We start from the raw sequence: 115,343 nt of genomic DNA, 5'->3' as shown, positions 1-115,343 counted from the left end.
GTGTTCGATCACCGACCTGATCCTCGACGACGGGAAAGTCGCCGGCGCGTTCGGTTACTACCGCGAAACCGGGAAGTTCGTGCTGTTCGAGACCCCTGCCGTAGTGCTGGCCACCGGCGGTATCGGAAAGTCGTTCAAGGTGTCGTCGAACTCGTGGGAGTACACCGGCGACGGGCATGCACTCGCACTGCGCGCCGGTACCGGCCTGATCAACATGGAGTTCATCCAGTTCCACCCGACCGGCATGGTATGGCCGCTGTCGGTGAAGGGCATCCTGGTCACCGAAGGCGTCCGCGGCGACGGCGGTGTCCTGAAGAACTCCGAGGGCAAGCGCTTCATGTTCGACTACATCCCCGACGTGTTCAAGGGGCAGTATGCCGAATCCGAGGAAGAAGCCGACCAGTGGCTCAAGGACAACGACTCCGCGCGCCGCACCCCTGACCTGCTACCCCGCGACGAGGTCGCCCGCGCCATCAACGATGAGGTCAAGGCCGGCCGTGGCACCCCGCACGGCGGTGTCTACCTCGACATCGCCTCCCGGATGACGCCCGAGGAGATCAAGAAGCGCCTCCCGTCGATGTACCACCAGTTCATCGAGCTGGCCGAGGTCGACATCACCAAGGACATGATGGAAGTCGGCCCGACCTGTCACTACGTGATGGGCGGTATCGAGGTCGATCCCGACACCGGTGCCGGCGCGACCCCCGGGCTGTTCGCTGCGGGCGAGTGCTCCGGTGGTATGCACGGATCCAACCGCCTCGGTGGCAACTCGCTGTCCGACCTGCTGGTGTTCGGCCGGCGCGCCGGACTCGGCGCGTCCGACTACGTGCGAGCGCTCTCGCAGCGTCCGACCGTGTCGGATGCGGCTGTCGAAGAGGCCACCACGCTGGCGCTGTCGCCGTTCGAGCCGAAGCCCAACGCCGAGAACCCCTACACCCTGCACGCCGAGCTGCAGCAGTCGATGAACGACCTCGCGGGCATCATCCGCAAAGAAGGCGAACTTCAAGAGGCTCTGGCCAAGATCGACGAGCTCAAGGCGCGTTACGCCAACGTCGTCGTCGAGGGCGGACGGGTCTTTAACCCCGGGTGGCACCTGGCGATCGACATGCGCAACATGTTGCTGGTCAGCGAGTGCGTGGCCAAGGCCGCGCTGGCGCGCACGGAAAGCCGCGGCGGACACACCCGTGACGACTACCCGAAGATGGACGCCCATTGGCGCAACAAGCTGCTGGTGTGCCGGGTGGCGCCGGGCGAGGCCGACTCGGTCGTTCCGGACGTGACTGTGACCCCTGAGCAGCAGCCGGTGATGCGGCCCGATCTGCTGGCCACGTTCGAGCTGAGCGAACTCGAGAAGTACTACACCGACGATCAACTTGCCGAGCACCCGGACCGGAAGGGCTGACAATGGCTGCCTACAACGCGAAACTGCGGGTTTGGCGCGGCGACGAAAAGGGCGGCGACCTGCAGGACTACACGGTCGAGGTCAACGAGGGCGAGGTGGTGCTCGACATCGTCCACCGTGTGCAGGCTACCCAGGCCGGCGACCTCGCCGTGCGCTGGAACTGCAAGGCCGGCAAGTGCGGTTCGTGTTCGGCCGAGATCAACGGCAGGCCGAGGCTGATGTGCATGACCAGGATGTCGACGTTCGGCGAGGACGAGGTCGTCACGATCACTCCGCTGCGGACGTTCCCGGTGATGCGCGACCTGGTGACCGATGTGTCCTTCAACTACGAGAAGGCGCGGGAAATCCCGTCGTTCACTCCCCCGAAGGACCTGCAGCCCGGTGACTACCGGATGCAGCAGGAAGACGTGAACCGCAGCCAGGAGTTCCGCAAGTGCATCGAGTGCTTCCTGTGCCAGAACGTGTGCCACGTCAACCGTGACCACGAGGAGAACAAGAAGTCCTTTGCCGGTCCGCGTTACCTGATGCGACAGGCCGAGCTCTCGATGCATCCGCTGGACACCATCGACCGGCGCGACATGGCCCAGGACGAGAACGGCCTCGGTTTCTGCAACATCACCAAATGCTGCACTGAGGTGTGCCCCGAGCACATCAAGATCACCGACAATGCGCTGATCCCGATGAAGGAACGCGTGGCGGATAAGAAGTACGACCCGGTGGTATGGCTCGGTAACAAGTTGTTCCGCAGGAAATAACCGGCGGACGCCTCGAGTGTGCCGTTTCGTACGCGACACACCGTGGCCAGCGGATAAGGACTCACACTCGGCATCGATGACGCCGAGGTGGAACGGGCCGCGAGATTTCCCAACGGATTTCTCGCGGCCCGTTCTTATTGCCCGTCATCTGGGTAGCCTCACAGCATGGCGGAAACGCACAGCATCAACGCTATTCGCACCGCGATCCGGGAGCTGTCCGTCCGCGCCGAACTGGCCCGTAAAGAGGGCCGGCCCGACGACGCGGCCGAGATCGAGCAACGCATCGCGGCGTACCGCGACGAACTCGCTGACAAGCCCTGACACCGGTCGGGGCTGCCGACCGGCTGGGTCAACTACCCAGTCGGCGGAAGGTGCTGCGGTGGAACACGATCGGCGGCACCTCCTGGTGAACGGTGATGTCACTGACCGCCAGGACGACGATGGTGTGATCACCGGCGGGGACCAGCTGTTCGATCGTGCTCTCCAGCCACACGCTGGTGCCATGCACGAACACCGCCCCGCTCTCGCGCGACTCGGTCTCCAGCCCGGCGAACCGGTCGCCGGTCTTGGCCGCCAACGTCCGCGCCGCCACATCGTGTGATTCACCCAGCACGCTGATCCCCAGCGACGGCAGATCCTTGAGCTTGGGCCAGGTCTCGGAGTTGTTCTGTACGCAGAACGAGACCAGCGGCGGGTCCAGCGACACCGGCACGAAGGTGCTCGCGGCGAGGCCGATCCGGACCCCGTCGACTTCGGCGGCGATGGCAATGACACCGGACGGAAAATGGCCGAACGCCTCACGCAGCGAGGCGGGGCTCAGCTCTGTGTTGCTCATGACGTTTCCCATCTTCACACGTAACGCGGTCACGCGACCACAGCACGACGCTGCCTGATTCAAATGCCTGCGCACCGGGCGGCACGTCAGGGCCCGCGCATATTTACGGTTGAGTAGCCTTGACCCGTGCCGAACGTCTCGATCCTGTCCGTACTACGCGAACGTGCGGGTCTGACGCCAGATGACGTTGCCTTCACGTTTACCGACTACGACCAGAACGAGGCCGGCGTCGCTGAAAGTCTGACCTGGTCGCAGCTGTATCGGCGGACGCTGAACGTCGCCCATGAGATCAGTCAGCACGGCTCGCCCGGCGACCGGGCGCTGATCATCGCGCCGCAGGGGCTGGCCTACATCGTCGCGTTCCTGGGCGCCATGCAGGCGGGCTTCATCGCTGTGCCGCTGTCGGTTCCCGTGCCCGGTTCGCACGACGAACGGGTCAGCGCCGTGGTGACCGATACATCACCGACGGTGGTGCTGACCACCTACGCGGTCTTCGAGGTCGCCGCCCAGTACGTCGATGACGGTGCCGCCGTGATCGCCACCATCGCCGTGGACACGCTGGATCTGGACGCCGAGAAAGCCGTCGACGCCGAGGTACCCGACGGCCCGGATATCGCCTATCTGCAGTACACCTCGGGGTCGACGCGGCTGCCGGCCGGCGTGATGATCTCGCACCGCAATGTGCAGGCGAATTTCGAGCAGCTGATGGCCGAACTCTTCGCCCACCACGGCGGCGTGCTGCCGCCGGGCACCAGCCTGGTCTCGTGGCTGCCGTTCTACCACGACATGGGTCTGATGCTGGGCATCGCTGCGCCGATCCTGACCGGCCACCGGGCCGACCTGCTGAGCCCCCTGGCGTTCCTGACCCGCCCGACCCGATGGCTGCAGGCCATGGCCCGGCATCCGCGGGCGCTGTCGGCCGCCCCCAACTTCGCATTCGCGCTGACCGCACGGCGAGCCACCGACGCCGATCTGGCCGGACTTGACCTCAGCGGCGTGGTCGGCATCCTCAACGGCGCCGAACGCATCCACCCGCACACCCTGGTCCAGTTCAACGAGCGCCTGGCCCCGGCTGGTTTTCGTCCCGAGATGGTGGTGCCGTCCTACGGTCTGGCCGAGGCGACGGTGTACGTGGCCTGCGGCGGTGCCGGGCGGGTGCCCGAAGTGGTCGAGTTCGACCCCGAGGAGTTGCCCCAGGGGTCCGCGGTGCGCAAGCCCGGGGGGACACCGCTGCTGCGCTACCGGCCGCCGGTGTCGCCGCTGCTGCGCATCGTCGACGCCGACACCCGCCGGGTGTGCCCCGACGGCACCGTCGGCGAGATCTGGACCCACGGCGACAACGTGTCGGCCGGGTACTGGCGCAAGCCCGAGCAGACCGGCTCGGCGTTCGGCGCGACGCTGGCCGACCCGCCCGCGGACACCCCCGAGTCCGGGTGGCTGCGCACCGGGGATCGCGGCTTCATCTCCTCCGGTGAGCTGTTCATCGTGGGCCGCATCAAGGACATGCTGATCGTGCGGGGCCGCAACCACTACTCCGAGGACATCGAAGCGACGGTACAGAAGATCACCAGCGGCCGGGTGGCGGCCATCGCGGTGCCCGACGATCAGACCGAGAAGCTGGTCACCATCATCGAGCTCAAGAAGCGCGAGGACTCCGGTCAGCTTGCCGTGGTGAAAAACGATGTGATCGCCGCGATTTCACGCGCACACGGGTTGCAGGTCGCCGATATCGTGCTGGTGGCGCCGGGGTCGATCCCGACCACCACGAGCGGCAAGATCCGCCGCGCGGCGTGCGTCGAGCAGCACCGGCAAGGACGGTTCGTGCGGCTGGATGCGTAGCTGATCTCCCCGATGTGGTTCACCCTTCTGGTGATGGCGGCCGCAGTGAGCCTGGAGCCGTTCCGCATCGGGATGTCGGTGCTGATGCTGAACCGTCCTCGCCCGCATCTCCAGCTGGCCGCGTTCCTGTGCGGCGGTTTCCTGATGGGGTTGACCGTCGGCGCGGTGGTGTTGTTCGCCCTCGAGTCGCGACTACCGACCTCGGCGCACTTCACGCTGCCTCGAGTGCAGATCGTCATCGGCGTGCTGGCCCTGCTGGCCGCGGCGATCCTGGCGGTCACCAAGGGGCGCGACCGCACCGCGCCGGCGTGGCTGAGCCGGCTGCTCGACGGCCAATCCCTGTGGGTCGCCGCCGCGGCGGGTCTGGGAATCGCGCTGCCCTCGGTCGACTACCTGGCGGCACTGGCCGTCATCGCCGCCGCCGGGGTCGCCCCGGCCACCCGGCTGGCGGCGCTGCTGATGTTCAACGCGGTCGCCTTCGCCCTGGTGGAGATCCCGCTGCTGGCCTATCTGGTGGCCCCGCAGCGCACCTACGCGGCGATGACCAGCCTGCACCAGTGGATTCGGGCGCGCCGCCGCCGCGAGGTTGCGGCGCTGCTGGCGGTCGTGGGTAGCGTGCTGCTCGCGGCGGGTCTACTCGCCGCCTGACCTCAGTGCGCGCTCGGGCCGTGGTCCAACACGTACTGGAAACCTGCCATCAGCTGTGAAATCGGATCGGTGCCGCCGCCGAACGCGGCCTGGGTGGCGGGCGCGGTGACAAGCGCGGGATCGAAGCCGTGCACCGGGTCGACCTCGACGGGCGCGGTCGCCGGATCGTCGTTGCGCGAATACCCGGAATCCACCATGGGTTTGAGCACCGCGTCCAACTGGTTGAGCGTGCCCTCGTCGACACCGAGGTATTTGAACGGCAGCACCAGCGGAAGGTGCTGCTCGGGGATCAGGTAGGTGGTGGTCGTCGCGCCCCTGGAGTTGACGGTCGTCCGGATGTTCTGTGGCGGCACCATGGTCGGATTGGTGAACGCCACGGCGGTGTGGCCGGTCGCCAAACCCACCACCGCGTTCAAGACCGCCATGATGTTGTCCTGCCGGTCCGGCCAGTCGGCGATGCTGTCGTAGGCCGAGACGAACCGGTAGGAGTTGTACTGACTTTCCACCGGGGGCGGGATTCGGTAGTCGAGTGCGGGGACGACGCTGCCGACCGGAAAGTTCTGGGTCAGGAAACCCTCACCGAAGGCGTGGGGTGCGATCGGGTCGCCGAAGGTCGCAAAGGACAACTGGTCGGGGGCCGGGGCATTGGGGTCGGCAGCCAGCCGGTTCTGTACGGCGTTGAGCACCATCGCCCCTTCGGACAGGCCCATCACCGTTCCCTGGCCACCTTCGTTGATGGCCTTCAGTACATTGCCCTCGCCCACGTCGACCGACTCGCCGACGCTCGGCCCGTCGATCCCCAGGCCGGGGAAGTTGTCGTCGAGGCGGCCGATGCCGGGGAACATGCGCTCCAGGACGTGGCCCTGGACCTGCCCCGCGGGATAGTCGACGATCTGTCGATCGAGGCCGGGAAACCAGTCGGCGCCGGTGCGGCGGATGTACTCGTCATAGGGGATACCCAGCACGTGGGCACCGCCCAGGGCGTACCCCCGGCCCGGCGTGCCGATCGGCGTGGGCGCGTCACCCTGTGACCCGCCGGGCGTCGGCTGGTCGGCCGTGGCGACTCCGCCGGTGGCGCACAGGGTCAACACCGTGGTCGCTGCAGCGAGTAGCTTCTTCATCCCGTACTGCTCCCCTGCGATGTCGGTCGTGACGGCCACCAGTTCGCCTTGCCGACCAGCGTAGCCATGGCCGGTACCGTGACGGTCCGCACCAGGAAGGTGTCCAGCAGGATCCCGGCGCCGATGACGAAACCACCCTGCACCACGGTACCGATGCTGGAGAACAGCAGGCCCCACATCGAGGCGGCGAAGATGACGCCCGCCGCGGTGATCACGCCGCCGGTCGACGACAGCGTCTGAATGATGCCGTAGCGCGCACCCTGCGGGGACTCGTCGCGCAGGCGGGACGCGAACAGCAGGTTGTAGTCGGCTCCGACCGCGACCAGCACCACGAACGCCAGCGGCGGCACCGTCCAGTGCAGCTGCTGGCCGAGCAGGAACTGGAACACCAGTACCCCGATACCGAGCGCCGCGAAGTACGAAATCACCACCGAGCCAACCAGATACAGCGGCGCAATGACCGCGCGCAGCAGCAGCATCAGCGTCAGCAGCACCACGATGATGGTGACGGCGATGATGAACCGGATGTCCTTCTGGTAGTAGTCGCGGGTGTCGCGCAACGCGGCGGGATAACCGCCCATCGAGATCGTGGCGTCGGCCAGGGTGGTGTTGGGCTGTGCGCCCCTGGCGGTGTCGCTGATGGCGTTGACCTGATCCATCGCCGCGGGGCTGAACGGATCGAGCTTGGTCAGCACCAGGTAGCGCACCGAGTGACCGTCGGGTGAGATGAACATCTTGGCGGCGGCCTGGAAGTCAGCCAGCTGCAAGACCTCGGGCGGGATGTTGAACCCGGCCATCGCCGGGCCGACGGCATTCTGCTTCATCGACAGCAGGAACGCCGATGCCTGGTCGAGTCCGGTTCGCATCAGCTGGATCTGATCGACGACCTGGCCGACTCCGCTGGCCACCTCCCGGCTCCCGCTGGCCGATCGGTCGGCCCCCTGGCGGAGTTTGGCGAGGGTGGCCTGCGCGCCGGCGGGGGTGTCCAGCCCCATGGTGCGCATCACCTTCGTGAGCTGGGTGAATGCCGAACCCAGCTGGTTCAGCGCGGCGTTGAGGGACTGCTTGTCCTGCAGCGACTGCAACTGCCCGGCCAGGTCGTTGATCCGGTCGAGGCTGCCGTCCTCCCGGGCGGCGGCCAGGCGTTGAAAGTGGACGCGGGTTTCGCTGCACGACGGGTCGAGGTCACAGACGGCGTTGCCCTGCAGCGCCATCAACACCGGCCCCACCCAGGCGAACATGTCCCTGGCCGCGGTGAAGCTGATGCCCATCGAGTTCCCGAGCTCATTGATGGCGGTCACCAGCTTGGCCGCGACCTCGACGTTGCGCACCAGCTTGTCGCCGCCGTACTGGCCTCTCAGCGCCGAGAACGCGTCGACCATCGCCTGGATACTGGTCGCGATCTGGTTGACCTGCCCCCGCACGTCGCCGAGCCCGGTGGCCAGGGTGTCGGCCCCCTTGCTGAGCCGGTTGAGGTCATCGGTGTTGTCGGCGATCATCGCCGAGCCGGTGGCCAGCCGATCGCCGACCAGGCCGGCCTGATAAGTGGCCCGGAACTCCTGGGGCACCGAACCCATCGGTCGGGTAATACCGCTGACCATCGCGATATCGGGCAGTTGGCTGATGCGTTCGGCCATCTGCTCCAGGTCGGCGAGCGCCTGTGGGGTGCGCAGGTTGTGCGGGGACTGGACCAGCACATAGGACGGCACGGACTGGTTGAGGTCGAAGTGGCGTTCCAGCGCCGCGTACCCGACCGAACTGGGTGCGGAGTCCGCCACCGCCTTGCGGTCGTCGTAGTTGTATCGCGCCAGGGCCACGCAGCTGGCCAGCAGGGCCAGCACCAGCAGGCTGGCCACCAGGTGGGTGCGCGGCCGGCGCACGATGCGGATCCCCGAGCGTCGCCACCACCGGGTGGTCAGCTCACGGCGCGGCTTGATCCAGCCGCGCGGCCCGACGACGGCGAGGATGGCCGGCAACAGCGTCAGCGCAGCCAGGAACGCCACCCCGACGCCGATCGCCGATGACACGCCGACGGTGGAGAACACCCCCATCCGGGCGAAGCTGATCCCGAGGAACGTGAGGCCGATGGTGGCCGCGGATGCGGTGATCACCTTGCCCACCGAGGTCAACGCCAGCCGTACCGCGTCGTGCGAACTCTCACCGCGCCGCACGTAGTCGTGGTAGCGGCTGATCAGGAAAACCGCGTAATCCGTTCCGGCACCGGCGATTATCGCGCTCAGCAGAATGATGGCCTGGTTCGACACCCCCAGGCCGGTGAACTCCGACAAACCGGCGACCACGGACTGCGCGATCACCAGCGACATCCCGATCCCGGTCAACGGCAACAGCATGGTGACCGGATTGCGGTAAACCACCAGCAGCACCAGCAGCACCAGGACGCCGATCGCGATCTCGATCGGCAGGCGGTCCCGCTGGCCGGCGACGGTGAGGTCTGCGACGGTGGCCGCCGGCCCGGACAGGTGCACCTCCAGCGGGCTGCCTGCGGTGTTCTGTTTGACGATGTCGGCCACCCGGGTGAAGGCGGCGTAGGACTGCGGGGTGCCAAGCGCACCGGCCAAACCCACAGGTAACACCCAGGATTTGTTGTCCTTACTGGTCAGGAACGAACGCAGCGCGGGAGTCCCGACGAAATCCTGCACCATCACGACGTCGTGCTGGTCGTCGCGCAGCGCCTTGACCAGCTTGCGGTAGGTGGCTTCGTGGGCCGGTCCCAGCCCTCGCTCGTCGGTCAGGACCACCAGTAGTAGGTCATCGGTGCCGGGCTCCTGGAATGCCTCGGTCATCTGCCTGGCTGCGACGCTGGAGGGGGCGTCGCCGGGCAGCATGGCCAGCGGGTGCTTCTGGGCCATCTCGTCCAGGCTCGGGAACGTCAGCGGCAAGGCGACCGCCAACGCGACCCAGAGCCCGATCACCGCCCAAGGCCACCGCACCACCACCTCGGCTAGCCGCCGCACAACACCACTATCACTGGTTTCCTACCTCAAGTCCCCGCAATCATCTGACCTCGGACTACGCCGTCACAGGCGCACGCCGGGCTATCGCTGACCGCACCTAAACACCGCGCCCCCACTGCCCGGTGTCGGCGACCTGTTCACACACCGACTTCATCGCAGCGATGTAGCGGGCCACCGACTTCTGGGCAATCGGGTTGTCCGGAAACATCACCGCCATTGCCGTACCGGCCTCGTACCGGAATACATAGATCGTCAGCTGATACGAAAATCTTCCGTCGGAGTAAATGCCGATATTGTTCGAATAGCCCATGTCCGCGGCCGCGAGCACCGCGTTGAGCGGGGCGGCACCACCGTGCAGGAAGTTCGAGACCGGAAAGTTTGGCCCGGGCTTGTCCAGCCACGGCGCCAATTCCAAGACCCGGTAATAGGGAACCCGCGCCAGGTTCAGGCCTGAATCAAAGGAGGCCTGCGCCGTCCAGGCAGCTTCCCCGAATGATGTCGCGGCGATCGGGACGGTGATCGGGACCAGGCCGGTAAACCAGCCCTGGGTCATGAAATTATCCGACGTGCGGCGGGTATCCCTTGGCGTGAGCCCGTAATACGTTGCTGCGCCCGTGAACTCGTGTTCCACCATTGCTGTGCAGGCGAACAGGCCGCCGACGAAGCGCGCACCGGCCGCCGAGCAGGCCGCCTCGAATCGCGCCGTCTGGTCGGCGTCCATCAACATTTCCCCGACCATGTCGGCGACGGTCGGTTCCAGCGGGTTGCCCAGTGGCAACGGGAACTCGGGCAGAGTTCCGTTGTTATTCTCGGCAAACTCTATCCAGGCCCGAACCTCCGGCGAATCGACGGTTAACGCCGATGTGGATTCATGCTCCTGGACACAGAAATCGTCAAAGCTGCCAGCGTCGGGTAGCGCCATGGGCTGACCACTTTGGGTCAACGATGAATACATTCCGTGGGCCTCCAGCATGGTGATCCCGATCAGCGCCGCGTCACCGTGGACGTGATCAATGCTGGCATAGAAATCGAAATGGTCCTCGCCCTGGACAATGCCGAACGAGAAGCAACCCCACTCCAGCGGAGAGGGAATGTCGACAATATGTTTGCGGGCATCTTCAACGGCCATTTCGCCGTAATGGTTGGGCTCGAATTCAATATCGGAAGCATCTTGAATAGTGCGCCGGACCACGTCACCGGAACCGTCGTACTCGAACCAGCTGCGATAGGTGTCATGGCGGCGCAGATATGCGTTGAGCGCGTGATTCATGGCCTGGATATCGCACTGACCAGGAACTTCGCAGGTAGCGATGATCTGGCGTGAATAGTCGAGCCCGGCGGCTTCCTGTCGGTAGACGCCCCGAATATGCTGGGCCTGCATATAGCTGACCGGGACCGGACTGACCGGCGCTTGTCTGGCCTTCTCCAGCGCCGCATTCGTCGGGTGCCAGGAAATCACCGCACCTGGACGAGGCGTCCAATCATCGATTGTGCCGATCGTGATCTTCCCGATGCGCAATATGTCCCTCCCGGGTCGAAACGGCCGCAGCTGCGATGCGGCGCCGCTGGCTGCGACTTCAACATAACCCCTGTGGCTGGCACCGACGCCGGCACGCCTGGACAGGTTTGCACGAGGACCACAGCTGCCACTCGATGGCAACGACCATAGCCGCACGCTGCCGAAGCGTGCCCGCGCATGGCCCGCCCGCGGCGGTGACACGTGACCCGAAACGGGACCGGGCAGCAACGCACATGCAATACTGGCCATCGGGAAAAGACGCCGGCCGTGGCTGTCGGGAGATTGAGCGAGCCGTGGCCGTTCGCGAGACAATCCTGCCCCTGACGCGGCCTCCCGCAAGGCATCGACACTTCACCGACGCGGAGAGCACAACCTGATGGCAATGACCGAACATCCGAGGCAGCAGCCGCCCCGATTCGCGATCATCGGGTACGCGGCGCGGCTTCCCGGTGCAGCGGATGCCGACCAGTACTGGGATGTGCTGCACAACGGCAAGGACACCGTATCGGAGATACCCGCCGACCGGTGGGACGTCGAGGAGTTCTTCGACCCGGATCCGTCCGCGCCAGGCAAGGTTGTCACCCGTCGCGCAGGTTTCGTCGACGATGTCACCGGATTCGATGCGCCGTTCTTCGCGGTCTCGGCCCGTGAGGCCGAGTTCATGGACCCACAGCATCGCGTTCTGCTGGAGACAGCGTGGCGCGCAGTAGAGCATTCGGGCACCGCGCCAACGTCTTTGGCCAATACCAGGACCGGCGTCTTCGTCGGTTTGGCTACGCACGATTACCTGGGGATGGCCTCCGACGAGCTGACCTACCCCGAGGTCGAGGCCTACCTGGCCATCGGTACCTCCAGCGCGGCAGCAGCGGGCCGGATCAGCTACCGACTGGGGTTGCAAGGCCCGGCGGTCACCGTCGACACGGCGTGCAGCTCGTCGCTGGTGGCCATTCATCAGGCCTGCCAGGCGCTGCTGTTGGACGAGTGCGACCTCGCCCTGGCTGGCGGGGCGAACGTGATGCTCAGCCCGGCCACCATGATCACGTTCTCCCAGTCGCGGATGCTGGCGCCCGACGGTCGGTGCAAGACGTTCGACGCCGCCGCCGACGGATACGTGCGCGGCGAGGGCTGCGGCGTCATCGTCATCAAGCGTCTCGACGATGCGATCCGCGACGGTGACCGGATCCGCGCCGTGATCCGCGGCAGCGCCGTGAATCAGGACGGCGCGTCGGGCGGTTTGACCGTGCCCAACGGTGTCGCCCAGCAGCGGGTGATCGCCGAGGCGCTGGACCGAGCCGGTCTGGCGCCCAGCGACATCGGTTACCTCGAGGCCCACGGGACCGGGACATCGCTGGGCGATCCCATCGAGGTCCAGGCCGCGGCCGCCGCACTGGGCAAGGGTCGCGACGCCGACCACCCGCTGCTGATCGGATCGGCCAAGACGAACATCGGCCACCTGGAAGCCGCCGCGGGCGTCGCCGGGGTCCTCAAGGTCGTCCTGTCCCTCGAGCACCAGGAACTGCCCAAACACCTGAACTTCCGCAATCCGTCCCCGCACATCCCCTGGGACCGGATCCCGGTCCGGGTGGTGGACGAGGCGCTGCCCTGGGAGCGCACCGACCGGCCCCGCATCGCCGGTGTCAGTTCGTTCGGGTTCTCCGGCACCAACGCACACGTCATCCTCGAAGAGGCCCCCGAGCCGGCGCCGGTCGCCGTCCCCGACAGCGCCGATGACCGCCGCTTCATGGTGCTGCCGCTGTCGGCGCGCACCCCGGCGGCCCTGGTGCAGACCGCCGAGCTCTACCGCAGCTGGCTCGGCGAGCACCCGGAGGCCACGCTGGCCGACGTGTGCCTGACGGCCGGGGCGGGGCGGGCCCACTTCGAGCACCGGGCCGCCCTGGTGGTCAATTCCACCGAGTCCGCGCGTGAACTGCTCGGCGCACTCGCCGACGACCTGCCGGCACCTGGGCTGGTGCGCGGCGACTGCGCCGACAAGCCGAAGACCGCATGGTTGTTCCCCGGCCAGGGCAGTCAGTACGCCGGCATGGCCCGCGAATTGTTCGACACCGAGCCAGTTTTCGCCGAGACGATGACGCGGTGCGCGCAGGCAGTGGCCGACGTGCTCGAAAAACCGTTGCTAGACCTCATCTTCGACGCCGACGGCGCAGAAGCCCTGCAGCAGACCCGTCACGCCCAGCCCGCGATCTTTGCCGTGGAAATGGGCCTGGCCAGTCTCTGGCAGTCCTGGGGCTTCGAACCCGACGTCGTGCTCGGACACAGCGTCGGCCAGTATGCGGCGGCGTGCGTCGCGGGGGTGTTCAGCCTCGAGGACGGTGCCCGGCTGCTGGCCGAGCGGGGCCGGCTCTTCGGTGACCTGCCCGCCGGCGGGCGGATGTCGGCGATCTTCGCCGACCCGGACCGGGTCGAACGACTCACCGACGAGTTCCCGAGCCTTTCGGTGGCAGCTTACAACGGCGCCAACACCGTGCTGTCGGGTCCGGCGGTCGACCTGGAGCGGGCCGTGGCCGGACTGACCGCCGACGGCGTCCGCTGTGACTGGCTCGACACCAGCCACGCGTTCCATTCGGCGCTGCTGGATCCGGCCCTCGACGCGTTCGAGTCTTACGCGAACGGATTCGAATTCGGTTCGCCGCAACGCATTCTGGTGTGCAACCGGACTGGTGCCGCGCTCGGGCGCACCGCCAAGCTCGACGGTGCCTACTGGCGCCGCCATGCCCGGCAGCCAGTCGAATTCGCCAAGGGCGTGGCAACGCTGGCCGAGCTCGGCTGCTCCCTGCTGCTCGAAGTGGGCCCGCAGCCGGTGCTGACCGCAGCGGCCCTGCGGGCCTGGCCGGACCCGGCGACCTCGCCGAAGGCGATCCCGTCGTTGCGTCGTGTCGGCGCCGACCACCGCCAGATCACCGAGGCCGTCGCGGGCACGTACGTCGCCGGGCATCTGCCCGACTTCGCAGCGCTCGTGCCGGAATCCGCGCGCAAGCTCGACCTGCCGCCCTACCCGTTCCAGCATCGTCAGTACTGGTTCAACGCCAAGCACGAGGCAGCCGGCCAGTTACCGATTCCGGCCAGTGCCGCGCGTACCGAGGCCGTGCGGCTGCTCGAGGACGGCCGAATCGAAGAACTCGCGGCACTGCTGGACGCTTCCGGCGGAAGCCAGACAACCGCCGAGGTACTCAATAGGCTTGCCGCACAACATAACCGGCAACGTAACGCGCAATCGATCGCCGATGTCCGCTACGAGATCCGCTGGCAGAAGTCGGCGGCGGCCGCCGGAGTCGGCGAAGCCGCCGCGTGGCTGGTGATCGGCGACGACGCCGCGGTCATGGCGCCTCTGGTCGACGCGCTGACCACGCACGGACACCGGCACCGCGTGCTCGGGTTGCCGCTGTCCGACGCCGACGAAGAACGCCTGGTCGCCGAATTGCGCGCGGCGGTCCGCGACGAGCCGGCGCTGCGCATCCTGAACGTCGCGGCGCTGGACTCCGACGGTGGGTCATCGATGCGCACGTTGCTGCGGATGCAACACCGCGTGCTCGGCGGCTCCCAGCGGCTGTTCCGCGCTGCGGCCGCCGCCGAACTCCGAGCGGCGATCTGGACGGTAACCCGCGGCGCGCAACGAGTTACCGATACCGACACCGTGTCACCCGAGCAGAGCAGCCTATGGGGATTCTGCCGCGTCGCCGCGCTGGAGTATCCGCAGGTGTGGGGTGGACTCGCAGACCTGTCCGGCGATGTCGACTGGTCACGGTTGATCAAGCAGGTCGTCACCGCATCGCCGGGCGAAGACCAGATCGCGCTGCGCGAACAGGTGATCCTGGTTCCGCGGCTGGTTCGGCGCACCGGGCAACCGAACCCGACCGAGCTGGAATTGCGCTCCGATGCAACGTATCTGGTCACTGGTGGGCTGGGCTCACTCGGACTGGAGATCGCGGGATATCTGGCCGCGCACGGCGCCCGACAGCTGGTGCTGACCGGCCGGCACGCCCCCGGGGACGCCGCCCGGCATCGGATCGAAGAGCTCAGCGAACAACACGGCGCCACGATCCGGGTGATCGCCGCTGATGTCGCCGATCCGCACGATGTCGCTCGCCTGATGGCCACGGTGGCGGCCGAGCTTCCCCCGTTGGCCGGCATCGTCCACGCCGCCGGTGCCAACAGCATGACCCCGCTCAGCTCCCTGGACAGCACCGAGATAGACCGGGTGTTCGCCGGCAAGGTTTGGGGTGCTTGGTATTTGAGCGAAGCCAGCGCAGACCTGAACCTGGACTTCTTCCTGTCCACCTCGTCGATCTCCTCGGTGTGGGGCAGCTTCGGCCAGAGTGCGTACAGCGCAGCCAACGCCTTCCTCGACGGATTGACCTGGCGGCTTCGTGAACAGGGCGTTCCCGCCATCAGCGTCAACTTCGGCCCCTGGGCCGCCGGCATGGCCGACCAGGATGCCCGAGCACAACTGGATCAGCGCGGCGTTCATGCCTTGGCGCCGGCCGATGCACTGGCCGCGATGGCCGACGTCATGGTGACGGCCCGTTCCCAAGGGCCGGCACAGGCGGTGGCGGCGCGGATCGACTGGGCCCGCTTCCTGCCGATCTACCTGCAGGCCGGTCGGCGCTCGCTGCTGGCCGAGGTGGCCCGCGAGGTGCCCGAAACGGCGCCGGCCGGCGCCGGCGCGGCCGGCACCACCCGGCTGGTCGAAAAGCTCACCGCCGCTCCCGTGCAGCAGCGCAAGAAGCTCGTATTGGAATATCTGCGCAACACCGTCGCAGAGGTGACCCGGATCGACGCGTCCGACATCCGCGAAGAGGCCGGGTTCTTCGACCTCGGCATGGATTCGCTGATGGCCGTGGAACTGCGGCGCCGGCTCGAACAGGCGGTCGGCAAGGAGCTGCCGGCGACGCTGGCGATGGACTACCCGCGGCTGTCCGACGTCGCCGACTACCTGCTGTCCGACGTGCTCAAGCTCAACGAGCGCGCCGGCGCCGCGGTCGCGGCCCAGCCGGCCTCGCTAGCGGCCGCGGCCACCGACGAACCGATCGCCATCATCGCGGTGGCCTGCCGTTTCCCGGGTTCACCCGATCCCGAAGCGTATTGGGATGTGCTCGCCGGCGGCGTGGACGCGATCCGGGAGATCCCCGAAGACCGCTTCGACGTCGACGAGTACTACGACCCCGACCAGCAGATGCCGGGCAAGATCTACTCCCGCAGCGGCGGATATCTCGACAGCGTCGACGGCTTCGATCCGGAGTTCTTCGGCATCTCCCCACGCGAAGCCGTCTGGATCGACCCGCAGCAGCGGCTGATGCTCGAAATCGCCTGGGAGGGCCTGGAACGAGCCGGCTACGCCCCGGCGTCACTGCGCGGCAGCCGAACCGGTGTCTTCGTCGGGGTGGGCGCCAACGAGTACTCGCATCTGCTCTCGGGCGACTCGGTCGACAAGCTCGAAGCACATTTCATCACCGGCAACGCGCTCAACGCGATCGCCGGCCGGGTGGCATTCACCCTGGGGTTGGAAGGGCCCGCGATGGCGGTGGACACCGCCTGCAGCTCCTCGCTGGTGGCGGTTCATCAGGCCAGCCAGGCCCTGCACTCCGGCGATTGCGATATGGCCCTGGCTGGCGGCGTCAACGTCCTGCTGAGTCCGGCATCGATCGTGGCCGCGTCCCGGGCCCGGATGCTGGCCCCCGACGGCCACTGCAAGACCTTCGACGCCGCGGCCGACGGGTACGTTCGCGGCGAGGGTTGTGGCGTCCTGGTTCTCAAACGCCTCAGCGACGCGCAGCGCGACGGCGACCGGATCTGCGCGGTCATCCGCAGCAGCGCGGTCAATCAGGACGGCGCATCCAGCGGGCTGACAGTCCCTAATGGCGGTGCCCAGCAACGACTGATCGCCGCGGCGCTGGCCCGCGCCGGTCTCACCGGCGCCGATGTCGACTACCTCGAAGCGCACGGCACCGGCACCCCGCTGGGCGACCCGATCGAGGTGCAGGCCGCGGCGGCCGTCTACGGCGCCGGCCGCGACGCCGACCGGCCGCTGCTGATGGGAACGGCGAAGACCAACATCGGACACCTGGAGTCCGCCGCGGGGGTGGCCGGCCTGGTCAAGGTCGTGTTGTCGTTGCAGCACGAGCTGCTCCCCCAGGCGCTGCATTTCCACAATCCGTCACCGCACATCCCCTGGGACTCACTGCCGGTGCAGGTCGTGGACAAGGCGACGCCGTGGCACGCCAACGGCAGGCCACGGCGGGCAGGCGTCAGTGCATTCGGGTTCACCGGCACCAACGCCCATGTGCTGATCGAAGAGGCTCCGCAGCCGGTTGACGAAGCGGGCGACGATGTCGCCGCCGGCGCCGCCGGCGAGACCGCGCGTGAACCGTTCAGCGTGTTGCCGCTGTCGGCGCGGTCGGCGGCCGGGCTGGTGGCGCTGGCGCAGCGGTACTCAACCTGGCTGGAGGCACACCCCGACGCTTCGATCGCCGACGTGTGTTTCACCGCCGGAGCCGGTCGCTCCCACTTCGAGCATCGGGCCGCGGTGGTGACCAACTCCGTCCACGAGGCCCGCCTGCTGCTCGACGATCTCGCGGCGAACCGGCTGCGGCCTGGGGTGATTCGCGGCGAATGCACCGACCCACCGACGACGGCATGGTTCTTTCCCGGGCAGGGCAGCCAGTACCCGGGCATGGCACGGGAATTGTTCGAGACCGAACCGGTATTCGCTGACACCGTGCGCCGGTGCGCGCAGGCCGTCGATCCGATGTTGCCGCGTCCGCTGCTGGAGGTGCTGTTCTCGACTGACCGCGAAGCCGCGGAGACGTTGCGGCACACCTCATTTGCCCAACCGGCGATCTTCGCCGTCGAGATGGGCCTAGCCCGGCTGTGGCAGTCGTGGGGTATCGAGCCGGACGTGGTGCTGGGTCACAGCGTGGGCCAGTACGCGGCGGCGTGTGTGGCCGGAGTGTTCAGCCTCGAGGACGGGGCGCGGCTGATCGCCGAACGCGGCCGGCTGTTCGGCAGCCTGCCTGCGGGCGGGCGAATGGTGGCGGTGTTCGCCGACCCGGAGTACGTCGAACGGGCCGGCGCCCCCTTCCCCCGAGTTTCAGTCGGCGCCTACAACGGACGCAACACCGTGCTGTCGGGTCCTGGCGAGGACTTGGAGCAGATCGTCACCGCCTGCAGCCAGGACGGGACCCGCTGCACCTGGCTGGAGACCTCGCACGCGTTCCACTCCGAGTTGCTGGATCCGGTTCTTGACGAATTTGAGTCGTTCGCAGCGCAATTCGAGTATGCGGTGCCAAGCCGGCCGCTGGTCTGCAACCGGACCGGCGCGGTACTCACCACCGAGACGCCGCTGAACGCGCAGTACTGGCGGCGGCATTCCCGCCAGCCGGTGCAGTTCACCGAAAGTGTGCGCACCGTGGCGGGGCTGGGGTGCTCGGTGCTGATGGAGATCGGCCCGCAGCCCATCCTGACCGCTGCGGCGCTGCAGATCTGGCCCGAGTCTGCCGCCGCGCCGCGCACGATCGTGTCGTTGCGCAAGGGCGCCAACGCCCAACGCCAGATGACCGAGGCGCTCGCCACGACCTACATCTGTGGTTTCCGGCCCGATTTCGACGCTCGCCAGCACACGCCCGGTCAGCGGCTCGAACTGCCTACCTACCCCTTCCAGCGCCGCCGGTTCTGGCCCAAGACCACCGGCATCCGCACCGACGGCACCGCCGCCTCCGGAATCCTGGGCAGCGCCAAGGATCTGGCCTCCGGCGACACCGTCTACACCAACCTGCTCTCGGTCAAGACCCAACCGTGGCTGGCCCATCACGTCATCTACGGCACCGTGGTGGTCCCCGGCGCGACGTATGCGGCGATGGCGCTGGCCGCGGCGGGGGCGCCGGCGCGGGTGCAGGAGGTCTTCTTCTATGAGCCGATCATCCTGCCGGACAAGGCGTCTCGTGAGGTGCAGCTGACCATGCGGCCCCTCGAGGCCGGCGGCGGCTGGAAGTTCCAGGTGCACAGCCGTCCCCACGGGGTTCGCGAAGCCGAATGGTCGCTGAACGCCGACGGCACCCTGCTCTCCGGCGCCGAGGCCGACTCGGAATCACCGGATACCGCCCCCGCCCCGGACGAGGCGATCGAGCAGATGACCCGCACCCGTCCGCAAGAGCTGTTCGAGATCTTCAACGACATGGAACTGGCCTGGGGACCCACTTGGTCGACCTCGCTGAAGTCGCTGTGGGTCGGCGAGGGCGAGGCGATCGGGGACGTCGCCGTCGGTGATGAACTCGCCGAGCACCTCGGCAGCGAGCCGATCCACCCGGTGCTGCTCGATCTGTGCACGGGGGTGGCCTTCCCGGCCTTCCCGGCGATCCTGGCCGCCGAGCAGGGCATGCACGACCTGTTCCTGCCGCTGCGGTACGGACAGGTTCAGTTGCGGGAGACGATGCCGCGCCGGTTCTACTGCCGAGCTCGCTGGCACGAGAACGCACTCACGAGTGAAACCCAGGTCTTCGACATCGATTTCGTCGACCGGGACGGACGCGTCCTGGGTGGGATCCGCGAGTTCACCGTGAAGCGCGCCCCCCGGGAGGCGTTGCTGCGCGGGCTCGGTGGCGACTCCACCCGGCTGCTGTACACGCTGGGCTGGCAGGAAGGCGCGGCGCCGGCGACGGTCGGCGCCGACGAGGGGGCACCGACCTCGGCCGGCACCTGGCTGGTCGCCGGATTCGACACGCTGGCGGGCGCGGTGCCCGGTGCGGTCACCATCGATGCCGGCGCGGACGCCGACGACTGGCAGCGGGCCTTCGCCGACGCCGCCGAACGAGGCGCACCGGTCACCGGGATCGTCTGGCACAGCCACCGGCGATCGCACGGCGCACCCGAAGCGACGGGGACCGCGGCGGCCGACGAGTCGACCGCAGAACTCGCGGCCCGGCTCGAAGCCGAGGTGGCTTCGCTGCTCGGCGCCGCGCACACCGCACTGGCGCAGGAGAAGAGCACGCTGAGCGGGGGGCTGTGGATCGTCACCGATCACGCGGTCGCGACCGAGCCCGGTGAACCCGTCGATCCGGTGCAGGCGGCCCTGTGGGGTCTGGGCCGCACCATCATCGCCGAGCAGCCGACCCTGCGCTGCCGGCTGGTGGACGCGGACGCCGGCGAGGAGTCGCTGGCCTGGCTGGCCAGTGCGCTCGGCACCCCGGTCGTGGAGCCTGAAACGGCGGTGCGGCAGGGACGCCACCTGGTGTCGCGGCTGCTGCACTGGGCGCGCAGCGGTCAGCTTCCGATGCCGCGCAGCGACGACTACGCGTTGGCGCCGACCGAGCGCGGCGCGATCGACAACCTGCGCCTCACCGAGATCGAGGTGGCACCGCCTGCCGCCAATGAGGTGCAGGTCCGCATCGAGGCCGCCGGCCTAAACTTCCGCGACGTGCTCAACGTGCTCGGGCTCTACCCCGGCGATCCCGGCCCGATCGGCGGCGACCTGTGCGGCACCGTCACCGAAGTCGGAGCCGACGTCACCGGGTTCGAGGTCGGTCAGCGGGTGTTCGGGTCCATGCAGGGGGCGTTCGCCAGCCGGCTCAACGTGCCCGCACCCCTGCTGGCGCGGGTGCCCGACGGAATCGACCCCGTCGGCGCGGCGACCATCCCGGCTGCGGCACTGACCGTCCGGCTCGCGTTCGACTGGGCCAAGCTCAAGCCCGGCGACCGGGTGCTCATCCACGCCGCCAGTGGTGGCGTGGGGCTGGCCGCGGTGCAGATGGCCCGGCAGCAGGGCGCGACCGTGTTCGCCACCGCGAGCACCCACAAACGCGCCACCCTGCGCGATATGGGTGTGGAATACGTCTACGACTCGCGGACAACGGATTTCGCCGACCAGATCCTGGCCGACACCGGCGGTGCCGGCGTCGACGTGGTGCTCAACAGCCTGACCAACGAGGGTTTCATCGAGGCCACCGTGCGGGCCACCGCGCAGGGCGGACGGTTCGCTGAGATCGCCAAGCGCGATATCTGGACGGCCGAGCAGATGGCCGCGGCACGTCCCGACATCGACTACGAGATCGTCGCACTGGACATCACGATGATGACCGACCCGGATCACATCCAGCGGCTGATGGCCGAGGTGTCCAACGGGCTGGCCACCGGGGTGTGGACGCCGGTGCCAGCCGAGGTCTATCCGCTGACCGAGGCCCGGACCGCGTTCCGCCGCATGCAGCAGGCCCGGCACATCGGCAAGATCGTGGTCCAGATGCCCAAACCGCTTCAGCCACAGCCTGATCGGAGCTACCTGGTGACCGGCGGCCTGGGTGCGCTCGGCCTGCACACCGCGGCCTACCTGGCCCAGCTCGGCGCCGGCGACATCGTGCTGACCAGTCGCCGCGCGCCGGAGGCCGAAGCACAGCAGGCCATCGACGCCATCGCGGAGCGCTACCACTGCCGCATCCACGTCTTCCCGGCCGATGTCGGCGACGAGGCCGAGGTCGCCGCACTACTGGCGAAGATCCGTGACCAGCTGCCGCCGCTGGCCGGCGTGGCTCACCTGGCCGGTGTGCTCGATGACGCGCTGCTACCGCAGCAGAACCTGGAGCGGTTCCAGGCGACGCTGGGCCCCAAGGCGTACGGCGCCCACCACCTGCACCGGTTGACCGAGCACGACGAGCTGGATTTCTTCATCCTCTACTCCTCGGCATCGGCGGTGCTGGGTTCGCCGTCGCAGGCCAACTACGCCACCGCCAACGCGCTGCTCGACGGGCTGGTCGCCGCGCGCCGGGCGCAGGGCCTGCCCGCGACCGCGGTCAACTTCGGCCCGTGGGGCAGCGGCGGGATGGCCAGCTCACAGGCAGCACTGGCCAATCTCAGCGCGCAGGGCATGATGCCGCTGGAGCCGTCGGCGGCGCTGGCCGCGCTCGGCGAGGTGGTCCGGCACGGCACCGCGCAGGCAACGGTGCTCAAGGCGAACTGGCAGCGCACCGCGAAGATGCTCGGCGGTATCCGGCCGCCGCTGCTGGATCAGGTGCTGCCCAGCGGTGACGGCGCGGTGGCCGGCGACAGCGAGTTGCTCCGGCAGTTGCAGGAATTGCCGGTCGCCGCCCGCGCCGGATTCATCACCGAATTCCTGCAGAAGGAGGTGCAGGGATTCCTGCGCCTGGCCCAGCCGCCCGCCGCTACGAGCAGGTTCCTCGACCTCGGCACCGACTCGCTGATGGCGGTCGAACTGCGCAACCGGTTGTTCGGGCAGTTCGGCGGCAAGTTCGACATCAGTCCTACCGCGGTGTTCGACTATCCGACGATCGGTGAACTCGCCGCGCATCTGGTCTCGCAGCTGCCCGACTCCGATGACGCGGAGGCCGGTGCCGGTGCGGCCGTCGAGGCGGCGCCGCAGGGCTGAGCGGGCCCGACGGCGGCCGGGTTCGCGGCCGGTAATCCGGGTTGCGACCCGGCCGCCGACCCGCCGTTAGAGTGCGCACGGCGTGATTCACCCCTCGCCGCGCGGACTCCTCGTTACCCTCGCTGGCCTGCGGAAAGGCTCCGCGCGCCGGCGTTGGCTCCGCGCCAACCCAACCAGTGGGTTGATTAGCCGGTTGAACTTGCTCACACCAATTTGCATCGCAGTTACCGAGCGGTATAGTTGCGGTGTTACTGGTGGGTAACTTAGAGCAAAGTACCCAACCCAAAGGCGTTCTCATCGAGGAGGAACCCTGTGAGCCACTACAAGAGCAATGTCCGCGACCAGGTGTTCAACCTGTTCGAGGTCCTCGGTGTCGAGAAGGCCCTCGGCACGGGCGACTACACCGATCTCGACGCCGACACCGTGCAGGAAATGCTCGGTGAGATGGCCCGGCTGGCCGAAGGCCCGCTGGCGGCGTCGTTCGTCGACGGCGATCGCAACCCGCCGGTATTCGACCCCGAGACCCACACGGTGACCCTGCCGGAGTCCTTCAAGAAGTCGGTTCAGGCGTTCATCGACGGCGGCTGGGACAAGGTCGGCCTGATCGAGGATCTCGGCGGCATGCCGATGCCCAAGACCCTGGTGTGGGCCCTGCACGAGCATGTGCTCGGCGCCAATCCGGCGATCTGGATGTATGCCGGTGGCGCCGGTTTCGCCCAGATCCTGCACAACCTAGGCACCGAAGAGCAGAAGAAGTGGGCCGTCAACGCCGCCGAGCGGGGCTGGGGCTCCACCATGGTGCTGACCGAGCCGGACGCCGGCTCCGATGTCGGTGCCGGCCGCACCAAGGCCGTCAAGCAGGAGGACGGGTCGTGGCACATCGACGGGGTGAAGCGCTTCATCACCTCGGCTGACTCCGACGACTTGTTCGAGAACATCCTGCACCTGGTCCTGGCTCGCCCCGAGGGCGCCGGACCGGGCACCAAGGGACTGTCGCTGTTCGCGGTGCCCAAGTACCTGTTCGACTTCGAGACCGGCGAGCCGGGCGAGCGCAACGGCGCCTTCGTCACCAACGTCGAGCACAAGATGGGCCTGAAGGTCTCGGCCACCTGCGAGCTGACCTTCGGCCAGCACGGCATTCCCGCCAAGGGCTGGCTGGTCGGCGAGGTGCACGAGGGCATCGCGCAGATGTTCGAGGTCATCGAGCAGGCCCGAATGATGGTGGGCACCAAAGCAATCGCCACCTTGTCGACCGGTTACCTCAACGCGCTCGAGTATGCCAAGGAGCGGGTGCAGGGCGCCGATCTGACCCAGATGACCGACAAGAGCGCCCCGCGGGTGACGATCACCCACCACCCGGATGTTCGTCGCAGTCTGATGACGCAGAAGTCCTATGCCGAAGGGCTGCGGGCGCTGTACCTCTATACGTCGACCTTCCAGGACGCCGCGGTGGCCAAGGCGGTTCAGGGTGTCGAGCCCGAGCTCGCGGCGAAGGTCAACGACCTGCTGCTGCCGATCGTCAAGGGTGTCGGCTCGGAGCAGGCCTACGCCAAGCTGACCGAGAGCCTGCAGACCTTCGGCGGCTCCGGCTTCCTGCAGGACTACCCCGTCGAGCAGTACATCCGCGACGCCAAGATCGACTCCCTCTACGAAGGCACCACCGCCATCCAGGCTCAGGACTTCTTCTTCCGGAAGATCATCCGCGACAAGGGTGTTGCGCTGGCGCACGTGGCCGGCGAGATCGGTGAGTTCATCAAGAACGAGTCCGGCAACGGCCGCCTCAAGTCCGAGCGTGAACTGCTGGCCAAGGCTCTGGAGGACGTCCAGGGGATGGCCGCGTCGCTGACCGGTTACCTGATGGCCGCGCAGGAGAACCCGCAAAGCCTCTACAAGGTGGGGCTGGGCTCGGTCCGCTTCCTGATGAGCGTCGGCGACCTGGTCATCGGCTGGCTGCTGCAGCGTCAGGCTGCCGTCGCCATCGAGGCCCTCGACGCCGGAGCCTCCGGGTCGGACCGCTCGTTCTACGAGGGCAAGATCGCGGTGGCGTCGTTCTTCGCCAAGAACTTCCTGCCGCTGCTGACCAGCACCCGTCAGGTGATCGAGACGCTGGACAACGAGATCATGGAGCTCGACGAAGCCGCCTTCTGAGCCGGCCGAGCTGAGGATGCACAACGGCCCCGGGACTTCGGTCTCGGGGCCGTTGGCGTTCGAACTGGTCTGACGTCGGCGCTCAGTGTGCTGACCGGCCACCGACCGCACGCCCGATTCCGACCGGCCGGGACGACTGGGGACTTTGGTCCCTTCTCGCGGGGACCGGCCGGCAAACGGACCTTTCTGGGGACCTTGGGCCCTGGCCCCGTACTGGGTATTGGCTAAGTTCGGGGTATGGCAGTGCCCGGCAGCAACGACGCAGCACCCGAACTTCCCGCGCCGAGCGGTAGCAAGCAGGGCGCCGCGAGCCCGCTGGCGAACATCGTCGGCCCGTTCACCAAGGCGGGCGGGTACTACGCCCGGTCCTGGGGGGCATACCTGGACGGTGGGGGCGGCGAACTGCCCGTCGCCCGCCCGACGCTGTCGCTGGCAACCCACGCCCTTCGGGACGAGATCGTCCTGGTGGGGTTGCGCTGGCGCCGTCCGTTGAGCAGTACAGCGGTATACGAGCGGATCAACGCCGAAGTCGCCGACGCGATGGACTTCTACAGCACCCGCGGTTGGCTGGACCATCCGGCGGGTTTCTTCGCCGCCCCGCCGACGCCCACCGATGTGGCCATCCGTTCGTTCACCAACCGGGGGCGCTCCCACGAACGGCTCTCGTTCGACAGCGCCTACCGGCCCTACGAGGGCGAACCGGGTCGCGAACGCTGGCTCAGCTATGGCGGCAACCGACGCGAGTACGCGCTGATGCTGCGCCACCGCGAACCGCGGCCATGGCTGGTCTGCGTGCACGGCACCGAGATGGGCCGGGTCGGGTTGGACCTGACCCTGTTCCGGGCCTGGCACCTGCACGAGGATTTCGGCCTCAACGTCATGCTGCCGGTGCTTCCCATGCACGGCCCGCGAGCCAGGGGCCTCCCCAAGGGCGCGGTGTTCCCCGGTGAGGACGTGATGGACGACGTCCACGCCACCGCGCAGGCGGTGTCCGACATCCGGCAGGTCCTGGCCTGGATTCGCGCCGAGCAGCCCGACGCCCGGATCGGGCTGAACAGCATCTCGCTGGGTGGCTACATCGCGGCGCTGGTCGCCAGCCTCGATGACGGGCTGACCTGTGCCATCCTCGGCGTGCCGCCGGCGAATCTGGTGTCGATCCTGGGCCGGCACGCCGGTCTCGGTGTCGAGGATCCCCGTCGCAAGACGCTGGAACTGGCCGAACCGATCGGCCGGATGATCTCTCCGCTGTCGCTGGAACCGCAGGTCCCGCCGGAGGGCCGGTTCATCTACGCCGGCGTCGCCGACCGGATCGTGCATCCCCGCGAGCAGGTGCTGCAGCTATGGGAGCACTGGGGACGCCCGGACATCGGCTGGTACCACGGCGGGCACACCGGGTTCTTCCAGGCACGGCCGGTCCAGCGGTTCGTCGACGCCGCGCTGGTGCAATCCGGGCTGGTCGACACCGGACCCGTTCCGCATAAGTGACCGCCGCTGGACTCCCCTCCACTCCAGCGGCGGTCCTTCGTCTGCGTCAATAGGACACAGACAAAGAGGATGCCCCGTGTTGCCGTCGGGTCGGGGGGTCAGACGGCAACACGGAGCTATCCAATGAATCGATTACCCGAACGGGTTCGTTACAAACCCCGCGAGATATTTTTCGGCAACTTTTCACGCCTCCAAGATCGCGGTCACGCCCTGGCCGCCGGCGGCACAGATCGAGATGAGACCGCGCACCGGCTGTCCAGTCTGCTGCTTTTTCTCGGCGAGCTGTTTGGCCAGCTGCGCGACAATCCGGCCGCCGGTTGCCGCGAACGGGTGGCCCGCCGCCAGCGACGAACCGTTCACGTTCAGCTTCGCGCGGTCGATGGCGCCCAGCGCGGCGTCGAGCCCGAGGCGCTCCTTGCAGTACTCCTCGGACTCCCAGGCCTGCAGGTGGGCCAGCACCACCGAGGCGAACGCCTCGTGGATCTCGTAGAAGTCGAAGTCCTGTAGGGCCAGGCCGTTTCGGGCCAACAGACGCGGCACCGCGTAGGTGGGGGCCATCAGCAGCCCGTCCGGACCGTTGACATAATCCACCGCGGCGGTCTCGGAGTCGACGAAGTAGGCCAGCGGGGTCAGCGAATGTGAGGTGGCCCACTCATCGCTGGCCAGCAGCACCACCGAAGCCCCGTCGGTCAGTGGCGTCGAGTTGCCCGCGGTCATCGTGGCGTCCCCGTTGCGCACGCCGAACACCGGCTTGAGCTTGGCCAACTTCTCGGCACTGGAATCGGGCCGCAGGTTGTTGTCGCGGTAGACGCCGAGGAAGCCGGTGACGAGGTCGTCGAAGAAGCCGCGATCGTAGGCGGCGGCCATGTTGCGGTGGCTGGCCGCGGCCAGCTCGTCCTGGTCGACCCGCTTGATGCCCATCTTCTTCGCAGTGATCGCGGCGTGGTCGCCCATCGACAGCCCGGTGCGCGGCTCGCCGTTGGTGGGGATCTCGATGCCCAGCGAGGCGGGCAGCCTGCCGACCAGTTTCAGCCGGTCCACATTCGACGTCGCCCGGCGCAGACCGAGCAGGGTGCGGCGCAGGTTGTCACCCAGCCCGATCGGCGCATCCGAGGTGGTGTCCACCCCGCCGGCCACGGCTGCCTCGTAGCGACCCGCCGCGATCCCGTCGGCGGCCGCGATCGCCGCCTGCAGGCCGGTGCCACAGGCCTGCTGCAGATCGATCGCGGGGGTGTACGGCGAGAGCTGACTGCCGAGCACGCTCTCCCGCATGAGGTTGAAGTCCCGGCTGTGCTTGAGCACCGCGCCGCCGATCACCGCGCCGAGCCGCTCGCCGGCCAGATCGAACCGGTCCACCAGCCCGCCCAGCGCGGCGGTGAACATATCCTGATTCGACGCCTCCGCATAGGCTCCGTCCGACCGCGCGAACGGGATGCGGTTGCCGCCCAGTACGGCAACCCGACGACTGTTTCCACTGCTAGAAGCCACGTCACTCTCCGCTTTGTGTTCGGTTCGAGATGGGTATAAGCCCCATCCTACGCACCGTCCTTACTCTGGAGTAAGTTCGTTGGCGTTCCACCACACCACACACTCGAAAGGCGCACTCGTGGCTTCCGACCTGTTCTCCCAGATCGTCAACTCGGCGCCCGGGTCGCTGCTGGCCAAGCAACTCGGCCTCCCGCAACCGGAGACGTTGCGCCGGTACCGGCCCGGTGACCCACCGCTGGCGGGCTCGCTGCTGATCGGTGGTGACGGCCGCGTCGCCGAACCGCTGCGGGCAGCGCTGGCCGAGGACTACAACCTGGTGGGCGACAACCTCGGTGGGCGGTGGGCCGACTCGTTCGGGGGTCTGGTGTTCGACGCCACCGGCATCACCGAGCCGGGCAAGCTGCGCGGGCTCTACGAGTTCTTCACCCCGGTGCTGCGCAATCTGGGACCGTCGGCGCGCGTGGTGGTGGTGGGCACCACCCCCGACGAGATCACCGACGTGAACGAGCACATCGCCCAGCGTGCCCTCGAAGGGTTCACCCGCTCGCTGGGCAAGGAGTTGCGCCACGGCGCGACCGTCGCCCTGGTCTACCTCTCGCCGGCGGCCAAACCCGCCGCGACGGGCCTCGAGTCGACCATGCGGTTCATCCTCTCGGCCAAGTCGGCCTACGTCGACGGGCAGGTGTTCTCCGTCGGCGCCGCGGACTCCGCTCCGCCAGCCGACTGGGACAAGCCGCTGGCCGGCAAGGTCGCCATCGTCACGGGTGCGGCCCGGGGCATCGGCGCCACCATCGCCGAGGTGTTCGCCCGGGACGGCGCCGCGGTCGTGGCGATCGACGTCGAGCAGGCCGCCGACTCCCTCGCCGAGACCGCGACCCGCGTCGGTGGCACCGCGCTGGCCCTCGACGTGACCGCCGAGGACGCCGTGGACCGGATCACCGAACACCTGCGTGAGCACTACTCTGGGCGGGCCGACATCCTGGTCAACAACGCCGGCATCACCCGCGACAAGCTGCTGGCCAACATGGACGACGCCCGCTGGGACGCGGTGATGGCAGTGAATCTGCTTGCCCCACAACGACTCACCGAGGGACTGGTGGCCAACGGCAGCATCGGCGAGGGCGGCCGGATCATCGGCCTGTCCTCGATGGCCGGTATCGCCGGCAATCGCGGGCAGACCAACTACGCGACCACCAAAGCCGGGATGATCGGCATCACCCAGGCACTGGCCCCGTCGCTGGGCGAGAAGGGCATCACCATCAACGCCGTCGCACCCGGATTCATCGAGACCGCGATGACCGCGGCCATCCCGCTGGCCACCCGCGAGGTCGGCCGTCGGCTGAACTCGCTGTACCAGGGCGGCAAGCCCGTCGACGTCGCCGAGACCATCGCCTACTTCGCCAGCCCGGCCTCGAACGCGGTGACCGGCAACGTGATCCGGGTGTGCGGCCAGGCCATGCTGGGTGCCTAGGGTGAGCATCGTGACCGAACAGCCCAGCGGACTGCGCAACATGCTGCGCGCGGCGGCCGGCTCGCTGCCGTTCATCCCGCGCGGCGACAGCGTGCCCAGCCGCACGCTCACCGTCGAAGAACTGCCGATCAAGGCGTCCAACGTCGCCGCCTACGCCGCGGTCACCGGGCTGCGGTTCGGCGACACCGTGCCGCTGACCTATCCGTTCGCACTGACGTTTCCGAGCGTCATGGCACTGCTGACCGCGTTCGACTTCCCGTTCGCGGCGATGGGCGCCGTCCACGTCGAGAACGTCATCACCCAATACCGGCCGATCGCGGTCACCGATACCGTCGGCGTCACGGCGCATGCCGAGAACCTGCGCGAGCACCGCAAGGGTCTGCTGGTCGATCTGGTCACCGACATCAACGTCGGCAATGAACGGGCCTGGCATCAGGTCGCCACCTTCTTGCACCAGCAGCGCACCAGCCTGTCCGGCGAACCCAAACCCGAGCCGCCCAAACAGCCGAAACTGCCCCCGCCCAACGCGATTCTGCGGATCACGCCTGGCCAGATCCGGCGCTACGCGTCGGTTAGCGGCGACCACAACCCGATCCACACCAACGCCATCGGGGCCAAGCTGTTCGGGTTCCCGACGGTGATCGCGCACGGCATGTACAGCGCCGCAGCGGTTCTGGCGAACATCGAGGGCCAGCTGCCCGACGCCGTGCGGTATTCGGTGAAATTCGGCAAGCCGGTGGTGCTGCCGGCCAGCGCCGGTCTCTACGTCGACCGGGTGGCCGACGGCTGGGACATCGCGCTGCGCAACACGGCCAAGGGCTATCCGCATCTGACCGCGACGGTGCGCGGGCTCTAGCCCGGCGGATCAGTGCGAACTGGCTGGGGAAGCTTCCTTTTCGGAGGGTGCGCCCTTGAGGCCGCGCCAGAACAGGTTGATCAGAAGTTTGGCGGCCTCGTCGACATCGGCGTCACCGGAGCTGACCCGGGTCGCGACCGCCTCGCCGGCGCCCACCAAGGCCACGGCCATCATGTGGAAGTCGGTGTCGGGCTCGGGATGTCGGGTGCCCGCCTCCAGCAGCCGCGCCACCATGTCGATGATCTTCTCGCGGCCGTCGCGCACGGTGTGCGCGAAGGCCTGCGAACTGGTCGCCTGGGTGTAGAGCACGATCCAGGACGCCCGATTGGCATCGATGTACTGCAACACCGACAAGATGGTGTTGCGTAGCAGGTCGTGCGGGCTCTGCTTGAGGTCGATGTCCTCGCGCACCGCCTCGATGAACCGGCTCAACTCGCGGCTCAGACACGCCCCGAAGAGCTCCTCCTTGGAGCCGTAGTACAGGTACAGCATCGGCTTGGAGATCTGCGCCTCGGCGGCGATGGCGTCCATCGATGTCTCGTGGTAGCCGTTCACCGAGAACATCTGGACGGCGGCGTCGAGCATCTGCTGCTCGCGCACGGCACGCGGCAGCCGTTTGGTGCCACCTGCCATATCGCCGCCTTCCCGGGTCGCTCCGCCGACTTTCAGCAGCGGGGTGCGTCCCAGGCTAACCGCCGCAGCGCGGATTCGGGCCCTTGATGCCGGCCATCCGCAGCACCGAAGCCTCGACAGCGGGCATCGACAGCTCGCCGGCGTTGACCGCCTTCTCCAGGCGGTCCAGCACGGCCGGCACCTCGTCAGTGGTCACCCACAGCGCCACATCGGTGCCGGCCTGCAGGGACCGCAGCACCGCCTCGGCGACGCCGTACCGATCGGCGATGGCCGCCATGCTGGACAGATCGTCGCTGAACACCGGCCCGTTGAAGCCCGGGCCGCCGTAGCCGCCGCTGCGCAGCAGGCCCACCGCCGCGGCGCTGAGGCTGGCCGGGGTCGTGCCGGTCAGGCCCGGAACCTCGAGGTGGCCGACCATGACCGCGACCGGCCCCTCGGTGGTCAGCGTGCGGTAGGGGATCAGGTCGTCGTTCTGCAGATCGGCCAGCGGCGGCGTGGTCACCGCGCCGGCGGTGTGCGAGTCACCCGAGCCGTGACCGTGGCCGGGGAAGTGCTTGAGCACCGGCAGCAGGCCGGCGTCACGCAACCCGCGGGCGTAGGCACCGGCATAGGCAGTGACCACGGCCGGATCGTTGGAGAACGAGCGGTCACCGATGACGGTGTCGTCGGGGGCGTCGGTGACGTCGACGACGGGGGCGAAGTCGATGGTGATGCCCAGTCCGCGCATCTGCCGGCCCCGGTCGAGGGCCAGTTGGTAGACCTCGTCGGGGGATTTCGTCTGCGCCAGCACCCGAGCCGAGGGAGCGGCGCCGATCAGCGACGTCAACCGCGAGACCCGGCCGCCCTCCTCGTCGACACTGACCGCCAGCGGCAGTGGGCCGGCATTGGCGAAGTCCGGCAGCGAGCCGTCGGTCAGCATCGTCAGGTCGGTCCAGCTACCGATGAAGATGCCACCGACGTGGTAGGTCTCGACGACGGTGCGGGCATCCGCGCCGCTCTTGACCCCGACCATCAGCACCTGGGCCAGCTTGTCCCGGGTGGACATCGAGCCCAGCACCGCCGGGCCGTCGCCGCAGGCGGGCTGCGCCGGGGTGGCCGGGGCCGGGGCCGGGCCGGCCAGCGGCACCGAACCGGCCGACGACGACGTGCCCACCGGGGCCGACGACGGCGCCGCCGTTCGGGACGAAGGGGCAGAACAACCCACGACGAGCAGCGGTAATGCTGACAGGGCCGCGAGTCTGCGAAGCGAGAACAGGCGTGTGGCCATCCGGACATGCTGTCACGGCCCTCGCCGTCGGCCAACCGCGGTTCACCGCGTGCTAGGTTTGCCAGCGGGTATTCACCCATAGCGATCAAGACCCCCAGCACCGCAAGGAGAACCGAATAATGACCCGGTTCGTGGTCCCTGCCGCCGCCAGCATCGTGGTCGGCCTGCTGCTCGGGGCCGCCGCCGTCTTCGGCGTCACGCTGATGATCCAGCAGGACACCAAGCCGCCGCTGTCGCCCGGCGACCCGGCATCGTCGGTGCTGAACCGCGTCGAGTACGGCAACCGCGGCTAGTCTGAGCACGCTCGCCGCCGCCTCCCCCGCGGGCACGGAGGCGCCCATCACGACCCCGCCGCTATCACGGCGCTGGCTGGCCGTTGTCTTCGGCGTCGCGCTGGCGCTGTGCTTCACGCAGTCACCGGGACTGATCTCGCCGGACACCAAGCTCGATCTGACCGCCAACCCGCTGCGCTTCCTGGCTCGCGCGGCCAACCTGTGGAACAGCGACCTGCCGTTCGGGCAGGCGCAGAACCAGGCCTACGGCTATCTGTTCCCGCACGGCGCGTTCTTCCTGCTCGGCGAAACCCTGGGGCTGCCCGGCTGGATCACCCAGCGGCTGTGGTGGGCGCTGCTGCTGACCGCTGGTTTCTGGGGACTGCTGCGGGTGGCCGAAGCGCTCGGCATCGGCACCAGGCCGGCGCGGATCGTCGCCGCCGCCGCGTTCGCGCTCTCCCCCCGGGTGCTGACCACCCTGGGCTCGATCTCGTCGGAGACCCTGCCGATGATGCTGGCACCCTGGGTGCTGCTGCCGGTGATCCTGGCGTTGCGGGGCGAGCCGAACAGATCACTGCGGATGCTGGCCGGGCGGGCTGGCATCGCGCTGGCCCTGATGGGTGCGGTCAACGCGGTCGCGACCATCACCGGTTGCCTACCCGCGGTGATCTGGTGGTTGTGTCACCGGCCCAACCGACGGTGGTGGCGGTTCACCGCGTGGTGGGCCCTGGCCTCGGCGCTGGCGGTGACCTGGTGGATGGTCGCCCTGCTGCTACTCGGCCGGATCAGCCCGCCGTTCCTGGACTTCATCGAATCCTCCGGGGTCACCACCCAGTGGACGTCGCTGACCGAGGTGCTGCGCGGCACCGACAGCTGGACGCCGTTCGTGTCACCGAACGCCACCGCGGCCGCCGAGTTGGTGACCCAGCCGGCCATGGTGCTGGCCACCACGCTGGTCGCCGCGGGCGGGATGGCCGGGTTGGCGCTGCGCTCGATGCCGGCCCGCGGACGGCTGATCACCATGCTGCTGATCGGCGTCGCGCTCCTCGGCCTGGGCTACTCCGGCGGGCTCGGGTCGCCGGTGGCCCATCAGGTGCAGGCGTTCCTGGACGCCGCGGGCGCGCCGCTGCGCAACGTGCACAAGCTCGAGCCGGTGGTCCGCATCCCGCTGGTGCTCGGGCTGGCCCATCTGCTGGGCCGGATCCCGCTGCCGGGCAGCGCGCCGCGCCCGGTGTGGATCCGGGCGTTCGCCCACCCCGAGGACGACAAGCGGGTGGCGGTGGGCATCGTGGTCCTGGCGGCCCTGATGGTCGCCACCTCGATGGCCTGGACCGGAAGGCTGACCCCGCCGGGTGCATTCTCCGCTATCCCCGACTACTGGCACCAGACCGCGGACTGGCTGACCGAGCACAACACCGGCGAGCCGACGCCGGGGCGGGTGCTGGTGGTGCCGGGATCCCCGTTCGCCACCCAGGTGTGGGGCAACAGTCATGACGAGCCGCTGCAGGTGCTCGGCGAAAGCCCTTGGGGTGTCCGCGATTCCATCCCGCTGACCCCGCCGCAGACGATCCGGGCACTGGACTCGGTGCAGCGGTTGTTCGCCGCGGGCCGCCCCTCGGCCGGCCTGGCCGACACGCTGGCCCGTCAGGGCATCGCCTACGTCGTGGTGCGCAACGACCTCGATCCCGACAAGTCGCGGTCGGCGCGGCCACTGCTGGTGCACCGGGCCATCGACGGATCGCCGGGGCTGCAGAAGGTGGCGCAGTTCGGTGATCCCGTGGGCCCCGGGACCCTGGAGGGCTTCATCAGTGACAGCGGACTGCGCCCGCGCTACCCGGCGGTCGAGATCTATCGCGTTGGCACCCAAGGCAATCCAAGCACTCCCTACCTGACCGACGCCGGCCGGATGGCGCGGGTCGACGGCGGACCCGAGGTGCTGCTGCGCATCGACGAGCGGCGTCGGCTGCTCGGCCAGGCTGCGCTGGGCCCGATGGTGCTGACCTCCGACGCCCAGCAGGCAGGACTGGCCGTCCCGCTGGTGACGGTCACCGACACCCCGGTCGACCGGGAAACCGACTACGGGCGCGTCGACGACCACTCCTCGGCGGCCAGGGCGGCGGGCGACCGGCGCAACACCTTCAACCGGGTGCCCGACTACCCGGTACCCGGCGCCAAACTGGCGCAGGGTGCCTGGACCGGTGGACGGCTGACCGCGTCGAGTTCGTCGTCGGATTCCACCGCGCTACCCGTTGTCGCCCCCGCCAGCGGGCCGGCGGCCGCCATCGACGGCGATCCGGCCACCGCGTGGGTGTCCAACTCGCTGCAACCGGCGATCGGGCAGTGGCTGCAGGTCGATTTCGACCGGCCGGTGACAAACGCGACGCTCACCCTGACCCCGAGTGCGACCGCCGTCGGCGCCCAGGTGCGGCGCATCCAGGTCTCGACGATGAACGGCACCACCACCGTGCGGTTCGATGACCCCGGAAAACCGCTGACGATCGCGCTGCCGTACGGCGAGACGCCCTGGGTCCGGATCGCCGCGATCGGCACCGACGACGGCTCCTCGGGTGTCCAGTTCGGCGTCACCGACTTGTCGGTGACGCAATACGACGCGTCCGGGTTCGCCCACCCGGTCGACCTGCGCCACACCCTGGTGGTGCCGGGGCCGCCGGCCGGTTCGGAGGTGGCGGCCTGGGACCTGGGTTCGGAGCTGCTCGGGCGGCAGGGCTGCGCGGATTCACCCGACGGCGTGCACTGCGCGGCGTCGATGACGCTGGCCCCCGAAGAGCCCGTCACCTTCAGCCGGACCCTGACGGTGCCGAAGCCGATCCAGGTCAGCCCCACGGTGTGGGTGCGCGCGCGGCAGGGCCCGCACCTGGCGGACCTGATCGCCCAGCCCGGCACCACCCGGTCGCGCGCCGACGCCGACCTCATCGACGTCGACGGCTCGGCCTACGCCGCCACCGACGGTGATCCCCGCACGTCGTGGACGGCGCCGCAGAACGTGGTGCAGCACCGCAGCGCCGCCACCCTGACGGTGACGCTGCCCGAACCGACCGACGTCACCGGGCTGGAGCTGACGCCCAGTTCCTCGGCGCTGCCGACCCACCCCACGATGGTGGCGATCGACCTCGGTGACGGTCCGCAGATCCGCAGGCTGGCCGCCGGACCGCAGGCCGGTGCGCAGTCGGTGTCGCTGCATCCGCGCGTCACCGACACCGTGCAGATCAGCCTGCTGGACTGGGACGACGTCATCGATCGCACCGCGCTGGGGTTCGACCAGCTCAAGCCGCCCGGGCTGGCGGAAGTCCGGGTGCTGGGTCCCGACGGCGCCCCGGTCGCGGCGGCCGACGCGGCGCGCAACCGCGCCCGCACCATCGACATCCCGTGCGGGCAGGGTCCCATCGTCGCGGTGTCGGGGCGGTTCGTGCAGACCTCGGTGCGAACCACCGTCGGGGACCTGCTCGACGGCGAGCCTGTCCCGGCGCGGGCCTGTGACCCGACCCCGATCACCCTGCCCGCCGGCCGCCAGGAACTGCTGATCAGCCCCGGCTCGGCGTTCGTCGTGGACGGCGCCCAGCTCAGCGGACCGCTGGCCGGCCAGGTCCCCACCGCCTCGACCACTGCCGCCGACGTCCGGCACTGGAGCGCCGACCGCCGGGAGATCAGCCTGACCAGGGCGGCCACCGCGCGGGTCCTGGTAGTCCCGGAAAGCGTCAATCCCGGCTGGGTCGCCCACCTGCCCGACGGCGTCACCCTGACCCCGGTGGTCGTGAACGGGTGGCAGCAGGGGTGGGTGGTACCCGCCGGCGAGCAGGGCACCGTCACCTTGAGCTTCCCGTCGAATCGCACCTATCGGATCGGGCTGGCGGCCGGCCTGGCACTGCTGCCCCTGCTGGTGCTGCTGGCGCTGGTCCCGTCGCGCCGCCCGCCCACCCGATGGGCGCCGCCCCGCCCGTGGCGCTCGGCGCTGCTGGCCGGCACCGGTGTGCTGGTGGCGGGCGGGCTCATCGCCGGGATCGCCGGCGTGGCGGTGTTCGGGCTGGCGATCCTGCTGGGCTACGGGCTGCGCCGCTTCGACCGGCTGCGGGACCGGGTGACGCTGGGAGTCACCGCGTGCTCGCTGATCCTGGCCGGTGCGGTGCTGTCCCGGTACCCGTGGCGCTCGGTGGATGGCTACATCGGGCATTCGCCGTGGGTGCAGCTGCTGGCTCTGATCGGACTCGGCGCGCTGGCCGCGTCGGTGGTGCGCACACACCGCGACACCAGGGGCACCGACGACGGCGAAACCGGGGACGGCGAAACCGGGGACGGCGAAACCGCCGAGGCGACAACCGTTTCTGGCTAGTGTGGCGGTCATGACAGGGCCATCACCGACGATAGGGCCGTCACCGATCGAGACCGTGCGGGGCCCGGTCCCGGCCGGTGACCTGGGCACCGTGCTCATGCACGAACACGTCTTCGTGCTGTCGCCGGAGGTCATGGCCAACTACCCGCAGGGCTGGGGCGACGAGGCCGCCCGCGAAGCCGAGGCCGTCGCGAAGCTCAACGCACTCAAGGCCATCGGCGTGGATACCATCGTCGACCCGACGGTGATCGGCCTGGGCCGCTACCTTCCCCGCATCCAGCGCGTCGCCGCCCAGACCGAACTGCAGATCGTGGTGGCCACCGGGGTGTACACCTACAACGACGTACCGATGTACTTCCACTTCACCGGCCCCGGGACCGCGCTGGGCGGCCCGGAGACCATGACCGACCTGTTCGTCCAGGACATCACCGAGGGGATCGCCGGAACCGGGGTGAAGGCGGCAATCCTCAAGTGCGCCACCGACGAACCCGGTATCACCCCCGGTGTGGAGCGGGTGGTGCGGGCCGTGGCCCAGGCGCATCGGCGCACCGGCGTGCCGATCACCACGCACACCCACGCGCCGACCCGCCGCGGGCTGGAGCAGCAGCGGATCTTCGCCGAGGAGGGCGTGGACCTGAGCCGGGTCGTCATCGGCCACTGCGGGGACACCACCGACCTGGACTACCTGGAGGAGCTGGCCTCCGCGGGCTCCTACCTCGGCATGGACCGTTTCGGCCTGGACCTCGTGCTCAGCTTCGACGACCGCGTCGAGACCGTGGCGCGGATGTGCGAACGCGGGCACGCCGACAAGATGGTGCTGTCCCACGACGCGTCCTGCTACATCGACTGGCTGCCCGAGGCGACGCTTCCGCTGGCCGCCCCGAACTGGCATTACCTGCACATCCACCGCGACGTGCTGCCGGCACTGCGGGCGCGGGGCGTCACCGACGAGCAGATCACCACGATGCTGGTGGACAACCCGCGCAGCATCTTCGCCAGACAAGGTGCCTATGAGTGACGAGATTCCGCCGATCGGGACGAGACTGAGCCAGCTGGCCGCTGAGTCGCCCGACCAGCCGGCGGTGACCTGCGAGGGGCGAACGCTCACCCGCGCGCAGCTGGAGTCGGCGTCTAACCGGCTGGCCCGCGCCTACGCCGAACTCGGGGTAGGCCACGGCGATTACGTCACCATCGCGGTGGCGAACTCGATCGAATGGGTGCAGGCGACGGTGGCGGTGTGGAAGCTCGGCGCCGTCCCGCAACCGCTGTCCCCGCGGCTACCCGACGCGGAGTTCGCCGACCTGCTGGACCTGAAACCCCGGGCGTTGCTGGTGGGCCGGCCCGACCCGCGCGGACTGGTGCCCTCGGTCGACGCCGAGTTCACCGGCGGCCCGGAGTTGTCCGATGAGCCGCTGCCCGAAGCTGTTTCGCCGGTGTGGAAGTCGATGGCCTCCGGTGGCAGCACCGGCCGGCCCAAGCTCATCGAGGCCGGCGGGCCGGGCCGGATCCCCGCGGAGCTGCTGGCGATGTCGATGGGCAACGAGCCCACCGACACCCAATTGGTGCCGGTTCCGTTGAGCCACAACACCGGATTCACCTCGGCGACCATCGCGCTGCTGACCGGGCAGCATCTGGTGTTGATGCGCCGGTTCGACCCGGAGCTGTTCCTGCGGCTGATCGGCGAACACCGGGTCAACTATCTGGCCACGGTGCCCACCATCATGCAGCGGTTGCTGCCGGTCTACCACGCCGACCCCGGCGCCTACGATTTGTCGTCGCTGCGCCGGATGTGGCACCTGGCCGCACCCTGTCCGCCGAACATCAAAGCGGCCTGGATCGACCTGCTCGGCCCTGATGCGGTATGGGAACTCTACGGCGGCACCGAACTTCAGGCCCTGACGTTCATCAGCGGCACCGAGTGGCTGGCCCACCGCGGATCGGTGGGCCGGGTGGTGGCCGGCGAGATGAAGGTGCTCGACGACGACGGCAACGAGTGCCCGCCCGGCGTGCTCGGCGAGATCTTCATGCGCCCGAACCCGGGCAGCGCGCCGACCTACCGCTACATCGGCAGCACCGCCAGGTCGCGCGACGGCTGGGACTCGCTGGGCGATTTGGGCTGGTTCGACGAGGACGGCTACCTCTACCTGGCCGACCGGCGGGTGGACATGTTCACCGTCGGCGGGCGCAACGTGTACCCGGCCGAGATCGAGAACGCGCTGTCGGCGCATCCGTCGGTGTTGTCCTGTCTGGTCGTCGGTGTGCCGCACGAGGACCTCGGGCAGGTGCCGCACGCCCTGGTCCACGCCGACGGCGCCGCGCTCGACGAGGACGGTGTACGCGGGTTCGTCGCCGGGCTGCTTGCGGACTACAAGGTGCCGCGCACCGTGGAATTCGTCGACACCCCGTTGCGCGACGACGCGGGCAAGGCCCGCCGGTCCGCGGTGCGCGACGAGGTCATCGCCCGGCTCAACGGCTGATCGTGGGATCGCTGCCCACTGTAGGCCCAATGTACGCATAGCCGCGAAATCCGGTACACCAGGCCCACGTTCGACGACCTAGCCCGCCTGCGCCTGCCAGGCCCGGGCGGCGACCAGCTCGGGCACCAGCACCTCGGTGAGCAACCGGACGTCATCGTCGTCGTCGCCGGGGTAACGCACCGCGAAGCCCGCGCCGGGCACACTGCCGCCGACGCCGACGACGGTGGTGCCCCGCAGCGTGGTCCACTCCGCCATCTGCTCCTCCCACTCCGAGCCGGCGAAGACCAGCAGCCGGTAGTCGGTGGTCTTGGTGAGGTAGACGTCGACGTGGCTCCAGTCCCCGGTCTCGCAGCCGACGGCGGGGCGGCGCGGCCCCTCCCGCAGCATCAGCGCACCCTGCTGCGCCGAACAGAACCGGTGCGCGGGTGCGGCCAGGTGGGTGCCCTCCGGACCCAGGACCAGCTCCGATACCGCTGGACGCCAGTCGGATTCGGTGTCGAGCAGGTGCGCACTGGCCGTCGCCGCCGCGCTGAGCGTGCCGGCCAGCGTTGCGGTGTCCGCACCCGCCAGGTGCGCTTCGAGCGCGAGGAGCAGCGCCAGGGTGTGCTGATAGGTGCGGCAGGCCACGCCGCCCTCCTCCGGGTCGGCGGCCAGGTCCACGACGGCGCCGCACCCTTGGGTAATGGCCGAACCCGGCGTGTTGGTGAGCGCGACCGTCGTCACCCCGGCCGGAAGCCGCTCGAGGGCGGCCAGGGTCTCCACCGATCCGCCGGTGGCCGAGGTGGCGACGACGAGGGTGCCCGGGCCCCAATCCGGCAGCAGCCGCGACGAGGCGAGGTCGGCGGCCACCACCAGTCCCCGGGCCCGCATCCGCGCCGCGGCCACACCACCGGCGTACGCCGAAGAGCCCATGCCGACCAGTACCACCCGGGTGGTGTCGGGCGGGACCACGTCCGCCCACGGATTGCCCTGGGCCAGCGTGCCGGCCAGCCGGGTGAGCACCTCGGGCTTGCGGGCCAGGTCAGCGGCGAAGCCGTCAGGGATCACTCGTGGTCCTTTCGTCGAGCAGCGCGGGCAATGCCGCCTCGGGTACGTACATCCAGCGCGGCAGATGCCGCGCCGCATAGACGATTTCACGGAGCACCTGCTGAAGCCGAAACGCGCGCAGTGCCCGGGAGTCGTAGAGGCCGCCGTGCCCCAGGGCGGCCAGGCGAGCGGCATAGGCCTGCAGAAAGGCCTGCCGGGCAGCGTGATCCACGACCGCCAGCGACCGGTCGTCGAGTTGATTGTGCCGCCGCGCGACGATCGCGACATGGGCCAGCGACTGGGTCATGCCGGCGACGTCGAGGACCGCCGGGATCGGCAACGCACGCTGGGCGGCGGGCAACACCGGGTTGCCGTCGAAGTCGGTGACCACGTACCCGCCGGAGTAGCGCAGCACCTGGCCGACGTGCAGATCGCCGTGCCCTTCGATCACCACGCTGCCGCCCAGATCGCCCAGGGTGCCGAGGATCTGCTCGATCTGCGGGCCGCGATCGCCTAGCAGCTCGGCCATCGGTGGCGGACTCAGCGTCCGGGATTCCTCCAGTGTCGCCAGCGCCGCGGCACACCACCGACCGGCGTCGGCGCCGGAGGCGGTGGTGGCGGTCCCGGCCAGCGCCGCGTGTAGTTCGGCGACCACGGTGCCGACCTGGGCGGCCGCCGACTCCACCGCCTCGGTGCGCGGCCCGGGTTCGCGCGCGGCCGCGACCATCGAGTCGACCGCCCATGTCCAGCCGTCCACCGCACCCGGCAGGTACTCGTCGACGTTTACCACCAGCGTCTCGGCGCCGCCGTCCGGCCGCCAGGTCACCAGTCCCCACGGGCTGGGCATGAAGCGAAAATCGTTGGCGCGCAGCACCTCAATCCGGCGCGGTGCGGGATGGGGCCCGTCCTGCAGGTGCGTCGCCCACTTGACCACTGCGGCGTCGCCGACGATCACCGACTCGTTGGTCTGGTCCACGGCGATCGACCGTTCCCCGACCACCGGGCGGGACGCCCAGGCATGCACGGTGAACCGACCGCGGACCGAGGCGCCGGGGGCGGCGGCCAGCATCGCCAGCACCGCCTCGGCCGCGCCGTCGCCCGGGCGTGCCCGCCGCCACGACCCGTCGGGGTCGTGCACCAGGGGGACTGCCGCCAGCCCGTCGGGTCCGGCGACGACCGAAAGCCGATGACCGTCAGCGAGATCCAGTGAGTCGAGTTCGCGACTCACCGGCTGTGCTGCCTGCCCACCTGCTCGATGACGTCCGCGCCGACGCGCAGCCCGTCGCGGGCCCGGATCGCCGCACCGATGTCGGCTAGCCGGTCCCGCAGCGCGGTGTCGGCGAGCAGAGTGTCCACCGCGCCGGTGAGCTCGTCGTCGGCGAAGCCGTAGGTATCCAACCGCACGCCGAAGCCCAATTCGTCGATGCGCTGGGCATTTTCGTACTGGTCCCAGAACAGCGGCAGCACGATCAACGGTTTGCCGAAGTGCAGCGTCTCGGTCACGGTGTTGTTGCCGCCGTGCGAGATGACCAGGTCGACCTGCGGGATGATCTTCGTCTGCGGCAGCATTTGCTCACCGACCATGTTGTCGGGCAACGTGATTCGATCGGCTTGCGGGCCCTTGCTAACGATGAACCGGTGCCGGGTGGTACCGAGGACGTCGACCAGTCGTTGCATGAGCTCGACGTCGGCGCCGCCGAGCGACCCCAGCGACAGATAGATGAGCGCGCTGGAGTCCGGCCGGTCGGCGACCTGCTGCGGCAGCACGTACTCGGCGTCGGTTTCACGCACGCTGGAGTCCATCCGCGTCCAGCTGGCGTCGAGCGGTCGGGCATCGAGATAGTCGGCCTCGGCCGGGTACACGTACAGGTTGGCGGCGTTGTCGCGCGGCATGAATTCCAGCTCGGGCAACGGTTGCGCGCCCTGCTGCTGGGCCCAGTCGTTGAAGTCGGACCACATCGCCCGATGGGTGCGGTCGAACTCGGCCCGGTAGGCATCCCACTGGGACCGATTGGCGCTGGGCAGCCCGGAGAACGGGGGCGGGACGTTCGGGCCCGGGACCTCCAGCGGGCTGCATGACACGATCCGCACGAAGGGCGCCCCGGCGGTCACCAACGCGGGGAACAGCACGACGTTGTCCTCGACGATGACGTCGGGCCGGTGCTCGGCGACGATCTGGCTCAACCGCGGCTGGCAGTACTTGGCCCCGTCGATGAGCGCCTGATAGGTCGGCTGGATGAAGGTCTCGAGCTGCTGAACAGTGGGCTTGCGGAACTCCGGGGCGGTCTCGGCGATGAAGTCGGACCAGAACTTGCCCGGGTCCTCGTCGGCGGCCCCCTCGGCCGGTTCGGCCAGGTCGACGAGCTCCTCGACGAACCCGAGTGGCGCGAGCTTGCCGGCCCACGAGCTCTCGGCGGCGAACACGATCCGGTGGCCGCGGTCGCGCAGGATCGCGGCCAGGCCGATGCACTGGTTGGTCGGCCCGTAGGCCGATTCCGGCCAGAACATGATGGTCAACGGCCCAACAGCCATAGCGGTCCCTTCAGACTCGGACAGGTCTGGCAGAGATCATCGCGCAATGATCGGTTCGGGCGCATCGGTGACCGAGCTGTCCAGCGGCGGAACCGGCGTCGTGCGGCGCCCCGCACCGGCCCGCCGGTACTCCCAGCGCCGCAGCGCGTTGCGGCACGGCGACTCGATGAGGGCGTAGCTGACCGCCGCCATCGCGAAGCCCAGCACCAGGGTCAGCACCAGCATGACGATGAGGTTCCCGTTGAACATGAACTTGCCGACCATCGGGAAGACCATCACCAGCGCGGCCAGATGCCAGATGAACAGCCCGTAGGACCACCGGCCCAGGACAACCATGACCGGGCTGCCGAGGATGCGGTGCGTGGTGTCGGGCCGGTCGAGCACCAGCGGCGCCAGCAGGGCTCCGGCGACGATCGCGCCCATCGAGGTGCGCACGACGAACTGGCCCAGCGTCGCCGGGACCAGGTCCTTGGGCCCGGCCAGCGGAGAAGCCGAGATGAGGTAGGCCACCAGCGCGATGCCGGTGATGGCCCAGGGATTGCGGGCCAGGCGGTGCGCCCAGCCCGGCGGGCTCACCGTCCATTCGGCCAGCAGCATGCCCGCGGCGAACCAGGACGCGTAGGCCGGCGGCCAGTTCAGGAAGTTCACCCCGGCCGGGGTGTGGATCGGCAGCAGACCCCAGCCCAGGCTGGCCAGTGCGACCGCGGTGATCACCGGCACCCGGGCCCGCACCGGCAGCCGCCGCGCCAGCAACGCCAGAATCGGCAGGGCCAGGTAGAAGCTGACCTCGACCGACAGGCTCCACATCTGGGTCAGCCCGGCTGTCAGCGTCAGCGGCACGTAGACCTGGGTGAGGGTGAGGTTGGCCAGCCACACGGTGGGACTGGCGTGGTTGGCCTCGGGCAGCAGGGTCAGGATGACCAGGACCGCCACCAGGTACCCGGGCAGGATTCGCACCAGTCGGGAGCGCAGGTAGTGACCGGTGGGCGGGCGGTGGCGCAGTCCGCGGGCGGCGGCGGCGTGGCCGCGCCACAACAGGAATCCCGACAGGGCGAAGAAGACCGCCACAGCCAGGTCGAACCGGTGCAGCAACCGGCCCAGCACGGGGGTGGCCGTCCCGGTCTGGAACGCGACGTGGGTGAGGACAACGCCCATGGCCGCGCAGGCACGCATCCCTTCGACCGCGGGCAGGAAGCCGCGGGTGCCCCCGACCTGCTCCGCGTTCGCTGTCATGCAGCCAGTCTGCCGGTGTGCTGCGGCCCCGCGAAAGTGGGTACACCGGGGCTGCGGTGTGACCTCCTAATGAGCCGGTAGCTCGGCGTCTGCTGTTAGGGTCAGACCGGTTTGCTTCGCCGTCAGGCGATGCGGAAGTCGTTCGCGAGTGAGGAGGCCACGGCAGCGTGAACCGCGCAGGCATGTTGCGTATCGGTGCATACGGCATCATCGGTCTCGGGGCCGCCCTGCTGATCGCCGCGCTGCTGTTGACGACCTACACCTCCGGCAAGATCAAGAAGATCCCGCTGAACATCGACGAGACCTTGGTCAGCGACGGGACCGGCACGGCGCTGGATCCGGCGTCGCTGAGCGGCGAACGGTTCGTGGTCGACAAGAACGTGCCCCTGGTGTCTCAGCAGCAGATCACCGTCGAGTCCCCGGCCAACGCCGACGTGGTGACGCTGCAGGTGGGCACCAGCGTGCGGCGCAGCGACAAGCAACAGGACAACGGGCTGCTGCTGGCCATGGTCGACACGGTGACCCTCAACCGCGCTACCGCGATGGCGATGTCCGACGACACCCACCCGGGCGGCTCGGTGCAGAAGCCCCGCACCATCGAGGACGACAAGCCGCCGACCAACATCGCGTTGCCGCACGAGGGCCTGTCCTACCGGTTCCCGTTCAACACCGAGAAGAAGACCTACCCGTACTTCGACCCGATCGCGCAGAAGGCCTTCGACGCCAACTACGACGGTGAAGACGACGTCAACGGGCTGACGACCTACCGGTTCACCCAGAACGTCGGCTACGACGCCGACGGCAAGCTGGTCGAGCCGCTGAAGTACGCATCGCTGTTCGACAACGCCGAGGACGGCGAGGTGACCGCGCGGGCGTCGCTGTGGGGTCTGCCCGGCCCGCCCGACGAGCCGGTCACGATGACCCGCTACTACGCGGCGCAGCGCACTTTCTGGGTGGATCCGGTGACGGGCACCATCGTCAAGTCCGAAGAGCACGCCAACCACTACTACGCGCGTGACCCGGTGCGCCCGGAGATGGAACTGGCCGACTACAAGGTGACCTCGACCGAGCAGACCGTCGAGTCTCAGGTGGCCTCGGCCCGCGACGAACGCGACCGGGTGGGTCTGTGGTCGCGGGTCCTGCCGATCAGCTTCACCGCGGCCGGTCTGGTGGCACTGGTCGGTGGCATCCTGCTGGGGACGTTCAGCGTCCGGGCCGAATCGGCACTGATCGATCCCGGTCTGGACACCGCCGACCACGGATTCTTCGGCAAGGACGAGACCGGGCCGATGCCCGCCGCCGAAGCCGCGACCGAGAAGCTGCCTGCGGCGCGACCGGATCTGGAGCCTCCGCCCCCGCAGCGGTGAGCACTGCTGTGCCCCGGCCACGCCGGGCGACCCGGTGGCTCGTCCCCGGCTATGCCCTCCTCTTGACCATCACGGTGACGGCACCGTTGTGGGCGCCGGGCTATCTGCTGCTGCGCGACGCGGTGTCGACCCCGCGGTCCTACCTGTCCGACGCCGCGTTGGGGTTGAACGAATCAGCACCGCGCGCCCTTCCCCAGGACTTTCTGGTGGCCGTCGCATCTGCGGTCATCGACGGCGGGGTGGTGGTCAAGGCATTGCTGATCGCCGGAATCTTCCTGGCGGCCTGGGGCGCCGCCCGGCTGTCGGCGCTGCTGGTGCCCGATGCCGGGCCGCCCGGTCAGCTGGTGGCCAGCACGCTGGCGGTGTGGAATCCCTACGTCGCCGAACGGCTGCTGCAGGGCCACTGGAGCCTGCTGGTCGGCTATGGGTGCCTGCCCTGGGCCGCTGCGGCCGTGGCCCGGTTGCGCCACGGCACCCCTGCGCCGGGGTGGGCACGCTGGGCGGCGGTGGGGTTCTGGATCGCGCTGGCCGGGCTGACCCCGACCGGTCTGCTACTGGCCGTCATCGTGGCGCTGGTGTGTATCGCGATGCCCGGCGACGGGGTGCCCCGGCTGTGGTGCGCGGTCGGGGTACTGACGGCGGCAGTGCTCAGTGCGCTGCCATGGCTGACTGCGTCGGCCCTCGGCGGGGCGCTCGGCGGGTCACCGTCGACGGGTGTGGTTGCCTTCGCCGCCCGCGCGGAACCGGGCCTCGGCACCCTCGGCAGCCTGGCCGGTTTGGGCGGGATCTGGAACGCCGAGGCAGTTCCCTCCTCCCGCACAACGCTTTTGGGGCTGCTGGCGACCGCGGTTCTGCTGGCAGTGGTGGCCACCGGGCTGCCGACGCTGATCCGCCGCCGCGCCGCGGTGCCGCTGCTGATCCTGGCGGTGGTCAGCGTGCTCCTGCCCGCCGCGATGGCGACCGGGCCGGGTCTGGCGGCGATGCGCGCCCTGATCGAGGCGGTGCCCGGCCTCGGGTTGTTTCGCGACGGCCAGAAGTGGGTGGCCCTGGCGATGCCCGGTTACGCCGTGGCCGGCGCGGCCGCGGTGGTCACGCTGCGGAGCCGGCTGCGACCGGCCGTGACGGCGTTGGTCTTTGCCGTGGCGCTCATCGCGGTGCTACCGGATCTGGCCTGGGGCGCCTGGGGAAAGGTGCAGCCGGTGCGCTATCCCGCCGGCTGGTACATCGCCGCGCAGGTCCTCAACGCCGATCCGGGCACCGTGGCGGTGCTGCCCACCGACAGCATGCGCGAGTTCAGGTGGTCCGGCCCGGCGCCGGTGCTCGACCCGCTCCCGCGCTGGGTGCGCTCCGACGTGCTGGCAACCGGCGACCTCACGATTTCGAACCAGACCGTCCTCGGTGAGGGCGGCCACGCCCGGGAGGTCCAGCGGATGCTGCTGGCCGGCGGAAGTCCCAAGGCGCTGGCCGATGCCGGGGTCGGCTGGGTGGTCGTCGAAACCGGCAGCGCGGGAACGGTGGGCGACGCGCGACAGACACTGCAGCGCCTCTCGGTCGCCTACCACGACGACGAGCTGACCCTCTATCGGGTGGGCGGCGCGCGGCCGGCCGCCGCCCAGGGCAAGCGCGCCGCGGTGGTGGCCGCCCACCTGGTGTGGCTGACCCTGCTGGCCGCCACCGGGGCGGCCCTGGCGGCCGCGCCGCGGCGGCGGTCAACTTCGGTGACCGGCCGCGCGGTCGACTGACGGGACGTATCCTCTTCGAGGACAGTGCGATTCGCACCATGCAACAATTGGCCCTGGATCGAGGACGAGGATGCCGGACAGTATGGCGGTGCCCACCGATGGCTCTGCCGCACAACACCACCCAGGCGACCTCGACCTGGGCCGCATGCGCATCCTGGACGCCAAACCGGTCAACCTCGACGGGTTCAGCGTGGCCGACCCGGCGCTGGGTCTGGTCGCCATGCGCAGCCCGAACGATCCCGCGCCGTCGCTGGTGGTTTCCGACGGTGTCGTCGTCGAACTCGACGGCAAGCCGGCCGACGAATTCGACGTCATCGATGAGTTCATCGCCCGGCACGGCATCGACCTGGCCGTCGCCGCCGAGGCGATGGCGCTCGACGACGCCGCCCTGGCCCGAATGGCCGTCGACATCAACGTGCCCCGATCCGAGGTGGTGCGCCTGATCGGGGGGACCACCCCCGCCAAACTGGCCCGCGTCGTCGCGCTGCTGAGCCCGGTCGAAATGCAGATGGCGATGGCCAAGATGCGGGCCCGCCGCACCCCCAGCAACCAGGCACACGTCACCAATCAGCTCGACGACCCGCTGCTGATCGCCGCCGACGCCGCCAGCGCGGTGGCCTACGGCTTCCGTGAGGTCGAGACCACGGTTCCGGTGCTCGGCGACGCACCGTCAAACGCGGTGGCGCTGTTGATCGGAAGCCAGGTGGGTCTGCCCGGCGCGCTGGCCCAGTGCTCGATCGAAGAAGCCCTCGAACTCCGGTTGGGGCTGCGGGGCTTGACCAGCTACGCCGAGACGATCTCGATCTACGGCACCGAGCAGGTGTTCGTCGACGGCGACGACACCCCGTTCTCGAAGGCGATTCTCACCTCGGCCTACGCCTCCCGCGGCCTCAAGATGCGGGTCACCAGCGGCGGCGGGGCCGAGGTCCTGATGGGCGCGGCCGAGAAGTGCTCCATCCTGTATCTGGAGTCGCGGTGCGTGTCGCTGGCCCGCGCGCTCGGGTCGCAGGGTGTGCAGAACGGCGGGATCGACGGGGTCGGTGTCGTCGCGTCGGTACCGGAGGGGATGAAGGAACTCCTGGCCGAGAACCTGATGGTGATGCTGCGCGATCTGGAGTCCTGCGCCGGCAACGACAACCTGATCTCCGAATCCGACATTCGCCGCAGCGCCCACACCCTGCCGGTCCTGCTCGCCGGGGCCGATTTCATCTTCTCCGGATTCGGTTCGATTCCCCGCTACGACAACGCTTTTGCGCTGTCCAACTTCAACTCCGACGATATGGACGACTTCCTGGTGCTGCAGCGCGACTGGGGTGCCGACGGCGGCCTGCGGACGGTGTCGGCCGAGCACCTGGCCACGGTGCGCCGCCGCGCCGCCAAGGCGGTGCAGGCCGTCTACCGGGATCTGGGGCTGGCCGACTATGACGACGCCCGCGTCGACGAAGTGGTGGTGGCCAACGGTTCTCGCGACCTGCCCCCCGGGCACCCCAAGATGGTGGCCGAGGCCGCCGCGGCGATCGAGGCTCGCCAACTGACCGTCTTCGATGTGGTCGCCGCCCTGCACCGCACCGGCTACCAGGCCGAAGCGGAGTCGATCATGCGGCTGACCGCCGAGCGGCTGCGTGGCGACCAGCTGCAGACCTCGGCGATCTTCGACGAGAACTTCAATGTGCTGTCCAAACTCACCGATCCCAACGACTATGCCGGACCTGCAACGGGTTACGCGCTCACCGAGCACCGCCGGGCCGAGATCGACAACATCCGGCAGGCCAAGACCTCCGCGGAGCTGACCGCGGATCAGGACGACCATCGCGGGCACATCATCCTGACCCCGGTCGAAACGGCCCGGCAGGGCAGCGATCCCCGCGAGGTATGTATCGGGCTGTCACCGGCGCTGGGCCGCAGCGTCTGGCTGACCCTGTGCGGACTGACCGTGGGCGAGGCGCTGCGGCAGATCGAGGCCGGGCTGGAAGAAGAGGGCTGCGTGGCCCGGCTGGTCCGCATCCGCTCCACCATCGACGTCGGCCTGATCGGGCTGACCGCGGCCAAACTGTCCGGATCGGGGATTGGAATCGGCTTGCAAGGCAAAGGAACTGCGCTGATACACCGACGAGACCTGGCCCCACTGGCCAACCTGGAGCTATTCAGTGTCGCTCCCCTGCTCAACGCCGACATGTACCGGCAGTTGGGCAAGAACGCCGCCCGCCACGCCAAGGGCATGGCCCCGGTGCCGATCTTCACCGGCGGCACCGACGAGTCGATCTCGGCGCGTTATCACGCCCGCGCGGTCGCCCTGGTGGCACTCGAACGCGCAGCCTGCGAGCCCGGCGAGCCTGCACTGACGGTCGAGCGCGCATGAGCGAGGACCGCTTCACCGTTGCCGCCGCCGTGGACGGCAAGCTGACGCTGTCGGATCTGCGGATGGATCCGGCCACGCTGGCCCACCAGGCCGCGGTCGCCGAAGCCGGCGGTAACCCGCAGCTGGCCGAGAACTTCCTGCGCGCAGCCGAATTGGCGACCATGGGTGACGACGAGGTGATGAACCTCTACGAGTCGCTGCGCCCGCACCGCTCGACGGCCCAGGAGCTCGAGGCGCTGGTGGCCGGGTTGGAGTCGCGCGGTGCCCAGCGCTGCGCGGAGTTGGTGCGCCACGCCGCGACGGTCTATCAGCGGCGGGGCCTGCTGCGTTGAGCGTGGTCGCCGGAATCGACGTCGGAAACCACACCACCGAGATCGTCGTGGCCCGGGTGGGTTCGGGGTCGATAGACCCGGTGTGCCACGGACAGGCACCGACCCGCGGGCGCAAGGGTTCCCGGGATTCACTGGCCGGGGCGGCGGCGCTGCTACACAAGCTCGAAGTGCAGGCCCAGCTGCACGTCGACGAGATCGTGTTGTCGGCGCTGCGCCCGGTGGACACCGCGACCGCGCCGCTGCCGCCGCCGACGCCACCGCACTGCCCGGTGCGCAGCCTGCGCCGGCCCAGCGCGAGCACCCCGGCCGGGAGCGGCTCGGCCGTCGGCGCCCACCTGCCGCTGGCCGGCCTGGCCGACCCGGTCACCGCCGGCCCGGTGGTCGTCTCGGTCGATGCGACAGTCGATTTCGAGGTGGCCGCGGGTGTGATCACCGAGGCCGTCGGTCGCGGCTGGCAGATCGGCGGGGTGATCGCCGAACGCGACGAGGCGGTCCTGATCGCCAACCGCATCCCCGGCGGCATACCGGTGGTCGACGAGGTGGACCTCGACGGTCTGCCGTGCGGTGCCCCGGTGGCGATCGAGGTGGTGGCCGAGGGCCGGTCCTACCGCGCGCTGGCCGACCCGATCGCCCTGTCGGCCGCCCTCGGGGTGGGCCACGAACACATCCACCGGATCGCCGAATTCACCCGCGAGCTGGCGGATTCGCCGGCGATCGCGGTGACCCTGCGGACCGAGGACCCCGGGCCACCCGCTCCCGACGACGACTACGCCGAGTGCCGTATCGACGGGGTGCTCCGGCGCTATTCCCCCGCCGAGGCGGAGAGCCTGCTGCGGGTCCGGCCACCCGGCACGGTGGTGGCGGTCCGGCTGGGCGCACTGCCGTCGGCCGCACACGGGATCGCCGTCGACGACGCCTACTTCACCAACCTCAGGGCGATCGACGACGGGGCCTGGCTGCGCCGCGGCGTCGCGGAGACCACCGGGACCGTCGTCGCGCTGCTGGCCGCCGACGAGGTCGCCGATGCCGCGGCCACCCTGCAGGAGATGTGCGGGCGTCCGGCCCGCACCATCTCCTCGGAGCCGCGGGCGGCCGCGCGCGGCGCACACACCACCCCGCATCTGCCGCCCGGGTCGATCGTCTGCGACATCGGCGGCGGCACGATCGACCTGATCGGCCCGGACCGGGAAGTGGTGGGCGCCGGGGCCGGGGAGGCCATCACCACCGCCGTCGCGGCCACCCTCGGTGTCCCGCGCGCGCTGGCCGAACAGGTCAAGCGCTCACCGGCGATCCGGGTGGAGGGCCCACACATTGCCCACGAGGAGGACGGGCGCCGGGTGTTCCTGGACTCCCCGGCACCGCCCGAGGCGATCGGCCGGTTGTGCACCCGCGGAAGCGCCGGTCTGGTCCCGTTCTCCAACCGGCTGGCCGCCGAGGAGTGGCGCAGCCTGCGGCTGGCGGTCAAACAACAGACGGTGGCGGCCAACATCGCGCGCTGCCTGAGAGCCTTCGACCAACCGCCAGTCGCGTTGGTGCTGGCCGGCGGTGGGGCGCTTGACGACGAACTGCTGCGGACCGTCGGCGAATCGCTGCGCAACGTTCCGGTGGCCGTCGGGCGGGCCGACGTCGACGCGGTGCACGGGCCGCGCTACGCCGTCGCCTCCGGCCTGGTGCACCTGTACGCCGACGCCCAGCGCGGTTAGCTGCCGGTGTCCTCGTGCCCGTAGCGCCTGCGGTAGTCGTCGGCGATCCGCGCATCGCGTTCCCGGCCACGCTCGTTGACCAGGCTGTCGTCCAGGCCGTGCTGACGCAGCCGGTGCGCGCGGTAGATCTTGTCCAGCGCGTGGGTGAAGTACAGGCAGGGCACGAACAGCAGTGCCGTCATCGCCAGATGCATGTAGACGGTGGTGGGGATCAGCCACAGCGGCGCCAGGATGAACAGCGCCGGGATGGCGACCCGGAAGAACGTTCGGCGCTGCGCGCCCTTGCTGGTGAGGTCGTGCCGCACCCACTCCTGCATCGAGTCGGGCAGCACCTTGCCGTAGCTGTAGGCGATGTACTGCAGGGGGCTGGGGCGGGTGTTGTCGCTCATGGGAATTCGGTCTCCTAGATCACACCGCTGACGCGGGTTCCTGCATGCACTGACTCCAGCACGTTGCGCATCGCGTCGGCGCTCTGTTGCCAGGAGAATTCGCGGCTGCGGGCTTGGGCTTTGGCGCCGAGTTCCTCCCGCAGGACCTGGTCGGTCAGCAACCGCTCCAGGCGGTCGACCAGCTCGTCGCGGTCGTCGACCAGCACGCCGGTCACCCCGTCGACCACCGAGTCGGTGAGCCCGCCCGAGCACCGGTAGCCGACCGTCGGCACGCCATGCTGGGCCGCTTCGATGACCGCCAGGCCCCAGCCCTCCTTGCGGGAGGGCAGCACATGCACCCAGGACCGTTGCACGACAGCGTGTTTGGTGGTGTCGTCGACGTGGCCATGGAAGGTGACCGCCTCGGCGATGCCGAGCAGGCTGGCCCGTTCGACGAGGCGCTCATGCCACCAGCCGCCGCCGACGATGTCCAGATGCAGGTCGTCGACCCGGGACCGCAGGGCGGCGACGGCTTCCAACGCGTCCTCGATCTGCTTGTGCGGCACCAGGCGCGAGAGCACCACGACGCGGGGGGTCGCCGACCGCTGCGCGGTCAGGGTCTGCGCCGGAGCCTCGTCGAGGCCGTTGCGGACAACCGCGATCCGCGCCGGGTCGACGCCCAGATCAGACAGGTCCCGCGCCGAGGGTAGCGAGACGGTGACGTACTGGTTATGCCGGTGCATGCGCGGGGAGAGCCAGGATTCGACCAGCCAGCCCAGCCGTCCGACGAAGCGGCCGGCAACCGGCCACTGCTCGCGGTGGCAGTGGTGCACCAGCACCGCGACCCGCCGACCGAACGCCAGCCGGGCCAGAAACGGCACCCCGTTCTGGGTATCGACGACCACGTCCGGGCGCACCCGCCGCAGGGGACCCAGCCCGACGCGGGCCAGGACCATCGCCAGCCCGGCCCAGATGTAGACGCTGTAGGAACCGCCACCCCGGCTGATCGCGACCCCGTCGATGACGTCACGACGGGGTGCGCCCCGGTAGCGAGCGGTGCGCAGGGTGACGTCGATGCCCGATTCGGCCAGCAGGGCGCCGATGCGCTGCAGGTAGGTTTCGCTGCCACCACCCTGTGGGTGGCCGGTATCCCGCCAGCACAGCAGCAAGACGGAGCGAACGGGTGTGGACATTACGCTCAGCCTATCGCTGAGCGGCCGCGACCCGGAACGGCCGCGGCAGACGGCGCCACGACCCCGATACCGCCGGTGACACCCGGGCGCACCCGCTCACTAGGGTGGGGCCGATGGCCGTCACCGACCGCTTCGCCACCCGCGCCACGCTGGCCCGTTCGGTGCGGCTGCTGGCGGAGTTCCGCTACGAACAGCGCGACCCGGCCCGCTTCTACGGCGCGCTGGCCGCCGACACCGCCGACATGGTCACCGACCTGTGGCGCGCCGATCACCCCGAGGGACCCGCCGGCGGCACCCTGGTCGACGTCGGGGGCGGCCCGGGCTACTTCGCGACGGCGTTCACCCGGGCCGGGTGGCGCTACGTCGGCGTCGAGCCCGACCCGGCCGAGATGCACGCCGCCGAACCCGTGCGGCAGGCGGCGCCGGGCTCGTTCCTGCGTGCCTCCGGAATGGCGTTGCCCTTCGCTGACGGCAGCGTCGACGTCTGCCTGTCCTCCAACGTCGCCGAGCACGTCGCGCGGCCCTGGCAGCTGGGCGCGGAAATGCTGCGGGTCACCCGGCCCGGCGGGCTGGCGATCCTGTCCTACACCGTCTGGCTGGGCCCCTTTGGCGGCCACGAGATGGGCCTGACCCATTACCTCGGCGGGGCCCGGGCGGCCGCCCGCTACACCCGCAAGCACGGACATCCGCCCAAGAACGACTACGGGTCGTCGCTTTTCGCAGTGTCCGCGGCCGACGGCCTGCGCTGGGCGGCGGGCACCGGTGCGCTGGTCGCGGCATTCCCGCGTTACCACCCGCGATGGGCGTGGTGGCTGACGTCGGCTCGGGGGGTACGGGAGTTCTTGGTGAGCAATCTGGTGCTGGTGCTGCGACCGGCGAATTCGCCGAAATGAACAGGTTCTAGTTTTTGTCTTCAGTCGGTAATGTGACGGGTATGACACAGAGCACCGCGTTCAAAACCGAGTGGGACAAGCTGTTCATCGGCGGTAAGTGGACCGAGCCGTCCACCGCTGAGGTCATCGAGGTGCACTCCCCGGCGACCGGCGAACTCGTCGGCAAGGTACCGCTGGCCGCCAAGGCCGATGTGGACGCCGCCTGCGCCGCCGCCCGCAAGGCCTTCGACGAGGGTCCCTGGCCGCAGATGTCGCCCGCCGAGCGCGGCGAGATCCTGGGCCGCGCCGTCAAGATCCTCGAAGAGCGAGCCGACGAGCTGAAGTTCCTGCTGGCCGCCGAGACCGGTCAGCCGCCGACGATCGTCGACATGATGCAGTACGGCGCCGCGATGGCGTCGTTCCAGTACTTCGCCGGCGCCGCCGACAAGTTCACCTGGCGCGACTTCCGCGACGGCGTCTACGGCACCACGATGGTGCTGCGCGAGCCGATCGGCGTCGTCGCCGCCGTCACGGCCTGGAACGTGCCGTTCTTCCTGGCCGCCAACAAGCTGGGCCCCGCCCTGCTGGCCGGCTGCACGATCGTGGTGAAGCCCGCCGCCGAGACCCCGCTGTCGCTGTTCGCGATGGCCGAGATCTTCGCCGAGGCCGGGCTGCCCGAGGGTGTGCTCTCGGTGGTTCCCGGCGGGCCGGAGACCGGCCGCGCGCTGACCGCCAACCCCGAGATCGACAAGTTCACGTTCACCGGCTCCAGCGCGGTCGGCAAGGAGATCGCCAAGATCGCCGCCGAGAAGCTCAAGCCGTGCACGCTGGAGCTGGGCGGCAAGTCGGCGGCCATCATTCTCGAGGACGCCGACCTGGATTCGACGCTGCCGATGCTGGTGTTCTCCGGCCTGATGAACTGTGGTCAGGCCTGCGTCGGGCAGACCCGCATCCTGGCGCCGCGCTCGCGCTATGACGAGGTCGTCGAGAAGCTCTCGGGCGCGGTCGCGGCGATGCCCGTCGGCCTGCCCGACAACGCCGGCGCCATGATCGGGCCGCTGATCTCGGAGCGCCAGCGCGAGCGGGTCGAGGGTTACATCAAGAAGGGCGTCGAGGAAGGCGCCCGCATCGTCACCGGCGGCGGCCGTCCCGAGGGCCTGGACAGCGGCTGGTTCGTGCAGCCGACCGTGTTCGCCGATGTGGACAACTCGATGACCATCGCCCAGGAGGAGATCTTCGGTCCGGTGCTGGTGGTGATTCCCTACGACACCGAAGCCGACGCCGTGCGGATCGCCAACGACTCCGTCTACGGGCTGGCCGGCTCGGTGTACACCACCGACAACGACAAGGCGATGAAGATCGCCGCCCAGATCCGCACCGGCACCTACGCGGTGAACATGTACGCCTTCGACCCGGGTGCGCCGTTCGGTGGCTACAAGAACTCGGGCATCGGTCGCGAGAACGGGCCCGAGGGCATCGAGCAGTACACGCAGGCCAAGAGCGTGCTGCTGCCGTTCGGCTACCAGCCCGAATAACTCGCGGTCCCTCGCGATTTCGGCGCGTTTACCGTCGCGCAGCGGCGGTAAACGCGCCGAAATCGCTAGAAGATGACGCGGACGATCATCTCGGCCACCGCGGCCGGCTTGTCGACGCCGTCGATCTCGACGGTGTGCTTGACGGTGAGGTTGACCGTGTTCTCGTCGACCTTGGTGGCGTCGGCGAGTTCGGAGCGCACCCGCACCCTGCTGTCCACCGGCACCGCGGCTACGAACCGCACCTTGTTGAGTCCGTAGTTGATGCCCATTTTGGCGTTCTCGACGCGGTAGTTGTCCTTGGACAGCGCCGGGATCAGCGACAGCGTCAGGAAGCCGTGCGCAATCGGTGTGCCGTAGGGGCTTTCGGCCTTGGCCCGCTCGACGTCGACGTGGATCCACTGGTGGTCGCCGGTGGCGTCGGCGAAATCGTTGATGCGCTTCTGGTCGATCTGAAGCCAGTCGCTGACGCCGAGTTCCGCACCGATCGAGGACACCGCGTCGTCGATGGACGTGATCACCTTCATGAGCTCACCTTTCTCAGAACGCCTCTTCGGCCAGGTCCATGATCGTCAGCTCGACCGACTCTACGATCTGGCGCTCAGCGGCCAACCGCGGCAGCACATTACGGGCGAAGAAGTTCGCCACCGCCACCTTGCCGCGGTAGAAGGCTTCTTCGCGCGGGTCCGGGTCCCCGTCGAGGGCCTGCAGCGCGATCTCGGCCTGGCGCAGCAGCAGCCATCCGATCAGCAGATCACCGACGGCGAGCAGGAAGCCCACCGATTCCAGGCCGACCCGATACAGCTGGCGCGCATCCTCCTGCGCGCCGAGCAGATACCCGGTCATCGTGGCCACCATGGCCCGCAGGTGGTCCAAGGCCTGACCCAGCAGCGCGCGGCTGCCCGCCAGCTCGGGGCGTGCGTCGGGGCTGTCGATGAACGTCTCGATCTGGGCGACGACGTGCCCCAGCGCCACCCCCCGGTCCCGGGCGATCTTGCGGAAGAAGAAATCCTGGGCCTGGATGGCGGTGGTGCCCTCGTAGAGGGAGTCGATCTTGGCATCGCGGATGTACTGCTCGATCGGGTAATCCTGCAGGAACCCCGACCCACCGAAGGTCTGCAGCGACTCGGTGAGGCATTGGTAGGCGCGTTCGGAGCCCACCCCCTTGACGATCGGCAACAGCAGGTCGTTGACCCGCTCGGCCAGCTGGGCATCGGCACCGGACACCACCTGCGCCACCGCCGGATCCTGGTGAGCGGCGGTGTAGAGGTAGAGCGCCCGCAGCCCCTCGGCGTAGGCCTTCTGCACCATCAGGGCACGGCGCACGTCCGGGTGGTGGATGATCGTCACCCGCGGGGCCGTCTTGTCGGTCATCTGCGTCAGGTCGGCACCCTGCACCCGGGTCTTGGCGTACTCCAGTGCATTCAGATAACCCGTCGACAGGGTGCCGATCGCCTTGGTGCCCACAAACATTCGGGCGTACTCAATGACCTTGAACATCTGCGCGATGCCGTCGTGGGTGTCGCCGACCAGCCAGCCGATCGCGGGCTGGCCGTGCAGGCCCAGACTGAGCTCGGTGGTGGCCGAGGCCTTCAGCCCCATCTTGTGTTCGAGGTTGGTGACGAAGGCGCCGTTGCGTTCGCCCGGCGCACCGGTCTGCGGGTCCGGCAGGAACTTCGGGACCAGGAACAGGCTCAGTCCCTTGGTGCCGGGGCCGGCGCCTTCGGGGCGGGCCAGCACCAGATGCAGGATGTTCTCGAACATGTCGTCGGCATCGCCGTTGGTGATGAACCGCTTGACGCCCTCGATGTGCCAGGTCCCGTCGCCGGCGTCGATCGCCTTGGTGCGCCCCGCGCCGACGTCGGATCCGGCGTCGGGTTCGGTCAGCACCATGGTGGCGACCCAGTTACGTTCGGCGGCCAGCGTCGCCCAGTGCCGCTGCTGTTCGTTGCCGATGTGGAACAGGATGTTGGCCATGATCGGGCCGGCGACGTACATGAAGACGGCCGGGTTGGCGCCCAGCACCAGCTCGTTGATCGCCCACGCCACCATCGCGGGGGCGGGTACCCCGCCGACCTCCTCGGCCAGCCCGATCCGAAACCACTCGCCCTGCTGCCAGGCCCGAAGCGACTTCTTGAACGGCTCGGGGATCGACACCGTGTGGGTGGCCGGATCGAACGTCGGCGGGTGGCGGTCGGTCTCGGCGAACGACTCCGCGACCGGGCCCTCAGCCAGCCGGGCTGCTTCGGCCAGCATCTCGCGCACCGAGTCACCGTCGAGGTCGGGATAGGCGTCGAGGGCCTTCTCCACATCGAGCAGTTCGAAGAGGTTGAACTCGAGATCGCGGACGTTGCTCTTGTAATGACCCATCGCGTGCGCCCTTCCCATCACCAGGTGAGCCGAGCCTAATCGGTTCCGCCAGTCTGATCAGGGAGTTCGGATACGGGCAGAAAATATGATCTGCATCATATAAATGCCGTCGATAGGCGGAGGATCCCCAGGTGGGCGCGGTCGTTTTCCTGGCGTTAACCCGACGGACACGTTGTCCTCGCACTTACGGTGTTCTAATCTTATGTTCATAACCATAGTTATGGAGAAGGTTTCCATCCCCGGCCCCGCGAGGAGAATCCGATGTGGCTGATCGAGCTCAACATCGCCGGCCATCGGTTCACGCGCCACGTGCCCGACAAGCGCCGTCAGTTGTTCGGCCGCGCGCTGGCCTGGCGGGGTAGTCATGTCCGCCACACCCCAGCCGCCTGAATGACCCAGACCAATCCCACCGGCGCCCCCCGCCGGGCCCGCGGATCCACCCGCACCAAGATGCTGGTCAGCGCCGCCGAAGTGCTGCGCGAGCGCGGCGCCGCCGGCGTGACCATCGACGAGGTGCTCGCCCGCAGCGGCGCACCCCGCGGATCGGTCTATCACCACTTCCCCGAGGGCCGCAGCCAGATCCTGCGCGAAGCGCTGGATCATGCCGGCGACGAGATCACCGCGAGCATCAACCAGGCCGCCGGTGAGAGCGCCGCCGTCCTGCTGCGCCGGTTCGTCCAGCTGTGGGAGCTTGCGCTCACCGACAGTGATTACACCGCCGGCTGCCCGATACTGGCTGCCGCGGTGGGCGCCGGCGAGGACGAACAACAGTTGACCTCGATCGCGGGTGACATTTTCGGCCGCTGGCGCGACGCCTCCGCCCAGGCCTACGTCCGTGAGGGTTTCGAGCCGGCGGAGGCTACGGCCTTAGCCGACACCACCATCGCCGCGATGGAGGGTGCCGTCGTGCTGTGCCGCTCCGCCCGCAGCCTTCAGCCGCTCTACGATGTGGCCGCACAACTCGAATTCCTGATCAGGGCAAAGGAATTCGTGACGAAGTTCGGTGTGCCGGCGCTCAGCGACTGAACCGCCAGCGGGCACAGACGAAGTCCACGTTGGCGTCGATCGTCGACGATGAATCCGTCCAGGCTGGCGGCGGTGAAGTACACGGTGCCCATACGTGTCGAGTATCGCCTTTCGTTCCGGTTCCCGCGCACGGCCATTTAATGCGAAAATGGGGCCATGGGGGGAAAAAGTGTCCCGGCCGGGCTCTTGGTTGCGCTGAGCGCAGTCATACTCGCCGTGGCCGCGATGTTGAATCCAGGTGTCGGGTCTGCGGCCACGGCGTTAATCATGGGTGCTACCAACAACTCACATCCGTCCGACGAGTACGTGCAGAAGGTGGGGCAGTACTACCTCGACCAGACCACCGAGTGCAAGGTCGGCACCTGCGCCCTGACCGCGGTGGTCACGCCCGAGCAGTTATGGCCGGTCACAGGCTGGGATGACCTGCAGTACGACAAGTCGATCGCGATCGGTCAGGAGATCCTGCACAGCGCGATCCTGGCCCAGCTTGCGGCGACGCCGTCGGACACCGTCGTCGTCTACGGCAGCTCGCAGAGCGCCGACATCATCACGCTCGAAAAGCGGCTTCTCGCCGACCAACCCGAGTCGGTCAAGGACCGGGTGGTCTTCGTGGTGACGGCAAATCCCAACCGCCCCAATGGCGGTCTGCTGCAACGTTTCGCCCCCTTCACAATCCCGGACATGGGCTTCACCTTCAACGGAGCGACACCCACCGACACCGGGATCCAGACGATCGACATCGTGTTCCAGTACGACGCGGCGGCCGACTTCCCGCGATACCCGCTGAACATTTTCACGCTCGCCAACATCGTGGCCGGAGCCGCGATCCACAGCTCTTATGTGGGCAGTCTCAACGGATACACCGAGGAAGAGCTGCAGCAGGCCATCAACGACCCGGCCAACCGGCAGACCTACGGCGACACCGTCTACGTCACCATCCCCGCCAAGTCGCTGCCGCTGGCCGATCTGATCAGGGCCTGGGGAACGGCGACAGGGTCGACCGCGACAACCACACCGCTGGCCGATCTGCTCGAGCCGACGCTGCGGGTCCTGGTCGACCTCGGCTACGACCGCACGACCCCGTACGGTGAGCCGACGCAGGTCGGAGTGTTCCCGACGATCGAGCCGATCAAGCTGGCGAACGATCTGATCAAAGCTGCCCAGGAAGGGATCGAGGCGGCCAGCGCCGACCTGCGGGCCAACCCGCCGCGGACCACCACCGTCCAGACGCCAAGCAAGACGACCGCTGAACCGCTCAACGCCGGTGCGCAGGGCAGCGCCGCCCGGACCCGCTCACCAGCGCATACCGCGAAGCCGAAGACCACAACGCCGACGGCGGCCGCCACCTCCGGTAGCACGACACCGGGGGCCAACACCACCCCCAGCGGCGCCCGACCGGCTGCCACCGGCGGACCACGGCGAAGCGTGAAAAGTCACTGATGGTCCAATACCGGGTGTGACGACGCCCGACGCATCGGCCGATCGGCAGGACCCGGAAACCCCGGAAAGCGTCCTGACCCGGTTCGATATCCAGACGCTGGAGGAGAACCGCGCCGAGGCCACGGTGACGGCATCGATGCCGGTAGGTCGGCTGACCAACCCGTTCACCGGCATGCCGACGATCGGGCCGCTGGCAATCCTGGTCGACGACGTGGCCGGCCGGGCCAATTTCCACCGTCGCGGCTCGGGACAGTGGACGGTGTCCAGCGAGCTCACCGTCGAACTGAGCCCCGACGGAATCGACAGCTTGCAGGCCGACCCAGACGAGCCCGTGATCGCCAGCAGTCGGCCCCTCGGCCCGCACGGCGCGACCCTGTTGTCCATCTGCACGCTGCACCACCGAGGCGGCACGATCGGCGGCGGCACGGTGCGTACGGTCGCTATCGCCGGCGGTCCGGACGGACCGGTCCAGCGCGGGCCTGACCCGCTGGCGCGAACACCGCAGACCACGCTGTCCCAGCTCATGTCGGCCGATCCGCTGCCGGTCGAGCACGGCACCTACCGGTTGGCTCAGCGGCCGGACCCCATCATCAACAACCTGATCGGAATCGTGCACGGCGGTGTCAGCAGCGCCGGCCTGGAGCTGGTGGGCTCCGCGGCGTTCAACCACGACCAGGACGAGTTCCTGCGTACCGCATCGATCCGGGTGAACTTCCTGCGACCGTTCGTCGCCGGCAGCCAATCCCGTTACGAGGCAACGGCATTAAGAATCGGCCGCAACTCGGGGATCGCCGATGCCCAGGCCGTCGGTGACGACGGTAAGGCCGCCGTCATCGCCCGGGTCACCGGGTACCGGTGACGACGGTGTCCGACGGCTTTGCCGCACTGTGCGCCAACGAGCCCGAACTGGCGGCGCTGCGCGCCTCGGTGCGTGAGTTCCTGCAATCCGATCGGGCCGAATTCGGCTGGGCCCCAACGGTGGACGCGTGGCTGTCCAGCTGGGACGAGCAATTCAGCGCCCGGCTCGGCGACGCCGGGTTCCTCGGGCTGACCATTCCCCGCGAATACGGCGGGCACGGGCGCAGCCACCTGCACCGCTACGTGGTGACCGAGGAGCTGCTGGCCGCCGGCGCGCCGGTGGCCGCGCACTGGATCGCCGACCGCCAGGTTGCCCCGGGGCTGCTGGCCTACGGCTCGGAGGAGCAGCGGCGGCGCCTGCTGCCCGGGATCGCTGCGGGACGGTACTTCTCGGCGATCGGAATGAGCGAGCCGCAAGCCGGCTCCGATCTGGCGGCGTCCACCGCCAAGGCTGTCAAGACCGATGGCGGCTGGCTGCTGTCCGGCACGAAGGTGTGGACCAGCGGCGCCCATCTGGCGCATCAGATCGTCGTGCTGGCCCGCACCAGCCCGGTGGACCCCGACCGGCGTCATGCCGGGTTCAGCCAGTTCATCGTGCCGACCGGCCGGGAAACAACTCCCGAGTCGCTGCGCTCTGGCCCTTCGGGGGGCATCACCATCAGCCCGATCGTGCTGATGTCGGGTGAACACCACTTCAACGAGGTGACCTTCGACGAGGTGTTCGTTGCCGATGACAATCTGCTCGGTGAGATCGGCGCCGGCTGGCACCAGGTCACCGCGGAGTTGTCGTTCGAGCGCAGCGGCCCCGAACGCATCCTGACCACGGCCCCGCTGCTGACCACCCTGGTGCGGGTGCTGGCCACCCAGGACGAGGTCGACGACCACACCGCCGCCGCGGTCGGTGACCTGCTGGCCCGGGTGATCTCGCTGCGGCAACTGTCGGTGTCGGTGGCCCGGGCCCTGGCCGCGGGTCACTCGCCGGTCAACGAGGCGGCGCTGGTCAAGGACCTTGGAACGCGCTTCGAACAGGAGTCGGTGGAACTGGCCGCCGACCTGTTCTCCTACGTGTCGGCCACGACACCCGGGCGTGACCGGGTCGCCGCGCTGCTGGATACCGGGCGGCTGCATTCGCCGCTGTTCACGCTGCGCGGCGGCACCAACGAGGTACTGCGCGGAGTGGTAGCCCGGGGAATGGGGTTGCGGTGAGCGCGCTGACCGGTGGCGTATTCGCAACCACCAGCAGCACAGACGATTTCGCCGATCTACGCCGCCTGGCCGAGGACATCGGCGGCCGGTCGTTCGACGAGCGGATCGGTAAGCGCGGGCTGCCCGACGATTTCGACGCCGCCGCCTGGCGGCACCTGGCCGACGCCGGCCTGACCCGCCTGACCAGCGATCCCGAATCTGGCGGCAGCCCAACGGAACTGGCGCTGATATTGCGGGCGATGGCCCGCCACGCCGTCACGGTGCCGCTGGCCGAGACCGACGTGCTGGCCGGCTGGCTGGCCGCCACGGCGGGCCTCGACGTCCCGGCGTCCGGGCCGCTGACGCTGGCGGTGGGCGAAGCCGGCGCGCCGACAGTGAGCGGCGTGCCCTACGCGGGCGACGCGGCCGCGGTGATCTTCGCGCTGCGTGACGGCGAGCGGCTCCGGCTCGCTGCCCACGGGCCGGCCGAGCTGAGCATCGCCCCCGGCCACAACCTGGGCGGTGAGCCCCGCGACACGGTGGTCGTGCCGGGCGGTGCGTTCGCCACCATCGACGGTGTCGTCGAAGAATTGGCCCGGCGCGGCGCGTGGGCGCGGTGCGTCCAGGCGCTCGGCGCACTCGATGCCGCCGTCGAGTTCTCGGTGGCCCACACCCGCGAGCGGGTGCAGTTCGGCCGACCGTTGAGCGCATTCCAGGCGGTGCAGCACACACTGGCCACGATGGCCGGCGAGGTGGAACGCGCCCGCGCCGCGGCCGAACTCGCCGTCGCGGCCGCCGCGGACCATGGTTTCGGCAGCCCGCAGGCCGACTACGCGGTCATCGTCGCCAAGGCGGTGCTGGGCCGCGTCGTCCCGGCCGTCGTCACCGCCGCCCACCAACTCCACGGCGCCATCGGCGTGACCCTGGAGCACCGGTTGTGGCTGGTGACGATGCGGGCCCGCAGCTGGATCGAGGAGTTCGGCGACACCACGAGCTACGCGCGCCGGCTGGGCCGGCTGGCGTTGGCCGGCGACGATCCATGGGATCTGATCGTCGGAGCCGGATTCTGATCGCGGCCGCCGGCCATGAGCCAGCATCTGTGCCCAGCTCGTAGCGACAACGCCACCGCGGCAGCTCGGCTGTCGCTACGAGGCGGGCAACTCGATCATGGTCGAGCAGACAGCGCCATCCGACGTCCCGCGCTGGGATCAGCTGCCGGTCCAGTTCGGGGCGCGCTTCTCGGCGAAGGCGATCGCACCTTCCTTGGCGTCGTTGGAGGCGAAGACGGGCAGGAAGATCTCGGCCTGCTTCTTCCACTGCTCCTCGGAGCTCCAGCCGCGCGATTCGGTGATGATCCGCTTGGTGGCGGCCACCGCCAGCGGGCCGTTGGCGGTGATCCGCTCGGCTAGCCCGATCGCGGCCTCGAGCGCGTGCCCCGGCTCGGCCACCACGTTGACCAGGCCGAGGTCGTGGGCTCGCTGCGCGGACAGGTTGTCGCCGGTCAGGGCCAGCTCCATGGCGATCTGGTAGGGGATGCGCTGCGGGAGGCGCAGCAGCCCGCCGCCGCCGGCCACCAGTCCCCGCTTGACCTCCGGGATCCCGAAGGCCGAGTCCGAAGCAGCCACGATCAGATCGGTGGCCAGTGCCAGCTCGGTCCCGCCGGCCAGTGCATAGCCCTCGACCGCCGCGATCAGCGGCTTGACCGGCGGCCGCTCGGTGAAGCCCAGACCGCGGCCCTTCGCCACCACGTTCTCCCCGCGGGCGAAGGCCTTGAGGTCCATGCCCGCGCAGAAGGAGCCGCCCGCACCGGTGATGATGCCCACCGACAGGCCGGGGTCGTCGTCCAGGGTGTCCATCGCGGCGGCCAGACCATTGCTGACCGCGGCGTTCACCGCATTCTTGGCCTTCGGCCGGTTGATGGTGATGATCAGGATCCGGCCGCGGCGCTCGGTGAGGACCACGGGCTCTTCGGTAACGGCGTTTTCGCTCACGCCCGAATGGTAGCGATCCCGGTATGGCCCACCCGGTAGGCCCGGTACGATCGAAAACTAGAACACGTTTCAATCCGCAGGGGGATGTGTGAGCACAACCGAGGTGACACGCACCGAGACGGCGAAATGGGATCCGCACCTGGTCGAGCGGACCATGGGCCTGTTGCGCCCGTTCCTCAAGCTCTATCACCGCAGCGAGGTGCGGGGACTGGAGTCGTTCCCGCCGGGAGGGGCGCTGGTGGTGTCCAACCACTCGGGCGGCCTGTTCCCGATGGACGTACCCGTCTTCGCGCTGGGGTTCTACGACCACTTCGGCTACGACCGGCCGGTCTACACCCTGAGCCACGATCTGGTTCTGACCGGACCGACGGCCGACTTCTTCATCCGCACCGGTTTCATCCGCGCCAACCACGAGAACGCCGACGAGGCGCTGCGCTCGGGCGGCGTGGTGGTGGTCTTCCCCGGCGGCGACTATGACGTATACCGACCGACGTTCGCGGAGAACAAGATCGACTTCGACGGCCGCACCGGCTATGTCAAAGCCGCCATCAACGCCGGGGTGCCTATCGTGCCGACGGTGGCCATCGGCGGCCAGGAGAGCCAGATCTATCTGACCCGCGGTACCGGGCTGGCCAAGCTGCTGCGTCTGGACAAGCTGCTGCGGGCGAAGATCCTGCCGATCTCGTTCGGCTTCCCGTTCGGGCTGAGCGCCGTCGTCCCACTGAACGTCCCGCTGCCCACCAAGATCGTCATGCAGGTACTGGAGCCGATCGACATCACCGCGCAGTTCGGCGAGGACCCCGACATCCACGCCGTCGACGCCTACGTGCGCGGCGTCATGCAACGGGCGCTGGACGATCTCGCGGCCCAGCGCCGCCTGCCGGTGATCGGCTGATGGATCTGCTGTCCCGGCTGACGTCGGTCGGCGACGCGGTGATCACGCTGGCCAAGGCCGGCTTCCTGACCCCGATGCGTCCCGACCGGACGGTGGCGATGGTGGCCGCCGCACGCGCCGAAGGGCTGTCGATCGCCACCGGGTTCGCGACCGCGGCCGCCCGCCGCCCGGACAGTCCCGGCCTGATCGACGAGCTGGGCTCGCTGACCTGGCGCGAACTCGACCACCGCGCCCACGCCCTGGCCGCCGCGCTGCAACAACTGCCGGGGGGCACACCCGAAGTGGTCGGCATTATGTGCCGCAACCACCGCGGTTTCGTCGAGTCGCTGATCGCGGCGACCCGCATCGGGGCCGATGTGCTGCTGCTCAACACGTCCTTCGCCGGACCGGCCCTGGCCGACGTGGTCAACCGCGAGCAGGCCGACGTCGTCATCTACGACGAGGAGTTCACCGCATCGGTGGACCGGGCGCTGGCCGACCGGCCACAGGCCGGGCGCATCCTGGCCTGGACCGACACTCCCACCGACGCCGTCACCGTCGAGAACCTGATCACCGAGCACGCCGGGCAGCGGGCCGCCCGGGCCGAGCGCAAGAGCCGGCTCATCCTGCTGACCTCCGGCACTACCGGAACTCCCAAGGGCGCCAAGCATTCCGGCGGTGGGGCGAGCAACCTCATCGCCATCCTGAGCCGCACCCCGTGGCGGTTGGGTGAGACGACGGTGGTCGTCGCCCCGATGTTCCACGCCTGGGGCTTCTCCCAGCTGGTGTTCGCCTCGGCGATGGCGTGCACGGTGGTCACCCGCCGCAAATTCGACCCGGAAGCAACCCTGGCCTTGGTCGACAAGTATCAGGCCACCGGACTGTGTGTGGTCCCGGTGATGTTCGACCGCATCATGGATCTGCCCGACGAGGTGCGCCGCCGCTACAGTTGCCGCTCGCTGCGCTTTGCCGCCTGCTCCGGATCGCGAATGCGGCCCGACGTGGTGACCCGGTTCATGGACGAATTCGGCGACGTGATCTACAACAACTACAACGCCACCGAGGCCGGCATGATCGCCACCGCGACCCCGACCGACCTGCGCGCCGCACCCGACACCGCCGGCAAGCCCGCCGTCGGCACCGAGATCTGCATCTACGACGACGAGTTCAACGAGGTGCCCACCGGCGAGGTCGGCCGCATCTTCGTGAGGAACTCCACCCAGTTCGACGGCTACACGTCCGGGACCACCAAGGACTTTCACGACGGGTTCATGTCCTCGGGCGACATCGGCCGCCTCGATGACGCGGGCCGGCTGTTCGTGGTGGGCCGCGACGACGAGATGATCGTCTCCGGCGGGGAGAACGTCTATCCGATCGAGGTGGAGAAGACCCTCACCGCGCACCCCGAGGTCGCCGAGGCCGCGGTGCTCGGCGTCGACGACGAACAGTACGGCCAGCGGCTGGTGGCGTTCGTGGTGCCCGCCGCCGGCTCGGGTGTGACCGCCGAGGACCTCAAGACCCACGTCCGCGAGAGCCTGGCGAATTACAAGGTGCCTCGCGAGATCACCATCCTGACCGAGCTGCCGCGCGGAAGCACTGGCAAAATCCTGCGTAATGAACTCATCACTCGCGCGTCTGACGGCTAAGCTGCGACGCCCGCGTCCACTGGCCCGCGCTCTCATCGAATTGGCCAATGCCGCCAACGGTTTTCGCCCGCTCGGCCGCCAAGGTTACAAGACGCTGGCGGTGTTCTGGGTTGGCTGGCCGACCTCCGAGTTGCCGATGTTCTACCTGGCCGGATCCATGCTCGACGCCCTGCGCCGCGGTCTGCGCGGTGACTTTCGGGGTCGGCGCGGTATCGCCGCGCTGGTGCTGACGGCGCTGTCCTGGCTGGTCCTGGCCGCAATCCAGCGGCGCAGCGTGACCACGCCGCGCCCGGTGCTGCGCGCCGCGCTGGTCGACGGACTGGGCGAGGATTTCGCCGGTGTGCTCGACACCCTGCCGAGCACACCGTCGCCGTCGGGTCGTCCTACCGCATGGCGGACCACCTGGTCGCGACGGCGCTATGTGGAGAAGACCAACATCGTCACCTACGGCCCGCATGGCCGGGCGAACCTGGCCGACGTGTGGCGCCGACGCGATCTGCCCCGCGACGGCAAGGCCCCGGTGCTGCTGGAGGTGCCCGGCGGCGCGTGGGCACTGGGCTGGCGCCGGCCACAGGCCTACCCGCTGATGAGCCACCTCGCCGACCGCGGCTGGATCTGCGTGGCAATGAACTACCGGGTCAGCCCGGCCCACACCTGGCCGGACCACATCGTGGACGTCAAACGCGCGCTGGCCTGGGTCAAGGAGAACATCGCCGCCTACGGCGGCGATCCGAACTTCGTCGCCATCACCGGTGGGTCGGCGGGCGGGCACCTGGCGGCGTTGGCCGCGCTGACACCGAACGACCCCGAGTATCAGCCGGGTTTCCCCGACGCCGACACCTCGGTGGTGGCCGCGGTACCGGTGTACGGGCGCTACGACTGGTACACGGTGCACGGTAACGGCCGCCGCGAATTCATCGGGTACCTGGAGCGGCTCGTCGTCAAGCGGCAGTTCAGCCGGTTTCGCGAGATCTACACCGCCGCCTCACCGATCCGCCGGCTGCGCCCCGACGCTCCCCCGTTCTTCATCCTGCACGGCGAGAACGATTCGCTGATCCCGGTGGGCGAGGCCCGTGACTTCGTCGCGCAGCTGCGTGAAGTGTCCCAGGCGCCGGTGCTCTACGCCGAATTACCCGGTGCCCAGCACGCTTTCGACATCTTCTCCTCACCCCGCGCGCACACCTCCGCCGAAGCCGTCGGGCAGTTCCTGTCCTGGGTGTATGCCAGCCGGATGCCCAAGGAAGACTGAGCCCATGCGTAGACGTATCCGTAAGGTGCAGGGAATCGGCGTGCTGCGGTTGGTGCTCGGTGCCATCGTGGTGATCATCGCGGTCGCCGCCAGCCTCAGCGGGTACGCCGCCAGCAAGCAGAACACCACTACGCAGAGCACCTTCGGGGATTTCGACAACCCAGACCGGGTCGATGTCAGCGCGTGGATCACCCGCGTCGACGCCTCGACGCAAGCGTTGGCGGTAACCATGCTGGAGATCCGCCCCCACGGCGTGCTGTCCCAGAACGACACCTCCGTGTTCGCCACGGACGCCGCGCTGCTCACCAACGCGGTCGGCAACTGGAAGACGGCCATCAAGGCCGGTGATTCAGCACCGGACAGCGAGCAGCGGATACAGATCGACGGCGCGTTCACCAACTACCCGTTCGACAACTATCAGACCGCCCTCAACATCCACGTCACCAACGCGGACGGCGTCGAATTGCCGGTCGCCCTCACGGTCTACAACAGCGATCCGTTTTTCCAGATCTCGCCGGCCAGCGCGCCGTCGCAGGACGGTGGCACGGTGGTGAGCCTGGACATTCGCCGCAGCCCACCCACCGTGATCTTCGCGGTGTTCATCATGGTGCTGATGCTGGGCCTGGCGGCTGCCGCCGCGGTGGCCGGTTACTACGTGCTGCACTGGAAACGCGGGCTGATCTTCCCCGCATGTTCAATGATGGCCGCCATCCTCTTCGCGCTGATTCCGCTGCGTAACGCCGTGCCGGGCGCGCCGCCGATCGGTTCGATCATCGACTTCGGGTCGTTCTTCATCGCCGAGGCCGTCATCTCCATTTCGTTGATCTCCGGCATTCTGCTCGGCTTCCGGCATCAGCTGGCCATCGAACGCGCCGAGAACGAGGCCGACGAACTCACCACCGAGCCCGAACCGGCACCGCGGGTCTAGGCCCGCTCGGCCGCCTGCGGCATTGCGGTCTCCACCACCGTCAACTCGGCGGGAAGCCCCGCCGCCGAACGGATCTGGACGAACTCCGCCAGCATGGCCTCGGTGGCCTCGTGCGGGTCATCGAGGGTGGCACCGTCGGTGAGGACGGTGATGTTGAGCTGGTCGACATAGCTCCAGACGGTGATGTTCATCCCGCTTCCCGTGGTCAGCGGTCCCACCGAGTAGATCTCGGTGACCAATGCACCGCCGACGCGACCCCGTTCCCGTGGTCCCGGGACGTTGGAGATCGGCAGGTTGAGCACCTTGTTCTGGCCGTCTTTGGTCGACAGCCATGTGAACAGCGCCTGAGCCGGGGCCGGGGGCAGGTAGGCCGACCATCGGCTGACGAGTTCCGGTCCGACGAGTTGGTGGCCCTCCTTGGCCGTCACCGCGGCGTCGTGGGTCTGGCGAACCCGCTCCAGCGGGTCGGCGACCTCGACCGGCAACGCCACCATCATGCCGCTGAAGTAATTGCCCGACACCCGATCCGGATCGAAGTTGAAGCTGACCGGCACCGACGCCAGCAGCGGGTGATCGGCGACACCGTCGTAGCGCAGCAGCAATGTCCGCAGCGCGCCTGCCGCGATCGCCAGGACGAGATCATTGATCGTCACCCCGAGGTGCTTGCTGGTCTGCTTGATATCGGCGAGTGCCAAAGTTGCTGTGGCGAAACGCCTTTCGGGTGTGAGCATGTGGTTGAGGAACGTCGGCGGCGGGGTGAAGGGCATGGTCAGCTCGGGCGAAAGCTTGCGGGAACTGCGCCGCACCCGGCCCAGCCCGTCGGCGGTGTACTTGATGACCCCGGGCACCCGCCTGATCTGGCGCAGGTGGTCGACGAACGCCGTGCGCACCAGCTCCCCGGGGGTGGGGTCCGGGTCGGTGGTGAAGTCCTGGTCGGGGTCGGGCCCGCCCTGAAGGTCCATCCCGCGGGCCATCAGGTTGCCCGAGGCGATCCCGTCGGCCAGGGCGTGGTGGATCTTGCCGACGACCGCGATACGGCCGTTGGCCAGCCCCTCGATGAAGTACATCTCCCACAGCGGGCGGTTGCGGTCCAGCGGCGTACTGGCGATCTGGCCGATGGCCTCGTCGAGTTCGCGGCGGCCCCCCGGCTCCGGCAACCGCCAGGGCCGGATGTGGTAGTCGAGGTCGACGTCGCAGTTCTCCCGCCACATCGGGTGGTGGAACTTGAACGGGATGTTCACCAGCCGATAGCGGAACGGGTCGAGCTTGAACAGCCGACCCCGGATGACCTGCCGGAATTCCTCGACACCGAAGCGGCGGTCGCCGAGGTCTTCCAACTCGATGACCGCCACCTTGAGGGTGTGCATGTGCACGTTGGGTGCTTCGCTGTAGAGCAGCACCGCGTCCCAGCCACTGAGTCTTTTCACCGCTGAACCCTATTCACCCGCCGCACCTCCCTTGCCGGGACCATACAACCGGTGACCGCTCAGATGACCTCTTTGGCGCACATCACGGCGCGGTCGCGGCGAATCTGATTGAGGAACAGGCCGATCGCGGTGGCCACCGAACCGGTGCGGGCACCGTCAATCATGTCGAAACCGTGTCCGGCCCCGGGCAATTCGACGTAGCTCACCGGTGACTTCGACACCGCCTGCAGCCGCTCGACGAAATCTCGGGCCTGCGCGACGGGAATGACGCTGTCGCCGGAGCCGTGGACGACCAGGAACGGCGGTGCCTCGGGATGGATGCGCGCGATCGGTGAGGCCTTGCGGAACACCTCGCCATGCCGATGCTGGCGCTTGTTGACCACCACCCGCTCCAGGAAGTCGACGAACCGGGCCCGCTCGGTGGTCGAGCGGTCCTCCCAGTCGTAGCGTCCATAGATTCCGACGACGGCGTCCACCGAGGTGTCCGAGCCTTCCGGCAGATGCGCCTGATACTCGGCGTCGTCGATGGTCAGACCGGTCAACGCGGCCAGGTGACCGCCGGCCGAACATCCGGCCACCGCAACGAAATCGCGGTCGCCGCCGAAGCGGTCGACGTTGGCGCGGGCCCAGGCCACGGCCGCCTTCACGTCCTGGATGTGCTGCGGCCAGGGGTGGTGCGGCGCGACGCGGTAGTCGATCGACAGGCATACCCAACCCATGGCGGCCAGATGTGACATCAGCGCGTAGCCCTGCAGGATGCGGCTGCCATGCACCCAGGCGCCGCCGGGCACGAACAACAGCACCGGCGCGGGCTCGGCCGGCAGATCCTTGCTCCGCCACACGTCGAGACGCTGGGACGGATGGTCGCCGTAGCGCACCGAGGTCCGGTGCAGATGCCGGCGGTGCTCCAACGCTTTCCACACCGGCGGCGTGCGTTCCGGGACCGGCCAGTCGATCTGCAGGTCCTCGGGGGCAACCACCCCGCGCAGCGCGGCCTCGGACACCGCGTTGGTGCTCTCGCGCTCGTTTCTGCGCACCTCACCGGAGCCCGGGCTCAGCAGCGAGCGTGCGGCCGCACCGACGAAGTCGGGCAGGTGGCGGGTCCCCCACACGCTCATGGCGGTCGCCGCACCCAGTGGCTCGAGGTGGCGACCGATGACCGGCAGCTGCGCGGAGGCGACACTCATCGCCAGCAGGTAGTCGGCGGGGCTGGCTTCCATCAGCCAACGCGCCCGGGACCACATCGTCGGGCCGGGATACCGGACATCCGGGCGTGGCATCATGGCGCGAGCGTACCCTCCAAGCCCTGGCCCGAAACGGTGATTCATGGTGTGAGCAGAACTTTCACGTGCTCACCCGACCGGGAGGCCACCGCGGCGTACCCCTCGGCAGCGCCGTCCAGCGGCAGGGTGGTGGTGAAGATGCCCCCGACGTCGAGCCGACCGTTCTGCAGCAGCGGTATCAGCTCCGGCCAGGTGCGCTGGACCGGTGCGGTGGTCATCCGCACGGTGAGGCTGCGCAACAGCGCGGTCAGCGCTGGGAACGGGTACGGGTTGAGGTTGTGCACCCCGACCACGGACACCGTTCCCCCGGCGCGCACGGTGGCCAGCGAATCGTCGAGCGAGGTGTCGTTGCCCACCGCGTCGATGACGGCGTCGGCCCCGATACCGCCGGTGGCCTCCATGACCGCCTGCGCGGCGGGCGCCGCGATCGGGGTACCGCCCATCCGTGCCGCGCGGTCCCGGCGCGCGGCGACCGGATCGACGGCGAATACCCTTGCCGCGCCCAGGAACAGGGCGCTACGCAAGGCGCACAGGCCGACCGCGCCCAGACCGATGACCACGGCGGTGCCGCCGACCGGGATGTCGGCGCGCTGGGCCGCGGCCCACCCGGTGGCCAGATTGTCGGTGAGCAGCAGGGCCTGTTCGGTGCCGATCCCCTCGGGCATCTTCAGCAACTGGAAGTCGGCGGCCGGGACGGCCAGCAGTTCGGCCTGCGCACCTCCGAGCACCCCGGAGCCGAAGATCTGCGGACCGGACGCACACAGGATCGGATCCTTGGTCGCGCAGCCGGCGCAGGCACCGCAGCCGGCCACCGACGAGACCAGCACCTGGTCGCCCACCTTGACCGTGTGCACATCCGGGCCGGCCTCGACGACGGTCCCGATCGCCTCGTGGCCCAGCGAGACCGGCGCGAACAGCGGGTAGTCGCCTTCGTAGAAGTGCAGGTCCGACCCGCAGATCGCCGTCGCGGTCACCGCGACGATAGCCCCGGCGGGTCCGGGCAGCACCGGGTCGGGCCAGGTGTCGACTCGAACCGAGCCGGGTGTGTCGATGAGCACCGCACGCATGCGACCGCCCTCACTTCCCTTTGGTGACAGTGAAATCCGACCAGTCCGGCTCGCGCACCGCGTTCCAGTACACCGGTAGCCGCCACGGGCTCACGGTGTGGATCTCGCCGGCCGGATTCTTGAAATAGGAGTGCTTGATCGACGGGTGCGCCCACACCATGGTGCCGATCTCGGCCTGGTGTCGCCGGTGCCATTCCTCGGTGGCTTCCGGGGTCGGCTCGATGGCCGCCCAGCCCTGGGTGATGATCTCGGCCAGCAGCGCATTGATGTAGCGCATCTGCAGCTCCGAGTTGAAGATCAGGCTGCCGCCGTGGGCCAGGTGGTTACCCGGCCCGTAGAGGACGAAGAAGTTCGGGAAGCCGGGCACCGTGATACCCAGATGGGCCGCCGGCTGCTCACCCCAGGTGGAGCGCAGGTCGGCACCGTCGCGCCCGGTGATCGTCATCGGGTACAGCACCTCGGTGGCGCGGAAGCCGGTGGCGTAGACGATGACGTCGGCGTCGTGGGTCACTCCGTCGGCGGTCACCACGCCGTGGGCGGTGATGCGCTCGATGGGGGTCCGCACCAGGTCGACGTCGTCGCGACGCAGGGTGCTCAGCCAGGTTCCGTTGTCCTGCAACGTGCGTTTGCCGGTGGCGGGATAGTCGGGCAGCACCTTGCGAAGCAGTTCCTGGTCGTCACCGACCTGGGTGGTGATCCAGTCGGTGAACATCATCCGCGCGAGGGCGTTGATCTCGCTGACCGCGTAGTTCGGATCGTCGGGGTGGGTGTAGGCGGGATCCGCTCGGGCCGCCTCGAGGCCCTTGTCGGCACCCGGCCACATCACCAGGAAGCGGTACCAGCGGCCGTAGTAGGGCAGGTGTTCCATCGCCCAGCGCACCCCGTCGGGCACGCTGTCGTGATACATCGGGTTGGGGAACATCCACTGCGCGGTGCGCTGGAAGACGGTCAGGTGCGCCACCTGGTCGGCGATGGCCGGAGCGATCTGAAATCCGCTGGCGCCCGCGCCGATCAGGGCGACGCGCTTACCGGTCAGATCCACCGAGTGATCCCAGGCCGCCGAGTGGAAGGCGGGTCCCTGGAAGTCCGCGGCCCCCGGGATATCGGGAACATAGGGCCGGTTCAGTTGCCCCACGGCGGTGATGACGGCGCGGGCACGGATGGTGGACTCCGCGCCGTCGGCTGCGCGCACCCGGACCAGCCAGGCCTCATCCTCGTCGTCCCACTGCGCCGAGGTGACTTCGGTCTGCCAGCGGACGTTGTCGTGCAGGTTGTGCTTGGCCAGCACGGTTTCGAAGTAGGCGCGCAGTTCGGGCTGTTCGGCGAAGTAGTGCGACCAGTTGTTGCTCGGTTCGAAGCTGTAGCAGTAGAAGTGGTTGGCCACGTCGACGCGGGCGCCGGGATAGCTGTTCTCCCACCACGTTCCGCCCGGGCCGGCGTTCTTCTCGATGATGGTGAACGGAATGTTGGCCTGCTTGAGCCGCACGCCGGCCAACAGACCGGATTCACCGCATCCGATGACGACGACCGGGAAGTCCGCGGCCACGGCCGGGTCGAGCGCCACCGGCCGGCGGGGATCGACACCCTCGAGATCCATCTCCTCGAGGACCATCGGCTGGTACTCGTCATCGACGTGCTCGCAGGCGGCCCAGTCCAGCATCTCCCTGATCAGGTCCGGGCTCAGTGGCACCGGCCCCGGGCAGCCGCGGTCGCGGTAGTCGGCGATGACCGGTAGTGCCGCCGCGCGGGCCTTGGCCTTGTCCTCCTCGGACATGAAGCCCTGCACTTCGTTGAGGAAGACGCCGGCCTGGCTGAACTCGCGGATGAACCGCGGATCGCCGGTGATGTGCACCAGCGACAACAGCAGGGTGGGGATGCTGACCTGCTCCAACGCCGCGGCGATCTCCTCATCGGAGCTCGCGAACGGTTGGCCGACATAGGGATTGGTCGTCATCGACGGGGTGTCCTCTCACCGAGCGGCTATTACGCTACGCATCGTTCCGTAATAGCCGCCATCACGATACTGTCGGGACCGGCACGGATCAAGGTTGGCGTCGGAGTCGGCGCAGGTTTTCCCGGTTGCCATACTTGGCACGTGTCAAACACCATCCACCCCGAGCTGCGCAGCGTCGCGCGCTTCGTCCCGCGCACACTCATCCACTCCTGGACGTTGCCGGTATTGCGCAGGCTGACCGGCCTGCAGCGCCCCGCCTCCGACGGCGTCGAGGTGCTGACGTTGCAGTCAGGCATCGGGGTGCGGCTCTATCGGCCCGCCGGGGCGACGGCTGCCGCCACCCCCGCGCTGCTGTGGATCCACGGCGGCGGCTACGTGCTGGGCACCGCAGCTCAGGACGACGCGCTCTGCCGCCGATTCGTCGAGCGCCTGGGTATCACGGTGGCCGCTGTGGACTATCGACTGGCCCCGGAACACCCCTACCCCGCGCCCCTGGAGGACTGCTACACCGCACTGGCGTGGCTGGCCGATCTGCCCGGTGTCGACGCGACCAGGGTCGCGATCGGCGGCGCCAGTGCCGGTGGCGGGCTTGCCGCGGCGTTGGCGCTGCTGGCCCGCGACCGCAGCGGAGTGCAGCCGGTGTTCCAGGTGCTGGTCTATCCGATGCTCGACGACCGCAGCGTGGGCAGTCACCTCGACGACCCGGGGCATCGACTCTGGAACGCCACCAGCAACCGGCTCGGCTGGTCGTCCTACCTTGGCAGCGCCGACCCGAACGTCGCGGTGCCCGCCCGGCGCACCGATCTTGCCGGTCTGCCACCCGCCTGGCTCGGCGTCGGCACGCTGGACCTGTTCCACGATGAAGACCTCGACTACGCAGCCCGCCTGCAGGCCGCCGGCGTGCCGTGCGAGGTGCACGTGGTGCCGGGGGCGTTCCACGGCTTCGACGGGCTCGCCCCCAAAGCCGATATCTCCACGGCATTCTTCGACAGCCAGTGCGCGGCCCTGCGCCCGAGCCTGTGGGGTTGATGCCGATGTCCCTGAGCACCGAACAGCGCGACCTGGCTGACGCCGTCGCCGACTTGATGACCAAGCGCTCCCCCGAGGCGCAGGTGCGCCGGCTCATGACCACCGACGCCGGGTACGACCCGGCGGTGTGGTCTGAACTCGCGGCCATGGGCCTGCTGGGGCTGGCCATACCCGAGGAGTTCGGCGGTTCGGGCGCAGGAGCAGTGGAGATCGAGCTGGTCGCCGAGGCGATGGGCCGAGCACTGCTGTGCGCGCCGTACCTGTCCACCGCGGTACTGACTGCCAATCTCCTTGTTGCGCTTGGCGACTCTACCGAGCAGTCCGACGTTCTGCCGCGCATCGCCGCGGGCGAGCTGATCACCACCGTCGCCTATGCCGAGCCGGGTTGCGTGCGGCCAGGTTCCGCGACGAACACCACGGCACGCGCCGACGGCGCCGGCTGGCGGCTCACAGGCACCAAGACCTACGTGCTGGACGCGACGATAGCGCAGCGCTTCTACGTCACGGCGGGCACCGCGGTCTTCGCCGTCGAGCCCGACGCCCCAGGGCTGCAGGTGGCCGGGCTGGCGACGGTGGACCAGACCCGTAAGCAGGGCCGGCTCACCCTCGCCCACACCCCGGCCCGTCTGGTCGGTTCGGCCGACACCGGGCACACCGCGCTGACCGAGGCGCTGGACCGCACCGCGGTGGCCGTGCTCGGTGAGCAGGCCGGCGGAGCGATGCAGGCGATGCGCATGGCGGTGGACTACGCCAAGTCCCGATTCCAATTCGGCCGGGCCATCGGCAGTTTCCAGGCCGTGAAGCACCTGTGCGCCAACATGTTGCTGGAGGCAGAGTCGGCGCTGTCGGCGGCGCGCCATGTCGCGGCGGCATTCGAGGCCGGCGAACCCGGTCGCCTTCAGGATCTCGCACTGGCCCAGGCATATTGCGCGGAGGCCTTCGTGACGGTGGCCGCCGACACCATCCAGGTGCACGGCGGTATCGGATTCACCTGGGAGCACCCGGCACACCTGTATCTGCGTCGGGCCAGGACCGACGCGCAACTGTTCGGCGATCCGGCCTGGCACCGGGAGCGTTACGTGCAACTGCGGGAGGCACAGCGATGACCGACGACGAGGTTCGCGAGGACGTCCAGGCCTGGCTGGCCGCCAACTGGGATCCCGCCATGGACCGCCCGCGGTGGGCAGACCTTGTCTTCGAGGCCGGCTGGGCGGTGCCCAGCTGGGAGCCACAGTGGTGGGGACGCGGTCTAAGCGACCGGCAATCACGGATCGTGGCAACGGAATTCGCCGCCGCGGGCGCACCTGGAACCGGCCATGACCGGGCCAACCTGTTCGCCTGCACCCTGCACGACCTGGGCACCGACGAGCAGAAGCACCGACTGATCCCGCCGTCGATCCGCGGTGAGACGAAGTGGTGTCTGCTGTATTCCGAGCCGGGCGCGGGCTCCGATCTGGCCGGTCTTCGCACCCGCGCCGAACGCGACGGCGACGACTGGGTGATCAACGGCCAGAAGGTGTGGACGTCGTTCGCCAAGTCCGCGGACTACGGGCTGCTGGTGGCGCGCACCGACTGGGATGTGCCCAAGCACAACGGGATCAGCTTCTTCATGTTCCCGATGCGTCAGCCCGGCGTGGAGGTTCGCCCGATCCACCAGATCACCGGCGAGTCGGAGTTCAACGAGGTGTTCATCTCCGATGCCAGGGTTCCCGACTCGAACCTGGTCGGCAAACCCGGCGGCGGCTGGTCGGTGCTCCAGGTGGCGCTGGCCTACGAGCGCCGGCTGATGGGCGATCTCGCCCGGACCTCGCGCTCGGCGCGCAAGCCGCAGGCCGACTCCGACAGCCTGATCAGGATGGCCCGCACCGCAGGAACTCTCAGCGACTCGTTCATCCGCCAGGAGATCGCCCGCGTCGAGGCCTACGCCGCGGTGAACCGGTGGAACACCCAACGTGCCAAGTCCACCACCGACCGGGTGGAGGCCGCCACGCTGCTGGCGCTCGGCAAGATCGCGATGTCGCGGATCCTGCACGAGACCGCCAAGGTGCAAACCGAAATCGTCGGTCCGGAGTCGATGCTGTGCGGTCCGGACAATCCGGCCGGTGACGCAGTGAACTTCCGCACGCTCAACGCCTACTTCACGTCCATCGGCGGGGGTACCGACCAGATCCAGCGCAACATCGTCGGCGAGCGGGTGCTGGGCCTGCCGAAGGAGCCTGAACCGTACCGGAATACCGCGTTTCGGGAGTTGCCTACGTCGGGCTAGGGTGATTTCGGCGCGCAATCCGCCGGTGAGCCAACGAAAGCGCGCCGAAATCGCTAGTGCAGCTGACCCGCGATGACGGTGGCGCTCACCAGGTCGGCATCGAGGGCGTCCAGCACCTCGGCCGGCGGGGCGGACAGCACACACAGATCCCCTGGCTGTCCCGGCTCGATGGTCCGCGGTACGTCGGGGCGTTCTGGATGACCGAGGAACATCGTCAGAGCCGTTGTGGCCGATACGCGTTCGGCGGCATTGAGCACCACGCCGGTTGCCGAGGTCCGGTGCACGGCGGCGCGCATCGCCGCCCACGGATCGGCCCCGCCGAACGGCAGGTCGGTCGAGAGGGCCACCCGCACCCCGGCCCGCACCAGCGAGGCCAGCCGCCACAGGGCCGGCTGGTCGGCGGGCTCGACGTCGGTGCGGTACTGGTCGCCGCGTTCGGCGACGAAATTCGGCTGGGTGACCACCAGCACGCCGAGTTCAGCGAGCTCGGCGATGGTGTCGGCGGGCACCACCGCAGCGTGTTCGATGCGGTCACCGCGGCGGGTGCCTGCGGCGCGTAGCGCGGCCACCGTGACGACCAGCTGGCCTACCGTCACGCAGTGCACCGCGATGGCACCGAACTGGTTGTGTTGCAGCCGTATCCAGTCGGTCAGTTCCTCGAGGTCCAGGGAATCGTCGTGCAGGATGCGCTTGCCCGGGGCCAGCCAGTGCACCCGCTGGTGCAGTTCCCCGTGGCGATGCGCCTCGGTCAGCGTCACGATCGCCTCGGCATCCAGGTCCGGTGTCGCATCGGTGACGCCGGTGACGCCGTAGCCCAGGAGCCGGGCGCTGACCTCGCCCAGGGAGGTGTCACGACGTGCCAGGGCATCCGACCAGGCGTCGTAGCTGCGCAGCCTGCCATCGGGGTGGTCGGGCAGGCCGACGGCGACCAGGGCCGCCGAGTTCAGGAACCACAACACCCCGCTGCGATGCTGAATCCGCAGTGGCAGGGCGGTAACGAGCTCATCGAGGATCGACCGGTCCAGCGGGCCCGCCGCCGATTCGTGATATCCGACGGCGCGGATCCAGCCGTCGGCGCCCACCGCCGCGGTGGCCAGCACCCGGGCCAATCCGGCATGTCCCTGTACCTGGGCGGGGCCCACCTGAACCGACGCCGATGCGGCCGCAGCGGCGCGCAGGTGAACGTGATGGTCGTGCAGGCCCGGAATCACCGCACCGCCGCGCGCGTCGAACACCGGCTCGGCCTGCCGTGGCGTCAGCGTCGCTGCGACGTCCTCGATGGTGGCCGTCACCCGGATGTCGACGGTCCGGCCGTCCAACAGGCGGGCCCGCCGGATCAGCATGGGACCGGACGCCGTCGAGAAACGAGGTCGTCCACAGCGGCGTTGTCGGCACCGAGGCTGGCGGCGGGGGCGGCGGCCGGCGGCGGGTGCGGAGGTCGCACAACGGCCGCCGACTGCGACGGCCGGGCCGGTAGCGCAGCGTAGCTGGCGGCGACTCGGGCCATCGCCACCTCGACGGTTTCGCCGCCGCCGCGCTGCAGCGAGTGCGCCACGGCCAGTGCGGATTCCAGGCCGGTGAGCGGATCGGCAATGGCGTCGGCACAGAACACCGGACCGGTGCTGCTGGTGCCGACCAACCCGCCCGCCACGGCGGCGTCGTCGCCGAAGGCCACCCGCGCCTGGGCGGATCCGTGCCCGCTGATTCGCAGCCAGACCCGGCCGTCCGGGCCGGGCAGCGACTCGGGACACAGGCCACGGCGGGCCAGCGTCCCCGGGCGCGATCCCTCGATGACGATATCGGCGGCCATCAGCAGGGCCCGCAGGCGGCCCCGATCGCGGTCGAAATCGACGGCGTAGGAAAGCTTTCCGCGGTTGATCCAGTCGTAGAACGCCGGGTCGCCGGCGCGCGGTCCGTCGGGGCGGCTGGGGCTTTCCACCTTGACGACGGTCGCGCCGGCGATCGCGAGGATCTGCCCGCAGAGCGGACCGGCCCACATCGACGACAGGTCGGCCACCAGCAGTCCAGCCGCTGTTCTGGGCGCACCGCGCCGACCGGACTCGGCGACCAGCGGGGCATGGGCCGCCACCTCACCCAGCCGGGCCACCGGCAGGTCGAGCAGCCGCGCCCGGTCGACGACCTCGGCAGCGGGGAGCCGGGACGCCCAGCGCTCGACGGCGGACCACGGGTCGGCGGTATCGGTTTCGACGAGGGCGGGGACGGCGGCGATGTCGTCGGGGCGGGACAGGGTGAGCGCGCACCAGCCATCCCGGGTCGCCAGCAGCCGGCTGGCGCCGCCGGCCGAAATCCGGCCGCGGCGGCGCAGTCCCAGCAGCGCGGCCCGCCCGGTCATGGTCGTGGCCGCATCGACGCGCACCCCCAGGTGCTCGGCGATGTCGGCGGCGACGGCCTCGGCGCGGTGCAGCACAGCGGAGCGGCAGTGGTCGGGCGGCCCGTCGGGCTGGCCGGTGAGCCAGGCCAGACCACTGCTCGCCCACCTACCACCGGAGCCGTCCACCCGGTCATTGTCGCGCAGTCGAGCTGGCGCACCTACATCTGGTGCAGTGGTGTGCCCGCCTTCGAGCGACAACCGTCCCGCCGTGCGGATGCCGATCCCGATGCACGCCAGACACATTCGCCGTACATGCGGGACGTTGTCGCTCGAAGGCGGGCAGAGACCCTGTCGTTGCCGTCAGGGTCGTCCTAGAAGTGCAGCGCGGTGAACCGCCAGTCCAGCACCGGGCGATCGTCTCCCCCGTCGGCGACGGCGTAGACCAGCGACCGCAACCTGAGCACCCCGCCGCGGTCATCGGGCAGCGGATCGGCCGCCTCGACGTGCACCTCGCTGTAGAGGGTGTCGCCTTCGTGCACCGGGCCGGTGTGATCACACGACTGCCAGCCCAGCACGGTCACCAGGTTGGGCAGCAGCCGGCAGGCCTGGGCCAGTGCCAACCCGATCGTGTGGCCCCCGTAAACCAGCCGTTGCCCACCTACGCGCGAATCATGATGGGTGCCAGCGATGTTCAGAGTGAGGCGGGCCAGCTCCGGCGCCGAGCTGACCACGTCGCCGGTGCTGCGCAGCACCGAGCCGGCGATGTCGGGGTAGAAATGCGGCCCGGGCACCCGTTCCCGGAAGGCCACCGCATCCCACTCCACGGTCGGGTCGGGAGCCGTACCCAGGTCAGCGCCGATCCGGGACAGGTCGTCGGCGTGGCCGGTGTCGGTGACACCGGGGCTCAGCGGCAACATCGCGCAGCGGTAGAAGTCCAGCACCAGCCGGCCGACCTGGTCGATGGTGGTCATACGCAGTGCCGCCATGCCGGTCGCGGCGCGCCCCGGTTTGGCGCTGTTCTGCCGCAGACCGACCACTTCGGTGCGGGTGAACAGCGTGTCCCCGATGACCGGGTACCGGTAGAAGGTCAGCCCGCGGTAGAACAGGTTGGCTTTGACCCGCTGGGTGACCAGCGTGGTCTGCCCGACGGCGACATCGCACACCAGCGCGGGGTGCGCCAGCGGTCCGGAGGTGCCGACCACCGCGTGGGCCAGCTCGTGGTCCAGCGACAGTCGCATCCGGTCCCCGACGATGGCCTGGTGAGTGGCGGCGGCGCCGGAGGTCAACGTCATCGACGGGGCCCAGTCGAAGACCTGGCCGACCACGAGGTCGTCGAAATAGGGGCCGCCAGCTTCGCCGCCGCCGATATGGCCGTACAAAGTCACGACTCCGCATACTGGTGCTTCCCCGGCGTGCGTGTCAATATGGCCGTACATTTACCTGCGATTGGGAGGCAGACACGGTGGGCACTGGTCTCAGCGACGAAGAAGCCCTGCTGGTGGCGACGGTCCGCGCGTTCATCGACCGCGACGTCAAGCCATCGGTCCGCGAGGTCGAGCACGCCAACGCCTACCCGCAGGCCTGGATCGAGCAGATGAAGCAGATCGGCGTCTACGGCCTGGCGATCAGCGAGGAATACGGCGGGTCTCCGGTATCGATGCCCTGCTACGTCGAGGTCACCCAGGAACTGGCGCGGGGCTGGATGAGCCTGGCCGGGGCGATGGGCGGGCACACCGTGGTCGCCAAGCTGCTGGACATCTTCGGCACCGAGGAGCAGAAGCGGACCTACCTGCCCCCGATGGCCACCGGGGCGCTGCGCGCCACGATGGCCCTGACCGAGCCCGGTGGTGGTTCCGATCTGCAGAACATGACCACCGTCGCCCGCGCCGACGGCGACGACCTGGTGATCACCGGAGCCAAGACCTGGATCAGCAATGCCCGGCGATCCGGTCTGATCGCCCTTCTGTGCAAGACCGATCCGCAGGCCACACCCCGCCACACCGGCATCTCGGTGCTGCTGATCGAATCGCCCACCCCCGGCCTCACGATCTCGCGGGACCTGCCCAAGCTCGGCTACAAGGGCGTGGAGTCCTGCGAGCTGGCCTTCGACAATTGCCGGGTCCCCGCCTCGGCAATCCTGGGCGGCCAGCCCGGCAAGGGCTTCGCGCAGATGATGAAGGGGCTCGAGACCGGCCGCATCCAGGTGGCCGCCCGCGCGCTCGGGGTGGCCACGGCGGCCTTCGAGGATGCGCTGGCCTACGCCCAGCAGCGGGAGAGTTTCGGCCAGCCCATCTGGAAACACCAGTCGATCGGCAACTACCTGGCCGACATGGCCACCAAGTTGACCGCGGCGCGTCAGCTCACCCGCTACGCCGCCGAACGCTACGACAGCGGCCAACGCTGCGACATGGAAGCCGGGATGGCCAAGCTGTTCGCCTCGGAGGCGGCGATGGAGATCGCCCTGGACGCGGTGCGTATCCACGGCGGTTACGGCTACTCCGCCGAGTACGACGTGGAGCGCTACTTCCGCGATGCGCCGCTGATGATCGTGGGCGAGGGCACCAACGAGATCCAGCGCAATGTCATCGCCGGCCAGCTCGTCGCCCGCGGAGGCATTTGATGCCGACATCAGCGTTGCGAGGCATTTGATGCCGACATCAGCGTTGCGAGGCATTTGATGCCGACATCAGCGTTGCGCGGGATCTAGGCGCCGATGAAACCCGAACCCGCATATCAGGTTCTGCGGCAACGGCTTCGCGAGCAGATCGCGGCCGGCACCTACCCGGACGGAGTCCGGCTGCCGACCGAATCCGAGCTCGTCTCCGAATACGGGTTGTCGCGCCAGACGGTACGACGGGCCTTCCAGGACCTGGTGGCCGAGGGTGCGGTGTACCGGGTGCCCGGGCGCGGAACCTACGCGCGCCGCCAGCTCTATCTGCGCCAGCTTGGGTCCATCGAGGACCTGATGAGCCTGTCCGAAGACACCACAATGGAAGTGCTGCAAGGGCTTTCTCGACGAGTCGACGTCGCTGCCGCCAGCAGGCTGCGACTCGACCACGACGTGGTCTACACCATCCGGTTCCGTCGCCTCCACGACGGCGTGCCGTTCGTGGTCACCACCGTGCACCTGCCCGAGCCGACGGCGCGGCTGGTCTGCGACACCGCGGAGCTGACGACCGGAGCCGTCGGTACCAGTACCGTCATCGGCATTTTGGAGCCGCACCTGGACCACCCGATTGACGAAGCGGCCCAGTCGATCACGGTGGCGCCGGCCGACGATGAGGTGGCCGCGGCCGTGTACTGCCAGCCTGGGCACCCGATGCTGCGGGTGGACCGGCTGTACTCCGACACCACCGGCACACCCGTCGAGCTGTCGGTCAGCCACTTCCTTCCCGAGCAGTACACCTATCGGGTCACGCTGCGCCGGTCCAGCTAGGCGATCTCGTCGACCAATCCCCACGACAGCGCGGTGTGCGGGTCGACCGCATGCCCGGACAGCACCAGATATGCTGTGCGCCAACGTCCGATGCGCCGGGTGACGCTCAGTGTTCCGCCCGCGCCGGGGATCAGCCCCAGCTCCAACTCGGGCAGCGCGAACACAGTGTGCGGCCGGCAACGGACCCAGCCGCAGAACGCGGCCAGCTCCAATCCGCTGCCGAGTACCCGGCCGTGGAGGTCGGCGTGACAGTCGCGGCCAAGCCGGCCGGTCAGCTCATCGAGGGCGAGCGCGGGGCTGTGCCGGGTGCGGGCCAGATGCGCGGCGGCGGGATCGGCGAAGGTGCCGAACTCGCCGAGATCGCCTCCGCTGCAGAACGACGGGCCGTTGCCGCCCAACGCGACTTCGGTGATCGTGTCATCGAGCAGCGCGACGGTCAGCGCTTCCAGCAACAGCGCCCTGGCGTCGTTGCTGAACGCGTTGTGCCGGGTCGGACGGTTGAACCGGATCCGCAGGGTGGTGCCGTCGCGGTCGGCCTGGACCGGGTCGGGGATATCGGGAACCGTCGCAGGGCCGCGCTCGGCGAGCCAGCGGGCGAACTCCGCACCGGATTGCAGGGTGGAGTAGGCCAGTGATTCGGTGATCAGCGCCGGTAGCGTGGGACCCGTCGGATCGACGGACCTGAGCACGTCGTCACAGACGGTGCTGGCCAGCGGCCAGCGCCGGCACCGATCGGTCAGCTCGGCCACCGTGTCGGCCACGGAATCGACCGTGACGAATCGGCGGTCTTCATGTTCGGCCTCGCTCAGAGCGAATGTCGCTGTTTCGAGCCAGAACTCAGCCTCGGGGGAGGACGACTCCCCGATCGCCACCACGACACCGGGTGGGCCGCTCACCCCGATCGGGGGCGGGTCGGACAGGTCCACGACGAACATCAGCCAGGGATTCCCTAACCGGTCGCGGCCGAGTACTTCGCGATCAGCTCCTGCTTGTACAGCTTGCCGGTGTCGGTGCGGGGCAGTTGCGCCTCGAAGGAGATCGACCGCGGGCACTTGTAGTGCGCCAGCCGTTCTCGCAGCCAGGCCAACAACTCGTCGGCGAATTCGTCGGTGGCGTCGGCCTGGTCGACCAACTGGACCACGCCCTTGACGCGCTGGCCCATCTCCTCGTCGGGCACGCCGAAGACGGCGGCGTCCATCACCTTCGGATGGGTGACGAGCAGGTTCTCGGCCTCCTGCGGGTAGATGTTGACCCCGCCGGAGATGATCATGTGGTGCCGCCGGTCGGTGAGGTACAAGTAGCCGTCCTCGTCGAGGTAGCCGATGTCGCCGACAGTCATCCAGCCCTGTGAATGCCTTGATGCGGCGGTCTTTTCGGCGTCGTTGAGGTATTCGAAGGAGTTGCCGCCTTCGAAGTAGATCTCGCCGGGCTCACCGGGCGGTAGCTCGTTGCCCTGCTCGTCGAGGATGTGCAGGTTGCCCCCCATCGGCTTGCCCACCGAGCCGGGATGGGCCAGCCACTCCTCGGCGCTGATCAGGGTGGAGCCGATGGCCTCCGAGGAGGCGTAGTACTCGTCGACGATGGGTCCCCACCAGTCGATCATCTGTTTCTTGATCTCCACCGGACACGGCGCCGCGGCATGCATGACCCGCTCCAAGGAGGACAGATCATACGACTTGCGCACGGCTTCAGGCAGTTTCAGCATCCGAGTGAACATCACCGGGACGAACTGTCCATGGGTGACGCGGTGGCGCTGGATCGCGTCGAGCGTGCCCTCGGCATCGAACTTCTCCATGACGACGACGGGTATTCCGGCGGCCTGCATCGTCAACGACCACACCGACGGCGCGGTGTGATACAGCGGCGCCGGGCTCAGGTACACCCCGTTGGGGTTCATCCAGAACGAGACGAGCATGGTCATCAGCCCCGGCGCCTCCGACGGCGGCAGGTGCGGGAGTTCGCGCTTGATGCCCTTGGGCCGGCCCGTGGTTCCCGATGAGTACTGCAACAAATCGCCCTCGATCTCGTCGTCGATCGGGGTAACTGGTTGATCGGCAACGCATTCGGGATAGCTCTGCCAACCGTCGAGCTCGCCGCCGGCGATGAGCAGCAGGCCGGGCAGACCGTTGGGAAGGTGCTCGCCGAGGCCCTCGAGCACGGGGCGCAACGCGGCGGACCCGACAATGGCCTTGGCAGCGGAATTGTCGACGATGTAGGCCGCCTCCGCCGGGGTCAGGTGGGTGTTGATGGGCACGTAGTACAGCCCGCTGCGCCGGGCCGCCCACATGACCGTGTGCATGTGCTCGTTGTTCTCCATGAGGATGGCGACGGCGTCACCTTCACGCAGCCCGGCCTGCCGGAACAAGTGCGCCAGCTGGTTTGCCCTGGCCTCCATTTCACCGAAGGTGACCGTCGTCCCCGACGGATACAGGATGACGGCAGGTTTGTCCGGGGTGGCCTCGGCATGCTCGCGAATCTGCATGGATGCACTGTACGCAGCTGTAGTTGACAGCCGTCAAGTAGGTCCGGTCAGTCGCTGCGCCGGACCCAGGCCACCACATAGATCAGCATCGCCGTGACAAGCGCGACGAGCACCCACAGGATGAGGGCCTCGTCGATCAGCGATCCGGGGGGCGGGCTACCGGGCAGCACGTTGCGGATCGGCACGACCGCGAACAACATGGCGGCAAACCAGGTGGAGAACGGCGGCTGGAACTTCTTCTTGCCCAACAGCATCTCGATCGCGGCGTAGAGCGCCATCGCCGGGAGCGTCAGCAGAACCAGACAGATGCCGAAGATCAAGGCCAGCGGCCCACGGGCCCGGCCGAAGCTCACCGACGCGCTGTCATCAGGCGAGCCGGCGTGTGGCGACGGACCACCCCGATCGCTGCGGATGTCCCACCCCGACAGCGACCCAGACACCTCCACCCGGGCCGGCACGAACCGTCGCGCCTCACCGGACCCGACCATCACGTCGGCGCCGATGGTGCTGGTCGTGAAGGTGTCGAACGGCCACCGGTCGGCTTCGCCTCGGATCGTCAGGGAGGTCTTGACCACCTTCGGCGCCTGGCCCTGCGGGAAGACGAATTCACCGACCTCGATGCAGGGGCACAGCCGCACGGCCATGTCGGTGTTCAACGTATCGAACCGCGGGTCCAGGAAGCTCTTCTCCGGGATCACCTGGACATCGACGTCGACGGTGTTGTCGGTGGGGTGAATCGCGGTCAGCTCCAACAGGATGACGGTCTCTGTCCGAGCCTGCAGGTCACCCGGTTGCAGAACGTGGGCGGAGCTGTCCAGCCACAGATACCCGATCACCGAGCCGGCATAGATGGCGACAATGGCCACCACCGCGGCGACGCGACGCCACCACGAATGAGCTCGCTTCAGCGCCGCCGGCGCCTCGTCGGTCGGGACCCCCACGCCGCAGATGGTAGCCGGTGCGCACCCCTCACCAGGGCGTAACGGCCCGCATCGTCAGTCGGCTGAACCCGACGCGCCGCTTCTCCCCCGCAAGCGGGAGGTGCCCCCACCTCGGGCCCGGGGGCCCGCATCGTCAGTCGGCTGAACCTGACGCGCCGCTTCCTCCTCGGGCCCGGGGGGCCCGCATCGTCAGTCGGCGAGCCGCTGCTTGAGCGCCTCGAACTCGTCCTTCACCCCGGTGGGCAGCTTCTCGCCGACGAACTCGAACCACTCCTCGATCAGCGGCAGCTCGGCGCGCCACTCCTCGGGATTGACCTTGAGCGCGTCGGCGACATCCGCCTCCTCGACGTCCAGACCGGACAGGTCCAGATCGCCGACACCGGGCACCGTGCCGATCGGCGTCGACGCGCCGTTGGCCTTGCCCTCGACCCGCTCGATGACCCACTTCAGCACCCGGCTGTTCTCGCCGAAGCCTGGCCACAGGAAGCGGCCGTCATCGCCGCGGCGGAACCAGTTGACGAAGAAGATCTTCGGAAGCTGCGACTCGTCGGAGTTCTTGCCCAGGTCGATCCAATGCTGGAAGTAGTCACCGACGTTGTAGCCCAGGAACGCCAGCATGGCCATCGGGTCGCGGCGAACCGTGCCGACCTTGCCCTCGGCGGCGGCGGTCTGCTCGCTGCCCAGGGTGGCTCCGATGAACACACCGTGATGCCAGTCGCGGGCCTGGGTCACCAGCGGCACCGTCGTCTTGCGGCGACCACCGAACAGAATGGCCGAAATCGGCACGCCCTGCGGATCGTCCCACTCCGGGGCCAGCGTCGGGCACTGCGACATCGGGGTGCAGTAGCGCGAATTGGGGTGCGCCGCGTTATCGGACGACCCCGCTTCCCAATCCTGGCCCTTCCAGTCGATCAGGTGCTGCGGCTCGCCTTCCAGGCCCTCCCACCAGACCCCGCCGTCGTCGGTCAGCGCGACGTTGGTGAAAACGGTGTTGCCCGCCGCGATGGTCCGCATCGCGTTCGGGTTGGAGCTCCAGTTGGTGCCCGGCGCAACGCCGAAGAAGCCGAACTCCGGGTTGACGGCGTAGAGCCTGCCGTCCTTGCCGAACCGCATCCACGCGATGTCGTCACCGAGGGTCTCGGCACGCCAGCCCGGGATGGTCGGCTGCAGCATCGCGAGGTTGGTCTTACCGCACGCCGACGGGAACGCCGCGGCGACGTAGTAGGCCTTGTTCTCCGGGGAGATCAGCTTGAGGATCAGCATGTGCTCGGCCAGCCAGCCCTCGTCGTGGGCCATGGCCGAGGCGATCCGCAGCGAGTAGCACTTCTTGCCGAGCAAAGCGTTGCCGCCGTAACCCGAGCCGAAGCTCCAGATCTCCCGGGTCTCGGGGAAGTGGGTGATGTACTTCGTGTCGTTGCACGGCCAGGGCACGTCGGCCTGCCCGTCCTCCAGGGGCGCGCCGATCGAGTGCAGTGCCTTGACGAAGAAGCCGTCCTCCCCGATCTTCTCCAGCGCCGCCGTGCCCATCCGGGTCATCGTGCGCATGGACACCACGACGTATTCGGAGTCGGTGATCTCGACACCCAACTTGGGGTCCTCGGCACCGAGTGGGCCCATGCAGAAGGGCACCACATACATGGTCCGGCCCCGCATGCTGCCGCGGTACAGCTCGGTCATGGTGGCGCGCATCTCGGCCGGTGCCATCCAGTTATTGGTGGGGCCGGCATCGATCTCGCGTTCGGAGCAGATGTAGGTCCGGGACTCGACGCGGGCGACATCGGAGGGGGCCGAGCGAGCCAGGTAGGAGCTGGGCTCCTCGGAATCGCTGAGCGGAATGAAGGTGCCGGCGGCCACCAGCTGCTCACACAGGCGCCGATATTCCTCGTCGGAACCGTCGGCGAACACCACCCGGTCGGGCTGGGTGAGTTCGGCAACCTCCTGGACCCAGGCGAGGAGGCCCTGATGCTTTGTGGGTGCGGTATCCAGACCTGGAATGGTCGCTGAAGTCATCGGTATCTCCTGCTTTTGTGTATTGCCAGGACGCAGGCCGGATTACGCGCCGGCGGACACGGTCCTCCCTGAAAAGTTAGGTTAACGCGGGTGAGATACCCGCGGTTAATCGGGATTATGTCCGATGACTCACAGGAACGATTCAGAAGCACATAATCTCCCCCATTCATCAGATCAATGAGCGGCCAATTCGGCTCGAACCACCGACAGCGCCCGAATGATCGTCGGCGCCCGCTGATCGCGAGCCGCCAGCGCGCGGGCCCGGGCCGCGGTGTGCTCGCGGATCTCCCGGTCGATCCGGGCCACGGATTCCTCGGCGCGGGTTCCCTCGACAGCGTCCCGCTCGGCGGCGGACCGGCTCAGTGCCGACTCCGCCGCGAGCACCCGGGTGGCCACCCACTCCTCCATCGCGGTGCGCATCCCGGTGGTGATCTCGGCGACCCAGCGGTCCAGCACCGCCCGATCGTGCAGCAGACCGCGGACCCCGACGAGCCACAGCGTCAGGGCCACGCCGAGGACCGCGCAGCCAACGGCGCCGGCGACGGTCCACCGCGGTGCCAGGTCGGCGAACAGCCGGCTCAGCGTCAGCGCCACCCCGAGTCCGAAGCCCGCACCGAACAGGACCATCAACCGGGTCTCGAGCCGGCGCGACTTCAGCGGCGGGACGGTCGCCGGCACCGGCGGTGCGGGCGACGCCGGGAGCTCGACGGGCAACCCCAGTTCGGCGCCGGTAGCACTGAGGTGCCGGCTCACCCCCTCATCGACGTCGACGGCGATCTCGGCGACGCGGCGCCCCACCCGCTCGGTGAAGGCGCCCAGCCCGCGTCGGCTCACCCCGGCCGCGTCCTCCTGCAGTTCGGTTCGCACCGATGTACAGCGGTTGCGGGCGAAGTAGGACAGTTGCACGCGGGCCTGCTGAACCCGGCTGCGCACCGCGATGGCCCGCTCGGACTTCTCCAGGCGATACCGGCGCAGCGTCGCCCCGCGTTGCTCGCGCAGGTCGGCCAGCCGAGCTTCGCGCCCGGCGCCCTCGACCTCCCGGTCCAGGCGGCAATTCCCGGTGAGTAACCGATTCTCCCAGGCGCGCAATCGATTTCGTCTCGGCAGTGTTTCCTCGCCCACGGTGGCGCGCAGCTTCTGCGCGAGGTCGTCGACAACCGGCCCACCCAGGTCCGGCGCGGCGGCCACGCCCACCCACGCCACGTCGGCATACCGCGGGTCATGCTCGGCCAGCAGCACCCGGTTCGCCTCGAGCACGTCGCGCCAGGTGCGGTGCACGTCGATCTTGGACACCACCGCGATCACCGCGTCGGTGTCGCCGGCCGCGGCGTCCAGCAGCGCGCAGTCCGAGGTGGTCAGCGGCGCGGTCGCTGAGACCACAAACACCACGGCGGTGGGCGCCTGCCCGGCGGGCAGCTCGACGGTTTCGGCGAAGACGCAGTCCGGCAGCCGCTCTCGCAGCGCCGCCACCACGGCGCTGGTACCGGCCAGCCACGGGCCGACGACCAGCACCGCGTCCCGGCGCACGATCACCGGCGCCGGCAGATCCGGATCGATGCGGGCCAGCTCGGCATCGACGTCGGCGTCGCTCATATCCGGGTCTCCGCTACCCCGCCGGCCTGCTCCCACAGCCGCAACGACCCCCGCGCGAGGTCAGCGCCGCACTTGCCCTGCAGCACCGATACCGGCCCGCGCGAATACCGCTGCCAGGTGACGGCCCGGCGCAGGTGCGCCGCACGAGTCTTGTCGCGATCGACCGTCATCCCAGCGCCCCGCACCACGTCGGCCGCCGCGGCCATCCGCGCCGCAACCACCGCGTCTCCGGCGAGGAACTCGGCGATGTCGGGGTCGCCGGTGCCGGCGGGGGTGAGCGCGTCAAGCGCCGCGGTCAGGCGCCGGTAGCGCACTGGGGCGGCGGCCGCGGTAATTGCGTCCAGCACCCCGTCCACCGCGCTGGCCCTGCGCAACGCCGCCCGCACCGCGGCCGCGTCGTAGCCGGGAGTGCCGTCGCGCAGTGCGCGCACCGCGACGGCGATGCCGAACAGGTCGAGCTGCTCGAGCAGCCGCCGCCGCACGGCCACGCCGAGGCGATGCGGGCCGGCCACGAAGCGGTCGGTGGAACCCAGGTCGGCCGGATCGCTGCACAACACGTGCAGCGCGTCCAAGATCTCGTTGTCGACGACGGCGGTGTCGAGCGCGGCCGCGGCGGCCAGCCCGGCCAGCGGGTAGACCGGTGCGGCGATGCGCTCGGCCAGCACCCGGCAGCGCGTGGCGGCGGCAGCGACCGGTCCGTCACCGCCGAATCCGGCCAGGTCAGCCTTGGTGAGGACGACGACGGTGGGTCGCTTCACGTCGGCTAGCGCGTCGGAATCCTCGGGTTTGACCGTCTCGGCCAGGACATGAACGTCCACGTCGGCGCGTTCGCCCGGACCTGCCACGTCCACCCCGGCCGCGCGCACCGCCCGCTCCACCGTGCGCCGACCGCAACCAGGGCGCCCCGCGATGCCCACCCGCACCGGGGTGCCGAGCCGGTGGACCAGCCGCGTCACCGCCGGGTCGGCGACCCGGGCGGACAGGGCGGCCATCCGGTCCACCAACTGCCCCTCCACACCGGACATGCTGACATCGACTGACCTGTGGCGCGAGCCACTACCAGGCGAAGGCAACTGTTGGGTATCAATCTGCACCACCGAGCGGGTACACCCACATTCATGAGCGACCATGGACGGATGCATGTGCAGCGCCACGGTGGCTCAGCCACGCCCGAGGTCGGGGCGTCGCACCTGTATCCCCGGGTGACCAGCTTCCGGTCCCGCCGCTCGGCGCTGACCGACGCCCAACAGGAGGCCTGGGACCGGCTGTGGCCACAGCTGGGAACTCAAGCCAAGTTCGAGGACAAACCGGCCAGTCCGATCGATGCCGAGGCCTGGTTCGGCCGCACGGCTCCGCTCGTGCTGGAGATCGGCTGCGGCACGGGCACCTCGACGCTCGGCATGGCGCAGGCCGAACCCGACATCGACGTGGTGGCCGTCGAGGTCTACCGACGGGGCCTGGCCCAGCTGATCGGCGCCATCGACCGAGAAGGCGTCACCAATATCCGGCTGATCCGCGGCGACGGCCTCGACGTCCTCGAACACATGGTCGGACCGGCCACCCTGACCGGGGTGCGGGTGTTCTTCCCCGACCCGTGGCCCAAATCGCGCCACCACAAGCGGCGCCTGTTGCAGCCGAGCACGATCGCGCTGATCACCGATCGGCTGCGGCCCGGCGGTGTCCTGCACGCGGCCACCGACCACGCCGGCTACGCCGAGCAGATCGCCGAGGCGGGCGACGCCGAACCGCGGTTGCGCCGGGTGCGTCCCGGGGACGAGCTGCCCATCTCGGTGCAGCGACCGACGACCAAGTACGAGACGAAGGCCCGCCAGGTGGGTAGCGCGGTAGCCGAACTGCTCTGGATGCGGTCACTATGAGTGTGATGGAGGACGCAGCAGCGACGGCCCCGGTCCTGCCGGACGCCGAGGACCCGGTTGAGGTTCCCCCGGCTCAGCGGGTGCTGCTGGTGTGGGACGCACCCAACCTGGACATGGGGCTCGGGTCGATCCTCGGTGGGCGCCCTACGGCGGCCCACCGGCCACGGTTCGACGCGCTGGGCCGCTGGCTGTTGACCCGAACCGCCGAACTGGCCGCCGCACACCCGGACATCACGGTGGAGCCGGAGGCGACGGTGTTCACCAACATCGCTCCCGGCAGCGCCGACGTGGTCCGCCCCTGGGTGGAGGCGTTGCGCAACGTCGGCTTCGCCGTCTTCGCCAAGCCGAAAATCGACGAGGACAGCGACGTCGACAGCGACATGCTGGCCCATATCGCGCTGCGGCGTGCCGAGGGTCTGGCCGCCGTCCTCGTCGCCTCGGCCGACGGGCAGGCGTTCCGCATGCCGCTGGAGGACATCGCCCGCTCGGGCACCCCGGTCTACGTGCTCGGATTTCGTGAACATGCCAGCTGGGCGCTAGCGTCGGATACCTTGGAGTTTGTCGACCTGGAGGACATTCCTGGTGTTTTCCGCGAGCCGCTGCCGCGAATCGGCCTAGATTCGCTACCAGAGCAGGGGGCATGGCTACAACCATTCCGGCCGCTGTCCTCACTACTGACATCGCGTGTCTGAGTAGGAGAGCCCGATGCGCAGGTCGCAGAAGATTTAGTTAGGAGCTTACGTGTTCGCCTGGTGGGGTCGAACTGTGTATCGCTACCGATACATCGTGATCGCAGTCATGGTCGCGCTGTGCGTCGGCGGCGGCATCTACGGAGCCAGCCTCGGCAAGCACGTCACCCAGAGTGGCTTCTACGACGAGGGCAGCCAGTCGGTGAAGGCATCGCTCATCGCCGACGCCGCCTACGGCCGGGACACCTCCGGTCACATCATCGCCATCTACACCGCCCCGGACGGCAAGACCGTCGACGACCCGGCGTTCCAGAAGAAGATTCTGGACAACCTGGCCCAGGTCGAGAAGGACCACCCCGACGAGATCCTGCGATCGATCGGGTATTTCAAGAGTCCCCAGCTGCTGTCCAACATGGCCGACGCGGACAAGAAGCACGCGTTCATGTCGATCCAGCTCAAGGGCAATGACGACGACACCATCCTGAACAACTACAAGAAGGTCGACAAGGACTTCTTCATCGACGGTGTCAACGTCAAACTCGCCGGCCTGCAGCCGCTGGCTTCCGAGCTGACCGGAACCATTGGCAAGGATCAGCAGCGCGCCGAGGTGGCAGCCATCCCGCTGGTCGCGGTGCTGCTGTTCTTCGTGTTCGGCGGCGTGGTCGCCGCCAGCCTGCCCGCCATCATCGGCGGCCTGTCCATCCTCGGCGCTCTGGGCATCATGCGGCTGACCGCCCTGGTCACGCCGGTGCACTTCTTTGCTCAGCCGGTCGTGACGCTGATCGGCCTCGGTATCGCCATCGACTACGGGTTGTTCATCGTCAGCCGATTCCGCGAAGAGATCGCCGAGGGCTACGACACCGAGGCGGCCGTCCGTCGCACCATGATGACGTCGGGGCGCACGGTCGTGTTCTCGGCGGTGATCATCGTCGCGTCGTCGCTGCCGCTGCTGCTGTTCCCGCAGGGCTTCTTGAAGTCCATCACCTACGCGATCATCGCCTCGGTGATGCTGGCGGCGGTGCTGTCGATCACCGTGCTGGCCGCGATCCTGGCCATCCTGGGCCCCAACGTCGACGCCCTCGGTGTGCGGACCCTGCTGCGGGTGCCGTTCCTGCGCAACTGGGGTTTCTCGCGCGCCATCATCGACTGGTTCGCCGAGAAGACCCAGAAGACCAAAACCCGCGAAGAGGTCGAGCACGGCTTCTGGGGCAAGCTGGTCAACCGGGTGATGAAGCGGCCGATCCTGTTCGCCGCGCCGATCGTCATCTTCATGGTTCTGCTGATCGTCCCGCTCGGAAAACTTGCCCTCGGTGGCATCAGCGAGAAGTACCTCCCGCCGGACAACTCGGTGCGCACCGCCCAGGAGGAGTTCGACAAGATCTTCCCCGGCTTCCGCACCGAGCCGATCACGCTGGTGATGAAGAACAACGACGGCCAGCCGGTCACCGACCAGCAGGTCGCCGAGGTCCGCAGCAAGGCGATGGCGGTCAGCGGGTTCACCGACCCCGACAACAACCCCGATGCGATGTGGAAGGAACGCTCCTACCTCGACGGCGCCTCCAAGGACCCGTCGGTGCGAGTGATCCAGAACGGCCTGGTCAAGCGCAATGACGCGGCCAAGAAGATCGCCGAGTTGCGGTCGATCACGCCACCACGGGGGGTATCGCTCTACGTGGGCGGCACGCCCGCGCTGGAGCAGGACAGTATCCACAGCCTCTTCTCGAAGCTCCCGTTGATGGTCGTGCTGTTGATCACCACGACAACGATCCTGATGTTCCTGGCGTTCGGGTCGCTGGTGTTGCCCATCAAGGCCGCGTTGATGAGCGCGCTGACCCTGGGCTCCACCATGGGCGTGCTCACCTGGATGTTCGTCGACGGGCACGGGTCCGGCCTGATGAACTACACCCCGCAACCCCTGATGGCACCGATGATCGGTCTGATCATCGCGGTCATCTACGGCCTGTCCACCGACTACGAGGTGTTCCTGGTGTCCCGCATGGTGGAGGCCAGGGAGCGCGGGATGTCCACCACCGAGGCCATCCGGATCGGGACGGCCACCACCGGCCGGCTGATCACCGCGGCGGCACTGGTGCTGGCCGTGGTCGCCGGGGCGTTCGTGTTCTCCGACCTGGTGATGATGAAGTACCTCGCCTTCGGCCTGCTGATCGCCCTGCTGCTGGACGCCACCATCGTCCGGATGTTCCTGGTCCCGGCGATCATGAAGATGCTCGGCGACGACTGCTGGTGGGCGCCGCGCTGGATGAAGCGGCTGCAGGTCAGGATCGGGCTGGGCGAAACCCACCTACCCGACGAGCGCAAGCGCCCGATCGTGCGGGACGAGGCGCTGGTCGGTGCCGGTGCGCCGGTCCCGGCAGCCGACGTACGGCGCCCGGTACACGACCCCACCCATCCCGGTGGGGAGGCCAGGCCCCGTCCGCGAGTGGTCGGCCGGGCCGAGTACCGCACACCGCCCCCGCCGCACGAGCCGCCCTCGGCCGCGGGGACCGCCCGGATGCCCGACGCCGCCGCACCGGTGGCCCCCGGCGGGCAGGACCAGGGTGTGTCCGACGCGCCGACGACCCGATTCTCGGTGGCCAAGAACGTCGTCAAGAGCGCGGTCAACAGCGCCGCCGCCGCGGCCCGGTCCAACCGGCCGCCCGCGCCGCCCGCCCCGGATCGCGAGATCGAGTCCTGGCTGGGTGAGCTGCGCGGAAACGACCGTGCAGCGTCCAAGCCCTCCCCCGACCCGGCGCAACCGTCGGCCGAACCCACCCGGGCGATACCGGCTCCGGAGGACGCCACCACGGCCATCCCGGCCCAGCGGGAGGACAACGGTGCCGATGACGTGCCGCCGGCGATCGCCGCGGATGAGACCCGCGCCATCCCGGTCAGCAGGCCCGACCAAGGTGACTCCGAGGTGGCCACCGAGAAGCTGAACTCACGCGGCAAGAAAGAGGGCGAGGACCGTCCCCGCCGCGGCGGCGGAGTCAGCGCCCAGGACCTGCTACGCCGCGAGGGCCGCCTCTAACCCCTGGTTTAGTCGTGTTGCCGTTTCGGCGGCACGACATCGGCGGTGGCCTCGATGACGACCGCGTCGTCGTTGGCCTCGAGTTCGGCCTCCTCCTCGGCGGGATTGTCGGCCGCCAGCACGCGAATCGCGCTGTTGAGGAACGCCAGCAACGGCACCGACAGCAGCGCCCCGACGATCCCGGCCAGCACGCCGCCCGCCGCGATCGCCAGCACAATGGCCAGCGGATGGATCGACACCGCGCGGCCCATCACCAGCGGCTGCAGGATGTGTGCTTCCAGCTGCTGGACCGCGATCACCACGCCGAGTGTGATCAGGCCGTAGACCAAGCCCTTGGCCAGCAGCGCAACCACAACCGCGAGGAAACCGGTGAGCACGGCACCGACTAGGGGCACGAACGCACCCAGGAACACCAGCGACGCCAGCGGCAGCGCCAACGGGATGCCCATGATCGCCAGACCGGTGCCGATGCCGACCGCGTCGACCAGCGCCACCAGGAAGGTGGCCCGCACGTAGCCCGTCAGCGAGCCGAATCCGGCCCGCCCCGCCGCCCGCACCCGATCCCGGGTCTGCGACGGAATGATCTTGGTGACGAACGCATAGATGTTGCGACCGCCGTGCAGCAGGAAGATCAGCGTGAACAACACCAGGAGGGCACCGGTGAGGATCTCGGTCAGCGTCGCCGCGGTCGATAGCGCACCGGTGGTCAGCTTCTCCTGGTTGTCGCGCAGCGCCTTGATCGCGGTGTTGCCGGCGCTGTCGATCTGTTCGCGGCTCAGGTGAGCCGGCCCTTCGATCAGCCACCGGCGCAAGCCGTCGATACTCTGGGTGACCTGCTCGACCAACCCCGGTAGGCCCGAAACGAATTGGCTGACAACAAAGGTCAGGATCCCACCGAACAGCCCGAAGCCCCCGAGCAGCACCAGCGCCACCGCCCCGCCGCGCGGCGCCCCGCGCCGGTCGAGCCAGTCGACGGCCGGCAGCAGCAAGGCAGCGAGCATGGTGGCCAGCGCGACCGCCACCACGATGACTTCGAGGCGGACGACAATCCACAGCAGCGCCAGAATCGCCGCCAGGATCACCAGCAGCCGCCAGGACCACGCCGCCGCCTTGCGAACCAGCGGATCTACCGAGTCGTCGTCGGAAATGCGGGTGCCTGGCATGCGGCAAGCGTAGTGGTCGACGACGAGGATCCCCGCGCGAACCGACCCTGCCCGCCGGCCGTCGCCGGCAGCGCAGGCAACTAATCGGGCCGCTAGAAATCCGGCACAGCGACCAGATCAACGACGGCTATGGACGGCCGCGCAAATTAAACTTATAGTCTGTTTTGCCGGGGTGGCCTGGGTCATACCGTCGGCCGTTCCGGTTGAGTTCGATCCCAAGCGGGGGGAATTGGTGATGGATACTGCTGTCTCGAGAACCGCTCACGTCGGTGGGCGTTGCGGTAGCACAACGAAGAGCGGCATGCAGCTGAGCCGGGTCGAGTTTGGCCTTGCTGCACTTCATAAGTCGCAGGCATGGACCTGGCTCGGCGCGTCGGCGATCGCGCTGGGGGTCGGCGCTGCCGTCGCGTCGATGCCGGTGGCATCGGCTGACACCGCCGGGGCGGACGGGTCGAAAGGACCCTCGGCATCGAGCAGTTCGTCCACGGCTGGTCCGTCCAGGACGACCGGACACACGGCATCGTCGAAGGCAGCCAAGACGGCACGATCAGCAAACAATGACTTGAGTTCGCCCGCAAAGCGGTCGGCGACCTCGGGTAAGAAGACATCAGAGGTCGCTGCGAGCGCCTCTGCCACCAACAGCGCCGACGCGGCGGTCGCGACATCCACCCCGGCGGCTGCCTCGGTGAAGGCGACCGCGAAGCTTTCGACTTTCACGCCCCCCACTCCAGAGGCCGTCATCCGGATCTTTGTTGGCGACGGGACCGCGGAGAACCCCAATGCCGGAATACTGGCCGGGAACGGTTACTCCTGGACCGCGGAGACCTGCACGGCGGGCACCGCCTGTAACGGCGGCAACAGCGGCATCTTCGGCAACGGCGGCGACGGCTTCAACGGCGGCAACGGCGGCAGCGCGGGCTGGTTCGGAAACGGCGGTGCCGGCGGTGCCGGGGTGGCGGGTGTCAACGCCGGTAACGGCGGTAACGGCGGCCGCGGCGGCTTGATCGCGGGCAACGGTGGCGACGGTGGTGCGGGCGCCACGGTAGCGGCCGGTTCCACGGGTGGTCGCGGAGGCTCGGCGGGACTGGCCGGCAATGGGGGCGCCGGCGGCACTGGCGGCGCCGCTACCGGCGACTACGAGGGCGGGACAGGCGGTCGCGGCGGCACCGGAGGCCTTTTCCTGGGCAGCGGCGGCGACGGTGGCGCCGGCGGGTCAGCGATCTACATCGGACAGACCGGTGGAATCGGAGGCAGCGGCGGCGACACCGGACTGTTCACGTTCTGGGGTACCGCCCCCGATGGCGGCGTCAGCGGCGGTAACGGTGGCGCCGGCGGGGCCGGCAGCTTCGGTGGCCGAGGCGGTAACGGTGGCAACGGCGGGGCGTTCTCGCTGTTGGCATTCGGGGGTGACGGCGGCGCCGGCGGCAACAGCCCGGCAAAGGGTGCACTCGACGACGCCCACGGCGGCAACGGCGGCAACGGCGGCAACGGCGGCCTGTGGGCCGGCAGCGCCGGCGATGGCGGAATCGGCGGCGTCGGCGGCGGTGACGGTGGCAACGGCGGCAACGTCGGGCTGTTGTCGTTCTTCGGCGCCGGCGGCGAGGGCGGCGACGGCGGCAACGGCCAAGCCGGCTACGACGGCATCAACGGCGCAGACCCGGGCAAGAATCCTCTCTACAGCATCGACGGCACAGCGGGATTCGCCGGCGGCATGGGAGGAAGCGGCGGCCGAGGCGGCAACGGCAGCGTGGTCATCGGCACCGGCGGTAACGGCGGAAGTGGTGGCCAGGGCGGCCAGGGCGGCCAGGGCGGCAAGGGGTATTCCCCCGACGACGACACCATCGACTCGGGCATCGACGGAGGCTACGGAGGCGCGGGCGGTCCCGGCGGTGCCGGTGGCGCGGCCGGTGGCGCTGGCGGCGCGGGCCGATTCCTGTTGTTCTTCGCGTCCAACGGATCTGACGGCGGCAGCGGTCAAGGCGGGGTCGGGGGCAAGGGCGGCGCCGGCGGTAACGGGTGGACGTCTTCGGATGGAACGACCGGCGGTACCGGCGGCAACGGCGGTGTGGGCGGGAACGGTGCGACAGGTGGCCAAGGCGCAGACGGCGGCAACGGCGGCAACGGCGGGGCCGGTGGCTCCGGCGGGGCCGGCTCAGTTCGGGGCGGCAACGGCGGCGTCGGCGGCAACGGCGGCAACGGCGGGGCCAGCGGAACCGGCGGTGGCAGGGGTGGCGCAGGTGGCAGGGGTAACGATGGCGGAAACGGCGGCAACAGCACCGACGCCGACCCCGCCGGCAACGGTGGCAATGGTGGCAACGGTGGCAACGGCGGCGATGGCTTTGTGGGGGGTCAGGGCGGCGCGTTCGGCGGCGGAGGCGTCGGCGGACTAGGTGGTTTCAGCCCCGGGGAAGACGGTGTTAACGGCGATAGCGGTGAGGACGGCTCCTCCACCGGCAGCGCAGCATCGGCTGCCGCCGTACGTGCGTCAGCCCAACCGATCAATCCCCAAGCAATCCTAGAAGAGCTCGGTCGTCAGATTGGGTACCTGTTCTTCAATCGCGCACCCAGCGTCAGCTTCCAGGTGGGCGGCCAGGAGGGCAAAACCAAGCAGATCGTCGTGATCGCAGACGGATACGGCAACAACGGGTACGGGGTTACCTACACCATCACAGGGCAGCCGAAATACGGCACAGTGGTCGCTGGTGAAGAACCGGGGACTTTCATCTATACACCGAACCTAGCGCTCGTCAAACCAGGCGTCGTCGACAGCTTCAGCATCACCGTCAACAACGGAACACAAGCCAAGCTGCCGGGGCTCGCCGGCGTGGTGCAAGGTCTGCTGCATTCGTTGGCCATCATGCTCGGTTCGGCCAAAGCCGACTCCGTCGAGAAGCCGGTGGTCGTCACGGTCCAGGGCACCAGCATCTATGGCGACGCAACAGCCGCCAGCAAGTTCTGGGTGAGCCAGAGTTACTCCAACTGCCAACTGCAGGCTGCGGCGTCAGCGACGTATCAGGCTCTTGGCCTGAAGCCGCCCGACAACGCCGAGCAGATCTGGGTGGATTGGGCCAAGACGACCCCTAGCGTCGCGCGGCCCGGCGACACGATGTATCTCGACGAGAACACCGCAGAAGGGATCGCGCTCGCCGACGCCGTCGCACTCATGCAGGCCCACTTCAACGTGACCGTGGAGCAACCGTCCTACGAAGCCACCCAGGCCGGCGGTGAGGAAGCACTCGCCGACGTGCAAGCAGCCCTCGCCGAGGGCAAGGCCGTGATGGTGGCCTATCCCGTCGCGATCGTCTGGAGCGCCGTGGCTGGCTTCACTCCGGAGCCCGACACGCTGTACAACCAGTCTGATCACGCCGCGACCGTCACCGAGGTCGACCTGGTCCACGGTCTCGTCTACGTCAACGACAGTTCGATGACGCAAAACAATGTGTCGATCGGCAAAGCCAAGGCCATCCCGATCGGGGTGTTCATGTCCGGTTGGCAAGCCTCCGGTTATGAGACGGCGATCGTATCGAAGAACACCGCACAGTCGGCCTGACCCAACCGCACACCCGACATCCCGCGGCGGAATCCGTCGCGGGATGTCGTGCACCGTTACCCTGAACGGCGATGTCCCACGACGCGCCGGTGAACACCGCCCGCGAGGAACACGACCCCCCGGTGCACGGGAAATGGTGGTGGGTCCGCTGGGCGGTGCTCGGCGTCGCGGTGATCGTGCTCGCCATCGAGGCCACCCTGGTCTGGGATCAGCTGGCCAAAGCCTGGATGAGCCTGGTGACGGCGAACTGGTGGTGGGTACTGGCCGCCGTCGTCGCCGCGACGGCATCCATGCACAGCTTCGCCCAGATCCAGCGCACTCTGCTGCGGTCGGCCGGCGTCATCGTTCACCAGTGGCGCTCCGAGGCGGCGTTCTACGCCGGCAACGCGTTGAGCACCACCATGCCCGGCGGCCCGGTGCTCTCGGCCACCTTTGTCTACCGCCAGCAGCGCAGCTGGGGCGCCTCCCCCGTCGTCGCCTCCTGGCAGCTGGTGATGTCGGGCGCGCTGCAGGTCGTCGGCCTCGCGCTGCTCGGTCTCGGCGGCGCATTCCTGTTGGGCGCCAAGAACAATCCGTTCTCGCTGCTGTTCACCCTCGGTGGGTTCATCGCCCTGCTGCTGCTCGCCCAGGCCGTCGCCACCCGGCCCGAACTGATCGACGGAATCGGCGTCAACGTGCTGGGGTGGGTCAACTCCGCCCGCGGTAAGCCCGCGGAGACCGGTCTGCACAAGTGGCGCGAAACCCTGACCCAGCTCGAATCGGTCAGCCTGAACCGCCGTGAGCTGGGCGTGGCGTTCAGCTGGTCGTTCTTCAACTGGGTCGCCGATGTGGCCTGCCTGGCCTTTGCCGCCTACGCCGCCGGCGGCAAGCCGTCCCTGGCCGGGTTAACCGTCGCCTATGCGGCCGCGCGCGCCGTCGGATCGATTCCGCTGATGCCCGGTGGCCTGCTGGTCGTGGAGGCCGTCCTGGTCCCGGGCCTGGTCTCCAGTGGGATGGCGCTGCCCGCCGCCATCTCGGCGATGCTGATCTACCGCCTGGTGAGCTGGATCTTCATCTCGGCGATCGGCTGGGTGGTGTTCTTCTTCATGTTCCGCACCGAGGGCGCCCTGGATCCTGACGCCGTCGTCGAGGAACTGGCCGGCGCCGATCCCGCGCTGGACAGCGGCCCGGCCGAGAACCCGGCCGACACCGCGCTGCAGGGGCCGGTGCCTCCGCCGTGCCCTGGACCCGAGGACGACGCCCGCCCCTGAGGGCACTGTGCTTGGATCCGAGCATGGCAGTTCCTACCGGCACCCGGCCCGCAGTCCTGGCACTCGCCGGCGACATCGTCTGTGTCATCGTGTTCTGCGCGATCGGGCGCCGCAGCCACGCCGAGGGAGTGACGGTGGCCGGAGTCGTCGAGACCGCGTGGCCGTTCCTGTCCGGCACCCTGCTGGGCTGGTTGCTCTCCCGTGGCTGGCGGGCGCCAACGGCGCTGGTCCCGACCGGCGTCACGGTGTGGATCGCCACCGTCGTGGTCGGAATGCTGTTGCGCAAGGCCAGCTCTCAAGGAGTGGCAGCAAGCTTCATCGTCGTCGCGTCGTTGGTGACCGCGCTGCTGCTGCTCGGCTGGCGCGCGGCGGCCGCGGTGACCCGCAAGCGCGCCGGCTAGACCGGCAGCACCCCGGCAGCGACGGGCTCGGGCGAGGTCGACACCGTCAGGGTGGCCCGCAATCCGCCGAGTGGACCGTCCGACAGCTCGATGTCGCCACCGTGCAGGATGGCCTGCTGGGCCACCAGCGCCAATCCCAGGCCCGATCCGCCGACCGAGGCGGTGCTACCACGTGCGAAGCGGCCCAACACCTTTCGGTGCTCCTCGGCCGGAAGCCCGCGACCATTGTCGTCGACGATGATGATCAGCTGCGGCTCGCGGCGGCGGGCGGTCAGCATGATGCGAGTGGCTGCGCCGTGGGTGATCGCGTTGCGCACCAGGTTGTCCACGGCCAGCCGCAGACCGGCCGGCCAGCCCCATACGGTGCCGGCGTCGTCGGCCTCAACGGTGATCTCGACCGCACCGGAGCGGTCGTTCTCCCGCGCGACCCGGTCGAGCATCTCGGCCACGTCGATCGGCTCGCGGTCCTCGGCGCGCGCCAGCTGCCCGGAAGCCAGCTGACCCAGCGCGGTGATGATCGCCTCGACGCGCCGTTGCGCCCGGGACAGGTCGGCGACCACCTCGGCCCGCTCGTCGGCCGGTAGATCGTGGATCCGCAACGTGTCCAGGTCGGCCCGCATCGCCGTCAGCGGGGTGCGCAGTTCATGGGCGGCGTTGGCCGCGAAATCCTGGGCGGCCTGAAGGGAATTCGTGGTCGCCGCCTGGGCGTCGGCCAGCCGGCGCAGCATCTCGGCCATCGCCTCCGAGAGATCCTCGGCCTCGCGGGCGCCGCGCACCGGGTCCATCTGGTCCGTTCCGGTACCCAGCCGCCTGGTCTGTTCGGTGAGCCGGCGCAGCGGCCGGATCGCCGTCCCGGCCAGCATCCACCCGAGGCCGGCGGCCACCAACACCGCCAGCCCGCCGGCCATGGCGTACAGCGGGATCCGGGCACGGCTGAGCAGGATGCTGTCGGCGCGGATGCCGATGGACACCAGGATGCCGCCGGCCTGCTCGACGGGCACGGTGCGCACCCGGTAGTCGACGCCATTGACGGTGACCGTGTCGACACCGACCGGCAGCGGCGGCAACTGGAAGCCGCGCTGGAACACCACCTGGCCGGTGGACCGCGACCGCCCGGTGGTCAGGACGCCGCGGGCCGGGTCCTGCAGCTGCTCGGGATACATGCTGGCGTCGACGATCGAGTCCAGCCGCCGATCCAGTTGCGCCTCATCATTGTTGGCCAACACGATCGAGGTCAGCCCGGCCAGCAGCGCCACCACGATGGCCGCCGCCAGGGCGGCGGCCAGGGCGACCCGGACGCGCAGCGACAGGCTCCGGCCCGGCCACGTCACGACCGGCTCACGGCTCCGAGCGCAGGACGTAGCCGATCCCGCGCACCGTGTGAATCACCCTCGGCACGCCCTCGCGTTCCAGCTTGCGTCGCAGATAGCTGATGAACACGTCGGCGACGTTGGTGTCGACGTCGAAGTCGTAACCCCACACCAGCTCGAGGAGCCGTTGCCGGGACAGCACGACACCGGAGTTCTCGGCCAGCACGGCCAGCAGGTCAAATTCGCGCTTGGTCAGCTCGACCCGGTCGCCGTTGACGAACACCAGCCGGCGCGCGGTGTCGATGGTCAGCGGTCCGATGGTGACCGCGTCGGAGCCCTCGTGGGAGTTCGCCGCCCGGCGCAGCAACGCATGCAGGCGCGCCACCAATTCACCCAGATCGAAGGGCTTGGTCAGATAGTCGTCGGCGCCGGCTTCCAGGCCGGCGATACGGTCGTTGACGGTGTCGCGCGCCGACAGCACGCAGATCGGAATGTCATTGCCCAGCGCGCGAAGCGCGGTCACCACTGCCACACCGTCCAGCTCGGGCATCTGAACGTCGAGGACGAGTGCGTCGTGGTTTTCACCCGCCAACATTCGCAACGCTTCCTTGCCGGTCGCCGCGACCCGGACATCGAACCCAGAGTGCCGCAATCCACGTGCGACCGAGGTCCGAACGTCCGGGTCGTCGTCGACCATCAAGACGGTGCGGCCGGCGCCTTCATGCGCGGGCTGCTGCCCTACCCGCACCGCGGATTAGGACGGGGGCAGATCGGGGTTACCGCCGCAGCGGTTCTTCAGGTCGACCAGCGGCTGGCGGATGCCCTGCAGCTCAGCCTTCACCGTCGGGTTGTAGTCGAGGTACTGCTTCACCTCGGTGCGGATGGTGTCGCGCGGGGCGCCTTCCAGACCGGTGAAGAATGCGTTGACGTCCGGGTGCGTGAACAGGTACACCGATGTCGAGGCGGATACACCTGCGGCCACCCCGGCGAGGTCGGCGGCGGTGCAGTTCGGCGGCGGATCGGCGAGCGCGGTCGGCGCCGCGGCAACCAGGATCGCGCCGGCGACAGCGCCCGTGCCGATCGCTCCGACGACTGCGCGACGGGCAAGACGGGCATTAAGCAACATGCTCGGACTCCTTAGCGTTTGGGAGAAGCCAGGCCAGTAACCATTACTGACAGAAGAAAGCTAAGCAGACTTGCTGCCGACTTTCGCGCCTTGAGCTTAACCAATCGTGAGAATGTTCCGAAGCAGCTGGTCAGGGCCGATCGGTGTGACGAACCGGGTCGAGGACGATCAGCGGGTGCTGAACGTGGCCGGGCCGGGTAGCGGGCCGCCGCCCGACGGGGTCTGGCTCCCGGCGACCGCCTGCGCCGGCGTCGCGCCGGGCAGGGCGCCGGATCCGGTGCCGGGCAGGCCGCCGCCTTGAGCCGACTGCAGCAGGCCGAGCAGCTGCGGCAGGCTAACCGGCAGTTTGCACTGGGCGGACAGGCCTGCCAGCGGCTGCTGGATGGTCTGCAGATCCTTACCGGCCTGGGGGTTGGCGTCGAAGTAACCCTTCAGCGCCGCGACCGTCTGCGGGCCGGCCTGCTGCTGGGAGATCGTCGTCAGCGCCTGGTTGGTCTGCGGGTGCGTGTCCAGGTAGGTGCCGGTGTTGGTGGCGACCGTTCCGATGGTCCTGGCGATCTGGCTGGCCGCGCAGGGATCCGGGGCGGCGGTGGCCGACGAGGACATCAGCGCGACGACGGCCACACCCCCGGCCGCGGTGACGGTGAGGGCGGCGCCGAGTCGGCGGCGAGCACCTCGAATCGACATGGTGGGCCAGCGCATGGGGACTCCTCCAGGTTCGCTCTGTGCCGGCCGCGCGCGCTCAGCGTCACTGCGGCACAGCTAGGTCCCCGACCCGGTAGATGGCCAGTGCACATCCTGCCATCCCCGGCCCGGCGGCTGCCACTTCAACGTCGGTAACGAAGACCTGATCGGGAGGTCTCAATCCAGCTAAGACCGCCGATTGCGGCAGGTCGACCCACAGCCATCTGCGGTAGGCTCGCAGCCACGCAATTCGGGGAGAATGCGGGGAGATCAACATCCAGCAGTTCATGATGCGCCTGAGCAGCAACCTGCGCAGATTCCGCTGGCTGGTGTTTTCCTGCTGGTTGCTGGCCCTCGTGCCGTCGGTGTATCTGGCCCTGACCCAGTCCAACCACCTCACCGGCGGCGGCTTCGACGTCGCAGGCTCGCAGTCGCTGCACGTGCAGTACCAGTTGGAGGATCACTTCCCCGAGCAGGGCGCCTCCCCGCTGGCGCTGGTGGCCGCGCCCCGTGCCGACGCCAGCTTTGAGGACATGAACGCCGCCGTCGCCCAGTTGGAGCAGACGGCCAAGCAGGTGCCCAGCGTCGTGGTGGTGCCCAACCCCGCCCAGCCGGCGCCCGCCCCCGACAAGCCCTACGTGGTGTCGCTGCGGCTGGACTTCAACAACACCGGCGCCGTCGACGTCGCCCGGCAGCTGCGGCAGAAGATCGGCGTGCAGGGCGATCAGCCGGGCCAGATCGACAACGGCCGGGTGCGGCTCTACGTCATCGGCCAGGGCGCGCTCGGCGCGGCGGCCCAGACCAGCACCAAACACGACATCGCCGAAGCCGAGCGGTGGAACCTTCCGATCGTCCTGATTGTTTTGCTAGCGGTGTTCGGCTCGCTGGCCGCCGCCGCGGTCCCGCTGGCGCTGGCGCTGTGCACCGTCGTGGTGACGATGGGCGTGGTCTATCTGCTCTCGACCGTCATGACCATGTCGGTGTTCGTGACGTCGACGGTGTCGATGTTCGGTATCGCGCTGGCCGTCGACTATTCGCTGTTCATCTTGATGCGGTTCCGGGAGGAACTGCGCGCCGGCCGCGACCCGCAGCAGGCGGCCGACGCTGCAATGGCCACCTCGGGCCTGGCGGTGTTGCTGTCGGGTCTGACCGTGATCGCCTCGCTGACCGGGATCTACCTGATCGACACCCCGGTGCTGCGCTCAATGGCCACCGGCGCGATTCTGGCGGTGGCGATCGCGGTTCTGACCTCGACGACGCTGACGCCGGCGGTGCTGGCCACCTTCGGGCGGTCGGTAGCCAAACGCTCGCCGATGCTGCAGTGGTCCCGGCGCGGGGAGGCGACCCAGTCCCGGTTCTGGACCCGCTGGGTCGGGGAAGTCATGCGCAGGCCGTGGCTGTCGGCGCTGATCGCGACGACGGTGTTGGTGCTGATGGCCGCGCCCGCGTTCTCGATGGTGCTCGGCAACAGCATGCAGCGGCAGTTCCCGTCCTCCCACGAGATCCGGGGTGGTGTGGCCGCGGCGGCCGAGGCACTGGGCCCCGGCGCATTGGGGCCGGTGCGGGTGCTGGTCACCTTCCCCGGCGGCGACGCCTCCGACCCGAAGAACGCCCCGGCCATCGAGGCCATCGGCACCGAGATGTCCAAGGCGCCCAACATCGTGTCGGTCTCCACACCGGCGTTCTCCGACAACAACACCAGCGCCCTGATCTCGGCGGTGCTGTCGGTGGACCCCGAGGACATCGGCGCGCGCAACACCATCGACTGGATGCGCACCCACCTGCCGAAGGTCCCGGCCGCCGCCGGCGCTGAGGTCGACGTCGGTGGTCCCACCGCCCTGATCAAGGACTTCGACGATCAGGTGTCGCACACCCAGCCGCTGGTCTTCGTCTTCGTCGCACTGATCGCCTTCGTGATGCTGCTGATCTCGGTGCGCTCGGTGTTCCTGGCGCTCAAGGGCGTGCTGATGACGGTGCTGTCGGTCGCCGCCGCCTACGGCAGCCTGGTGATGGTCTTCCAGTGGGGGTGGCTGGAGGGGTTGGGGTTCGAGCCGATCACCTCGATCGACAGCACCATTCCGCCGCTGGTGCTGGCCATGACATTCGGCTTGTCGATGGACTACGAGATCTTCCTGCTCACCCGGATCCGGGAGCGCTACCTGCAGGCCGGCGATACCCGCGACGCGGTGGCCTACGGCGTGGCCACCAGTGCGCGCACGATCACCAGCGCCGCGCTGATCATGATCGCGGTGTTCACCGGCTTCGCGTTCGCCGGCATGCCGCTGGTCGCCGAGCTCGGCGTGGCCTGCGCGGTGGCCATCGCCGTCGACGCCACCATCGTCCGGCTGGTGCTGGTGCCCGCACTGATGGCGATGTTCGACGAGTGGAACTGGTGGCTGCCCGCGTGGCTGGCCCGCATCCTGCCGTCGGTGGATTTCGAGAAGCCGCTGCCCAAGGTGGACCTCGGCGACCTGGTGGTCATCCCCGACGACATCTCGACGCTGGTGCCGCCGACCGCGGATCTGCGGATGGTGGTCAAGGGGGCCGCCCGGCTGAAGAACCTGGCCCCGGATGCGATCAGCGTCGCCGACCCGCTGGCGTTCAGCGGTTGCAGCGAGCTGACCGGCAGGGTCAAGGGCAGCGACGACGCCAACGCGCAGGGCCCGCAGCGGATCCCCGCGGGCGGCACGCAGACCGTCGAGCGCAGGCTGATTCGGGCCTATCGCAGCGCCCGAGCCACCACGACGCGACCGATCCACCCGGTCACGATGTGGCGCGGCCGCATCTCGATCGCCCTCGACGCCTTGGAGACCGAGGCCGACAGCGCACAACCCGCCGTCGCGCGGCTCAGCCCGGTGGAGACCACCAACGTGCAGCTGCCCACCGGCGACCGGTTGCAGATTCCGACCTGCGCCGAGACCTTGCGGCTGCAGGCCTACCTGATCATGTGCCGCAACTCCCACGCCGACTACGCCGAGTTCGCCGACCTGGTCGATGTGATGGATACCGAGGCCGCAGCGGTGGTACTCGCCGGGATGGACCGGTATTACTGTTCTGGGCAATCTAAGCCACAATGGGTGACGACCCAGTTGGTGCGCCGGCTCGCCGATCCCAATCCCTCCGACGTCGATGATGACGCCCGGTGGGCCGGGCCGGAGGGGGAAGCCGACTGGGAGAGGGTCAGGCAACGTTGCCTTGCGGTGGCGGTGGCGATCCTGGAGGAGGCGAGGTGACGTTGGCAGCGGACCCACGTCGCGACGCCGTACCCGCACCGGGCACCGACGCCTTCAACGACGACATCCGTCCCGTCGAGTTCTGGCCGACTGCCTCGATCCGGGCGGCGCTGGAGACCGGCGACATCACCATCTGGCAGCGCATCGTCGTGGCCATCAAACGCGATCCCTACGGCCGCACCGCCCGGCAGGTCGAAGAGGTGCTGGAACACGCCCAGCCCTACGGCATCTCCAAGGCCCTCTCCGAGGTGTTGATCCGGGCCCGCAACCACCTGGAGGCCAACGAACGTGCCGAGGCGGCGCGTCACGTGCGACTGCTGCTCGACCGCGCTGGTCTGGGTGAGCAGGAGTTCGCCTCCCGCATCGGGGTAGCGCCGGCCGATCTGAGCACCTACCTCGACGGCACGGTGAGCCCGCCGGCCTCGCTGATGATTCGGATGCGACGGCTCTCGGACCGGTTCGCCAAGATGCGCGCCCAGCGCACGTCGGACGGCTCCTGAGCCCCGGTGTCCGCTCCGGATTCGGCTGAGCTGACCCAGATCCTGCGCGACACTCGCACGGTGGCGGTGGTCGGTGCGTCGAACAATCCGGCCCGGCCCAGTTACGGGGTGTATGAGTATCTGGCCCAGTTCAGCGACTACGCGCTGTACCCGGTCAACCCCAACATCACCGAGATCGACGGAACACCGGTCTACCCGAGCCTGGCCGACCTGCCCGTGGTGCCCGACATGGTCGACGTGTTCCGCCGCTATGAGGATCTTCCCGCCGTCCTGGCCGACACCCTGGCACTGCACCCGCGTCCCCGCTACCTGTGGCTGCAGCAGGGGCTCTGGCACGAGCAGGTCGCCGAGCGTGCCGAGGCCGCCGGGGTGCGGGTGGTGATGGACCGCTGCCTGAAGGTCGACTACGCCCGGCTCATCGGGCGTTGATCGGGGCGATGTCGAGCACCTGCCAGCGGCCGTCCTGCTTGGCGAGCCCGATCCGCAACGCCAGCGTCGCGGTGCTCGGCGGCTGACCCGGCTGAGTCTGGGTGCCGCGCATCACCACCGCCACGCTGGCCGCCGACGGCCCGAGCGCCTCCAACCCCGCCGAGATGGTCTGCGCCCGCGCGGAGATGTTCTTCTTGGCCAGATCCGAGGTGGCTTTGCCGAACTCGTTCTTGAACGCGTCGGCACGCTCGGGCGCCATGAACGACGCGGCCCGATCGATCGACGAGGTCGGGTCGGCGGGGGTGAAGGTGGCGGTGGCCTCGGAGACCGCGGTGGCGATGCGGACCACGTCGGCGGAGTCCCGGGTGAAGTCCCGGTCGGGCTGGGTCCACCGGGTGTAGCCGACGACCACCGCCGCCACCAGCGCGGCGGTGGCCACCGCGACGACCGCCAGGCGCAGCCCCGGACCTTCGTCGTCGGTGCCCACGGTCACCGAATCACGCCGGTAGAGAACGAAATTGACAATGACGCCCTCGACGACGAGCAGGCCCAGCATCGAGCACACCGACACCCACCACAGTGGCCAGCCCAGCACCGTGCCGATGGCCAGCAGGGCTGCGATCGCGGCCAGCGGTGCGGCGATGTCGAACGCCAGGACCCGGGCCAGATTCCTCATCGCAGCGACTCCAGCCGCGAGATCATCAGCGTGCCGTCGACGTCGGAGACACCGAGGCGCAGGTTCCAGCGCACGGTCGTCGGCTTGCCGCCCGAGTTCTCGCTGACCGACGTGGCGATCACCAGCACCGAGTCGGTGCGGGCGGCCAGTTCGGGGGGCAGCGTCGCGGGCGCCGGCGGGCGCTGACCGGACTGGACGTCGAGATCGTGGTGGACGGTTTCGAAGGCCACCGACTCGATGCGTCCGGTGGTGCGCGCCTGCAGCGTCCTGACCACCTCGCGGTAGGGCTTGATCGAGGCCTCGAAGTCGGAGTTGAGCTCGCCCACGGTGCCTTCGCGCAACTTCTCCAGGCTGGTGTCGACGTTGTCGACGTTCATGTTGATCAGCACCCCGGTCCAGTCGGCGGCCGCCGCCATGACCCGGGTCTGATAGCCCCGTTCGACAGTGGAGCTGCGGTGCGCCGACCAGATCAGCCCACCCAGGACCAGTGCGACCACCGCGACCAGGCCCAGCACCGCCGAGCCGACGCCGTAGCCGGTGAGCACGCGCTGGGGCGCCTGGTCCACCGTGTCGTCCGCCTCGGGCATGCAGCGAGGCTACCGGGCGGTGATCGGCCCACCGACAGCCCGCCGACCGGTAAACCTCTGGTATGGATGGTTGAGTGACGGTAGAAACTCTGCGCTCGGGCATCGACCTGTCCCACGTCGAATCCGAAGTGCGCCCGCAAGACGATCTGTTCGGCCACGTCAACGGACGCTGGCTGACCGAGTACGCGATCCCGGCCGACCGGGCCACCGACGGGGCGTTCCGGCTGCTCTATGACCGGGCCGAGGAGCAGGTGCGGGAGCTGATCACGCAGGCCGCCGGCGGGCAGGAGCGCAGCGACTCGGCCCCGTCGGGGACGGACTCCGGCTCCGACGCACAACGCATCGGCGATCTCTACGCCAGCTTCATGGACTCCGAGGCCGTCGAGCACCGCGGGGTGCAGCCCCTGCTCGATGAGCTGGCCCGGATCGACGCCGCGGCGGATCCGGACGCCCTGACCGCGGTGATCGGTGCGCTCCAGCGCACCGGTGTGGGCGGCGGCGTCGGGCTCTACATCGACACCGACTCGAAGAACTCGTCGCGTTATCTGGTGCACGTCACCCAGTCGGGACTGGGCCTTCCCGACGAGTCGTACTACCGCGACGAGCAGCACGCCTCGATCCTGGCGGCCTACCCGCGGCACATCGCCACGATGTTCGCCCTGGTGCTGGGCGGGACCCCCGACGAGCACGCCGAGCGCGCGGGGCGGATCGTGGCGCTGGAGACCCGGCTGGCCGCCGCGCACTGGGATGTGGTCAAGCGCCGGGACGCCGACCTGACCTACAACCTGCGGACCTTCGCCGACCTGCCGGCCGAGGCTCCCGGCTTCGACTGGGCGGGCTGGATCGCCGCACTGGGCAGCTCGCCGGAGGCGGTATCGGAACTTGTTGTCCGCCAACCTGATTACCTGACCGCGTTCGCCGAGTTGTGGTCGGGCGCGGACTTCGCCGACTGGCAGGACTGGGCGCGCTGGCGGCTCATCCACGCGCGCGCCGCGGTGCTGACCGCGGCGCTGGTCGACGAGGACTTCGCCTTCTACGGCCGCACCCTGTCGGGCACCGAGCAGATCCGGGAGCGGTGGAAGCGCGCGGTGTCGCTGGTAGAAGGCCTGATGGGCGACGCGGTCGGACGGCTCTACGTCGAACAGCACTTCCCGCCGGACGCCAAGGCCCGGATGGACGTGCTGGTGGACAACCTGCGCGAGGCCTACCGGGTCAGTATCAACGACCTGGAGTGGATGACGCCGGCCACCCGGCAGCGGGCGCTGACCAAGCTGGACAAGTTCACCGCCAAGATCGGCTACCCGAAGAAGTGGCGGGACTACTCGACACTGGTGATCGACCGCAATGATCTGTACGGCAACGTCATTCGTGGCGCCGAGGCGGGTTTCGACCGGGAGCTCGCGAAGCTGGGCGGGCCCGTCGACCGCGACGAGTGGTTCATGACACCGCAGACGGTCAACGCCTACTACAACCCGGGGATGAACGAGATCGTGTTCCCCGCGGCCATCCTGCAGCCGCCATTCTTCGACGCCGAGGCCGACGACGCGGCGAACTACGGCGGGATCGGCGCGGTGATCGGCCACGAGATCGGGCACGGCTTCGACGACCAGGGCGCCAAGTACGACGGCGACGGCAACCTGGTGGACTGGTGGACCGATGAGGATCGCGCCGAGTTCGGCGCCCGCACAAAGCAACTCATCGAGCAGTACGACACCTACGTGCCGCGCGATCTGGACGGCACCGGCAGCGCCCATGTCAACGGCGCGTTCACCGTCGGCGAGAACATCGGCGACCTGGGCGGTCTGTCGATCGCGCTGCTGGCCTACCAGCTGTCGCTGGGCGGCAAGGAAGCGCCGGTGATCGACGGCCTGACCGGAGTGCAGCGGGTGCTGTTCGGCTGGGCGCAGGTCTGGCGCACCAAAGCTCGTGCCGCCGAGGCACTTCGGCGGCTAGCGGTTGACCCGCACTCGCCGCCGGAGTTCCGCTGCAACGGTGTGGTGCGCAACATCGACGCGTTCTACGACGCGTTCGAGGTCGGCGAGGACGACGCCCTGTACCTGGAACCGCAGCGTCGCGTCCGGATCTGGAACTGACCGGTATGGACGCCTGGGACGCCATCCGCGCTCGCCGCAATGTGCGCAGTTATACCGCGGCGCCGATCCCCGAGGCCGACCTCGACCGGATTCTCGAGGCTGGGTGGCGTTCCCCGTCGGCCCGCAACAACCAGCACTGGGACTTCGTTGCCGTCACTGATCATGCTGTGCTGCAGGATCTTTCGACGGTGTGGGTCGGCGCGGGCCACATCGCCTCGGCGCAGGCGGCGCTAGCCCTGGTGGTTCCGGAACCACCCGACGAGCGCACTCGGCTCCTCGACCAGTACGACCTGGGCCAGGCGACGATGGCCATGGCGATCGCAGCCACCGCGCTGGGAATCGGCACCGGCCACTCGGCGGTCGGCGATCAGGACCGGGCCCGGGCGATCCTCGGCGTGCCCGGCGACCATCTGGTGGCCTACCTGCTCGGGCTGGGCTATCCCGCCGACCGGCCACTGGCACCGATCCACAAGCCGAACCGTCGCCCGTTCACCGAGGTGGTGCACCGCGGCACCTGGTAGGTCAGCCGCGGGCGGTCACCTCGCGGTTGGCGCCATCGACCACCGATGGCAGCAGGCCCGGTAGCGCCGCGTCGACCTCCTCGACGCGCAGCCGCTGGTGAATGAGCCCGCCGATCACCAGGCGTTCGGTGAGGCCGGCTTCCCGCAGGATCTTGAAATGGTGGGTAGCGGTGGACTTGTTGATGCCGTCGTAGAGCGCACTGCACTGCTGCGGCTCACCGGCGTTGCGGAGCCGGCGCACCATCTCCAGGCGCACCGGATCCTGGAGCGCCGCCAGCACCTGGTGCAGGGCGGCGACGGGATGGGAATCCGGCCCGCACGGCTCCGCTTCGGCCATGGTTGTGCCCTCCATCACTGAGGTTTGATCACCATCAAACCTCAGCGTACCCTCGATCTAGTTCGATCGTCGTCAAACTTACGGAGTCGCGATGGCGTGCCTCGACGAGGGACCAGTCCAGATCGACAGCCAGCGGTGGGCCTATCCGCTGCTGCTCGTACTGTCCGGGGTAGCGCTGGGCGTCTCCGGTCTGCCTGCCCCGCTGTACGGCATCTACGAAGCCAATTGGCATCTTTCCCCGCTGGCCACCACCGTCGTGTTCGCGGTGTACGCGTTCGCCGCGTTGGCCGCGGTGCTGGTATCTGGCCGGGTGTCGGACGTCGTCGGCCGCAAGCCGGTGCTGATCGGGGCGCTGGTCGCGCTGATCGTCGGGTTGGGCATCTTCCTGGTGGCCGACAGCATCGAGATGTTGTTGCTGGCCCGCACCATCCACGGGGCGGCGGTGGGCTCGATCGTGGTGGCCGGCGCCGCGGCGCTGCTGGACCTGCGACCCCACCACGGGGTGCGCTCGGGCCAGCTCAGCGGCGTGAGCTTCAACATCGGCATGACGGTGGCGATCGTCGGCTCGTCATTGCTGGCCCAGTACGTCGCCTATCCGCTGCGCACCCCCTACGCGGTGGTGGCGGTGGTGTGCGCCGTCGTCGGCGTCGGCGTGCTCGCCCTGCGCGAGACCCACTCCGGCCGGACCGGCGGGAAGATCCGGATCAGCAAACCCGCTGTGCCCCCGGAGATCCGGGAGGACTTCTGGTTCGCCGCCCTGGGTGCGATGGCGTCGTGGTCGGTGCTCGGAGTGCTGCTTAGCCTGTATCCTTCGCTGGCCGCCCAGCAGACCAACATGCACAACCTGGTGTTCGGCGGCGGGGTGGTCGGGGTGACGGCGTTCTCGGCCGCCGTCGCGCAGCTGGTCGCCACCCGGGTGCCGGCGCGGCGCTCGGCGGTGATCGGCGACGTGGGGATGGCCGCCGCGCTGCTGCTGACGGTGCCGGTGCTGCTGACCCACCGCTGGCCGCTGGTGTTCGCCGCGGCCGCGCTGCTCGGGGCCACCTTTGGACTCGGGTTCGGCGGCTCCCTGCGCCACCTGTCCGATGTGGTGCCCGCCAACCGGCGCGGCGAGACGATGTCGGCGTTCTATCTGCTGGCCTACAGCGCGATGGCGCTGCCGACGATCGCGGCGGGCTGGGCAGCCACCCGCTGGGCGCTGGCCGACGTCTTCCCATGGTTCGCCGGGATCGTCGCGCTGGCCTGCCTTGGCGCCGCGGCGGTGGGCTTCAGGCGGGCGACTCCGTCGCCCCGGGCGTCTTGATCTGGGCGGCCAGCC

Annotated in this window: 87 protein-coding genes (2 of these 87 cut by a window edge); 48 read left to right on the top strand and 39 right to left on the bottom strand. The window is 69.0% G+C overall.

Going from position 1 to position 115,343, the window contains the following annotated elements; all coding sequences use genetic code 11:
- The 3 genes from ADBZ9K_RS24950 to ADBZ9K_RS24940 all read left to right on the top strand — a co-directional run.
- Positions 1–1,402: the 3' portion of a fumarate reductase/succinate dehydrogenase flavoprotein subunit gene (locus ADBZ9K_RS24950; protein WP_526624925.1), read on the top strand. Its footprint begins 515 nt before the window's first position; the window shows 1,402 of its 1,917 coding nt (coding positions 516–1,917); the start codon falls outside the window, past its left edge; its stop codon occupies positions 1,400–1,402.
- Between the two features lie 2 nt (positions 1,403–1,404).
- A complete protein-coding gene (locus tag ADBZ9K_RS24945; RefSeq protein ID WP_526624924.1) occupies positions 1,405–2,157 on the top strand; it encodes a succinate dehydrogenase/fumarate reductase iron-sulfur subunit in 753 nt (250 codons plus the stop codon).
- Positions 2,158–2,322: 165 nt separating this feature from the next.
- Positions 2,323–2,478, top strand: coding sequence for a hypothetical protein (locus ADBZ9K_RS24940; RefSeq protein ID WP_526624923.1), 156 nt, complete (start codon positions 2,323–2,325; stop codon positions 2,476–2,478).
- A gap of 28 nt (positions 2,479–2,506) precedes the next feature.
- Here ADBZ9K_RS24940 and ADBZ9K_RS24935 read toward each other — a convergent pair whose 3' ends face one another.
- Positions 2,507–2,992, bottom strand: a complete 486-nt coding sequence (locus ADBZ9K_RS24935; protein WP_526624922.1) for a flavin reductase family protein — start codon at positions 2,990–2,992, stop codon at positions 2,507–2,509.
- Between the two features lie 126 nt (positions 2,993–3,118).
- Here ADBZ9K_RS24935 and ADBZ9K_RS24930 point away from each other — a divergent pair, with 126 nt between their 5' ends.
- Both ADBZ9K_RS24930 and ADBZ9K_RS24925 read left to right on the top strand, forming a co-directional pair.
- On the top strand, positions 3,119–4,831 hold the full coding sequence (locus ADBZ9K_RS24930) for a fatty-acid--AMP ligase (RefSeq protein WP_526624921.1): 1,713 nt from the start codon (positions 3,119–3,121) through the stop codon (positions 4,829–4,831).
- A 12-nt stretch (positions 4,832–4,843) separates the two neighbouring features.
- The gene (locus tag ADBZ9K_RS24925; RefSeq protein ID WP_526624920.1) at positions 4,844–5,479 is read left to right on the top strand and encodes a GAP family protein; all 636 of its coding nucleotides are present in this window, start codon (positions 4,844–4,846) and stop codon (positions 5,477–5,479) included.
- A 2-nt stretch (positions 5,480–5,481) separates the two neighbouring features.
- On the opposite strand, the gene pe is transcribed toward ADBZ9K_RS24925, so the two are convergent.
- From pe to ADBZ9K_RS24910, 3 genes are all read right to left on the bottom strand, one after another.
- On the bottom strand, positions 5,482–6,600 hold the full coding sequence (pe, locus tag ADBZ9K_RS24920) for an acyltransferase PE (RefSeq protein WP_526625627.1): 1,119 nt from the start codon (positions 6,598–6,600) through the stop codon (positions 5,482–5,484).
- Positions 6,597–9,575: an MMPL/RND family transporter gene (locus ADBZ9K_RS24915; protein WP_526624919.1), complete on the bottom strand. Its 2,979-nt coding sequence runs from the start codon at positions 9,573–9,575 to the stop codon at positions 6,597–6,599. Before ADBZ9K_RS24915 ends, pe begins: the two co-directional genes overlap by 4 nt.
- Positions 9,576–9,672: 97 nt before the next feature.
- Entirely contained in the window at positions 9,673–11,094 is a 1,422-nt protein-coding gene (locus ADBZ9K_RS24910) for a condensation domain-containing protein (protein ID WP_526624918.1), read from the bottom strand.
- Between the two features lie 376 nt (positions 11,095–11,470).
- Here ADBZ9K_RS24910 and ADBZ9K_RS24905 point away from each other — a divergent pair, with 376 nt between their 5' ends.
- The 3 genes from ADBZ9K_RS24905 to ADBZ9K_RS24895 all read left to right on the top strand — a co-directional run bounded on the left by ADBZ9K_RS24905 (position 11,471) and on the right by ADBZ9K_RS24895 (position 26,113).
- Entirely contained in the window at positions 11,471–22,480 is an 11,010-nt protein-coding gene (locus tag ADBZ9K_RS24905) for a type I polyketide synthase (RefSeq protein ID WP_526624917.1), read from the top strand.
- Positions 22,481–22,792: 312 nt separating this feature from the next.
- The gene (locus tag ADBZ9K_RS24900; RefSeq protein WP_526624916.1) at positions 22,793–24,628 is read left to right on the top strand and encodes an acyl-CoA dehydrogenase C-terminal domain-containing protein; all 1,836 of its coding nucleotides are present in this window, start codon (positions 22,793–22,795) and stop codon (positions 24,626–24,628) included.
- 237 nt (positions 24,629–24,865) lie between these two features.
- The gene (locus tag ADBZ9K_RS24895; protein WP_526624915.1) at positions 24,866–26,113 is read left to right on the top strand and encodes an alpha/beta hydrolase family protein; all 1,248 of its coding nucleotides are present in this window, start codon (positions 24,866–24,868) and stop codon (positions 26,111–26,113) included.
- A gap of 183 nt (positions 26,114–26,296) precedes the next feature.
- On the opposite strand, the gene ADBZ9K_RS24890 is transcribed toward ADBZ9K_RS24895, so the two are convergent.
- Entirely contained in the window at positions 26,297–27,601 is a 1,305-nt protein-coding gene (locus tag ADBZ9K_RS24890) for an acetyl-CoA C-acetyltransferase (protein ID WP_526624914.1), read from the bottom strand.
- Positions 27,602–27,719: 118 nt separating this feature from the next.
- Here ADBZ9K_RS24890 and ADBZ9K_RS24885 point away from each other — a divergent pair, with 118 nt between their 5' ends.
- Both ADBZ9K_RS24885 and ADBZ9K_RS24880 read left to right on the top strand, forming a co-directional pair.
- Positions 27,720–29,072 carry a 3-oxoacyl-ACP reductase gene (locus ADBZ9K_RS24885; RefSeq protein WP_526624913.1) on the top strand — a complete coding sequence of 451 codons (1,353 nt, stop codon included), beginning with the start codon at positions 27,720–27,722 and terminating at the stop codon, positions 29,070–29,072.
- Positions 29,073–29,112: 40 nt separating this feature from the next.
- Positions 29,113–29,928: a MaoC/PaaZ C-terminal domain-containing protein gene (locus ADBZ9K_RS24880; protein ID WP_526625626.1), complete on the top strand. Its 816-nt coding sequence runs from the start codon at positions 29,113–29,115 to the stop codon at positions 29,926–29,928.
- Between the two features lie 9 nt (positions 29,929–29,937).
- Here ADBZ9K_RS24880 and ADBZ9K_RS24875 read toward each other — a convergent pair whose 3' ends face one another.
- A complete protein-coding gene (locus ADBZ9K_RS24875; protein WP_526624912.1) occupies positions 29,938–30,561 on the bottom strand; it encodes a TetR/AcrR family transcriptional regulator in 624 nt (207 codons plus the stop codon).
- Between the two features lie 55 nt (positions 30,562–30,616).
- Positions 30,617–31,828, bottom strand: a complete 1,212-nt coding sequence (locus tag ADBZ9K_RS24870) for a glycoside hydrolase family 3 N-terminal domain-containing protein (RefSeq protein ID WP_526624911.1) — start codon at positions 31,826–31,828, stop codon at positions 30,617–30,619.
- Between the two features lie 119 nt (positions 31,829–31,947).
- On the opposite strand from ADBZ9K_RS24870, the gene ADBZ9K_RS24865 reads away from it, so the two are divergent.
- The 4 genes from ADBZ9K_RS24865 to ADBZ9K_RS24850 are packed head-to-tail and all read left to right on the top strand — an operon-like array spanning position 31,948 to position 38,925.
- Positions 31,948–32,121, top strand: coding sequence for a DUF2613 domain-containing protein (locus ADBZ9K_RS24865; protein WP_082690271.1), 174 nt, complete (start codon positions 31,948–31,950; stop codon positions 32,119–32,121).
- A 46-nt stretch (positions 32,122–32,167) separates the two neighbouring features.
- Positions 32,168–36,448 carry an alpha-(1->3)-arabinofuranosyltransferase domain-containing protein gene (locus tag ADBZ9K_RS24860; protein WP_526625625.1) on the top strand — a complete coding sequence of 1,427 codons (4,281 nt, stop codon included), beginning with the start codon at positions 32,168–32,170 and terminating at the stop codon, positions 36,446–36,448.
- 10 nt (positions 36,449–36,458) lie between these two features.
- The gene (locus ADBZ9K_RS24855) at positions 36,459–37,466 is read left to right on the top strand and encodes a phosphotriesterase family protein (protein WP_526624910.1); all 1,008 of its coding nucleotides are present in this window, start codon (positions 36,459–36,461) and stop codon (positions 37,464–37,466) included.
- Positions 37,459–38,925, top strand: a complete 1,467-nt coding sequence (locus ADBZ9K_RS24850; protein ID WP_526624909.1) for an AMP-binding protein — start codon at positions 37,459–37,461, stop codon at positions 38,923–38,925. Before ADBZ9K_RS24855 ends, ADBZ9K_RS24850 begins: the two co-directional genes overlap by 8 nt.
- Before the next feature lie 78 nt (positions 38,926–39,003).
- On the opposite strand, the gene ADBZ9K_RS24845 is transcribed toward ADBZ9K_RS24850, so the two are convergent.
- Genes ADBZ9K_RS24845 through ADBZ9K_RS24830 form a run of 4 tightly spaced genes read right to left on the bottom strand, consistent with a single transcriptional unit; the run spans position 39,004 to position 43,716 of the window.
- Positions 39,004–39,972, bottom strand: coding sequence for an SIS domain-containing protein (locus ADBZ9K_RS24845; RefSeq protein ID WP_526624908.1), 969 nt, complete (start codon positions 39,970–39,972; stop codon positions 39,004–39,006).
- Positions 39,962–41,179 (bottom strand): glucosamine kinase, encoded by a 1,218-nt coding sequence (locus ADBZ9K_RS24840; RefSeq protein WP_526624907.1) that lies wholly within the window; start codon positions 41,177–41,179, stop codon positions 39,962–39,964. The genes ADBZ9K_RS24845 and ADBZ9K_RS24840 overlap by 11 nt, the downstream gene beginning before the upstream one ends.
- Positions 41,176–42,483, bottom strand: coding sequence for a glycosyltransferase (locus ADBZ9K_RS24835; RefSeq protein ID WP_526624906.1), 1,308 nt, complete (start codon positions 42,481–42,483; stop codon positions 41,176–41,178). The genes ADBZ9K_RS24840 and ADBZ9K_RS24835 overlap by 4 nt, the downstream gene beginning before the upstream one ends.
- 36 nt (positions 42,484–42,519) lie before the next feature.
- Positions 42,520–43,716, bottom strand: a complete 1,197-nt coding sequence (locus ADBZ9K_RS24830; RefSeq protein ID WP_526624905.1) for an acyltransferase family protein — start codon at positions 43,714–43,716, stop codon at positions 42,520–42,522.
- Positions 43,717–43,883: 167 nt separating this feature from the next.
- Here ADBZ9K_RS24830 and pgfA point away from each other — a divergent pair, with 167 nt between their 5' ends.
- The 5 genes from pgfA (at position 43,884) to ADBZ9K_RS24805 (ending at position 51,219) form a co-directional block, all read left to right on the top strand.
- Positions 43,884–45,083, top strand: coding sequence for a cell envelope lipid trafficking protein PgfA (gene pgfA, locus ADBZ9K_RS24825; protein ID WP_526624904.1), 1,200 nt, complete (start codon positions 43,884–43,886; stop codon positions 45,081–45,083).
- An 8-nt stretch (positions 45,084–45,091) separates the two neighbouring features.
- Positions 45,092–46,825, top strand: a complete 1,734-nt coding sequence (locus ADBZ9K_RS24820; protein ID WP_526625624.1) for an MmpA family trehalose lipid delivery protein — start codon at positions 45,092–45,094, stop codon at positions 46,823–46,825.
- Positions 46,826–46,970: 145 nt separating this feature from the next.
- Positions 46,971–49,184, top strand: coding sequence for a propanediol/glycerol family dehydratase large subunit (locus ADBZ9K_RS24815; RefSeq protein ID WP_526625623.1), 2,214 nt, complete (start codon positions 46,971–46,973; stop codon positions 49,182–49,184).
- Positions 49,181–49,516, top strand: a complete 336-nt coding sequence (locus tag ADBZ9K_RS24810) for a diol dehydratase small subunit (protein WP_526624903.1) — start codon at positions 49,181–49,183, stop codon at positions 49,514–49,516. The genes ADBZ9K_RS24815 and ADBZ9K_RS24810 overlap by 4 nt, the downstream gene beginning before the upstream one ends.
- 2 nt (positions 49,517–49,518) lie before the next feature.
- Positions 49,519–51,219: a diol dehydratase reactivase ATPase-like domain-containing protein gene (locus ADBZ9K_RS24805; RefSeq protein ID WP_526625622.1), complete on the top strand. Its 1,701-nt coding sequence runs from the start codon at positions 49,519–49,521 to the stop codon at positions 51,217–51,219.
- Here the strand turns inward: ADBZ9K_RS24805 and ADBZ9K_RS24800 are convergent.
- On the bottom strand, positions 51,216–51,608 hold the full coding sequence (locus ADBZ9K_RS24800; protein WP_526624902.1) for a DUF5313 family protein: 393 nt from the start codon (positions 51,606–51,608) through the stop codon (positions 51,216–51,218). The two genes, ADBZ9K_RS24805 and ADBZ9K_RS24800, sit on opposite strands and share 4 nt — an antisense overlap.
- A 14-nt stretch (positions 51,609–51,622) precedes the next feature.
- Positions 51,623–52,780: a glycosyltransferase family 4 protein gene (locus tag ADBZ9K_RS24795; RefSeq protein ID WP_526624901.1), complete on the bottom strand. Its 1,158-nt coding sequence runs from the start codon at positions 52,778–52,780 to the stop codon at positions 51,623–51,625.
- 113 nt (positions 52,781–52,893) lie between these two features.
- Here ADBZ9K_RS24795 and ADBZ9K_RS24790 point away from each other — a divergent pair, with 113 nt between their 5' ends.
- Together ADBZ9K_RS24790 and ADBZ9K_RS24785 are read left to right on the top strand one after the other, a co-directional pair.
- Complete coding sequence (locus ADBZ9K_RS24790; RefSeq protein ID WP_526624900.1) at positions 52,894–53,673, top strand: class I SAM-dependent methyltransferase; 780 nt, start codon at positions 52,894–52,896, stop codon at positions 53,671–53,673.
- A 41-nt stretch (positions 53,674–53,714) separates the two neighbouring features.
- A complete protein-coding gene (locus tag ADBZ9K_RS24785; protein ID WP_526624899.1) occupies positions 53,715–55,187 on the top strand; it encodes an aldehyde dehydrogenase in 1,473 nt (490 codons plus the stop codon).
- A gap of 65 nt (positions 55,188–55,252) precedes the next feature.
- Here ADBZ9K_RS24785 and ADBZ9K_RS24780 read toward each other — a convergent pair whose 3' ends face one another.
- Together ADBZ9K_RS24780 and ADBZ9K_RS24775 are read right to left on the bottom strand one after the other, a co-directional pair.
- On the bottom strand, positions 55,253–55,711 hold the full coding sequence (locus ADBZ9K_RS24780; RefSeq protein WP_526624898.1) for a MaoC family dehydratase: 459 nt from the start codon (positions 55,709–55,711) through the stop codon (positions 55,253–55,255).
- 13 nt (positions 55,712–55,724) lie between these two features.
- Entirely contained in the window at positions 55,725–57,554 is a 1,830-nt protein-coding gene (locus ADBZ9K_RS24775) for an acyl-CoA dehydrogenase C-terminal domain-containing protein (protein WP_526624897.1), read from the bottom strand.
- Positions 57,555–57,815: 261 nt separating this feature from the next.
- Here ADBZ9K_RS24775 and ADBZ9K_RS24770 point away from each other — a divergent pair, with 261 nt between their 5' ends.
- From ADBZ9K_RS24770 to ADBZ9K_RS24745, 6 genes are all read left to right on the top strand, one after another.
- A complete protein-coding gene (locus ADBZ9K_RS24770; protein ID WP_526624896.1) occupies positions 57,816–57,944 on the top strand; it encodes a hypothetical protein in 129 nt (42 codons plus the stop codon).
- Entirely contained in the window at positions 57,945–58,580 is a 636-nt protein-coding gene (locus ADBZ9K_RS24765) for a TetR/AcrR family transcriptional regulator (RefSeq protein ID WP_526624895.1), read from the top strand.
- Positions 58,581–58,847: 267 nt separating this feature from the next.
- Positions 58,848–60,020, top strand: a complete 1,173-nt coding sequence (locus ADBZ9K_RS24760) for a PE-PPE domain-containing protein (protein ID WP_526624894.1) — start codon at positions 58,848–58,850, stop codon at positions 60,018–60,020.
- 16 nt (positions 60,021–60,036) lie between these two features.
- Positions 60,037–60,879 carry a PaaI family thioesterase gene (locus tag ADBZ9K_RS24755; RefSeq protein WP_526624893.1) on the top strand — a complete coding sequence of 281 codons (843 nt, stop codon included), beginning with the start codon at positions 60,037–60,039 and terminating at the stop codon, positions 60,877–60,879.
- 5 nt (positions 60,880–60,884) lie between these two features.
- Entirely contained in the window at positions 60,885–62,084 is a 1,200-nt protein-coding gene (locus ADBZ9K_RS24750; protein ID WP_526625620.1) for an acyl-CoA dehydrogenase family protein, read from the top strand.
- On the top strand, positions 62,081–63,133 hold the full coding sequence (locus tag ADBZ9K_RS24745) for an acyl-CoA dehydrogenase family protein (protein WP_526624892.1): 1,053 nt from the start codon (positions 62,081–62,083) through the stop codon (positions 63,131–63,133). The genes ADBZ9K_RS24750 and ADBZ9K_RS24745 overlap by 4 nt, the downstream gene beginning before the upstream one ends.
- A 138-nt stretch (positions 63,134–63,271) precedes the next feature.
- On the opposite strand, the gene ADBZ9K_RS24740 is transcribed toward ADBZ9K_RS24745, so the two are convergent.
- Entirely contained in the window at positions 63,272–64,054 is a 783-nt protein-coding gene (locus ADBZ9K_RS24740; protein WP_526624891.1) for an enoyl-CoA hydratase/isomerase family protein, read from the bottom strand.
- A gap of 154 nt (positions 64,055–64,208) precedes the next feature.
- Between ADBZ9K_RS24740 and ADBZ9K_RS24735 the strand changes: the two genes are divergently transcribed.
- The 4 genes from ADBZ9K_RS24735 to ADBZ9K_RS24720 are packed head-to-tail and all read left to right on the top strand — an operon-like array spanning position 64,209 to position 68,751.
- Complete coding sequence (locus ADBZ9K_RS24735; RefSeq protein WP_526625618.1) at positions 64,209–64,949, top strand: 1-acyl-sn-glycerol-3-phosphate acyltransferase; 741 nt, start codon at positions 64,209–64,211, stop codon at positions 64,947–64,949.
- A complete protein-coding gene (gene fadD12 / locus ADBZ9K_RS24730) occupies positions 64,949–66,574 on the top strand; it encodes an acyl-CoA ligase FadD12 (RefSeq protein ID WP_526624890.1) in 1,626 nt (541 codons plus the stop codon). Before ADBZ9K_RS24735 ends, fadD12 begins: the two co-directional genes overlap by 1 nt.
- Positions 66,543–67,823 (top strand): alpha/beta hydrolase, encoded by a 1,281-nt coding sequence (locus tag ADBZ9K_RS24725; RefSeq protein WP_526624889.1) that lies wholly within the window; start codon positions 66,543–66,545, stop codon positions 67,821–67,823. The genes fadD12 and ADBZ9K_RS24725 overlap by 32 nt, the downstream gene beginning before the upstream one ends.
- Before the next feature lie 4 nt (positions 67,824–67,827).
- A complete protein-coding gene (locus ADBZ9K_RS24720) occupies positions 67,828–68,751 on the top strand; it encodes a DUF8686 domain-containing protein (RefSeq protein WP_526624888.1) in 924 nt (307 codons plus the stop codon).
- Here ADBZ9K_RS24720 and ADBZ9K_RS24715 read toward each other — a convergent pair.
- The 4 genes from ADBZ9K_RS24715 to ADBZ9K_RS24700 are packed head-to-tail and all read right to left on the bottom strand — an operon-like array spanning position 68,748 to position 74,482.
- A complete protein-coding gene (locus ADBZ9K_RS24715; protein ID WP_526624887.1) occupies positions 68,748–70,178 on the bottom strand; it encodes a WS/DGAT/MGAT family O-acyltransferase in 1,431 nt (476 codons plus the stop codon). The genes ADBZ9K_RS24720 and ADBZ9K_RS24715 overlap by 4 nt on opposite strands.
- Before the next feature lie 59 nt (positions 70,179–70,237).
- Positions 70,238–71,461 carry an alpha/beta hydrolase gene (locus tag ADBZ9K_RS24710; RefSeq protein WP_526624886.1) on the bottom strand — a complete coding sequence of 408 codons (1,224 nt, stop codon included), beginning with the start codon at positions 71,459–71,461 and terminating at the stop codon, positions 70,238–70,240.
- Positions 71,462–71,502: 41 nt separating this feature from the next.
- On the bottom strand, positions 71,503–72,528 hold the full coding sequence (locus tag ADBZ9K_RS24705; RefSeq protein ID WP_526624885.1) for an alcohol dehydrogenase catalytic domain-containing protein: 1,026 nt from the start codon (positions 72,526–72,528) through the stop codon (positions 71,503–71,505).
- Between the two features lie 10 nt (positions 72,529–72,538).
- The gene (locus ADBZ9K_RS24700) at positions 72,539–74,482 is read right to left on the bottom strand and encodes a flavin-containing monooxygenase (protein WP_526624884.1); all 1,944 of its coding nucleotides are present in this window, start codon (positions 74,480–74,482) and stop codon (positions 72,539–72,541) included.
- Between the two features lie 141 nt (positions 74,483–74,623).
- Between ADBZ9K_RS24700 and ADBZ9K_RS24695 the strand changes: the two genes are divergently transcribed.
- Genes ADBZ9K_RS24695 through ADBZ9K_RS24685 form a run of 3 tightly spaced genes read left to right on the top strand, consistent with a single transcriptional unit; the run spans position 74,624 to position 77,777 of the window.
- Positions 74,624–75,511 (top strand): alpha/beta hydrolase, encoded by an 888-nt coding sequence (locus ADBZ9K_RS24695; protein ID WP_526624883.1) that lies wholly within the window; start codon positions 74,624–74,626, stop codon positions 75,509–75,511.
- A gap of 5 nt (positions 75,512–75,516) precedes the next feature.
- Positions 75,517–76,617, top strand: coding sequence for an acyl-CoA dehydrogenase family protein (locus ADBZ9K_RS24690; protein ID WP_526624882.1), 1,101 nt, complete (start codon positions 75,517–75,519; stop codon positions 76,615–76,617).
- Complete coding sequence (locus ADBZ9K_RS24685) at positions 76,614–77,777, top strand: acyl-CoA dehydrogenase family protein (protein ID WP_526624881.1); 1,164 nt, start codon at positions 76,614–76,616, stop codon at positions 77,775–77,777. Before ADBZ9K_RS24690 ends, ADBZ9K_RS24685 begins: the two co-directional genes overlap by 4 nt.
- A 53-nt stretch (positions 77,778–77,830) precedes the next feature.
- Here ADBZ9K_RS24685 and ADBZ9K_RS24680 read toward each other — a convergent pair whose 3' ends face one another.
- From ADBZ9K_RS24680 to ADBZ9K_RS24670, 3 genes are all read right to left on the bottom strand, one after another.
- Entirely contained in the window at positions 77,831–79,120 is a 1,290-nt protein-coding gene (locus tag ADBZ9K_RS24680) for an amidohydrolase family protein (protein WP_526624880.1), read from the bottom strand.
- Positions 79,114–80,295 (bottom strand): CoA transferase, encoded by a 1,182-nt coding sequence (locus ADBZ9K_RS24675; RefSeq protein ID WP_526624879.1) that lies wholly within the window; start codon positions 80,293–80,295, stop codon positions 79,114–79,116. Before ADBZ9K_RS24675 ends, ADBZ9K_RS24680 begins: the two co-directional genes overlap by 7 nt.
- A gap of 185 nt (positions 80,296–80,480) precedes the next feature.
- Entirely contained in the window at positions 80,481–81,494 is a 1,014-nt protein-coding gene (locus ADBZ9K_RS24670; protein ID WP_526624878.1) for a MaoC family dehydratase, read from the bottom strand.
- A gap of 77 nt (positions 81,495–81,571) precedes the next feature.
- Between ADBZ9K_RS24670 and ADBZ9K_RS24665 the strand changes: the two genes are divergently transcribed.
- Both ADBZ9K_RS24665 and ADBZ9K_RS24660 read left to right on the top strand, forming a co-directional pair.
- Positions 81,572–82,729, top strand: coding sequence for an acyl-CoA dehydrogenase family protein (locus ADBZ9K_RS24665; protein ID WP_526624877.1), 1,158 nt, complete (start codon positions 81,572–81,574; stop codon positions 82,727–82,729).
- Positions 82,730–82,822: 93 nt separating this feature from the next.
- The gene (locus ADBZ9K_RS24660; protein ID WP_526624876.1) at positions 82,823–83,545 is read left to right on the top strand and encodes a GntR family transcriptional regulator; all 723 of its coding nucleotides are present in this window, start codon (positions 82,823–82,825) and stop codon (positions 83,543–83,545) included.
- Here the strand turns inward: ADBZ9K_RS24660 and ADBZ9K_RS24655 are convergent.
- From ADBZ9K_RS24655 to ADBZ9K_RS24630, 6 genes are all read right to left on the bottom strand, one after another.
- A complete protein-coding gene (locus ADBZ9K_RS24655) occupies positions 83,542–84,483 on the bottom strand; it encodes an enoyl-CoA hydratase/isomerase family protein (protein WP_526625617.1) in 942 nt (313 codons plus the stop codon). The two genes, ADBZ9K_RS24660 and ADBZ9K_RS24655, sit on opposite strands and share 4 nt — an antisense overlap.
- An 11-nt stretch (positions 84,484–84,494) precedes the next feature.
- A complete protein-coding gene (gene fadD4, locus ADBZ9K_RS24650) occupies positions 84,495–86,027 on the bottom strand; it encodes a fatty-acid--CoA ligase FadD4 (protein ID WP_526624875.1) in 1,533 nt (510 codons plus the stop codon).
- A 47-nt stretch (positions 86,028–86,074) separates the two neighbouring features.
- Positions 86,075–86,968 (bottom strand): DUF4436 domain-containing protein, encoded by an 894-nt coding sequence (locus ADBZ9K_RS24645; protein ID WP_526624874.1) that lies wholly within the window; start codon positions 86,966–86,968, stop codon positions 86,075–86,077.
- Positions 86,969–87,157: 189 nt separating this feature from the next.
- Positions 87,158–88,978 carry a phosphoenolpyruvate carboxykinase (GTP) gene (locus tag ADBZ9K_RS24640; RefSeq protein ID WP_526624873.1) on the bottom strand — a complete coding sequence of 607 codons (1,821 nt, stop codon included), beginning with the start codon at positions 88,976–88,978 and terminating at the stop codon, positions 87,158–87,160.
- A 174-nt stretch (positions 88,979–89,152) separates the two neighbouring features.
- Positions 89,153–90,571, bottom strand: coding sequence for a hypothetical protein (locus tag ADBZ9K_RS24635; RefSeq protein WP_526624872.1), 1,419 nt, complete (start codon positions 90,569–90,571; stop codon positions 89,153–89,155).
- Positions 90,568–91,596 (bottom strand): P-loop NTPase family protein, encoded by a 1,029-nt coding sequence (locus tag ADBZ9K_RS24630; protein ID WP_526624871.1) that lies wholly within the window; start codon positions 91,594–91,596, stop codon positions 90,568–90,570. The genes ADBZ9K_RS24635 and ADBZ9K_RS24630 overlap by 4 nt, the downstream gene beginning before the upstream one ends.
- 93 nt (positions 91,597–91,689) lie before the next feature.
- On the opposite strand from ADBZ9K_RS24630, the gene trmB reads away from it, so the two are divergent.
- The 3 genes from trmB to mmpL3 are packed head-to-tail and all read left to right on the top strand — an operon-like array spanning position 91,690 to position 96,165.
- Positions 91,690–92,448: a tRNA (guanosine(46)-N7)-methyltransferase TrmB gene (gene trmB, locus ADBZ9K_RS24625; RefSeq protein ID WP_526624870.1), complete on the top strand. Its 759-nt coding sequence runs from the start codon at positions 91,690–91,692 to the stop codon at positions 92,446–92,448.
- Positions 92,445–93,140 carry an NYN domain-containing protein gene (locus ADBZ9K_RS24620; protein WP_526624869.1) on the top strand — a complete coding sequence of 232 codons (696 nt, stop codon included), beginning with the start codon at positions 92,445–92,447 and terminating at the stop codon, positions 93,138–93,140. The genes trmB and ADBZ9K_RS24620 overlap by 4 nt, the downstream gene beginning before the upstream one ends.
- Positions 93,141–93,189: 49 nt before the next feature.
- Positions 93,190–96,165, top strand: coding sequence for a trehalose monomycolate exporter MmpL3 (gene mmpL3 / locus ADBZ9K_RS24615; RefSeq protein WP_526624868.1), 2,976 nt, complete (start codon positions 93,190–93,192; stop codon positions 96,163–96,165).
- 8 nt (positions 96,166–96,173) lie between these two features.
- On the opposite strand, the gene ADBZ9K_RS24610 is transcribed toward mmpL3, so the two are convergent.
- Positions 96,174–97,328, bottom strand: a complete 1,155-nt coding sequence (locus ADBZ9K_RS24610; RefSeq protein WP_526624867.1) for an AI-2E family transporter — start codon at positions 97,326–97,328, stop codon at positions 96,174–96,176.
- Between the two features lie 339 nt (positions 97,329–97,667).
- On the bottom strand, positions 97,668–97,997 hold the full coding sequence (locus ADBZ9K_RS24605; RefSeq protein ID WP_526624866.1) for a hypothetical protein: 330 nt from the start codon (positions 97,995–97,997) through the stop codon (positions 97,668–97,670).
- A 16-nt stretch (positions 97,998–98,013) separates the two neighbouring features.
- On the opposite strand from ADBZ9K_RS24605, the gene ADBZ9K_RS24600 reads away from it, so the two are divergent.
- The 3 genes from ADBZ9K_RS24600 to ADBZ9K_RS24590 all read left to right on the top strand — a co-directional run bounded on the left by ADBZ9K_RS24600 (position 98,014) and on the right by ADBZ9K_RS24590 (position 102,529).
- Positions 98,014–100,878: a hypothetical protein gene (locus ADBZ9K_RS24600; protein ID WP_526624865.1), complete on the top strand. Its 2,865-nt coding sequence runs from the start codon at positions 98,014–98,016 to the stop codon at positions 100,876–100,878.
- Between the two features lie 71 nt (positions 100,879–100,949).
- Positions 100,950–102,128, top strand: a complete 1,179-nt coding sequence (locus tag ADBZ9K_RS24595) for a lysylphosphatidylglycerol synthase transmembrane domain-containing protein (RefSeq protein WP_526624864.1) — start codon at positions 100,950–100,952, stop codon at positions 102,126–102,128.
- Positions 102,129–102,151: 23 nt separating this feature from the next.
- Positions 102,152–102,529, top strand: a complete 378-nt coding sequence (locus ADBZ9K_RS24590) for a DUF3054 family protein (protein WP_526624863.1) — start codon at positions 102,152–102,154, stop codon at positions 102,527–102,529.
- Here the strand turns inward: ADBZ9K_RS24590 and ADBZ9K_RS24585 are convergent.
- From ADBZ9K_RS24585 to ADBZ9K_RS24570, 4 genes are all read right to left on the bottom strand, one after another.
- Positions 102,526–103,860, bottom strand: a complete 1,335-nt coding sequence (locus ADBZ9K_RS24585) for a sensor histidine kinase (RefSeq protein ID WP_526624862.1) — start codon at positions 103,858–103,860, stop codon at positions 102,526–102,528. The two genes, ADBZ9K_RS24590 and ADBZ9K_RS24585, sit on opposite strands and share 4 nt — an antisense overlap.
- 7 nt (positions 103,861–103,867) lie before the next feature.
- A complete protein-coding gene (locus ADBZ9K_RS24580; RefSeq protein ID WP_526624861.1) occupies positions 103,868–104,536 on the bottom strand; it encodes a response regulator transcription factor in 669 nt (222 codons plus the stop codon).
- 57 nt (positions 104,537–104,593) lie between these two features.
- Positions 104,594–104,965: a hemophore-related protein gene (locus ADBZ9K_RS24575; RefSeq protein WP_526624860.1), complete on the bottom strand. Its 372-nt coding sequence runs from the start codon at positions 104,963–104,965 to the stop codon at positions 104,594–104,596.
- 168 nt (positions 104,966–105,133) lie between these two features.
- Positions 105,134–105,667 (bottom strand): hemophore, encoded by a 534-nt coding sequence (locus ADBZ9K_RS24570; protein ID WP_526624859.1) that lies wholly within the window; start codon positions 105,665–105,667, stop codon positions 105,134–105,136.
- 269 nt (positions 105,668–105,936) lie between these two features.
- On the opposite strand from ADBZ9K_RS24570, the gene ADBZ9K_RS24565 reads away from it, so the two are divergent.
- The 3 genes from ADBZ9K_RS24565 to ADBZ9K_RS24555 are packed head-to-tail and all read left to right on the top strand — an operon-like array spanning position 105,937 to position 109,811.
- Positions 105,937–108,882, top strand: a complete 2,946-nt coding sequence (locus tag ADBZ9K_RS24565) for an MMPL family transporter (protein ID WP_526624858.1) — start codon at positions 105,937–105,939, stop codon at positions 108,880–108,882.
- Positions 108,879–109,382, top strand: a complete 504-nt coding sequence (locus ADBZ9K_RS24560; RefSeq protein WP_526624857.1) for an XRE family transcriptional regulator — start codon at positions 108,879–108,881, stop codon at positions 109,380–109,382. Before ADBZ9K_RS24565 ends, ADBZ9K_RS24560 begins: the two co-directional genes overlap by 4 nt.
- A 6-nt stretch (positions 109,383–109,388) precedes the next feature.
- Positions 109,389–109,811, top strand: coding sequence for a CoA-binding protein (locus ADBZ9K_RS24555; RefSeq protein WP_526624856.1), 423 nt, complete (start codon positions 109,389–109,391; stop codon positions 109,809–109,811).
- Here ADBZ9K_RS24555 and ADBZ9K_RS24550 read toward each other — a convergent pair.
- Complete coding sequence (locus ADBZ9K_RS24550) at positions 109,798–110,487, bottom strand: hypothetical protein (RefSeq protein WP_526624855.1); 690 nt, start codon at positions 110,485–110,487, stop codon at positions 109,798–109,800. The genes ADBZ9K_RS24555 and ADBZ9K_RS24550 overlap by 14 nt on opposite strands.
- Positions 110,484–111,074, bottom strand: a complete 591-nt coding sequence (locus ADBZ9K_RS24545; protein ID WP_526624854.1) for a hypothetical protein — start codon at positions 111,072–111,074, stop codon at positions 110,484–110,486. Before ADBZ9K_RS24545 ends, ADBZ9K_RS24550 begins: the two co-directional genes overlap by 4 nt.
- Positions 111,075–111,148: 74 nt before the next feature.
- Here ADBZ9K_RS24545 and ADBZ9K_RS24540 point away from each other — a divergent pair, with 74 nt between their 5' ends.
- Complete coding sequence (locus tag ADBZ9K_RS24540) at positions 111,149–113,167, top strand: M13 family metallopeptidase (protein ID WP_526624853.1); 2,019 nt, start codon at positions 111,149–111,151, stop codon at positions 113,165–113,167.
- A 5-nt stretch (positions 113,168–113,172) separates the two neighbouring features.
- Positions 113,173–113,688 (top strand): nitroreductase family protein, encoded by a 516-nt coding sequence (locus ADBZ9K_RS24535; RefSeq protein ID WP_526624852.1) that lies wholly within the window; start codon positions 113,173–113,175, stop codon positions 113,686–113,688.
- 1 nt (position 113,689) lies between these two features.
- On the opposite strand, the gene ADBZ9K_RS24530 is transcribed toward ADBZ9K_RS24535, so the two are convergent.
- Positions 113,690–114,025, bottom strand: coding sequence for an ArsR/SmtB family transcription factor (locus ADBZ9K_RS24530; protein ID WP_526624851.1), 336 nt, complete (start codon positions 114,023–114,025; stop codon positions 113,690–113,692).
- Between the two features lie 91 nt (positions 114,026–114,116).
- Between ADBZ9K_RS24530 and ADBZ9K_RS24525 the strand changes: the two genes are divergently transcribed.
- Complete coding sequence (locus ADBZ9K_RS24525) at positions 114,117–115,328, top strand: MFS transporter (RefSeq protein WP_526624850.1); 1,212 nt, start codon at positions 114,117–114,119, stop codon at positions 115,326–115,328.
- Here the strand turns inward: ADBZ9K_RS24525 and ADBZ9K_RS24520 are convergent.
- A protein-coding gene (locus tag ADBZ9K_RS24520; RefSeq protein WP_526624849.1) for an alpha/beta hydrolase crosses the window boundary here: on the bottom strand, positions 115,294–115,343 show its 3' portion. The gene runs 1,405 nt beyond the window's last position; only the last 50 of its 1,455 coding nucleotides appear in the window; its start codon lies off the right edge, out of view; its stop codon occupies positions 115,294–115,296. The genes ADBZ9K_RS24525 and ADBZ9K_RS24520 overlap by 35 nt on opposite strands.

Origin of the sequence: Mycobacterium sp. (assembly GCF_965229265.1) — a bacterium.
In the GTDB taxonomy this organism is placed as follows: Bacteria; Actinomycetota; Actinomycetes; order Mycobacteriales; family Mycobacteriaceae; genus Mycobacterium.
Note: the sequence above shows the minus strand (reverse complement) of the source record. Positions and strands in the feature narration are given on the sequence as shown.

Bases quoted from the DNA above. Each gene is read 5' to 3' on its own strand.
- ADBZ9K_RS24945 (WP_526624924.1), top strand. From the start codon at position 1,405: ATGGCTGCCTACAACGCGAAACTGCGGGTTTGGCGCGGCGACGAAAAG.
- ADBZ9K_RS24940 (WP_526624923.1), top strand. From the start codon at position 2,323: ATGGCGGAAACGCACAGCATCAACGCTATTCGCACCGCGATCCGGGAG.
- ADBZ9K_RS24935 (WP_526624922.1), bottom strand. From the start codon at position 2,992: ATGAGCAACACAGAGCTGAGCCCCGCCTCGCTGCGTGAGGCGTTCGGC.
- ADBZ9K_RS24925 (WP_526624920.1), top strand. From the start codon at position 4,844: ATGTGGTTCACCCTTCTGGTGATGGCGGCCGCAGTGAGCCTGGAGCCG.
- pe (WP_526625627.1), bottom strand. From the start codon at position 6,600: ATGAAGAAGCTACTCGCTGCAGCGACCACGGTGTTGACCCTGTGCGCC.
- ADBZ9K_RS24905 (WP_526624917.1), top strand. From the start codon at position 11,471: ATGGCAATGACCGAACATCCGAGGCAGCAGCCGCCCCGATTCGCGATC.
- ADBZ9K_RS24895 (WP_526624915.1), top strand. From the start codon at position 24,866: ATGGCAGTGCCCGGCAGCAACGACGCAGCACCCGAACTTCCCGCGCCG.
- ADBZ9K_RS24880 (WP_526625626.1), top strand. From the start codon at position 29,113: ATGCTGCGCGCGGCGGCCGGCTCGCTGCCGTTCATCCCGCGCGGCGAC.
- ADBZ9K_RS24875 (WP_526624912.1), bottom strand. From the start codon at position 30,561: ATGGCAGGTGGCACCAAACGGCTGCCGCGTGCCGTGCGCGAGCAGCAG.
- ADBZ9K_RS24870 (WP_526624911.1), bottom strand. From the start codon at position 31,828: ATGGCCACACGCCTGTTCTCGCTTCGCAGACTCGCGGCCCTGTCAGCA.
- ADBZ9K_RS24865 (WP_082690271.1), top strand. From the start codon at position 31,948: ATGACCCGGTTCGTGGTCCCTGCCGCCGCCAGCATCGTGGTCGGCCTG.
- ADBZ9K_RS24855 (WP_526624910.1), top strand. From the start codon at position 36,459: ATGACAGGGCCATCACCGACGATAGGGCCGTCACCGATCGAGACCGTG.
- ADBZ9K_RS24850 (WP_526624909.1), top strand. From the start codon at position 37,459: ATGAGTGACGAGATTCCGCCGATCGGGACGAGACTGAGCCAGCTGGCC.
- ADBZ9K_RS24835 (WP_526624906.1), bottom strand. From the start codon at position 42,483: ATGGCTGTTGGGCCGTTGACCATCATGTTCTGGCCGGAATCGGCCTAC.
- ADBZ9K_RS24830 (WP_526624905.1), bottom strand. From the start codon at position 43,716: ATGACAGCGAACGCGGAGCAGGTCGGGGGCACCCGCGGCTTCCTGCCC.
- ADBZ9K_RS24815 (WP_526625623.1), top strand. From the start codon at position 46,971: ATGCGCATCCTGGACGCCAAACCGGTCAACCTCGACGGGTTCAGCGTG.
- ADBZ9K_RS24810 (WP_526624903.1), top strand. From the start codon at position 49,181: ATGAGCGAGGACCGCTTCACCGTTGCCGCCGCCGTGGACGGCAAGCTG.
- ADBZ9K_RS24800 (WP_526624902.1), bottom strand. From the start codon at position 51,608: ATGAGCGACAACACCCGCCCCAGCCCCCTGCAGTACATCGCCTACAGC.
- ADBZ9K_RS24795 (WP_526624901.1), bottom strand. From the start codon at position 52,780: ATGTCCACACCCGTTCGCTCCGTCTTGCTGCTGTGCTGGCGGGATACC.
- ADBZ9K_RS24790 (WP_526624900.1), top strand. From the start codon at position 52,894: ATGGCCGTCACCGACCGCTTCGCCACCCGCGCCACGCTGGCCCGTTCG.
- ADBZ9K_RS24785 (WP_526624899.1), top strand. From the start codon at position 53,715: ATGACACAGAGCACCGCGTTCAAAACCGAGTGGGACAAGCTGTTCATC.
- ADBZ9K_RS24780 (WP_526624898.1), bottom strand. From the start codon at position 55,711: ATGAAGGTGATCACGTCCATCGACGACGCGGTGTCCTCGATCGGTGCG.
- ADBZ9K_RS24775 (WP_526624897.1), bottom strand. From the start codon at position 57,554: ATGGGTCATTACAAGAGCAACGTCCGCGATCTCGAGTTCAACCTCTTC.
- ADBZ9K_RS24770 (WP_526624896.1), top strand. From the start codon at position 57,816: ATGTGGCTGATCGAGCTCAACATCGCCGGCCATCGGTTCACGCGCCAC.
- ADBZ9K_RS24765 (WP_526624895.1), top strand. From the start codon at position 57,945: ATGACCCAGACCAATCCCACCGGCGCCCCCCGCCGGGCCCGCGGATCC.
- ADBZ9K_RS24760 (WP_526624894.1), top strand. From the start codon at position 58,848: ATGGGTGCTACCAACAACTCACATCCGTCCGACGAGTACGTGCAGAAG.
- ADBZ9K_RS24735 (WP_526625618.1), top strand. From the start codon at position 64,209: ATGGGCCTGTTGCGCCCGTTCCTCAAGCTCTATCACCGCAGCGAGGTG.
- fadD12 (WP_526624890.1), top strand. From the start codon at position 64,949: ATGGATCTGCTGTCCCGGCTGACGTCGGTCGGCGACGCGGTGATCACG.
- ADBZ9K_RS24725 (WP_526624889.1), top strand. From the start codon at position 66,543: ATGAACTCATCACTCGCGCGTCTGACGGCTAAGCTGCGACGCCCGCGT.
- ADBZ9K_RS24720 (WP_526624888.1), top strand. From the start codon at position 67,828: ATGCGTAGACGTATCCGTAAGGTGCAGGGAATCGGCGTGCTGCGGTTG.
- ADBZ9K_RS24710 (WP_526624886.1), bottom strand. From the start codon at position 71,461: ATGATGCCACGCCCGGATGTCCGGTATCCCGGCCCGACGATGTGGTCC.
- ADBZ9K_RS24705 (WP_526624885.1), bottom strand. From the start codon at position 72,528: ATGCGTGCGGTGCTCATCGACACACCCGGCTCGGTTCGAGTCGACACC.
- ADBZ9K_RS24700 (WP_526624884.1), bottom strand. From the start codon at position 74,482: ATGACGACCAATCCCTATGTCGGCCAACCGTTCGCGAGCTCCGATGAG.
- ADBZ9K_RS24690 (WP_526624882.1), top strand. From the start codon at position 75,517: ATGTCCCTGAGCACCGAACAGCGCGACCTGGCTGACGCCGTCGCCGAC.
- ADBZ9K_RS24685 (WP_526624881.1), top strand. From the start codon at position 76,614: ATGACCGACGACGAGGTTCGCGAGGACGTCCAGGCCTGGCTGGCCGCC.
- ADBZ9K_RS24680 (WP_526624880.1), bottom strand. From the start codon at position 79,120: ATGCTGATCCGGCGGGCCCGCCTGTTGGACGGCCGGACCGTCGACATC.
- ADBZ9K_RS24660 (WP_526624876.1), top strand. From the start codon at position 82,823: ATGAAACCCGAACCCGCATATCAGGTTCTGCGGCAACGGCTTCGCGAG.
- fadD4 (WP_526624875.1), bottom strand. From the start codon at position 86,027: ATGCAGATTCGCGAGCATGCCGAGGCCACCCCGGACAAACCTGCCGTC.
- ADBZ9K_RS24640 (WP_526624873.1), bottom strand. From the start codon at position 88,978: ATGACTTCAGCGACCATTCCAGGTCTGGATACCGCACCCACAAAGCAT.
- ADBZ9K_RS24635 (WP_526624872.1), bottom strand. From the start codon at position 90,571: ATGAGCGACGCCGACGTCGATGCCGAGCTGGCCCGCATCGATCCGGAT.
- ADBZ9K_RS24630 (WP_526624871.1), bottom strand. From the start codon at position 91,596: ATGTCCGGTGTGGAGGGGCAGTTGGTGGACCGGATGGCCGCCCTGTCC.
- trmB (WP_526624870.1), top strand. From the start codon at position 91,690: ATGAGCGACCATGGACGGATGCATGTGCAGCGCCACGGTGGCTCAGCC.
- ADBZ9K_RS24620 (WP_526624869.1), top strand. From the start codon at position 92,445: ATGAGTGTGATGGAGGACGCAGCAGCGACGGCCCCGGTCCTGCCGGAC.
- ADBZ9K_RS24610 (WP_526624867.1), bottom strand. From the start codon at position 97,328: ATGCCAGGCACCCGCATTTCCGACGACGACTCGGTAGATCCGCTGGTT.
- ADBZ9K_RS24595 (WP_526624864.1), top strand. From the start codon at position 100,950: ATGTCCCACGACGCGCCGGTGAACACCGCCCGCGAGGAACACGACCCC.
- ADBZ9K_RS24590 (WP_526624863.1), top strand. From the start codon at position 102,152: ATGGCAGTTCCTACCGGCACCCGGCCCGCAGTCCTGGCACTCGCCGGC.
- ADBZ9K_RS24580 (WP_526624861.1), bottom strand. From the start codon at position 104,536: ATGGTCGACGACGACCCGGACGTTCGGACCTCGGTCGCACGTGGATTG.
- ADBZ9K_RS24575 (WP_526624860.1), bottom strand. From the start codon at position 104,965: ATGTTGCTTAATGCCCGTCTTGCCCGTCGCGCAGTCGTCGGAGCGATC.
- ADBZ9K_RS24570 (WP_526624859.1), bottom strand. From the start codon at position 105,667: ATGCGCTGGCCCACCATGTCGATTCGAGGTGCTCGCCGCCGACTCGGC.
- ADBZ9K_RS24565 (WP_526624858.1), top strand. From the start codon at position 105,937: ATGATGCGCCTGAGCAGCAACCTGCGCAGATTCCGCTGGCTGGTGTTT.
- ADBZ9K_RS24550 (WP_526624855.1), bottom strand. From the start codon at position 110,487: ATGAGGAATCTGGCCCGGGTCCTGGCGTTCGACATCGCCGCACCGCTG.
- ADBZ9K_RS24545 (WP_526624854.1), bottom strand. From the start codon at position 111,074: ATGCCCGAGGCGGACGACACGGTGGACCAGGCGCCCCAGCGCGTGCTC.
- ADBZ9K_RS24535 (WP_526624852.1), top strand. From the start codon at position 113,173: ATGGACGCCTGGGACGCCATCCGCGCTCGCCGCAATGTGCGCAGTTAT.
- ADBZ9K_RS24530 (WP_526624851.1), bottom strand. From the start codon at position 114,025: ATGGCCGAAGCGGAGCCGTGCGGGCCGGATTCCCATCCCGTCGCCGCC.
- ADBZ9K_RS24525 (WP_526624850.1), top strand. From the start codon at position 114,117: ATGGCGTGCCTCGACGAGGGACCAGTCCAGATCGACAGCCAGCGGTGG.